The sequence below is a fragment of the Flavobacterium reichenbachii genome (genome assembly GCF_002217435.1).
GTDB lineage: Bacteria > Bacteroidota > Bacteroidia > Flavobacteriales > Flavobacteriaceae > Flavobacterium > Flavobacterium reichenbachii.
The window spans coordinates 288,358-403,700 of the sequence record NZ_MUHF01000001.1 but is presented as its reverse complement, the minus strand read 5'-3'; the positions used below and the strand labels follow the sequence as shown (position 1 = coordinate 403,700).

The window sequence follows — 115,343 nt, the reverse complement described above, 5'->3', positions numbered from 1 at the left end:
GATCTCATATATTGCAGATCGTTCTAAAAAAGTAAATACCAATTTTTAAAGAATCCCTAATTACTCCTAAAGGCATATTTGCTTTTTAAGTATTTGCATACAGCCTGAGAAATCTATACTTCTCAGGCTTTTTTTATTGCATAAACTTACCTTTATTTGCAGTAAAACATAATATAAAATGGAACCAAAAGTATACATCTTCGGAAATGGAAATCTTTCCTTTAATGATTTTCTGCACTATTATCAAAGTCCTATAAATAAGCTTTTACAATTAGAAAATGTACATTTTATATTATGTGATTTTAGAGGTGTCGATACCTTAACAATGGAACTCCTTAAATGCGCCACGGCAAATGTTACCGTTTTACACATAGGAGAAAAACCAAGATATACTCCAGACAAGTACAAAACAAAAGTAAGCCAGTGGAATTTTATTGGAGGATTTGAATCCGATTCAGAAAGAGACATTACAGCTATTGATATGTGCACGCATTTTCTCGCTTACGACATTAATTCTAATGAAAAAAGAAAGAGCGGTACTCTGACCAATATTGAAAATTGCTTACAACAAAACAAAACAGCTGTAGAAAACACTAAAAGCAAAGAAGAAATAGATTGATTGATTCATTTTCGACAAAAAAAAAGACTGTTTCCAAAATCTGGAACAGTCTTTTTTTTATTGTAATGACAAGGTTTACGCTCTAAACAAAGCGTATTTATTATAATTAAATAAAACCAAATCATACGGAACAGCAAGTGGTGCAATTTTTTCTGAAGAAGCTTCAAAAGTTATTCCGTTATGTTTTCTAAACAAATAGATTTCTTTTAGGCAGTTTGACAAACTTTGATGAATTTCTGTTGTAAAAGTTGGTAATTGTTTATCACCAACTAATAAATCAATCTGATAATTAGAACTGCTTTTAGAAAGGTTGTTTCCTATAATTCGTAATGTAAACGTCGTAGATTTTCCGTGTTGTTTACCTTGATATTTTATAACCATGATATAGATATTTAGCGTTTATAATTTATGCCTCAAATATATTCAACTTTTAGTAATACCGAATACTTTAATAAAGTTATTAAAAAAATATCTTTTATACGAAAATTTCAATTTCAATTAACTCAAAATAACAATAAGTGCAATTAAATAACATTTTGTCTCTTTAAAACTAAATATTATTATGTGCTTTTTTTGATTAAATTTGAATAACTAATCTAAAAACCTGATATTATGCAAATTAACTTTATTTCGTTTTTCGCCGCCGCAATCGTAACGCTTTTTGTCGGCTTTGTTTGGTACCATCCAAAAGTCTTTGGAACAATCTGGATGAGAGAAAATAATTTTACCGAAGAAGATCTTAGAAAAGGAAATATGCTGAAAATTTTCGGACTGACGTATATTTTTTCTGTAATGATTTCGATGACACTTTTATCTTTAACCGTTCATCAGTCTGGCGCTGTGAGCATGGTTGGCGGACCGCCGGCTTTAGAAAGTGCAAAACCTTCTTTTAAAGCCTTTATGGATGATTACGGATTACTATATCGCACTTTTAAACACGGAGCACTTCACGGTTTTCTGTCGGGCTTATTCTTTGCTTTTCCGATTATCGGAATCAATGGTTTATTCGAAAGAAAATCCTGGAAATATATATTTATTCATGCCGGATTCTGGATAGTAAGTTTAGCTTTAATGGGCGGAATTATCTGCCAATTTGCTTAAATAAATGGCAATGAAACCCGTTTGAAAACAAAATCAAACGGGTTTTTCTTAATAATAACTTAAACCTGAGAAGTTATTGTAATTATTATCTAATTTTGAAGAAATTAGCTCTCACTCTTGAATACAAATTACTCTTTTCAAATATATAAAAGCGCTTCGTTACTTCCTGTAGAATGGAATTTGCTGGCGGTAAATAATATTTTTTTAACACGCGAATATCTCGAGGTTCTGGAAAACTCTTGTCCGGTAAATATGATTTGTCATTTTATTGGAATTTTTGACGAAACTAAACTGATCGGAATTGTTCTGACTCAATTTTTATTTGCAGAAAAGCTGGAATCTTTTGGCGAACGCGATCAATGCTTAAAAACTTCTGTTCGAAATTTTGCGCTTAAAAATTTTGCTTCGCACGTTTTATTCGTTGGTAATAATATGCTTACGGGACAAAATGCCTTTGCTTTGGATGAAAGTGCAAAAGAATCAAAAGCAATAAAAACACTTCACAAAGCAATCAATCAGCTCAAAAAAGATTTAAAAGAAAACGGGAAAAAGGTTCATATAACAAGCATAAAAGATTTTACAGCCAAAGAAATCGAGCCATTGCAAGCTGAATTCAAAAACAATTATACTTTTTCGACACAGCCCAATATGGTTTTTGAAATTAATGAAAACTGGAAATCACAACAAGATTACGTTGATGCTTTGTCAAAAAAATATCGCGATCAATATAAACGCGCGCAAAAAAAATCAGAAGGAATCGTAAAACAAAAAATGTCTTTATCTGATATTAGAAAATATGAAGATACAATTTACGAGTTATACTTTCACGTGGCTAAAAATGCCCCGTTTAACACTTTTTTCTTAGCCCGAAATCACTTTAGCTTTTTTAAAGAAATCATGAAAGATGATTTCTTATTGTACGGTTATTTTATAGATGAAAAGCTAATTGGATTTAATACCCTGATTAAAAATGGAGATGTAATGGACACCTATTTTTTAGGATATGACGAAAGTGTCCAACGCGAAAAAATGCTTTATCTAAACATGTTGTACGACATGATTGCCTACTCTATCAAAAAAGGTTTTAAACAAATTGTTTTTGCAAGAACAGCGCTGGAAATCAAGAGCTCTGTTGGCGCAAAACCGGTAAAAATGTATGGTTTAATTACGCACAGCAATGCCTTGATCAATCATAATATTGCTCGATTTTTTAATTATTTAGAACCAAAAACAGAATGGCAGGAAAGAAATCCGTTTAAATAATTAAATCTATTATTATACCAAATCAAATAGGTCTTCTATTTATAAATCATCAAATAAAATTCCCTTTTTATTCATCCAGCCTTCGGTACGATTCCTTTTTTTGTATCTTATATAATTATAACTGAAAAAATCAATAGAAGTAAAACGCATAGTATTTACCTTAAAATCTTTATCATAAAAATCCATTTGATTGCTTTTGTTTAAAATTACAAAACCATTTAATAAATAAATCTTATTGTATTTTATAGGTACTATTTCCTTTAAAGTGATTGTATCATTTTTTTGATTAAAAGAATAAAGTCCTTCCTTTTTATTTTTTATCAATATCACTCGATCATCAAAACCTCCATTCACAGAATAATCCATAGTCTTTCTCCGGCTTACAAAAAGCAGTGAATCAAATTTTATTTTAGAGTCAATAAAAATATTTTTAGGCTGTGATGTATAACCATAAGTCATTTCCGCATTAACAATTTCCCTAATTCTATTCCTTTTTATACTTAATGAATAGTTTGTAACCGTTCCACAGCCAAAAGGTATGTATATGTCGAATGCAGTGGCAAAAAGACGAGTGTCAATTTTTTTAATTTGGTTTTCTGTCAAAATCTCAATATTCTGATCGTCTTGATAAATGTCACGGTAAGTAAAAGTGCTGTCTAATACAAAATCAGAATTGTAGAATTTTACAGTCTTATCATCGATAGTAATAAAATGTTTGTCATCGTAATATTTCAAAGGTAAGTCATCTAAAATCTTTTGATTGCCCTTAAAAACCGCATAATTTTCGCCTTTTTTTATTTTAAGAGTATATTTTCCTATTTCGAAATATCCTGTTTTCATATTAACAGCATCTTTATCCTTTATAGAAAACGCAACACTTTTATCATTGTAATAACTTTGTAATCCCAGAAAGCTTGTTTTTATCTCATTATCTTTTTTGTAAATCAAACCTAGCTGTGAAGACCAATAAATAATTTTATTATTGGCCATGATTATCTTATGAATTTCATCTTCTTTTTCATTTTCTACTTCCCAAACCTTGTTCTTTCTAATTACTTTACAAACCAAAACACTATCATTTTTCAAAAAATAAAATTGTTTCAAGTTAGGCTGATTTACAAAGTAAACTTTCTCGCTAAACTCCTTTGACAAATCAAAATCACTATTCAAATCAGAGAGTTTTATCTGATTCATACTGCCATAATATTTTTTGTCTATAGAATCTACTTTTTCTGTAGCATAAATATGCAATCTATTACCACTAAAATAACCACGACTTTGAGTAAATCCCTTTTTTTCAATTTTATAAAAATAAAGCATGTTACTATTAACTTGGCAATAATCGTAGTTTGTAATGTCGGTAACTTTGTTTTGTGCATTCATAATTGTCACAAAAACAAATAGAATTAAGAGAAGTTTCTTTTTCATGAAGCGTAATATTATCGGCTAATCTTCTTGTGCTGCATTTTGAATTAATGTCTGTATAATCCCTATTCTTTCTTTAGGAGTTATTTCATCAGATAATTTGCCTTTTAACTTCCCAATTACACTATCATCCATAAAATTAGTATTTGTAGCCCTTTCGTATGCCTCGCTAAAATCATAGGAACTAAAATACTCGTCTTCATTTTGGTTTAAAAAGCCTTTCATTTTATTAATATAAAATTGTTTTACTTCTTCGGGAAATTTTTTTGAAATCAATTCATAATATCTTTCATTTCCCTCCAAAAAATTATCTTTCGCCAAGATTAATTGTTTTTCAGTTAAAACTAAAGTATCTGATTTTAAAAATTTTACTTGCCTATAATAATTTATAAAGTCAGAATTAGGTAAATCTTTACACTTCAAATAATAGTCAATACTTTTTTCATAACGTTCCTCTGGCGATTTTGACTTTTCAATTTCTTTTACCTTTTTTATTTTCTCAATTATATTTTTCCAGTCAAAATCACTTTTAAAAAGATGTGCCAATAGTGTCAGCTTCTTTTTTTCTTTTTTAAAAAACAATATCCCATAATATTTTCTATTAGAATCTATGCTTTCCGCAATGCCCATGCAACCGCCGCCATTTATCATATTGCTATCATAATAGTCATTTTCACTTTGAGGGCAAAAAATTTCTTTATCTATAAATTTAATATTGGAGTCGTTTTTTAGGATTTCCTCATAATTATTTACCTTAATAAATCCCGCTTTAGAATGATCATTAATATACTTATTACCATAATCAAAATCTGAAGATTCGACAAAAAGGATTAAATTGCTATTCATTGTCAAATTTCTCAAATCAATATTTTGAGAATGTATTACACTTTGAATCAGAATAAAAAGCGCGAAAAATATTTTTTTCATTATTAAAAAATATAGGAAAGGTATATTATAAAAAACTAAAATTCATTTTTAAATTAAAACTTCATTTTTAAGGCACTGCAATTTTCATCTGTTTATGCAGAATATGAATTTCTAAATTACTTTGGGCACCGCAATATTCCCCGTCAATTTGAAAACTTACCGGATAATCTGTCTTTATATCAGCTTTGTCTGTCGAAATAATAACAACATCATCAGAATCAATTGGCATGTTGCCTGTTATAATCTTTCCGATTAATAGCAAATCTAAATTTTTTAGAATCACCAGCTCAAATTTCCCATCATTCATTGCTCCATTCGGATTAATGATTACGCCTGTTCCATATTTTTGAGAATTGGCAATTACGATCATTCTGGCTACATATTCAACAGTTTTATTATTTGCCGAAATCGTAGCTGTAAATGGCTCGTTAGATTCTTTTAGGGTTGTATATGCTTGCAAGGCATAGCCCCAAATGCCTCTAACGTCGCTTTGTTCGTAATTTTTTACCAAATCGGCATTGAGACCAATATCACTTAAATGAATGCTTTTTTTGCCATTAATACAGATCATATCCATTTCTATATAATGATGAAGAAAAGCAATTTTTAAATTTTCTTCTATCGCAGCCGGGAGATTCAAATCAACCGAAAGTCCATTTGCAGAGCCTGCAGGCAGAATTCCGATAACAATGTCGTAATCTTCTACTGCTTCGGCTACCATTTTTATGGTTCCGTCACCGCCGGCAACAATGATTCGCTCTGGCTTATATTGATTGTACAGCTTTTTTATTGCTGCTATATCACTTTTTCCTGTAGTTTCGTAAACCTCTAAATCAAAATGATTTGCAGCCGAAAATTCGCTTACTGTTTCAATCAAATCTGATTTATCCAAATCACCAGAAATAGGGTTTACAACAAATATGATGTTCTTTTTCAAAATTTTATTCTTAATACCAATTAATTTAATTAATTTACAACCTCCTATAAAAGTACGCAATTAATGAAACCAATACTACAATTATATCGAGGTTATGCAAATGAACAAGAATTAATTGTAATGGGACACGTTTTTAAACGAGATTACAATTATGATTTTCAGAAAAGAAGCTTCAAAAACGCAACTTCTGTAATAAATCAGTTTAGGATTAAGACGCTGAAAAATTTTGATATTTACTTAAAGTGCAAAGACCAGGAAATCCACACCAAAACACTGGATGATGGTTACTTTAAATTTTGCATTCCTCTGGAAAAAGAAACTAATTTTGGATGGATGGAATACCAAGTGAGCATGGTTTATGACAATGAAACCATTGTTGCAAAAGGCAGTTATATAAGGCCTCACAAAGGAAATCTCGGAATTATAACCGATATTGATGATACTTTTTTGATTTCGCACACGCATAATTTCTTCAAGAAAATATATGTACTCTTGTTTAAAAACGTAAATGACCGAAAAGTTTTTAAAGATGTTGTACCCCACTATCAGGCTTTAAGCTCGGCCGGAAGAAATAATAAAGACGAACAAAATGCTTTTTTTTACATTTCCAGCAGCGAATGGAATCTGTATCGTTTTATTGTGAAGTTTACCAAAATACACCAGCTGCCGAGGGCCGTTATTTTACTAAAAGATATTAAACGGGGAATTGCAGATTTTTTTATGAGCGGCAGAGGAAATCACGATCATAAATTTGACAAAATCAAACACGTTTTAGAGTTTTATCCCAATCTTAAATATGTTCTGCTTGGAGATGATTCGCAGCATGATCCTATTTTATATGAACGAATCTGTAAAATATTTCCGGTTACTGTAAAAGCTGTTTACATTAGACAGACAGGCAGAACCCAAAAAGAAAAGACAAAAGAAATTCTTAAAAACCTTGAGAATCTTGAAGTTTCGGTTTGCTATTTTAAAGATAGTAATGAAGCAATTATGCATTCAAAATCTATTGGAATTATCAAATAGATTTTTGGTTTCAGGTTTCAGGTTTCATGCTAATAATAACCTGAAACCTGAAGTCTAAAATTAATTACACATTAAAATTATCTATTTCTTCCTGAACAATTTCCCAATCTAAAAGCAATTGCTCTAAATCGGCTTTCTTTTTGTTATATGCAGTAAAGAATGAAGCATCTTCGATATGTTTATCATAATTTGATGCCAGCATTTTATCGTCGTGCTGAATGTCTTTTTCTAATTGTTTGATCTGACTTTCAACTTTACTTAATCTATTTTGAAGCGCTTTTCCCTTTTTCTGATCTTCGTAAGAAGTTTTGTTATTTTCTTTAGGAGCATTCGTTTTTGCAACGTCTTTTTTCTCTACCTCGCGCATGTTTTCCAGATTACGCTGTTCTAAGAAAAAGTTGATGTCACCTAAATATTCTTTAATTTTTTGATCTTTAAACTCATACACAATATTTGACATTCCCTGAAGAAAATCCCTGTCGTGAGAAACCAGCAATAAAGTGCCTCCAAATTTCTGAAGTGCCGCTTTTAGAACATTTTTAGATTTTATATCCAAGTGATTCGTAGGCTCATCCATCAGCAAAACATTGATTGGCTGTAATAAAAGTTTACAAAGTGCTAAACGATTACGCTCTCCTCCAGATAGTACTTTCACCTTTTTCTCTACATCGTCTCCGCGAAATAAAAATGAACCCAGCATATCACGCACTTTAGAGCGATTGGTATCTGTTGCTGCATCCTCCATTGTCTGAAGCAGTGTGATTTCACCATCAAGATATTCTGCCTGATTTTGAGCAAAGTATCCCAACTGAACATTGTGTCCCAATTTAATCGTTCCCTGATATTCAAATTCATTAACCAAAGCTTTAATAAAAGTCGATTTACCTTGCCCATTCTGACCCACAAAAGCAATTTTACTCCCGCGTTCTACAAGAAGACTAATATCTTTTAAAATTACATTATCGCCATAGCTTTTAGTAACCTTATCTGCTTCTACAACTACTTTTCCGGGTTCTTTTGAAACTGGAAATGATATATTCATAACCGAATTGTCATCTTCGTCAACTTCAATTCGCTCTACTTTATCTAATTTTTTAATCAAGGACTGCGCCATAGAAGCTTTAGAAGCTTTTGCACGAAATTTTTCGATTAATTTTTCTGTTTCTTCAATTTTTTTTGCTTGGTTCTTTTGGGTTGCCAATTGCTTTTCACGAATTTCATGACGCAATTCCAGATATTGAGAGTATGGTTTATTAAAATCATACGCTTTTCCTAATGAAATCTCAATTGTACGATTTGTTACATTATCCAAAAACATCTTATCGTGCGATACAATTACAACAACTCCTGGATAATTACGAAGAAAGCTTTCCAGCCAGATGATACTCTCGATATCTAAGTGGTTAGTAGGCTCATCCAGAAGTAATACATCGTTTGACTGTAATAACAATTTTGCCAATTCGATACGCATTCTCCATCCTCCGGAGAAAGTTTCGGTTTGGTTGTTAAAAACTTCTCTTTTAAAACCTAATCCTAAAAGAATTTTCTCTGTATCGCCTACATAATTATAACCGCCAAGAAGCTCAAAACGATGGGTGTAATCAGACAAATCTTCAATAATCTGACTGTATTCTTCGCTTTCATAATCGGTTCTGGTTACCAATTGATGATTGATTTCTTCTAATTTTTTTTCTACAACTTTAATATCAGTAAACGCCTCATACGCTTCTTCTAATACTGTTCTTCCTTGTTCAAAATCAATATCCTGACGCAAGAAACCCATTCGAATATCTTTTTCCTGAGAAATAACTCCTGAGTCAGGAGCAAAATCCCTTGCAAGCATTTTAAGCATTGTCGATTTACCTGCTCCGTTTTTACCAACAAGACCAACACGATCTCCTGCACCCAAACGAAAAGTTACTTCTTCAAATAAATAAGTTCCTCCAAAAGAAACCGACAGATTGTGTATATTAAGCATAATTTATTGACTATTGCTGTAAGATGTAATGGTTTAATAAACCATTGTTATTTATTAAATTAACGCAGAAATAAAAGCAAATTGAATCACTTTTTAGTTTACGTTTTGAAAGTGCAAAAGTATAACATTTAATTTAAGTTTCGACCCTCAAAAACGATAGCTTTTGTAATATTCTTAGAGCATCAATATTATTTTCAAAACCTTTTAGTTCAGGTCAGCAATTATAGGTCTATTAAAAATATAGAAAGGAAATTTTTAATAGTTATTTAAAAAAAAACACTAAAACATCAAGAGATTTTGATTCTGCAAAAACAAACTTAATCATTATCTTTACAGCTTAATTCTACAATAAATACGTGAGATTTAACTTATTTTAAATCTAGTGTTTTACAAATACAATCAAAATAATGTTTTCAAAAGGATCTAAAATTAAAAGTATATTTACAGGGAGCTGTCCACGATGCAATAACGAAAGCATGTATTCAGACACAAATCCGCTTCATTTGAACAAAGTTTTAAAAATGAATGACCATTGCAGTCACTGCGGATTAAAATACCTCATTGAACCTTCTTTCTTCTATGGCGCAATGTATGTAAGTTATGGATTGAATGTCGCTGTAGGAATAGCAGCATTTATAGTTTCCTTTGTCTTTTTTGGAACAACAATAGAACAATCTTTTTTAAGCATTATTGTCGTTTTAGTCCTTTTATTCCCTTTTGTTTTACGTCTTTCCCGAAACATCTATATAAATATGTTTGTTTCTTACGATCCTAATGCCGATCCAAAAGCAAAGGTTGAGTAAATAGTATTATTTTCTCTTTTTATAAAATCTGTTTATATCAACAACCGGATCCAATTCTGTTTTGTTTTCAATATAATAAAACAAATCTTTTGCCATTGCAGGTCCTAACATAACACCACGTGTACCTAAACCGTTTAATAAATGCAGTGATTTATGTACATTATGCGTACCAATAATGGGTCTGCGGTCACGTACTGTAGGCCTTACACCTCCAAAATGAGAAATAATTTCAAAATCACAATTGATAATTTCTTTGATTCGATCTACTAACTCACTTTTTCCTTCTTCCGTTGGCAGATCAGTTTTGTCTTTCCAGTTGTAAGTTGCTCCTACTTTAAACAAATCATTCCCAAGCGGCAGAATAAAGACACTTGTATTTACAATTACGTCCAAATTAAGTTCCGGAGACTTTATAATCAACAGTTCACCTTTTGTACCGTCAAGCGGAAGATCTTGAAAGAAAGGATTAGCGTGCAATCCAAATCCTTCAGCAAAAATTATATTTTTAGCTTGATAATCTTTGTATGATACATAATCACTATTGATAATAAGTTTAGAATAATCGAATGATTCTCTAAGAAGCACATTATTTTCGACTAAATATTGCTGGTATTGATCTAATAAAAGAGCTGTATCTACATAACCAGTATGCAATACCTCTCCATAATCATAAGGAGAATTAATTCCCGAAAACTTAGTAAAAATCAATTTAGTCGAAAGAAAAGGAGCAAGAAGCGGTTTATCTGAAGCGGCAAACCAATTATTCTGTTCTTCGATAGAGAAAAACTTTCTTAAAATCGGAAGTTTAAAATTTACCTTTGTCTGAATCTTTAGCTCTATGTTTTTGTAAAATTCTTCCATCAGAGCTAATTGCTCTTCGGCTTTCCAAACTTCACTAAAGCGCTTTAAAATAACTGGATTATACAAACCTCCGGCAACTCTAGAAGAAACCTGAGATTTATCATCTATAACTAAAATAGACTTATTGTTTTTTAAAGCAATTTCTGAAAATGAAATTCCTGCTAGTCCAGATCCGACAATTAAATAATCAATCATTTATAATAAGTAAAATGTAAAAAACTCTTACTTGCAAAGGTAGTAAGAGTTTTTTTTATAATATAATCGGCGTCTTAATAGTTCCACATATCCTGTTCAAAATTACGGATCTTCTCTTTTACTCTTTCAGATTCTAACAACTGATTTTGCGCATTATCTTTCATATAATCTTTGATCTCACGATCTCCGTACATATTTTCTTCTTTGTAAATAATCGCATTAAAACGTCTTGAATTTAAAATCTGATCAAATGAAATAGGAATGGCAGAATTAGTATCATTAAATGCTTTCGCTTCATGCAAAGATTCTCTTGCGTTTGGAAAGAAAACCCAGAATAATTCGATATAATCCTTTTCGTCACTATTCATCGTATAAACATCTGGAGTTACCGGACAGATTCCAAGTAAACGATATTTTAATTCACTCTGTCTCTTATCAAAATACCAATAACCTTTTATTTTATATTGAGACACATCAGCTGCAGTTAGATCCTGCTTCAAAATATATTCTGCAGGAACAGTTCTTGTTGGTCCAATCGTTTGATCGACATAAGAAACGACTTTCTTTTTACCTGTACCGGTCACTACTTTTTTCTTCACTACTCGTGTTTTATAGTCATCTGGGTATTGGTTAATCAGTTCTCTTCCTGCATCGGTTGTATCGACACGAGACAAAGATCCTTCGATATCTTTCATAGATTTTTTAGTATTGAAATAACTATCCGTATATACTTCAGTTATTTTACCTTTTCTGATGGCTTTTGTCAAAACATCATAAAGAGAGCGCCTGTCAGGGCCAATATTGGCAGTATCTACAGGATAATACATCGGAAAATTAATCTTTTCATTTAAATCGATAATTTCCCAAGTTGTTTTACCCATCAAGACATCTCTATCATCTACATAACCATAAGCCAACGGCTTATCATTATCCGAAATTTGCTGTGCAGCATTTTTACGGCCAATCTGATCAGCTGTTTTTGCATTAAGTAAATTAGATTGAGCCTTAGAAACAAAGCTTCCTACAGTAAAAACAACAATCACTAAAAATCTTCTCACTTTCATCATAATTCTTTTTATAACAAAGGTAACGCAGAATTTTTATTTTTATTGTATTTTTCCTACAATATTTAATATTACAATTGATTTATTACTATTTCAAAACAACTAGCAACTAATCTAAAAATAAAAAACTCTTACTACAAAAGCAGTAAGAGTTCTTTTTTTAATATGTAACAGTGGTTCTTAGTAGTTCCACATGTCTTGTTCGAAATTACGAATCTTTTCTTTTACTCTTTCAGATTCTAATAACTGATTTTGTGCATTATCTTTCATGTAATCTTTGATCTCACGATCTCCGTACAAGTTTTCTTCTTTGTAAAGAACTGCATTAAAACGTCTTGAATTTAAGATCTGATCAAATGAAATTGGAAGAGCAGAGTTGTTATCGTTAAAGGCTTTTGCTTCATGCAAAACTTCTCTTGCATTTGGGAAGAAAACCCAGAATAACTCAATATAATCTTTCTCATCACTATTCATTGTATAAACATCAGGAGTTACCGGACAGATTCCAAGTAAACGATATTTTAATTCACTTTGACGTTTATCAAAATACCAATATCCTTTAATTTTATACTGAGTTACATCAGCTGCTGTAAGGTCTTGTTTCAAAATATATTCAGCCGGAACAGTTCTGCTTGGCCCAACAGTTTCTTCAACATAAGAAACAACTTTCTTTTTACCAGTACCAGTAACTACTTTTTTCTTCACTACACGTGATTTATAGTCATCTGGGTATTGGTTAATAAGTTCTCTACCTGCATCTGTTGTATCGATACGAGATAACGATCCTTCGATGTCTTTCATAGATTTTTTAGTATTGAAATAACTGTCAGTATAAATTTCAGTTACTTTACCGTTTTTAACGGCTTTCGTCAAGACATCATAAAGAGAACGTCTATTAGAACCAATATTTGCTGTATCTACAGGAAAGTATAAAGGAAAGTTGATTTTTTCATTCAAATCGATAATCTCCCAAGTAGTTTTCCCCATCAAGACATCTCTATCATCTACATAACCGTAAGCCAATGGCTTATCGTTGTCTGAGATAAGTTGTGCAGGAGTCTTAAGTCCAATTTGTGCAGGTGTCTTCGCGTTAAGCAAATTAGATTGTGCATTAGAAGCAAAACCTCCAGCTATAGAAACAACGGCTATTAAAAAATTTCTTACTTTCATCGTGGTATCATTATAAGATATTGAAACGTAGTTTTACCTACTTTATTATTGTATTTCGTAAATTACCGGAGCAGTTCTTGGTAATAAATAACTACCAGCTCCAACAAGTTTAGTTTTAATTTCAGAAATAGTAACTTGGTCTCCTTTACCAGCTCTTGAAAGAACTTGTTTACATTGTGCATTCATTTTATTACCTGTAACAACAACTGTAGGCTGTCCAGCGATTTTCATATTGAATCCTACAACATCTAAACCAACTTCAAAATCAAAATCAAGTAATTTAGCACCAATAGTAGCAATTTCTAAGTTAGATTTAGGACCTTTAACAACTCCCATTTCACCTCTAATTGTACCTGTTGGACCAGGAATACCTTTAATTCTGAATGTTTTCTTATCTGTTACTTTATCTCCATTTGGCAAAGTACCTGTTACAGAAATTGTAGCTTCTGTACCTTGACCTGGACTCATGTTATATTTCCCTGGTTTTCCAGCAGAAGCTAATCCTGGAGCACTTGCAACAATTTTGTTGGCATCTACACCAGCGAATGATACAGAGATTGGGTTAACAACACCTCTATATACTACATTCATTTTGTCTGCAGAAATTGTAGCAGAGTTTGGTCTTGGAACAACAACGTATTTTCCAGCGAATTTTAACGGAATGTTTTTACCATCTTCTAAGAATGTAAATTGTCCATTAATATCTTGCTCTCCAACACCTCCAGCAGTTAATGAGATAACAGCTTGTCCGTTCACGATTTGACCAGGACCTTGGAAAGAAGTTGGTTTTGTATTTTCGTCATAACGACCTAAAACTACCTTACCAGTTACTTTTTCTCCTTGGAAATAAGCATTTTTATCTAAAACAACAATTGCTTGATAATTACTGTAAGAAGCAGCAGCAACCGCAGCTTTACCTAAAGCACTATTGTAAACATCAGTTTCTGCTTTTTTAACGTCATTCTGCCAAGCTGAAAGTTTTGCAGCCGTAGCAATTGCAGGGAAACCTTTGAAGTGATACGCTAAGTATTTTTCTTTTATACCTTCTTTGTTTTTTACATCAGAAACGTCAAATTTCTTTTCAATTTCCGCTATAATGTTAGCATATTTTTTATCTGTTCCTAAAGCAGCTTTTAAGTCTGCTTTGTATTTTTGAATTTTAGCGATAATTTCGTTACCTTTTTTAGTGTAACCGTCTCCTGTAAACCAGTCGTCGATATTATCTCCTCTATCCATTGCCTCGTAAGGTAATTTTCCAGTTTCTTTTTCTACTTCGAAACCTTTGATAGATTGAGTTTTTAAAGTTCCAATATAATCATAAAATTCTTTTGAGATCGATTCTACTTTATGAGCAGTAACTGCTGCAGTTGCGAATTCTCCTTTTGCTTCAGCAGCTTTTTGATCTAAAGATTGTAGTAATGAAGTATTTGTTTCAACTGAAGACGTATTTGATGCTTCGAATTTTTCATTCATCAAACCAAAAGCAGAAATAACTTCTTTTGAAACGTTCATTGCCAACATTGCGATGAAAACCAGATACATCAGGTTAATCATCTTCTGTCTAGGGGTTAATTTTCCTCCTGCCATTTTTTTCTAATTAGTTCTTATTAATAAATTTTAATATAATAGTCAAAAACTAATTATCCTTTGTTACTCATTGCAGAAAGCATACCACCGTAAACATTGTTTAAAGAAGCAATGTTTGCAGTCATAGATTGCATTTGCTCTTTTAATTTAGATGCATTATCAGCGATTTCTTTGTTAGCATCAGCATTTCTTGCTGCACTTTCTAACTGAACTTTATATAAACTGTTTAATGATTCCATTTGAGCAGCAGCCATAGATAATTCTTCGCTGTATTTTTTAGTAGAAGCGATAGAATCTACAGTAGGAGCAATTCCTTTAGCAGCTGATTCGAAGTTTTTAATGCTGTTTCCTAAGCTAGACATTAACTCACCGTCAATTTTAGCTTCTTTCAACATTACGTCTAATTTTTGAGATAATAAACCTTGAGCATCAGATGGCGCTTCAGCTTTTTCTTCTCTTTTTCTAGCTTGTCCATTAGCTAATTCTGGATAAACAAGAGTCCAGTCTAATTCTTCGTCAACAGGTTCGAAAGCAGAAAGCGCAAAAATTAACGCTTCAGTTAACAATCCTACTGAAAGCATAACAGTTCCTGTTAATGGTCCAATTTCAAAGTGAGTAATTTTGAATAACGCACCAACGATTACCACTGCCGCTCCCATACCATAAGCGAAATTCATTGCTTTTTTACTTAATAATGCCATAATACTTTTTTTTAGGTTTTAAAATAGATTTGTTGGATATTGATTTAATTATAATTTACTTTTTTCTTTTAGCTCCAGTTACCTGAGTTCCCATGTAATCTTGAACAGTTCTAAATCCGATATAACTTCTTGCAGAATCAGCATACTCGTGATCACGTGTACTTACTTGTAAGAAATAAGCAACATCTTTCCAAGAACCACCGCGAACTACTTTTCTTTGGTTTTTTCCATCAATAACGTTTGGATTCATTGTTGAAACATATTCGTATGCATTTGGATTGTAAGCTGAATCTGTCCATTCTGAAACGTTTCCTGCCATATTGTATAATCCGTATCCATTTACTTCGTATGATTTAGCTTCAACAGTGTATAAAGCTTCATCAGCTGCGTAATCCCCTCTGCTTGGTTTAAAGTTTGCTAAGAAACAACCTCTGTCACTTTTAGTGTAAGGACCTCCCCAAGGATAAGTAGCAGACTCCAGACCACCTCTGGCAGCGTATTCCCATTCTGCTTCAGTTGGTAATCTGAAAGCATTAACTAAATCACGTCCTTTTTTCTTTGATTTAATGTATGAGTTTTTATTTAACGTTCTCCAAGCACAAAAAGCTTTAGCTTGTTTCCAAGTAACACCTACTACAGGATAATCTCCATAAGCTTTGTGCCAGAAATAATCGTTATGCATTGGTTCATTATATGAATAAGCAAAATCTTTAATCCAAACTGCAGTATCAGGATATACTTTTACCTGCTCAGTTTTTACGAAATCACTTCTTTTTCCAACTTTAGCTTTTGCAGCTGCCTGAATATCCATCCAAGAATAACGGAATTTTAATTTATTCACATCAACTGTTCTTAATCCATTATAAGATTCTTCAATTGGCAAATACATAGAGTCCATTACTTCAGTGTAATACTCATCTGGATACGCTTTTGTATCTTTAACAAGTTTAACTTTTCTGTTTAATTTTCTTCCAGCATAAGGATCGTCTTTTGTACCAACACTATAGTAGTTATCGTACATATACTTATCGTAAGCTGTCATTTTTTCAGGATCTGAATCATTAAATGCATAATCAGCGATACTGCCGCCTTTTTTACCTTTAGCGTCTGGTGTTCCTTTCTGACCAGTTTCATCAGCCAAAATAGCTAGACGAACTCTCATTGTAGAGTCTTTTACCCACTCCACAAATTGACGGTACTCACTATTAGTGATCTCAGTCTCATCCATATAGAACGAACGAACTGTAACAGTTTTAGTAGGAGCATCTTCAACATTTGCTAAATCAGCATCTGCTTTACCCATAATAAAAGATCCACCTGGAACCAGAGTCATCCCATATGGTTTTTCGGGATGCCATTTCCCTCCTGTAACACCAACTAATTCACCTTTGTCTCCTGACTTACCACAGCCAATTACTAGTGTTAACATTGCTGCAAATGCAATAAACTTCTTCATATAAATTTGGATTATCTATTCATTATTAAAAGTCCGTAAACGTATTTATTATTTATCTAAAAAACAATACTACTTGCGAAATTTATTTTATCGGTCAAAAATAATGTTAAATAAAATAAAAAAAAAATATTTTGTCGACAAACTGATCCAAAAAATCGACGTAAAACGTTAAATTTTATCATTTATAAACCTTATCTTACTAATTAATTTTAACTTTTTTTGAAAAAAAATTGAAATTCTAAAATTCTTTAAAAATTTCAGACTATAAAGCGTTTTTTCTTTGCGCTTTCCACCATCTTTCCGGCAATTCTTGATTGCAAGCCGACAAATATTCATCATAAGAACACGGTAATAACGTGTTTCTTTTCAATTTATTGTGGCCGTTTGATTCGTACGGAATTTCAATCCACCAACGTTCTGTTTTATCACTTTTATAAAAAATAAGTTCTTCATCTTCCAATGGAACTATATATTTTAAATAGTTTGTTCTGCTTCCAAATGGATACTCTTTTGATCGGTAATGATAACCTTCTATAAAGTACCATACAATTTGAGCAATTATTGCCGATTCTCGTATTGTACTATTGTGATTAAAGATTCCAAAAGAAGATACTTTATCACTAATTCCTGCATATCTGGCCAAAGAACAAATCTCTTTTCCATCGAATCCATTCGGCTCAAACAAAATCGTATTTCCTGATTCTGAAGATTTTACCGAATTTAAATCTATAGAAACCAAATCAGCATCTCTAAAAACTGGTTCTGCTAATGCTATTTTATTTGAAATCTCACCTAAACGATAAGCATCAAAAAATAATTTTTCTATTAAATCAATTTCTTCCTGCGAATTGTAATAGGTCTGATATCCTATATTACAATAATTAAAAAGATTGTTTGGCTCGTCTATAATGATCTTTGTTAAGTAAGAATTTGCTGAAACTGATTCATTTTCCTTACCAAAATCAAATCTATTATCTACAGATACAAAATTCACCATCTGTTCAAGACTATCATATGCACGATACATCGCATAAGTTAAGTCTTGCGAACCTCCTAGAACTATAGGAATAATTTTATTCTTTATTAATACAGCGGTAACCTTCTGAAGTGCAAAATAGGTATCTTCTACAGAATCTCCTGCCAGAATATCACCTAAATCTGCTATAGAAGCATCCCAATTACCAGGAAACATGCTGTAAATCTTCTTACGAACAGCAGTAAGGTTAACTTCATTAACCATATTTATGTTTCTGCGGTCCTCTAAAACACCGACAATTGCAATGTTTATTTTGCTGATATCCGGAAATTGATCTTGGGTATGAAAGACAACCTTACTTCCCAGCTCTTGTGATGACAAGGAGCTGATGAATTTAAGCATTCCATCGTTAACCGGCTCTAGAAAATCAAATTCCATTTATTATTTCTTTTTTGCAGCTGTTTTTTTAGCTGGTGCTTTTTTAGTTGTCGCTGCTTTCTTTGCAGCTGTTTTTTTAACTGGAGTTTTTGCTGCAATCATTTCCTGAACTTGGGCCAAGGTCAATTTTGTCGCATCAACATCTTTACTTAATTCAATTTTGATTTTTCCTTTTAGAATAACAGAACGTCCCCATCTTGCTTTTTCAACAACAATGCCTTCATCTTCCCAGTTATGCAATACTTTATCAATGTTCTTCTGCAATTTATCTTCAATCAGTTCTTCAACATCGGATTGTGATAAATTATCAAAATTGTATTTTTTGCTCACATTTATAAAAAGACCGTTCCATTTAATGAAAGGACCAAAACGCCCTACACCTTTTTGAACACCTTCTCCTTTATATACTGCAATTGGCGCATCTGCTAAAGCTTTTTCATCAATTAATTCCTGAGCTCTTTCTTTAGAAACCCCAAGAGGATCTTCCCCTCGCGGCAAAGAGATAAAAACACTTCCGTGACGTACATAAGGACCATAACGACCATTATTTACTTCAACCTCTTCTCCTTTATATTCTCCTAAACTTTTAGGAAGTAAAAATAGGTTCAAAGCTTCTTCAAGTGTAATATTTCCTATATTCTGATCTGCCATTAAACTAGCAAACTTTTTATCTTCATCGTCTGCTTCTCCAATTTGAGCCATTGGTCCAAATTTTCCTAAACGAACAGATACTTGTCTACCGTCTGCATCTTTTCCTAAGATCCTTTCCCCGCTCTCACGTTCAGCATTTGCCTCAACTTCTTTTACATTTGGATGGAATTTATTATAAAACTCCTGCATCATTTTAGCCCAGTCAATATTTCCTTCTGCAATTTCGTCAAAATCCTGTTCTACTTTTGCCGTAAAGTTATAGTCTAAAATATTTCCGAAGTTCTTAACCAGGAAATCAGTAACAATAGTACCAATATCTGTTGGAACTAATTTTCCTTTGTCTGAACCTGTATTTTCTTTTAGCAGCTTCTCACCTACTTTACTATTTTGCAAAGTAAGTTGTGTATAATTACGTTCTACACCTTCTAGAGTTCCTTTTTCAACATAATTTCTATTGATAATAGTTGAAATTGTAGGTGCATAAGTTGACGGACGACCTATTCCAAGTTCCTCTAATTTCTTAACTAAAGAAGCCTCAGTATAGCGTGCCGGTGGTCTTGTATATCGTTCTGTGGCTGTAATATAATTATTAACCAGCTTTTCATTTACTTTTAATGCCGGAAGCATTCCTTCTTGCTCTTCCTCGTCATCATCATGTCCTTCTAAATAAACTTTAAGAAAACCTTCAAAAAGTAATACTTCTCCTGAAGCAGTAAAGATTTCGCTGTGATTATCTGCTTCGATCTTTACATTTGTTCTTTCTAACTGTGCGTCGCTCATTTGCGAAGCCAAAGTTCTTTTCCAGATCAAATCATATAAACGAGCCTGGTCACGATCAATATTTACGGTATGACGCGACATATCTGTCGGACGAATTGCTTCGTGCGCTTCTTGTGCTCCTTTGCTTTTGTTAGCAAAAGTTCTCGGTTTTGAGAATTCTTTTCCGTAAGATTTTATGATTTCAGCTTCGGCAGCACCCATTGCTTCTTTAGAAAGATTTACAGAGTCCGTTCTCATATAAGTTATAAGTCCCGCCTCGTATAAACGCTGTGCTAACTGCATTGTGATTCCAACCGGCAAATACAATTTTCTTGCAGCTTCCTGTTGCAGTGTAGAAGTTGTAAATGGTGCTGTTGGTGATTTTTTGGTAGGTTTAGTTTCTAAATCTGCTACCTTATATTTAGAACCGATGTTTTTATTCAAAAAATCTTCGGCTTCTTTTTTAGTATTGAAATTTTTTGGCAGTTTTGCTTTAAAAGATTTTCCTGCTTCGTTTACAAACTCTGCTACAATCGAATAACTTGCAATCGCACCAAAATTCTGAATTTCACGTTCTCTTTCGACAATCAAACGAACAGAAACAGATTGTACACGTCCGGCAGAAAGTCCGCCTTTAATTTTTCTCCATAAAACCGGAGATAATTCGTAACCTACTAAACGGTCTAAAACACGACGTGCTTGTTGAGCGTTTACTAAATTATAATCAATTTCTCTTGGATTCTCAATTGCTTTAAGAATCGCAGATTTTGTAATTTCGTGAAAAACAATTCTTTTGGTTTTTTTTATATCTAATTTTAATTCTTCCGCCAGATGCCATGAAATAGCCTCCCCCTCGCGGTCCTCATCACTTGCCAACCAAACCATTTCGGCATTCTTAGATAGTGTTTTAAGCTTACTTACTAAGGCTTTTTTATCTGGAGAAACTTCATATTTAGGTTTAAATCCATTTTCTACGTCTACTCCTATTTCCTTTGATGGTAAATCGGCTATGTGACCATAACTTGACTCCACCTGAAAATCGCTCCCTAGAAATTTCTCTATCGTTTTCGCCTTTGCAGGTGATTCCACTATTACTAAATTCTTTGCCATTGCTCTTATTTTCTGCAACAAAAGTATCTAATTTTTTTAAATATCAACCTCGCGAATGCATTTTTGAGTTATTTTAATATTATGTTTCTAAAAATTACAGATTTATCTGTAAACAGATGCATTATATATATAGGTATAATTTTTAAAGGTTTATAGCTAAATAATTATTCTTTTTTATAAGCAAAAAATTATTTTTCTCTCTCGCTTATTGACAAAACAATTGAAACTGTCAAACACATTATGCCAACATTCTTAGCAAATACTATAAAATCACTTAACCTGTCTATGTATTCATTAAATGTATACTGTTGATACGAAGGGAAATAATCGCCGTCATAGTTTAAAACAATCCAGAACAATACACAGATAACTATATAGGGAACTGCAAACCTAAAAAAGAAGTGAGGAGCTAGAAAGTTTTTTTCTTCTAATAATACGATGAGATAACAATACGGAATGGCAATTACGAAAAGTACAAGCGCAAATGCAAAATAAAATAATTCTTCTAGTCCTGCCCAAAGCCCGGAATGTATAACATCTTTAATAAAATACAAGTACTGAACTGCGACTAAAAAGGCTATAAACAACACTTTTTTAAAGGATGGTTTTATCTTCATTGCTGACGGTTTATTGCCTTTATTATATAATACCCCTCTCCATATTCGGCTAAAATCAAAGAGAAATTAATCTTTTCACTAGAATAATAAGTCAAAAACAAATCGCCATGTTCGCCGTTAAGGTCCATTTCTTGAAAAAATTTCAAGGTGTCTTTTTCTTTTATAAAATTAAAATATGCATTTACCTTCCACACCCACATATCTCTCCCTTTAAGTGCTGTTTTATGAAAATGATCCGCTTGAAGTAAGTGTGTATATTTGGTTTGATATGATTTTTCTTTTTCTTTACTTAAAGTTGTATAATCTGGTAAATCTAAGTCTTCACCATACAGTGCGTACCATTTTCCCTCAACTAAAAACACCGCTTTATCAATTTTATTCTCATAATTTTCACTGTCGTATTTCCAAAGCCTGTCATAATTAAAATAAGCTGTTGAAACTGCCTTATTACGAAGCTTGTCAAATTCTGTTTTTATTCTTTCAGGCTGCCAGCCGGCATCTGAATTTAGATCAGTATATTTATGTTTAAGTGTATCACCATCAATCATCCAACTACTATATTCATTTTCAGCTATCAAGTATCCATCTCTAATTCCTGAGTAATTTATATCAGGAATACTATCTACCAGCTTACCATTTTTATCCAGTTTATAATAAAAACTGTCCCCATTTGCACTAGGCCAAGCATTGGAATGCAAAACAACAAAATCGCTGTTTTCTACAAATATTGGTTCTCCAAAATAATCTTTGTCGTCCCAACTCCCTCTTAATTTTATAATTTCATAATTTAAAGATTTTACTGTCGTTTTCCTGAATTCTTTATAACTTTTATATTTAACAGGCAATTGAGGCTGATCGATATTATTTCTAAATAAATAAACGTAAAAAATATTCACAAAAAGAAATACTATTAAGAGCACTATAATAAGTATATTTTTTTTGTAAACATTCATCTTTAAATCTATTTTCTATCAAATTAAACGTTTCAAATTTAAATATTTTCCTTAATTAAACTTCTTTCTTTGAGATTTGATTGCAAATTACTTCCCACTCCTTTACAATAAATAAAATCTCAAAAAACATTGTTAATTCTTTATCTGACATCTTGTCATAATAATCAGTTTTGCGTTATCTTTGCACTTTGAAATTTTACAATGGAAAAGATTATTGAAGAAAGTAAACAAGGCGAAAGTCTTGTTTTAGAAAATAAACCTGAGAATACTAAAAAACTTTTTATAGAAAGTTACGGCTGTGCGATGAATTTTTCGGACAGCGAAGTTGTAGCTTCCATTTTATCTGAGGGAGGTTACAATACAACTTCAGTCTTAGAAGAAGCCGATTTGGTTTTGGTAAATACTTGTTCGATTCGAGATAAAGCCGAGCAGACTATTCGCAAGCGTTTAGAAAAATATAATGCCGTAAAACGAATTAATCCGAAAATGAAAGTGGGTGTTTTGGGCTGTATGGCCGAACGTTTAAAAAGTCAGTTTCTGGAGGAAGAAAAAATAGTGGATCTGGTTGTTGGCCCTGATGCATACAAAGATTTGCCAAATCTACTGTCTGAAGTTGAAGAAGGACGTGACGCGATCAATGTAATTTTATCTAAAGAAGAAACATACGGAGATATTTCGCCGGTTCGTTTGATGAGTAACGGAATCACAGCGTTGGTTTCGATCACGCGTGGCTGCGATAATATGTGTACGTTTTGCGTAGTTCCTTTTACACGCGGACGCGAGCGCAGTCGTGAACCTCAGAGCATCATGAAAGAAATTCAGGATTTGTGGGACAAAGGCTTTAAAGAAATTACACTTTTAGGTCAGAACGTTGACAGCTACCTTTGGTACGGCGGCGGTTTGAAAAAGGATTTCGTAAATGCTTCTGAAATGCAAAAAGCCACAGCGGTTGATTTTGATCAATTACTTGAAATGGTTGCGGTTGGTTTTCCTAAAATGCGTATTCGCTTTTCGACTTCAAATCCGCAGGATATGCACGAAAGTATTTTGCACGTTATTGCAAAATATCCAAATATCTGTAAACATATCCACCTTCCGGTTCAGTCTGGAAGTAATCGAATTTTAAAAGAAATGAATCGTTTGCATACTCGTGAAGAATATATGACTTTGATTGATAAAATCAGATCAATTGTTCCGAATGCATCGATTTCGCAGGATATGATTGCCGGATTCCCAACAGAAACCGAACAAGATCATCAAGATACAATGAGTTTGATGGAATATGTAAAATATAATTTTGGTTATATGTATTCGTATTCTGAACGCCCGGGAACTTTGGCAGGAAGAAAAATGGAAGATGATGTTCCGGAAGAAACCAAAGCAAGAAGATTACAGGAAATTGTCGATTTACAGCAAAAACACGCGTGGTTTAGAAGTGAGGAATTTGTGGGACAAATTGTTGAAGTTTTAGTTGAGAAAGTGTCTAAAAAATCAACTGAAGAATTCTCCGGAAGAAATTCTCAAAGCATAACAGTAGTTTTCCCAAAAGAAAATTATAAAATTGGAGATTTTGTAAACGTAAAAATAACAAGTTGCACTAGTGGAACTTTGAAAGGTGAAGCAGTTGGTTATTCTGAAATGAATTAATTTTTTTTTAACCTCAAATTTCACAAATTTTCACAAATTAAACTCCATGTCTGACTCGAACGAATATTATTACAAGAAAAACGAAAATTACAAGATTGTTGGAATATGTATGGAAGTACATAGATTATTAGGTCCTGGTTTACTTGAAATTATATATAAAGACGCATTAGAAATTGAATTTAAAAATCATCAAATTCCTTATCAACGAGAAAAGGAATTTTCAATTGAATATAAAGGAGTTATTTTACCTCATAAATTTTATGCTGATTTCATAGTTTATGATGATATAATATTAGAAGTGAAATCTGTGAAAGAAATTTGCAATGATCATCTCGCCCAAGCATTAAATTACATGAAACTTGCAGATACTCCAGTTGGAATAATTGCAAACTTTCAAAACAAATCACTAGTACATAAATGATTGATAAATTCTTAAAATGAATTTGCGCAAATTTGTGTAATTTGTGGTTTATTTAAAAATTCGTGCTAGTCATTTTAATCTGTGGCAAACTGATAAAAATATTATTTGTGGTTTTAAGACTCGTATACATTCCGTAACTTGAAACCTGAAACAAATAAAACTTGAAACAAAACTATATGGAAACAGTTCAAGCAATAAAACAACGATTTGAGATTATTGGAAATGATCCAAAATTAAATCGTGCCATCGAAAAAGCCATTCAGGTTGCGCCTACTGATATTTCGGTAATGGTAACTGGGGAAAGTGGTGTTGGTAAAGAAAATATTCCAAGAATAATCCATTCGCTTTCGCACAGAAAGCATGGAAAATATATTGCTGTAAACTGTGGTGCAATTCCGGAAGGAACTATTGACAGTGAGCTTTTTGGACACGAAAAAGGTGCTTTTACTGGAGCTACAAGCACGCGTGAAGGGTATTTTGAAGTAGCCGACGGCGGAACAATTTTTTTGGACGAAGTTGGCGAATTACCCTTAACAACTCAGGTACGTTTACTTCGCGTTCTCGAAAACGGTGAATTTATAAAAGTTGGTTCGTCTCAGGTTCAGAAAACTAATGTGAGAATTGTTGCTGCTACAAACGTAAATTTATTTAATGCAATCGAAAAAGGCAAGTTTCGTGAGGATTTGTACTATCGTTTAACGACAGTAGAAATCACACTGCCGCCTTTACGCGAAAGAAATGATGATATTCATTTGCTATTTAGAAAATTTGTTGCCGATTTTGCTCACAAATATAAAATGCCTCCGTTGAAACTGGATGATGATGCTGTACAGCTTTTGCAAAAATTTAGATGGAATGGAAATATTCGTCAATTGCGAAATGTAGCTGAACAAATTTCTGTTTTAGAAACCAATCGTGACATTTCTTTATCTACTTTACAATCTTATCTTCCTGCCGAAGGAACAAATTTGCCTTCTGTAATTAGTGATAAGAAAAAAGAAAGTGATTTTAGTACAGAAAGAGACATACTATATAAAGTGCTTTTTGATATGAAAAGTGACCTGAACGATTTGAAAAAACTGACATTAGAATTAATGAAAAACGGTTCGTCAAAAGTGCAGGATATTAATCCAAATTTAATTCAGAAAATATACGGGTCTCAGGAAAACGACAGCGAAATAGATTTTGAAGAAGAGCCAAGAACTGCTGTAATGACTCCCGCAGTACGCGAGGAAAATTATCAGATTCAAGATGATAATTATCTATTTGCAGAAACAATCGAAGAAGAAGAGATTTTACGTCTGGAACAAAAAGAAATCGAAATGATCAAAAAATCATTAGAAAAAAACAAAGGAAAACGTAAAGCAGCTGCAGACGAGTTGGGTATATCTGAAAGAACATTATATCGAAAAATCAAACAATTCGATTTATAAAATAAAAGAAAATTCCAAAAATAAATTCCAAATTGCCTCTCCAGTTCGCCAGCTCTAGTGTCCAAATTAGTATATTTGAAAAAAAATAGAATTTAGAGTTTAAGACTTGAATTTTCTAGAGAATTAGAATTTAAAAACATTGGAATTTTCACCAAAACATCTTATGAAAAAAATATATTATTTATTCGGTTTTATCAGTCTGTTTATGTTAAGCGGGTGCTCGGTGTACAACTTTACAGGAACAACACCAATTGATGCCAAAACTTTTCAGGTCAACTTTTTCCATAACAATGCCGACTTGATTGAGCCTGGAATTGACAGAACTTTTACTCTTGCTCTCCAAGATCTAATTCAAGGTCAGACTAACCTGAACTTAGTAAGCAATGGAGGTGATCTAATTTATGACGGTGAAATCGTAGATTACAGAACTACTCCAATGACTGCAACTGCAGATCAGCAGGCTTTTCAGAACCGTTTATCCATTCGTATTGCTGTTAGATTTACCAATAAAAAGAAAGAGGCAGATGATTTTGAGAAAACTTATGAATTTTATTATGACTTTGCAGGAACCGGTCTTCCAACCGGAACGATTTTAAATGAAGCAATTAAAACCATTTATGATCGAATCACGCAAGACATCTTTAATGATTCATTAGCAAAATGGTAGAAGTTTATTTGTTGGATCGGTTATTTTTTTAATCGATTTCACTAAAACAATTAGACAGTTAAACAAATAAACGATTAAACAAAAGATTAAATAATGAATGTAACTGATTATAACTACTTAATGAACAAACCCGATGCTATTACAGAAAAGCAGACGGAAGCATTAGGAAGTGTTTTGAATGAATTTCCTTATTTTCAAAGTGCCAGAGCACTAAGATTGAAAGGGCTTTACAATCAAAATAGCTTTAAGTATAATTATGCTCTAAAAGTTACAGCCGCTCATACGGCAGATCGCTCTGTTTTATTTGACTTTATAACTTCTGAAAGTTTTACCTCGATTCAGGAGAAATATTACGATCAAAAACTTAAAGATCTTTTACAAATTAATGTTGTAGACAGTGAAGTAATTTTACCTGCTGCAACTGCCAGAGCTGCCGAAGTTAGAATTGACCCTATCGAAAAATCTATTTTAGATTCTATAAAAGAAGCCACAACAGTAACTTTTGAAAGATCTGTAAAAACAGAAGAACCTAAAATTGAAACTGTTATTGAACAGCCTTCTGTAGAAAATACACCTAAAATTGAAACTGTTATTTTTGATGAAGTATTAAAAACGGAAGAAACTGAAACGGAAACCGCTGCTGATAATCCAGTTTTAGATGCTATAAATAAAATAGAAGCGGTTACTTTTGAAGAATCGGTAAAAATTGAAGAACCAATTATACCCGAAATTGATCAGTCAATTTTAGATTCTATCAAGAAAATTGAATCTATCACTTTTGAAGAACCTTCGAAAATCGAAGAAAATAAAATTGATCCTTTTATTGAGGAATCTATCTTAGATTCTATCAAAAAAATCGAATCTGTTACTTTTGAAGAACCTGTAAAAATAGAATCTAAAATAGAGCCTATAATAGATCAGTCTGTTTTGGATGCTGTACATACTATTGAATCTGTTACTTTTGAGGAACCTGTAGAAATTGAGGAACCAAAAATCGAGGAACACATTCTAATCGAAACAGAAAAACCTGCGGAAGAACCTATTTTAATTCCTGAAGCTAGAATTGATCCTATCGAAGAATCTTTAATAACTTCAATAAAAGAAGCCGAAACAGTAGTTTTTGATGAAGCTCCGGAAGAAGTTAAACAAGAGGAAAGCTCAGAATCTGTAAAAAATGCAATAGAGCATCTTGAAATAGGAAAACCATTAGATTTTTCTGCTAATGAAAAACATTCGTTTCAAGAGTGGCTGCAATTGGCTCGTACAGAACCTATCGACAGAACAAACGAAACTTCTGAAGAGGTAAAAAAAAACGAAGCTGATGACGAGGAAGAAAGAAAGAAAAAGGCAGAAATCATCGATAAATTCATTGAAACAAATCCAAAAATTTCTCCAATAAAACCAACCGGAATAAATCCTACGGTATTAATTGATATCAACAAGGAAGATAATTCTTACTTAATGACCGAGACGTTAGCCAGAGTATATTTAGAACAAAAGAAATATACAAAAGCGATACAAGCATATGAAATATTAATTTTGAAATATCCAGAAAAAATTAGTTTCTTTGCAGACCGTATTTCGGATATAAGGATTTTACAACAAAATAACAATAATAATTAAACAATGAGCACATTTTCAATTTTCTTAGTTTTAATCACAATAGTTTGCTTTCTATTGATCGTAGTAATTATGGTACAAAACCCTAAAGGAGGCGGATTATCGTCTACTATCAGCGGAACACAAATGCTGGGTGGTGTACAAAAAACAACAGACTTTTTAGATAAAAGTACTTGGACTTTAGCTACTATTTTGATTGCTTTAATTTTACTTTCAAGCTTAAGCTTCACAGGATCATTAAGCGATACAGATTCTAAACTTATTGAAAAAACTGATGCGCCTGCAACAAACGCACCAGTAGCTCCAGCACAACAAACTCCTGCTCCGGCAGCACCTGCAGCAAAATAATCTATTTAATATAAATTGAAATGCCAGCCTGTCAAAGCTGGCATTTTTTTTAGGAAATAATGTCAGTTAAAACAGCATGGCACAATTTCTGAAAGCTAATTGAACATAAAAAACGTATAACTTATAATAATATAAAATCATGGCCTTAAACATTAAACCGCTTTCAGATCGCGTACTTATTGAGCCTGTTGCAGCTGAAACCAAAACTGCCTCAGGTATTTTTATTCCTGATACTGCCAAAGAAAAACCACAAAAAGGAACTGTAGTAGCAGTAGGAAACGGATCTAAAGATCACACTATGACCGTAAAAGTTGGTGATACTGTACTTTACGGTAAATATGCAGGAACAGAATTAAAATTAGAAGGAACTGATTATTTGATCATGCGTGAGGATGATATTCTTGCGATAATCTAAATTTGCTGTAAGCTTTAAGCCGTAAGCTATAGGCCTCCAACAAAAAGCTTAAAGCATATTGCCTAAAGCATAAAGCCAAAAAAATGAGAGATTTTAAAAAATATGATATTTGGCAGCTAAGTCATTCTTTTACTCTAGAAATCTATAAAACAACTTTCAATTTTCCGAAAGAAGAATTATATGGATTAACAAGCCAGATTAGGAGAGCATCTTCATCAATTCCAACTAATATTAGTGAAGGATGCGGAAGAAATAGCGACAAAGAATTCAATCAATTTCTCAACATAGCTTTAGGTTCTGCAAATGAAACAGAATATCTTTTGATTTTAACTAAAGATTTGCAATACCTTAATAATGAAATTGCAGAGAATCTAATAGAAAAAATCAATAGTATAAAAAGCAAAATTTATAAATTAAAACAAGTACTAATACAGCAATAGGCTGTAAGCAATAAGCAATGAGCTTCAACTGAACTTAACGCCTATTGCCTAAAGCTTAAAGCTTAACAAAAAAATTAACTCAGCAGTAGAAAGCCTAAAGCTTAAAGCCTACTGCCTAAAGCAAATAAAAAAATGGCAAAAGATATAAAATTTGATATTGAAGCACGTGACGGTTTAAAACGTGGTGTTGATGCATTAGCAAATGCTGTAAAAGTAACTCTTGGACCAAAAGGTCGTAATGTAATTATCGGAAAATCATTTGGTGGACCAACCGTTACTAAAGATGGTGTTTCTGTTGCAAAAGAAATCGAATTAAAAGACCCATTAGAAAATATGGGCGCGCAAATGGTGAAAGAAGTTGCTTCTAAAACCAATGATTTAGCGGGTGACGGAACTACAACTGCTACAGTTTTAGCTCAGGCAATCGTAAAAGAAGGTCTTAAAAACGTTGCTGCAGGTGCAAATCCAATGGATTTGAAACGCGGTATTGATAAAGCTGTTGAAGCTATCGTTGCTGACTTGGCAAAACAAGCTAAAGTAGTTGGAAGTGATTCTGATAAAATCAAACAAATTGCTTCTATCTCTGCAAATAACGATGAAGTTATTGGTGAGTTAATCGCTACAGCTTTTGCAAAAGTAGGTAAAGAAGGTGTTATTACGGTTGAAGAAGCTAAAGGAACTGACACTTTCGTGGATGTTGTTGAAGGTATGCAGTTTGACAGAGGATATCTTTCTCCTTACTTCGTAACAAACCCTGAGAAAATGGAAGTTGAATTAGATTCTCCATACATCTTATTATACGACAAAAAAGTTTCTTCTTTAAAAGAATTACTTCCAGTTTTAGAGCCAGTTGCTCAATCAGGAAAACCATTATTAATTATTGCTGAAGATGTTGACGGAGAAGCTCTTTCTACATTAGTAGTAAATAAATTAAGAGGAGCTCTTAAAATTGCTGCTGTAAAAGCTCCAGGCTTTGGAGACAGAAGAAAAGCAATGTTAGAAGATATCGCAATCTTAACTGGCGGAACTGTAATTTCTGAAGAAAGAGGTTATACTCTTGAAAACACAACTATCGAAATGTTAGGAACTGCAAAAAGAGTTTCTATTGATAAAGATAACACTACAATTGTAAGCGGTGCTGGTGAAGCTGACATTATCAAAAACAGAGTAAACCAAATTAAAGGTCAGATGGAAACTACTACATCTGATTATGATAAAGAAAAACTGCAGGAACGTTTGGCTAAATTGGCTGGTGGTGTTGCTGTTCTTTATGTTGGTGCTGCTTCTGAAGTTGAAATGAAAGAGAAAAAAGACAGAGTTGATGATGCATTGCATGCAACTCGTGCTGCTGTTGAAGAAGGAATTGTTGCTGGTGGTGGTGTTGCTTTATTAAGAGCAAAAGCAGCTTTAGCAGATCTTAAAGCTGATAATGCTGACGAGGCAACTGGAATCCAGATTGTATCTCGCGCTGTAGAATCTCCATTAAGAACTATTGTTGAAAATGCAGGTCTTGAAGGTTCTGTAGTAGTAGCAAAAGTAGGTGAAGGTTCAGGAGATTTTGGATACAATGCCAAAACTGACGAATATGTAGACATGCTAAAAGCTGGAATTATCGATCCTAAAAAAGTAACTCGTGTAGCGTTAGAAAATGCTGCGTCTGTTGCCGGAATGATCCTTACTACAGAATGTGCATTAATTGATATTAAAGAAGAAAGCGCTGGCGGAATGCCAATGGGTGGCGGTATGCCAGGAATGATGTAATCACTCTTACTTCTTAAACTATAAACGCCAGATCTATGTCTGGCGTTTTTTTTGCCACAAATTACACGAATTTTCACGAATTATTTTTTTCTAATCTTTATATATATTTTCTTCTAGCCACAGATTAAAGGATTACAAAGATTTTTCTTTCCCGCAAATTTCACAAATCACCGCAAATTATTTCCCTAGGTACTCTGCTTAAAAATTTGTGCTAATTTGTGAAATTTGTGGTAACCTTTTTTCACACAAAGCATTCGTGAAATTCGTGGCAAACTTTCACTTAGTTTAACATTCTCTTTTTTATTAAAAAATCGTTTATTAATACCTTTGCAGTTCTACTTAAAATTGCAAAATGAGAAAATTCACAACTCAACTATTATCTTTCACATTCCTTTTTTCTGCATCAATCTTATATTCTCAATCTAACAAAAATGCCTACGTAGTTTTAGTTTCTATGGATGGATTTCGTTGGGATTATGGCAAGCAATTTAACCTTCCAAATCTGAAGAAGATTGAAAAAAAAGGTGTTCATGCAAAATCAATGAAACCTTCATATCCAACTAAAACATTTCCAAACCATTATGCTATTGTCACTGGACTTTATCCTGATCATCACGGAATTATTAATAATGTTTTTTATGATGACTCATTAAAAGAATCATTTTCTTTGTCTAGTAATGCTAAAAATGATTCGAGATTTTATGGAGGAAATCCGATTTGGAATCTAGCAGAACAGCAAGGTGTAAAAACGGCATCTTTCTTCTGGCCGGGTTCTGATATTGATCAAAGAAATCCAAGTTATTTTAAAACATATGACAATAAAATTCCATACGGATCCAGAATTGATACAGTGCTAAAATGGCTGAAACTTCCTGAAAAGCAAAGACCTCATCTCGTTACTTTATATTTTGATGAACCTGATCATACCGGACATAATTTTGGTCCGCTTTCTCCAGAAAACAAAAAAATGGTTATCAAAATGGATTCTATTATGGGTGAATTATCCCGAAGATTAGACCAGTTGTCTATTGGAAAACAAATCAATTTAATTATAGTTTCAGACCACGGAATGGCTGATATCAGCAATGGTAAAAAAGTTGCTGTTTTGGATTATCTAAAACCAGAATGGCTGGGTTATAAAGAGATAATTAATCCAATTATGAGTCTTCAGGCAAAAACAGGATTTCAGGATTCAATAGCAAAGGCATTAAAAAAAGTGTCGCATATTAAGTTCTGGAGATCTGCTGAAGTCCCAAAAAGATTGCATTATGGAACAAATCCGCGTGTACACGATTTTGTTATTGAAGCTGAAAAAGGATATAGTTTAGTAAGCAAAGAAAGTACACACATAAAAGGCGGTACGCACGGTTATGACAACAATGAAAAAGATATGCATGCTATTTTTTATGCAAAAGGTCCAGTTTTTAAAGTTGACAAAACAGTTAATACCTTTCAAAATGTTTCAGTTTATCCTTTGATTGCACATATTTTAGGTTTGCAGATTGAGAAAGTTGATGGGAAATTGAGCGATGTTAAATTGGCTTTGGTTAATTAGAAAATGTGTCAATTAGAAAATTTGATAATGAGAGAATGAGATAATTATTTTAAATCATTAGTAAACCCGACACGTTTTTAAAACCTGTCGGGTTTACTTTCTATAGAATTCTGTATAAGCAATTATCAAATTTTCTAATTGACACATTCCCTAATTGACACATTCTCTGATTACCAAATTAAAACCCAGTCGAAACAGAGACTTCTTTCCATTGTTCCAATTCTTTTTGAACATTTTCTATTTTTACATTTGCCATATCATAAGCATCTTGTCCTAAGAATAAGTGCATCGCTGGATTTTCTTCTGTGCTCATTTTGATTAAAGCATCTGCTAATTTTTCTGGATCTCCGGGTTGATTTCCGTTAATAGATTCTTTGTGTGCGCTTTCAGATTCTCTCACTTCTTTGTAGTCCGTAATTGGATTTTGCGGTAAAACTAAAGAGCTGTCGGTTAAGAAATCAGTTCTAAAATATCCTGGATAGACCAACGTTACATTCACTCCAAAACGTTTTACTTCTGCCGCCAAAGATTCTGTTAAACCAGAAACAGCAAATTTTGTAGAGCAATAAATGCCCCAGCCCGGGAAACCACCATTATATCCAGCGATAGAAGAAATATTAAAAATATGCCCTGATTGGTTGGCACGCATGTACGGCATTGTGTTTCTGATGACATTTAACAAGCCGAAAACATTGACATCATAATTTTTTCTTGATTCTTGGTCTGTTAATTCTTCTAATGTTCCAAGTAAACCGTAACCTGCATTATTTACTAAAACATCGATTGTTTTAAAATGACTTATTGTAATTTCAATGGCATTTTTGACGCTTTTTTCATTCGTCAAATCCATTTCTAATGGAAGGAAATTTTCAGAAGGGCTTCCTAATACTTTTATTAATCCTGCTTCACTTCTTGATGTTGCAGCGACTCTTTGGCCTTGAGCCAATAATTTTTGAGCTAATAGTAATCCAATACCTTTTGATGCTCCTGTGATAAACCAAACTTTGTTATTGTCCATGATTTTATTTTTAAATTAAATGATGGTACAAAGATATGTCGGAAATAGAAGATAAAAATTAAAGCAATCAAATCAGAAGTTACGAAAATCAAACAATTTCGGTTACGCGATATGTTTTTGGCGAAACTTGTACATTTTTCTTGAAAAAATTAATAAAATGAGATAATTCTTCAAAGCCCAAACACCAGGCAATTTCGTTAATATTCCAATTGGTTTGTTTCAGTAAAATCATGGCCTCCTGAACAATTCTTTCAGAAATAATCTGCGAAGTAGTTTTTCCGGTGGTTTCTTTTAAGGCTTTATTCAAATGATTTACATGAACATTTAACTGACTTGCATAATCTGAAGGCGAGCGAAAATTGACTTGCTGGGAAATTGATTCTATCGGAAACTGGCGTTCTAACAATTCTAAAAACAAAGAAGAAATTCTAATTGTAGCATTTGACTTACTGTATAATGAAGTAGTTACAGTTTGTGTTTTTAATGCTAAGTGAATAATTTCGAAAACTAAGTTTCGAAGTACATCATATTTAAAAGCGTAATCAGAATTGATTTCATCAAACATTTTTAAATAAACCACTTTTAGCGATTCGGCCAATTCTCTTGAAATAGGCACAATCGGATTTCCACCGGGCTGAAATAAAGGATATTCTTTTAAATGTCCATATTGGCTAAAAAAGGCATCCGTAAAAATGCAGAAAAAACCGGTTTGATTCTCGTCAATCTGTTCCCAATTGTAGGGAATCTGCGGATTTGCAAAAAATAAAGCCTGATCTTCAATCTCGACAATTTTATCTGCGTAATGCACTTTATTTTTTCCGATGATTAAACTAATCTTATAAAAGTCTTTTCGGGTGTAAGGAAATGGTTTACAGGTATTCCCAACAAAATCATCGAGTTTAAAAACATTAAAATGTCCGATCTCTTTTCTAAGATTCTCGGGCATTCCATTTACTTTGATTGTGTAAAAATCTTCTAGAGTTTCTGTCAGCTTCATTTTACAAAGTTACAAAAATCAATCTTTACAATTAGATAATTTGTCAATTTGGTAATTAGATAATGATATTGATTGTCTGTATACGCAGTAAATTCAACAAGTTTTAAAAACTGCCGGATTACCACATCAATTATCTAATTGACACATTATCTAATTTTCTAATTGACAAATTATCTAATTCTAAGAAACCACTTTATAAGTAGGATCTTCAATAATATTTACTTTAATAACTGCATCGGCATTTTTGAGTAATTGCCTGCAGTCTTCGCTTAAATGTTTTAATTCGACAACCTTATTTAACTGATTGTATTTTTTAGTCAGATTATTTAAAGCTTCAATCGCCGACATGTCGGAAACGCGGCTTTCTTTAAAATCTATAATGACATGAATTGGATCATTCTGAATATCAAATTTTTCAAAAAAAGCAGCTATCGAACCGAAAAATAATGGTCCGTAAATTTCATAATGTTTTATCCCATTCTCATCTATAAAATGTCTAGCACGGATTCTTTTAGCACTTTCCCAGGCAAAAACCAAAGCCGAAATAATCACACCAATCAGAACTGCCAAAGCCAGATTATGCAATAAGATGGTGACTACAGCTACCAAAATCCCAACAAAAATATCATGTCTCGGCATTTTATTAATAACTTTAAAACTCGCCCATTCAAAAGTAGTAATGGCCACCATCATCATTACACCAACCAAAGCAGCCATGGGTAATTTTCCAATTACAGGCGCTCCAAAAAGTATAATTATCAGAATGGTCAGCGAAGCAATAATCCCGGAAAGTCTGGCTCTGGAACCCGCACCAAGATTGACTAAAGTCTGGGCAATCATCGGGCATCCGCCCATTCCAAAAAAGAAACCGTTTAAAATATTAGATCCACCTTGTGCAATACATTCTCTGTTACTGTTACCGCGTGTTCCGGTAATTTCATCGACTAAATTCAGCGTAAGCAAACCTTCTGTAAGACCAACTGCCGCAACGATTACTGAATACGGAAATATAATTTTGAATGTTTCAAATGAAATTGGAATATTAGGAATATGAAAAGGAGGAAATCCGCCTTGAACAGACGCAATATCCTGAACTGTTTTGGTATCAATATTAAAAACTAAAACAAGGGCAAAAACCACCATAATGGCGACCAAAGATGCCGGAACTGCTTTTGTGATTTTAGGAAAAAGTAATACAATGCCAATTGTAAGCAAAACCAACCCCAGCATAATATAAAGAGGAGTTCCTGTAAGCCACGTTATTTGTCCGTTTACAATAGTTTTAAACTGCTCCAATTGCGACATAAAAATCACAACGGCAAGTCCGTTTACAAAACCAAACATAACAGGCTGAGGCACTAATCTGATAAATTTTCCGAGTTTAAAAAGTCCGATACATATTTGTACAACGCCGCCAAGGGCTACGGCTGCAAAAACATATTCTATACCGTGCGACTTCATCAGCGCAATTAATACAATAACTGTTGCGCCTGCACCGCCGGAAATCATTCCGGGTCTGCCTCCAAAAACTGCAGTTACCAAACCGGCTATAAAGGCCGCATATAAACCAACCAAAGGCGGAAACCCTGCCAAAATAGCAAATGATAATGACTCAGGAATCATTGTCATTGCGACAGTCAGACCAGCTAAAATTTCGTTTTTGTAGTTGACTTTTTGAGTAAAATCAAAGAGTTGGAGCATTTTTTTCATAAGAGCACAAAATTAAAAAATAATGCGCACAATCCTAAGACACTTTTAAAACTGTTCCAACAACAGTAAAAAGCAAGAAACAATAAAATTTATCATAATCTATTATTCTAATTTAACACATATATATCCGAGACAGTTTACATATTCTATAATATAATTAGACTGTAAATCTATACCTTCGACACGTAATATTTTATCGCAGTCTTCTAAATCAAAATTGATTTTATAAGCCGGAAACTGTCTTTTAATAACCGCGATAATATAATTGGTATCGATTATTCTCTGAACGTTTGTTTTAAAAACTTCCACCATGATCTTATAATTTAATACTATTTTTTAAACGATTTTTCTAAAACGGATTGTACGAAAGTCCAAATCTAAAATAACCTTGAGCATCTTCTTTATGATCATATACATAATTAGACGTTCGTTCTCCCCTTTCTGTTACACGTACACTCAAAATATTATTTATCCCTCCCTTAATTGTTCCTATTAATTTTGGAGTAAAGTGATATTCATATGTAATGCCAGTCTTTAATTCCAGCTGGTTCAGCTCATAAACACCTTTCGAACCCGGCGAGTCAACATTGATATAAAAATTTTCAGTATTCAACTCCGTTCCGATGCCAAGACGTCCGTTTTCCAGCAATTGTCTTCTGAATAAAAATCGCTGCGGAAGAATAAAATCAAAATCCCATTTTGAGTTTTCAAATTTATGGTTATAGGTAAAAAGCGGCGTTATCGGAACAATAGAGGAAGGATCCAGCAGTCCCAAAACCCCAACGGTAATTGTAGTATTGGCTGTTCTTTTTAAAACCAGACTGGCACTTACAAAACCTTTTACACGCTGTACATTATCTTCATTTCCATCAACTGATGCTGTGGCATTGTAAATAATAGGTTTATTAAAAAGCGTCGAGATATAAGTTGCACTCAAAGCTGCGGCAAAATAATGAAATTCTTCTCTTTCTTTTTTATAAGTTACTGCAGAATTGTAATTGTAAACGTTTCCAAAATCATACGATTCATATTTATAACGAAGCGAACTTGTCAGTACAAACCGCCTGGATTCTGAAGTAAAAAATGGCATATTAAAAGCTGCTTTTACACGATTATGACTTTCTATTCTTCCTTTCTCAAATTGATTTCCAAAAAGTTTTGAACTATAATCTGCAGGACCTAACTGCTCGTACTGCACATCAAAAGTTCTCGTGGTCGGGAATTTTTCTGTTATGGCTTTACCTAATGTTTTCATAGCAGGTTCTTTTTCCTGAGCCATAGTATGCAAAGCAGTACATATAAATAATACAGAAATGATTTTTTTTCTCATAAAGGGCGAATAATTTGTTTTGGATGATGGTCAAAATGCGGTTCAAAAGTAATCTAGAAGCTTCTATTATAATAGTATAATTATACCAATGGCGTATGATTTATACCAATGGCGTTCGTATAATTTTTATACTTCAAATTGCTATAAACTATAATATTACCCTAATTTTGCCGTTATGACAATTCTCAAAATTTATCAGAACTTTATTCTTCGAAACCTTATCGTAAATGCGCTTATTTACGCAATTATTTTGGCTTGTGTTTATGACGAAATAAAATTAGACGGGCACAGCTGGAGTTATATTCTCTGTAAAATAGCTTCCGGGTATTTTCCGTGTATTATCTGGATCACCATATTTAACATATTCATTATTAAGCCTTTTTTATTTCAAAAAAAGTTTAAAACATTTATAATCCTGCTTTTTGTTTATTGGACTTCTTTCTATTTTTTTATGAATTGGTTTTTTCCTTTGGCAGGACTTGGAGATTTAAAAACCCTGCAGATTTTATCGCTTATCATAAATGGAACCTTCTTTTATTTTATTCATATCGTAATTACAAAAAAAGTAATGCAGACTGATAAGGATATTATGAATTTCAAGTCTGAACTTTCGTTTTTAAAACAGCAGTTAAATCCGCATTTTTTGTTGAATGCCATGAACAATTTGTACGGAGAATCCTTATCGGAGCCGGATAAACTTCCGGACAGGATTTTGAATCTTTCAGACCTTTTGCGTTATCAGATTGAAGCAACCAAAAAAGATTTTGTTTTTGTAGGTGAAGAAATAGATTTCATTAAAAAATACATGGAATATTACAGGTTTAGAAACGAAAGACTTCTTATAACCCAAAATTACGAAGGCGCTTTTGAGGATTTTGAAATACCGCCTTTGTTCTTTTTACCACTGGTAGAAAATGCAGTTAAATTTTCTGCCGAAATGCCGGAACCTTTTATAAAACTGGATTTAAAACTAAAATGCCGCAATCTGACTTTTACCTTAAAAAACAATTTTCTGGAATCGGGTTCAAGACTTTCGAGCACCGGAATCGGAATTGAGAATCTAAAAAGACGATTAGAAGTATACGGAATAAAACATGAGTTTACCTGCAAGAAAGAAAAAGGTATTTTTACAGTAAAATTAAGCATATGGAATTTACCTACCGTTGTCTGATCATAGACGATGAGTCGCCTGCACATAAGGCGCTCGCATCGCACATTGCCAAATTTGACGATCTGGAACATTCCGGAAGTGCTTTTAGCGGTATGGAAGCACTAAAAATGCTGAATGAAAACAAATACGACATTATTTTTCTGGATATAAATATGCCGGTAATTTCGGGTGTTGAACTAATGGAATCCCAACCCAATCGCCCGCTAACAATTGTTACGACTGCTTATTCTGATTTTGCGCTTTCTGCTTATCAAAATGATGCAATAGATTATTTGATGAAACCTATTTCGTTTGAAAAATTCTCTAAAGCTATCGAAAAAGCAAAGACTTTTTATTCTGGAAATAATGCAAAAAAAGAAAATAATGCCTGCGGAAAAGTTCTTTCGTACCGCGCCAACGGTCAAATGATTGACATTCTCCTGAGTGATATTATTTATATAGAAAGTCTTGGCAATTATATGAAGCTGTACAGCACAAGACTAAAATCTCCAACTATAATATACGGCTCTCTTGCCAGTATAAACGACGAAATTGACAATGCCGATTTCATACAAGTACATCGCTCCTACATTGTAAACACGCGCGAAATCACCACTGTAACCTACAAAACCTTAACCATGAGTAATGCGGAAATTATTCCCGTGGGAAGGAAATATCAGATTTTATTGGATAGTTTTTTTTAATTGGAGAATGTTTTAATTAGATAATTAGGGAATTTGTCAATTAGATAATTCCTTACAACGACGATAGCGCCGATTTGCAATCCGTGCCCACAACAATATTCCATAATTTATTTACTTAGAAAACGTGAGCAACTTTGAGAGCACGCATTGCAAATCCACGCTCTCATTGTGATATCTTTACAGTTACTTTTATGAATAATTTTAATCGATAAAATTAATTATTTTTAGCAAAGGAATTAAACACGATTAAAAATGAATTGGATTATTCGAAATACAAAAAAACTAGATTTCCATACCGACTTAAAAGAATTATTAAAACCAATTCTAGACGAAATTGAAGATTTTAATTGGGTAATAAGTGATTTAGATTTTATATCTGATAAGATTTTACCAATTAACCACGACCACGATTTCTTTATTTTATCAAGTTCTGAATTTAAAGAAATTCTCAGTTGCCACACACAATTTATCTGGGGCGTAATATCTGGTTTTCCAAAAAGTGAAGTAATTTTAATCGACGAAAATGATTTGCCTTATGCTGAAGGAAATGATATGATTTGGAAAAATGGAAATTTTCAAATACAAAACGCTGCACTAGAAATTATTGCATTTGACAGCTCATATACAATCATCAAATTCAAAAACGAACAAGTGTCTGAGAAATTCAAAAAATATTTTGAAGAAGCAGTAGAACTAGAAAAAATATAATTTCAAAAAACAACCCAATCGCGCAGATATAGAAAACGACAATACGCGACGATAGCGCGGATTTGCAATCCATGCACACAATAATATTCCATAATTTATTTACTTAGAAAACGTGAGCAACTTTGAGGGCACGGATTGCAAATCCGCGCTATCTGCATGGAATTATAATTAAAAAACAATGATTTTTTATAGTTATATATTGAACAAAAAAAGCTCCGCAATACCGGAGCTTTTCAATTTTAAAAAAATAATAAAAACCTTAAATAGCTTTTACCATTGTTACATTATCGCAAGCTTTTTGAATTTGCTTGTCTGTGAATTGAGATAAAACTTTAACCAAATCTCTGCTGGTTTTAAGACAGCTTAACATTTTCTGCCTTAGAATGAGATCGTTTCCAAATTCTGTTTCGAGCAATAATTCGAACATTTCTTGCAAATACACAGGTTGTTTTTTAAAATCGCCTTCAAAGCTTAAGTTTGAAAGGAAAATAGCTACTGACCGCATTACATCGCGGTGTGTTTTTTGATTTTCTTTTGTCATTCTGAAAATATTAAACGCACGAAACCCTCATCTTCGGTTGTGACAAAACATTCATAAAGAATGAGATTAGGGCTATCACTAGCTCCAGCAACGTGAATGAGGGCTCCGATTATATTAACTTTAAAAAGTCTCAACATATAATCCCTATAAATGTTTTGTCGATGACAAACCTACAAAATTAAAGCTATAACAAGAATAAAAAAACAAGATATTTTCTTACAAAATATTAGGCTAAATTTTTCTCCTTAAATAACCAATCGCTCCCGTACTCCACAAAGCTAGAAAAATCAAAACGGGTTGAAAAAACAATCTTATCAAACGCGCTTGATCGGTATCGAGTCCAAAAGCGGGAGTTCCGTTTATGTATTGTGCTATATTTCCCGGGAAAATCAAGACGTAAAATATGGCGAGTGCAATTCCGACTTTGGCTTTGTAACGCGTTAAAAATATCATCGACAATCCTAATGTAATTTCTACAATTCCGGAAAGTATTACAACCAAATCTTTACTGAGCGGTACCCAATTTGGAACTTGTGCCTGAAAATCTTCTCTTTGAAAAGTAAAATGGCCTATTGCCGCCGTAATCATAAATAAGCCTAAAAGTATTCTAACGATATTTTGAATTGCTGAAGTTTTTTTATTTTCCATAAGTGAAATTTGATTATTAAAATTCAACTCAAATTTACAATATAAGTCATAAAAATAATTTGTAAAGTTAATCTTAGTTCTTGTGTAATATCCATGTTATACCTTTCCTATTTCTGAAATTAGAAAAAAAACAAACCTTTTATCCACAACTTTTTTTAAAAAGTTAGAAAGTAAAATGATTAATTATTAGTTGATTTTTTTAGCTTTGTAAAATTCCCAAATATCACTAGGAAAACAATTAAATAATCTAAGAGAAATGAGATCTTTTACTTCAACATTTTTATTTTTAATGTTTGTTTGTTCAACTTCATATGCGCAATTGAGTTCGGATATAATATTTGAAAGTTTTAAACAAGGCGAACGCACCAATTGCTCGTCAATCGCTTTTATTAAAGCAGCTTTGAATATTTACGGATTAGACAATCTTTTTGTAACCGAAAAACTAGACGATAGTTTATACAAAATAACATTAAAAAATAACGCGTCCTTTAATCTTAATATTGAAGAATTAAACAAAGCAAAATTCTCTGCTGATTTTGTGTTTATCAAAAAAAACGAAGAGAGTCAGAAAATAAGAGATTATGCGGTATTATCATACGCGGTGATGGCAAAATACAAACAAATTATTGACAAGCAGAAAACTTTTGACAAAGCATTAGAAGATTTAGAAGATGGCGAAGTATATACGCCGACAATCTATAAATATCTGGGCTTTGAAAAAGGAAAACAGGTAGAACAGCTAAAGCGATTATCAGGAAGTGAATTTTGCGGTGTTGTAGCGTGGTCGAGTGCGCATGCTGTTTTTGTATGTCAGGAATTTATGGATTATTACGGCAACAGAAAAAGTATATGGTCAAAATATCCGGGACGTTTTAGAATAATTAAAACCTAAAATGAACCCTTAGGTGTAATTATATTTAACACATAGAAACATAGATTTTGTAAACTTGTAAAAGGCGTTTTACTTGTATTAATAAACAGAGCTATGTGTGAAAATCAAGATTTTTTAAAATTATCTTTTCTAAATATTTTAAAATCTATATTCCTATGTGTTAAATTAACTTTTTTGCTAATTACACCCAACGGATTAAAATGACTTTAAAACAATAATAAAACTTTAATACCAATACCATCCTAAAATTAAATTTGGGGTGGTATTTTTGTATGATATAAATGCCACGAAATTTAAGTCAAAAAACGTATGAAACGAGAACATTATATTCCCTTTAATAAGGAATTCTTACTCGAACAACAAATTGCTGCTTTCGCCGATGATCAAAAAAAAGTCGATGATTTTAAAAAACTGTTTGATATTGTCGAGCATTATTATCATTATGAAGCCTTTAATCTAAATCGAAACCTAAAACAAAACTACGCTCTATTCGATCCGGATTTGAGTGTAAAAGAGCGCGAAAGTTTTGCCGGAAAAAGTGATTTTTCTGTCTTTAAAGAAACACTTCTAACTGTTTTGGCGCACGGCAATTATACTCGTGTTGACGATGAAACTTTAAAAAAAGCTTTTAAGCAATCTGATTTGATTGGCTTAAATCTTTCTATCGATTTTAATGCTTTTAAAGATTACGAAGTCTACGTTCGCGGACAGCATAAAGCAAAAGAAAAGGTTTCTAAATATATTTTCTGGAAGAAAGAAATTGAAGTAGAATATTACGACCGCGTTATGATTTACCTCAATTATAACGAAGCCGATTATCTAAAAGATAATAAAGTCAAATTAGGAAAAATGCCGATTGATCCGGGTTCTATCGGCCTAAAAATCTTTAAGCGTGTTCCTAAAAACGATCTCGAAACGATATTTCCAAACGCGGTCCCGAAGATGTCAACGCGAGATAAATTATTCTTTTGGGTTCCGGGAATCTTTGGGGGTTTTTCGCTGTTGAGTACAACCGTAATTCCGGCTTTGATCGGAATGTATGCGGCTTATCAGTCGGGTGAAGCTATTGATTTATTAAATAGTAAAGCTTCGCTGAATCAGGGTTTAATTGCATTAGGAATTTTATGTTTGTACCTGTTCCGCCAGTATAATAATTTTATCAATAAGAAAATCAGATACGGGAAAATGCTTTCAGACAGTCTTTATTTTAAGAATCTCGGAAACAACAGCGGCGCTTTTTATTCGCTCCTGAACTCTTCTGAAGAAGAAGTGCTAAAGGAAACGATTTTAGCCTACTCTTTTTTAGATAAAAGTCTGCAGCCGTTAACTGCCGAAGAGCTTGACGATCAAATCGAATCCTGGTTTTCTGCAAACTTCAATATCGATCTCGATTTTGATGTTAAAGACGCTTTATCAAAATTACAAAAGATTGGTCTGGGAATCGAAAAAAATGGTAAATGGGAAGTTATTCCTCTGGAGAAAGCTCTTGTTACCATTGATGATTTATGGGATAATGTTTTTGACTACAATCAGAAAACTGCAAAAAATCAAAATGAAGAACTTTAAACACAGTTCATAAATATTCTAATTCAAAATAAAACTTCATTAAAAAATGCGTAAAAGTCTCTTGACCTTTACGCATTTTTTTATCGAAAATTATTACAAAATATAATCCGAATTCAATCTTAGTTATATATTTATATTTTAATTTTGTAAGAAAAGACAAATCTATTTTAAATCTACTTTTAAAAAAATAACCTGTAAACAATTGTAAAACAGAAATTAACATAAAGCCACCAAATTCTACTTTAACTTTAAAACACATTAAAATGAAACTTACCAATTTTTTAAGCGGACAAGGTTATGACATTATTGAAGGACCCGTTAGAAACCACAAACCTTTACAATTATGGCTCAAAAAACCTTTTGAAGAAGCGCAGCTTTATTATGCCAGCATTGAGCATGCCTTTAAGAGCAATGTCCTTTTGAGCGAAATTGAAAATCCGGCTTTGAACGTCAATTCTGAGCAAAAAGACGATTACGGATTTAATATCGGAATTACACTTTTAGAAAATATACTAAAAACCCTAGGCCTTGGCGCATTAGAATTATCTTCAAAAATTAAGTCTGGGAAAAAGGTCACTATTGGTTATGACAATTCGATTACAAAAGAATATACGATCGGAAATATTGAGGATTATTTTTTCTCTGCCGATTTTCTGCATCCCAATCCATCTTTACTTAAAAACGCAAACCGCAATCATATTTTGATTATTACAGGAACTGTTTTTGCCAAGAATCTTATTGTCGATATAGAGACCGATTTTGCCTTAGATACTTCATTAATTGCGGGTTTAAATTCTATTGCAGAAGGCAAATTAGATTTTACAATCAGCAATCCGAATAAACTAAAAATGATTTCTAATGCAGAAGTTTATTTCCCGATTGCGGTCAAAGCAAGCGAAATAGATTTTGACAGAAGCCGTTTTCAAAAATTAATATTAGTAACTCACAACAAGAATGTATTCTAAGAAATTTTATTAGATTTACAAAACTAAACCTATAAAAATGAGAACACTAGAACAATGGTTTGACGAATATGCGGTAAGTCACCAAAACCCAAAAAATAAGGCAATACACTATATTTGTGTTCCAGCAATTTACTTTTCTATCGTAGGATTATTAATGAGTATTCCGAGTGGTTTAATTGCCAATACTTTAAAACTCAACTTACCCATAATCGAAAACTGGGCGGTTATCGTATTGCTTTTTGTTCTTGTTTTTTATATCAGGTTATCGGTTTCTATGGCGGTTAAGATTGCGATTTTTTCTATTCTTTGCCTGATCGTCAATTATTACATTGGACAGTTTGTTCCTTTATGGATCTTTTCTATTGGTGTTTTTGTAATTGCCTGGATCGGGCAATTTTACGGACATAATATTGAAGGCAAAAAACCTTCATTCTTAAAAGATCTTCAGTTTTTAATGATTGGACCGGCTTGGGTTGTCGAGAATATATTTTCTAAGAAATAAAGATTTCCAACAGATCAGAGAATATTATTGTTTTAAATTCTATTATTCAGAATCAAACTTTAAGGTTATGAAAATAAACAATCAAGAGATTAAAATAGAGCGTTTTGATATTTTTACTTATAGAAGAATACGTCGTTCGATTGGGTATTTAGGAATTAGTTTACCTATTCTTTTGGTTGGTTTTTCTTTGATTCCTTTTTTTAAAACACAACTCCAGCCTTCAATAAGTCATTATTATTACACCAATTTGAGGGAAATTTTTACCGGAACTTTGTGTGCTGTAGGTTTATTTTTAATTTGCTACAAAGGCAACGGAAATCGTTCTATTTGGAAAAACGATAATGCATTGACCAATATTGCCGGAATTATGGCATTGGGCACCGCATTGATTCCCACTAATCCAGATGATTTTTCCAGTAAAATCTACACGCTTATTCCTTACCCAGATGTATGGCTGGGAAGCCTTCACTACGGATTTGCTGCTTTATTATTTTTAATTTTTTCGTTACTGGCCATTAATGTTTTTACAATTGGCCAGGAAAATGAGACAAGGGCTCCAAAAAGTATTTTAAACGAAAATAATATTTACAGAGCTTGTGGTTATTTAATTATTTTATTTGTAGTTATGGTGCCTGTTGCGGAACAATTAAAATTGTTTCCTTACTCCACATTAATTCTAGAAGCGCTTTCTCTTTTTGCCTTTGGAATTGCGTGGCTCATAAAAGGGCGCGCATTAGGAGACCAAGGGGTAATAGGACAAAAATTATATCAGGAAAATAATCCGGTGGATACCGAAAAAGCAATTTCTAAATAGGAATATACTAATGCGTATATTTTACAAAATTAATTATAGATCTTGAAACCTGTTCCGGATGCTGATGCTGCGGAGCGTGTCCTGTACCGCTGTAAACAATCAATTGTGCATTGGTCATTTGGTTAAAAACGGCATACCAATTTTCTACCGCAAAACTTACATCATGATCACCGCAAATAAGTAGAATTGGGATTTTTGTTTTTTTAAGCTGTTCTCTAAAGTTTAAAATATCTTCTTTAAAGCCGTTTCCTCCATTAAAATAAATTTGAAAAACATCCATAGTCGATGGAATTTTAGAAACATCTATATGTTTGTGAATTCTATCGTGAGATTCCTTTGCAGCAACGCGACTTACAGCCGATTTGGGTTCAAAAAACAAAACCACTTCATCTTCAAAATCGTTTATTGGTTTTAATGCTGCATCTAGAAAAACCTGCTCAAGAGGAACTTTGTTTTCTCCCGGCGGATTTGTTCCTACCAATATACAATGCGTTACTAAATTAGGATATAACAAAGTGGCTGCTTGTGCAACAAGTCCGCCGTAGGACCAGCCCAAAATAATAGCTGTATCTATTTTTAAGGCATCTGCAAGGTCTTTTACGTCTTTTGCTACAAGAGCGATTTCAGATGACATTTCTCCTGTAGAAGATCCTATTCCGGAATAATCAAATGTGATGACATTAAATCTTTTGCTCATTAATTTTAAAAACAAAGGATCCCAGGTATCGAGAGTACCTCTAAAACGGTTTACAAAAATTACAGAAGTACCTTTTCCGTAAGAGCGGTAGGCAATTTTTCTGTCTCCTAAATCGGCAAAACTAGTTTTAGTTTCGTGAATTTTTTTCATAAAAATATAATTTAAGATTAGGCATTTTTTTAGACTGCAGAACAATTTTAAATTATGGAGGCTGTAAAATTTAGAAAAAATCAAAAATTCAACAGGTTAAATGTAGTGAATTTATTTTTTGCTTCAATATTAAGTAATTGTAATACAATCATTTAATTTAAATCATTCACAGGAACAAATCAAAGAACAGCAGATCAATCAAAAGTTTTTAAATTCATTTATGAGCTTTAACCCTAAATTTCTATTCTTTTTTGATTTTGAAGAATAGAAGATCATAGTATTAAAACCAAATTCACCACTTACAGGAACTTTACACATAATAGTTTTCCATATAAATTCCTCATTCTCATTTTTTCCAGTAATCGTAAAACTATTTTCTTCATTATTTATTACGCTTTTTATTATTGAAGCCCCTTCAATTGCAGCATGATTAGCTTCTTTTATCTTATTATAGTATTTATTCAGTTCTTGTATTCGTTCTGAAAATGCAAAATTATCTTCGCTGAATATTTTTATTCGAAAACTATTATCCATCGAATTATATACTTGAAATTCATAACTATGATAAGCTTCAATTAATTCCTTTTGCAAATTGGCAGGTAAGATGTAAGTATAACCGTATACAGCATTTTGCACAGAAACAAATTCTACAATTTTTAATTTACTCTTTTGTCCATAAGATAATACGCTAAATAGTAATAATACTAACCCTTTTTTATATAGATTCATATAAGTGTTTTCTGCAATAAATTTAGTCAATAAAGAAAGTAAATTTAATTTATGTTTGTTTGAATTTGATAGTTCTAATTCTGTTAAAAAAATAACTTATCATCCAAAAAAATAATTCTATATTCGCTGTTAACAGAAACAAACTGACATTTTTAATTGAAATTATTTTGCAGCTTTAAATAAGCCGTACGATCTATTAAAAAGACAATTATGATACAAAACTAAATGAGTAAAGAGTACGACATTGCCATATTTGGAGGCGGAATTTCGGGATTTTCGACTGCTTTAAGATTACAGAATAAAGGATTTAATACCATTGTTTTTGAAGCTCACGGTCAATTAGGAGGCTGTGCAGGATTTTTTTCGAAAAAAGGTTTTTCTTTTGATGTTGGAGCGACAACTTTAGTCGATTTTGTAGATGGCGGTGTCGGAGGTAATTTTTTTAAAGATATTAATTTAAGCCTGCCCAAAGGCGAATATATAGATTATGTCGCCTGGCTGCCAGATAGAGAAGTCATGCTGTTTCGAGATTCTGAAAAATGGCAGAAAGAACGTCTGGAAAAACTGGGAGCTACAGAAAATCATATTAAATTCTGGAAGCTTATGGATAAAGTAACAGCAGTTTTCTGGAACGCAAGCCGACGAAATATTAAATTGCCTATTCATAATCTAAAAGACTTATTTACGGTAGTAAAAACAATAGGAATACAAAATTTATTCCTGTCGAGATATCTTAATCTAACCATGCTTGATGTGCTAAAAATATACAAGCTGGAAAATGATAAACCGCTTGTTGGATTGTTGTCGATGCTGATAGAAGATACTGTTCACAGCAGTGTAGAAGATGCACCATTTATTAATGCGGCATTGGGAACTACGATCAGAGGTGCGGGCTTGATGCGTGCAGACGGCGGCATGAAAAGTCTTTGGGATTATTTGTCCAATCATTATCTTGAGCTTGGAGGCACAATCAAAAAAGCAAACAAAGTTCTAAACTTTAAAAAAGAAGATAAAAACTGGGTTATTACCTCAACAAAAGGAATTTTTAAGTCTAATAAAATCATCAGCTCCTTACCCATTGATCTGACTTATGAAATTAGTCCCGATACTGTAAAAAGTAAATTACAGCGTTATTTAATTAAAAATGAAAAGTATCAGGGAAGTGCAATTGTTGTTTTTCTTGGTGTTCCAGAATTGGAAATCTCCAATCATAGCTTAACACATCATCAGATATTACTTGATTATGATTCTCGATTAGGAAACGGAAATAATATGTTTATCTCTATTTCTGCTAAAGATGATAGCATCTCTGCGCCAGAAGGATTTAGATCTGTAATGATTTCGACGCATTGTGAAATCTCTGAATGGCAAAATTTGTCTGAGACAGATTATCAAGCCAAAAAACAAAATATCGGACAGTATTTAATTGACTGTGCACGAAAAGTTTATCCCGATCTGGGAAAAAATCCAATGGTTTACGAAATCGGCACGCCGCTTACCTATCAAAAATATACAAAGAGAACCAATGGAAGTGTCGGAGGATTTAAACAAACCTTGAAAAATTCTAATTTTAAATCTATTCCGCAAGATATCGGGGTAGAAAATTTCTGGCTTGCAGGAGACAATACCTGGCCGGGACTTGGTACGGTGGCCGGTTTAATCTCTGGCAGAATAGCGAGTGAATGTGCCGCAAAATAAAGTAATTATCTTTATTTTTTATTGTTCGAGTATATATAAAACGTAATGAAAAAGAAACCTAATAAAAATATTAAAACACAAAATAAAGCCGATAAAGAGTTTTTTGAATATAAATGGTTTAAGTTAATTTGTCTGTTCGCTTTTTTTGGCTGGTTATTTTACATGACCTACACGCCTTTCGAAATTAATAAAAATGAACTAGTAGAATTGAATGCAACGGTGATTGAAAAATTGAAATCTGGAGGCCAACGAAATCCAATAAAAATTAATTTTAAAACCAAAGAGTATTCCAGCAGGTTTGGAATTTATGTAGGAGGAGTTTTTGGAAGATGGACTGAAGTAGAAAATGCTTTGGAACCCAATAGCAGCATTACAATTAAAATTCATAAAAATAATAAGAGTAAACTAAATACAGCCGAAGAAGTTATTCCGATATATTATCTTCAAACTGAGAAATTGGGTTTAGTATTTAATGAAGATGAATTTAATCAAGGCGAGAAAAGTTCAGAAATGCGCTTTAGAGTTTTTTTTATTGTTGTATTTGTATTTTGTTTGTGGAAAATAGTAACCGAATAAAACAATATTTGTAACCAGCATCATATCAAATTAACCACCAAAAAAATAATAAAATGAAAAAAATTATTGTCGCTTTAATTCTAATTGTTTTATCATTTGCCTCTGGCTTTTGGGTCAACCAAAATTTCTATTCTGATCGAAAAACAGAAGAAACAGAAAATGAAAAATTGCAAGATACCGCCGAAATTAATCGCCAAAAAAGGCTGGAAAACTTATCCCCTACTTACACTATACGCGGCGGTCTTCCAGACTACAAAGACAAATACAGATATGTTATTGACAGATGGTATAATTTTTCCTTTAGAGTAACCGCAGGAGGCTGTACAAACCAAGATGAATATCCAATTGATGAGGCGCAAAACCATAAAACCGATAGTATATTAAAAAAGCGAATTGGCATAAACTGGCGTGAGAGATTTGAAAAAAGTGTAGACAGCTTATACAAAATAGATTCACTGTCTATAAATATTGCAGAAAACAATTCGGAAATTAAAAAATTGACGAACAAAAAATTAGCTCATAAATCAAAAGATTATGTGAGCTATAAATGTTATCCAACGACTAGTGATAATGTAAAAATTGTAAGCATTGAATGGGAGGGAAAAATATATAAAGATTCTACAAAAGTAAGTTACCTTAGAGCAATAGTCGATTTGAAAGCAAAAAGAGTAATCGAAATTGAAAAAACAGAAAAGGAAGGAAGTAACTTCATGTTCTAATTGAAATTAACCTGTAAAATCAAACTTCGGAAGTCAGCAAAAATCTAAAATAGAAACAATGCCAAAATTCAAACTAAAATATAATGAAGAATTTTCAGAACCTGTTTTAGGTATTGATTGGAATTCATCTTCAAACAAAATTTTAATTGTTTATGGAACTGAATCATCCATTGTATTAGAATTAAAAACTTCAAACTGGGAAACGGTTTCTTCAGGTAAATTAGTAGTTGAACAGAAACTTAAAGGTATAGCACTGCACGACAATTCTTCTTACGCGCTTTTGGTATTCGCAAAAAAATCAATTGTTGTAAATCTTTCCGATTATTCTATATACCGTGAACTCGAGAGAGAAGATGGTTTTTTAAATGGCGGTTTTGCAGAAGAAGACACAATTTATTTAACGATACCGGCAGTATCTGGCAGCGTTGATTGGAGTTTTTGGAATTATAATACCAATAGCTTTCAGGAATACGAATTGGAACGTTATGGTAATTACGGCAGAGGAGCAATTATTCATCCTAGTAAAAAGCTTATTGGGGCTTGTTGGGGTGCATATCAATCTGGTTTTTTAATTCATCATGCCCTTCCCGAAAACAACAGATTAAAATACTTCAACTTTGGAGAAAATGAATGTTCACGATCTGAATACGAAGCCTATTATCCTTCGTTTAATGCTAAAGGAGATAAAATAGCATTTATTGTAAATCCGTACTTGGGCGACCAGGACAACTTCGAGAAATTGTGTGTCTATGATATCGAAAATCAAACCAAGGAATTACTGGAAATCCAGTTGACCAACACTCAAGAGGAATCTGTACTAAAGACATATTTTATGGGGCAGAGTGATTTTATACTTCTAAATAAAACATGTGCCATAGATGTCGTAGACTTTGAATCTAAAGAAATTGAACGAATAGTGGATAAAAAAGCAGATTGTATGTCTGCTAATATCTATACAAACGAATTTGCTTTTTCAGAAGGAAAAATACTTTCCGTTTATACTATTTCAAATAAACGTGAAGATACTGTTTACAACAATAATGCTTCTATCGAATATGCTGCTTCTTTTATTTCGAACCACTTTGAAAAACTTAGAATTGCAGGCGACAAAGAAATAAAGTTTTATACCGCAATATCGGGCACAGATGAAATACCTAAGCTTTATGTAAAATTTGGGTTTGAGAAAGCGGTTTATCGTTTAGATACGAAAGAAATTATTGAAGAAAAACTTACTGAATCTACAAAAGAAGAAATCAGCAGCTGGTTTAATTTGAATCAGGAAACTGAATTATCTAAATGGAAGCAAAACAATGTTAATAAGAAAAAAACAATTCTTAAATTAAAAAACGGTTCACCAATAGAGATTTTCTCAGGAAAACGTTCTATGGAACAATCGCCAAATATCAGAATCTATTATGAAAACTCTGACTGGATGATTGACATTGATGAAATAAAAGAAAGAGAGTCTTTGCCGGAACCAATAAATAAAATTGTAAACAACTGGATCGATTTAAATTACAAGGAAATTAAAAAACCATGGGATAATACTTTTGATAACTACGGCTCAAATGCAAAGGAGTTGGTAATGGAAACCCTAAACACGAAATCTAATTTTTGGGATAAGCTGAAAAATTTTTGGTCGTAAAACATCCGTATTTTTTGACCTGAAAGTTACTCACAATTTTTCGCAGGTACTTCATAGAAGTAAATCTTCAATCCAAAAATATAAATCATTGATTATGGAATTTAATGAGAATAGCAGAAAAAGTTATATGCCAATTGAACCGGATATTCATGAACAGTTAAATTGGGATTATGATTTAATTGTGTCCTGTCTGGAATATATAAGAAATGAGATTCCTCATATTTTAAAAATTGACAGTGATAAAGTTGAAGTTTTTCTGGTTTCTTTTTATAACTTTCTGGGGCAGCATTATCCCGCAATTGGAATTAGAAATAAACCTGATTTAAAAGAAAATATAGAATTAGATTTTTTTGAAATTGAGGAGAAAGTAGAAAATTGGTTAACAAATCTGGGAATTGAAAATCTTAAACAAAAAGCAAAAGACATCAAAGTTATTGATTGGAAAACATTGGAAATCCTAAAAGAATATCCAAAGTTTTAATTTAAAAGATAAAAACAAAACAAATGTTGAGAAGTTATAAAATCATACTAAGTACTGTACTGCTTTTACTGTTTATTAGCTGTAATAAAAAACAAGAAATTGAAAGTGATATTTACGGGAATCTGTATCTATCAAGTTTTTACATGAATAAACACTATTTAACTGACGATAGTTCATTTGAAATAAATTTTGAAAGAAATTCAGGTTGGTTAACGCTAAACGATTTAACTAAAAACCTCATGTATTCTGCTAAATTTGAGTTTGTTAATGAGAAAAAGGATTCGATAAAAATTTCAAAGTCGAAATTTAACGGACTAAATGGTCTGTATTCCATACATATAGATACTTTATCAACTTCTGAACAGAGTGACGCAATTTCGATAACATTCAAATCAAAAACGGTTTATTTGAAAGGATATAAAAGTATAGTCAAAAGTCTTGCGAGTCTCAAGTGAATTGAAATTTATGAAGCTTTTTGCAAAGACTTCAATTTTCTTTTTACTTTTTATCAAAATAATCTCTGCTTAGTGGATCTAATTAGATATTAGATCATTATTCACTTTTTATATTTACAGATTATCTTTCTGTTTTTATTTTTTGACGATGCTGCATTCCCCATTTTGTCATTGCTTCTACTACTTCCTGTAATGTCTGACTATAAGGCAATAGCTCATATTCAATAGTTACAGGGTATCCTACGGCAACTTTCTTTATAATAAAGCCGTTCATTTCCAACTCTTTTAGTTCACTCGAAAGAACTCTTGCCGAAATACCATTGACTTGTCGTTGAATTTCAGTAAATCTTTTATTTCCTCTGGCCATTGAAATTATAATCATGAGTTTCCATTTGCCTCCAATTGCATAAAGAGCATCTGAAACAGCCATTAAAACAGTATTACATTCTTCAGTAAATGGTTTGTTTTCGATTTGAGTTTTTTCTAATTCTTTCATAGATACGATTTTGTAAGCCACTAACCTTTAGGTAATGACTAATAAATAGTAAGCTAATATACTATAATTTTGTTTCATAACTTAATTAATAAATTATGACATTAGAAATTTTAAAAAGCAAAGAAGAATTAAGAGCATTAGTAGATGCATATGCGTCTTTAGGAGATGAAAAAAAAATCTCTCAAGTAATAGATTTATTTACACCAGATTTACGCTATAATGTATTCATGAATAACTCTCTAATCTCAAGTGTTTCGGGAAGAGAAAATATGGAACAGGATTTTAATAAACATGCTTCCGAGGTAAAAACTTACTTTACATTGAATGGACAGCATCAAGTGGAAATTGAAGGTAATAGAGCAACTGGTGTTTCTTTTTCACAAATAAAAATGATTAGAGAAAATGAAGGAAAAGATATTTTGTCGGATTATAGCGTTAGATATGATGATGTATACGTTTTTGAAGATGGAAAATGGTGGATAAAAGAGCGAAATGGTTATTTTTTGATTATTGAAACCAGAACTTTAAGCAAATAATCTAAAGAAGAATATGAAAACAAAAAAGTTTATTACCCTTTTGCTTACATCGTTAACTATACTTATGGTAGTTTTAAGCGGTCTTATGAAAGCTATTCATTTGCCTTGGTCAGTAGAAGGATTGGTTAAGTTTAATTTACCAAATTCTGCAACTGTCCTTGGTTTAATGGAGATGACTTTCGCTATTCTCTTTATTTTTCCAAAGACAATGCGCATAGGTTTTATTCTTTTGTCTTGTTATTTTGCGGGAGCAATGGCAACAGAGTTGTCTCATGATGGTTCAATGTTTAATCCAGGAATAGCATTAGTTTTAATTTGGATTACAGCCTATCTTAGAGATAAAAGTTTGTTTTTAGGTCCTGAGAAGTTTTTGTAAAACGAATAGGTTAAGTATAAAAATTGAAGATCTGAAATGGGATACTAACCAAAATTATCTGCAAATTAAATGAGAATTTTTAAATCATAAAAAAGCCTGAGAATCGATATTCTCAGGCTTTCAAAATTTATAGTGACCTTGATGGTAAAGAATTGGAACTGCTTATTAGAAGATTTAAAGATTTTAAATCATGTCTAATTTGAAGATTTGAAGTTTACAATACTATTGGTAAATCTCATTTCTGTTAATTTATTAAAGCCACAAGACCGTCGAAATTTACACTCATGTTAGTACTAAGTATTCAACAAATGAAAAGTCCATTCGATGGTTTCTGAAATAAAAATCCTATTTTTGAAAAACAAAAAACTGACCTTTTCAGATATAGCCACACTATTTAAGGGAGATAAGTCAAATATAATCAGACATATATACAAGTTATAAGCAATTTTACCACAAAAAGTATGAGATTTTTTTATATAATTCTATCGCTTCTTACTTTCATTTCTTGCAAAGATGACCACGAAAGAATACATAAAGAAATGGATAAAGTTTCTAATGAATACAGAAAATTTGATATTGAATTAATTAAGCTTTACAAAAAATCTGAAAATAACCCAAAAGATATGATTACTATAATAGATAGTTTTTTAGTTAATAGTAGAAATAAAACAGATAAATATAGAACGCAGATAAAACCTCAAACAGATCAAAGCCTGCACTATTTTAAAGCAGAGTTGCTCTATAAAATTGGCAAGTATAAAGAATCAATAGGCGAATTAAATTTCGAAAAGAACAAAACTGGAAATATTGCAATCGCTTATGCAGCAAACTACATTAAATTAAAAGACTATAAAACTGCAAAATCATTTATCGATAGTATTGGCAATTCTAATGGTAATTATTATGCAATTGGTAATTATTATGAAAGCATAGGAGACAAAACTTCAGCTCTTAAAACATATAAATACAATCTTGAAGATGATAAATCTAGAAAGCATTTTATTTATTATCAATGGACAGAAAAAAGAGTTGCAGATCTTGAAAAAAATAAGCCTCTACTCAATGAAGTTTTTTTCCCTACAAGAAATCCAAGTTTTGAAATTTGTAAGATTTGCAATGTGGACAATAAAATAAGACAAAAGATTATGACCTTAATGATGGAAATACCCGAAAATCAAAAAGACTGGTCTTCAACAAGCGTAATAGAATCTCCATTTGATACAGGAAAAAATTATTATTGGATTAAAGTAAACGCCGGAAATAAAGAATTCAATTATTATGTAGAGCAAAAAACTTTTGAAATAAAATACTTTAATCCAAAAAATAAAACTTTAATAACATTAGAAGAGTGGCGAAAGAGAAAACAAAACGGCTTTTAATATTTATTGGAATCTACCTTTTGACTTTAACATCATGTAAGCGATCTATAAATCGAGCGATTACTGATTACAAATATTATGATGTACAGGAATCGGATACTGTAAAGAGAGATTCTTTGATAGCCGTAACAAACGAAGATTACTTACAAGATGGTTCAAGAGTGGCATATCTTGACTCTAAAGGAGATACAATAATACCATTCGGACGATATGCTTATTTTGGAACTGATACATTAATTCATTTTGCTTCAGTTATCGAACATCCCAATGACAGTGTTTATAACAGACAAATCGCAATAGACAGAAATCAAAATATACTTTTTGACATGATAATGTTCGACAATGGGCCCGAATCATTCCACGATGGATTATTAAGAGTATTACGAAACGGAAAAATGGGATATGCAAATAGATTTGGACAAATTGTAATTCCATGCATTTATGACTATGCCGGCTGGTTCGAAAATGGACAGGCAAAAGTTACTTTTAAAGCCAAAAAATATTTAGATATAGAAGAGCACGAACAAGTAGAAAGTAATGAATGGTTTAATATTGATAGAAAAGGAAATAGGATAGAATAAAAAACCCACCATAACAGCTACTACAACGGATTGGTTAATAGTATTTTATGAAGTATCGGAAGGAAAGTTTGTTTTGTATTTGGAAAATTTGTCTTTAACCGAAAATTCTCGCATCTTTATTCCCCAACCTCTCCAAGCGGCAGAACGTTGTGAGTAATTGTGAAAATCCAGCTAAAAAAGAAATGATGGAAAATTTACTAAATGATATTTCTGAAAAAGCAATTAAATCCAAAGATTTTAATTTCACACCAGAACAAATTAAAAATAATTGGCTAGGAAATATTCCAGCATCCGAAAAGCAAATATCAGAAGCAGAAAACAAGCTTAACATAAGATTTCCTGCCGATTATAAAGAGTTTTTAAGAATAACAAACGGTTTTTCTGCGCCAAACGACGTTGAACCAAGTTTTGAAAATATTGAAAACATTGACTACTTAAAAAATGTCGATGAGTTTATTCTTGAAGCCTATAGTTTAGTTGAATTAGAAAATGCAATTATTGTTGGCGGAATATCAGAAGAACAATATTTTTTATTGTTACCTCCAAAAGCTAAAAATGAAAAATGGAAATATTGGAAGTTCGCGAATTGGATGGCTGGCGAACAACCATTTGAAAATCTAAAAGAATATTTTGAAGATGTTCTTGAGTTTGTAAATAAAAAAGTTACAGAGTAAAACAACTATTCACAACAGCTACTGCAACGATTTGGGTAATTGACTTTCCCGAAGTATTGGGAGAAAAGTTGGCTCTGTATATGTGAGATTTGCTTCGCCTATTCGCTCTCGCTTGGTGGTAAATCCGAAGAATGGGATTAATTTAGTTCCAAACCCGCTGTAGTAGCAGAACGTTAGCAGATATTTTAAGAAAATCGTAAAAATGAACAAGACTTATTTATTTATTATATTTTTCCAATTTGGATTATTATTTTCTCAAAATACTAAAATTGATAAAAAACAAATAATTCCCAGAGAGATTGATTTTAATGGTAATGTTAAAAAAATTACTTTAAAAGTCTTTGACTTAAATAAAAAGGAAGATAAAATTGACACAACTAAAGCTATTTCTGAAATATATTTTTCGAAATTAAAAAAAATACTCAAAATAAATAAATTCGACAAATCATTAGACAATTTATGGAATACAACGGAATTTGATGATTTAGAAAGAATTAAAAAAATTTCAAGAAAAAATAAAGGCAAAATGTTTAATTCTGTCATTCAATATTTTTCTACTGAAAATGAATTTCCTGATTCAACTACTATAGACTTTAATGAGAATTATAAAGAAAAATATATAAATTATTTTAAGAATAATTTAGTGATAAAACAGGAACATTTTGTTAATGATTTATTGCAAGATTACCGATTATACAAATACGACCAGAAAAATAAATTAATTGAAGACTTATATCTTAATCCTGAAAATGATTCTGATAAAACTGTTGTTTTTAAAGCAGATAATCAGTTATCATTTTATCCAGAAAGACTAACAAAATATGAATATAAAGAAATAAAAGATACATTAATTTCTATAAAAATTCGACCAAAATATAATTTGAAAGAAGAAACAAAAAAATTAAAGACTAAAAAATATACACTCGAAATCAAAGAAGATTATGATAATGATTTTTTAAAAAGTTCTAGGTTCACATATACATACAAAGACTCAATAAAGGATTTGTCTTATTATTACAAAAATAAAAAAGAAATTAGAGACTACTACAAAACTACGATTACAGAAAAAAATATAATTTCAAAATGGAAAACCGAAGGATACGCAAATAATGAAGAACGTATTGAAATAATCAAAATAGATATCATTTCTGATAAACATAAAAATTGGATTAGAAAAACTTATTCTAAAGCAAATCAGACTACGAGAATAATTGAAAGAGAAATCGAATATTATTAAATTATTGTATTAATGACGCATAAAACATTAAACGAAAATTGACTATTGCAAACAACTACTCCAACGTTGAAAATATTTGAACCAAAATCCTTTTTAAAGATGAAACTAAAATTTACAATATTGTCAGTATTATTTTTCATAGCAACATCCTTTGCACAAAAACTAACTGATGAAAAGTATTTAAATTATTTAGCATCGATTGAAAATGAGGGTTCAACATTTCAATTTTTTCTAGTTATAAATATCAAAAATCTTAATACGGGAGAATCACGCGAAATTTGTACAGACGCCAATGGTTTATTAGGCGCTTTGCATCGGGAATATGGGCTGGATTACGAGGATTATAATGTCGCTAAAATAATTTCAATAGCGAAAAATAATAAAACTAGACATTTTGAATTTAGAAACCCAGACGCACTAAAGAATTTAGGAATAGAATTTTATTCTCCCGAAGATTTATTGAAAGTTGAGAAATCAATAGACTTTAATATTTTAGCGAATCAAATTTTAAAAACAAAAAATTGGAAAAAGAACTTAGACAATAATGAAATCACAATGTATGCACATGCTCTGTTTAATCGCGGCATTTTAACTGGTGAAAATAATTGTTCAGGAGGAACACTTTTCTATGTAAATCGAAATAATCCAGTAAATTAAAAAAACGATCGACCAACAGCGGTTTTACGAAATGCTTCCGCTCTTTTGGATAAATATAGTACAAATTAAAAATTTCGTTATTTTAGCTTCAATTAGGGAGCGAAGAGAAGACACTTCGCAAAGCCAAGAAACGTTATGCTTCATTTTGCCCGAACAAGGAGAATCCAACAAGTTATAATTAAACGATGAAAAATTGGTTTAAAAACTTTTTCAAAACAAATAAAGTTGATTCTAATATCATAAAACAAGCCATTTTTGATTACCGAATTCAAGGAAAAAATTTAATGTTTGAACTTGGGAAAAAGTTTGATCTTGATATAAATAATTTGGACGAATATAAAAAATTAATATCGAGAAGTAATGAAAAAATCCCAAGAAAAGGAAAGCTGTCTGAACGTTGGAATTATTATTTTCACGGTGGCGAATGTGCCTTTTATAACAAAAAACACAAACAACGAGTTGAAGTTGTTTTAACTAATCCGCCAGAGTTTGGTCATATAGATGCTTGGTTTCTTTTGTCTTTTATGCAATCAACTGAAATATATAAAAATGAAATAAAAAATATAAACCTGCAAGAGTTACAGACAATGATTAACGAACTGTATAAAAGTGGACAAATTAAAGAAATTGAATAAAAAAAAACGCCACATAACAGCTGCTACAACAGATTTCGGAATTAGCTTAATAGTAAGTTTGTTTTCTATTTGGGATGATTTGCTTCGACTGTTCGCTAAGACTCGGGTGGCAAATTCGAAGAATTGACTTAATTTAGTACCAAACCCGCTGTAGTGCCAGAACGTTGGCGATAATTATACTAAAACTAACTGAACGATATAAAAAATATGAGCATATTTCACAACTTACAAATTGTACCTCAAAGCAATACTTTAATAAAATTGGTCGATATTAAAATTTTCATTTCAAAGCTTGCCTCGAATGGATACATTGAAAAAGGATTCACCATTTTGACAGGCGATGATGATAAAATTAAAAACATTAGTTTTTGGGACTTCAATGATACTAATGTGTCAAGTGACCTAACAAAAGAAAGCAAACTTGAAATCGTAAAAGAAGAGAATTTTGAAAATTTATCTGATGCAAAGAATTATGCTTTCAAAATTCATTTAACAAAGACGAGCAGTTTACTTGAAAATCTTGAAGTTTTTAAAGTAACGGATAGGGAAACTTTTCCGATTTTCATTTCATTTTTCAGCGAACCAATTGACTTTACTGTTACAAAAGAAGACGAAGAGACGGAAGAATTTGAAGAAATAACAGTTTCAAATGTAAATTGTATCATTAAAAGTAGTGGGCGGAATTCTGAATCGTTGTGGGGATTAGTAGAAAACAGAAACGAATTCCAAGCTTTTTTTGAAGAAGTTATACAATTTTTGGGAGAGGTTGAAACTGGCACCTATTTTGACTAACAAAAATTCATCATCATAACTTTAAAAATAACTACTTCCGACAGCTACGACAAAAATTTGGGATTAGCTTAGCGGGAAGTTGGTTTTGCATTTGGGAAATTTGTCTTTAACCGAAAATTCTCCCATCTTTATTCCCCAACCTCGCCAAGCGCCAGAACCTTAGTGGCAAGCATAAGAAGAAATCATAATTAATAAAACAGTGAATAAAAGAATATCCAAGATAGATAATAATGTACAAGACAGAAATTCTTTTGCTTGGAAAAGAATTTGCGATTATGTTGACAAGGTTGCTGCTGAAAATGGAGAGGAATTTTTTCCATTAGAAGAACTTGGACAAGAATTATTCGCGCAAATTTTTACTTTGCCTGAGACAATTTCAAAACTGAAAAATGTTAAGAAAGTCTGTCTTTATGGGAGTAAATTAAAACGTATTCCACCAGAAATTGGAGAGATGGAATCACTTGAATATTTTGACCCTTACACTTCATACAATTTACATTGGTTTCCATACGAAATTACAAAATGCAAAAATCTAAAAGACAGCAGAGTAAGCACAAGAACGTTGTATGGTAATTCGAAAAACAGAATGGATTTTCCTCGTTTAAATCATAATCCTGTTCGGTATTTAGGCGACACAGTAAATTGCAGCATTTGCAGTAAAACTATGGCTTATGAGCAAACAAATCAGCTTTGGATTTCTTTAAGGGTTGGAACAGACATTTTACCTCTTTTGACGAACTTATGTTCAAAGGAATGTGAAAACAAATTACCAATTCCACCAGAAAATTATATACAATTTGCACACAAAGGCGGAGCAGACTTAAAACAACCGCTTGATGAAAATCAACTTTTTGAGCTTGAAATGAAGAATTATAAAAATGAGCAAAGTGAAAATGTAATAGAAACTAAACCAATAGAAAATAGCGAAATATCTAAAAATAAAAGGTTTCCATTATTAAAACTGATTCGAAAAATATTCGAATGATAAAAATGCCAGCCACTAACAGCTGCTACAGTGTTAGTCATGATTTGAATTTAAAAAAAGCTGGAGACGAATTTAAGAATGATATTAACTGCATAATTAATGCAGAAAAAAATAAATGCTGGATGGAATTCGAACCAAAATTACTTGCAAACAGTGAGACTTTGTAAAAGCAGAATTCGAACCATTTATTAGATGGTTAAAAACTTTGAGTGAGTTCTCCTGAGTTTTTTAAGCTCAATTAAATCTTCATTTTTCTATAGTAATATCCCATATCTGTTTTCTTCATCATCTAGGAAATCATATCTAATTCTTTCTGGCATAAGTTTTTCTGTTATATTAATTGCTTCTTGCACAACAACAGGAATTCGAGTATTGACAGTAGTTTTTAAAACCCAGTCAATTGCAGTTTCCAAACTTATTTTATGTCCAATAGAAACATAAAGCGGATTACAGTTTTCTTGAGTTCGTAATGCTTTGCCTACAATTTTATCATCAAACCATAGTTCTTCATTATCTCCTCTTAAATGTCCTAAATTCGCTTTTTCATAATATCCAACAAGTCTTTTGCGTGGACATCCAATTGTTGGAATATCTAATTCAATTCCCAAATGAGTTGCTAATCCAACATTTCTAGGATGTTCAATGCCATGTCCGTCGCAAAAAACTAAATGAGGTTTTATATTTAGTTTCTCAAAAGCTTTTACGACTAAAGGGACTTCATTATATGCAAATAAATCAGGAACATGCATAGTAACATCTTCTGATTCGGAAAATGCCTTTTCAACAATTTCCTGCGTTTCAATATCCATTATTACTATCACTGAAACCATTTTTTGTTCTATGTCATTGTATGCCAAACTAACACCAGCGATATATTTTATTGGATACTGAATTTGATCTTCCGCAATAATTTTTTCAGCAATTTCATTTTGGAGAACATATTTTTCCATAAAATCGTCTTCAACCGTATATCCTAACGTCTCATTCATACTTTCCTGAACAATATAAGAATATACAGCTTTTCCTATACGCGCTTCGTTTAGTTCTCGAGTGAGATCGAAAGGGGTATTTGAATACGAATAAGAGTGAACAAATAAACCCTTGTCATAAAAAGTTTCTCTATTGTCTGCATAAATCTGCAAAACCTCAGAACTGTGTTTTATTTTTTTATCATAATCCAGATCTTCACGAGTAAAATTATATCCTTCGTAATGACGTCTTCTGCCATTCTCAATTGGCTTATAATCTATTATAAGCTCTAAGGTATCTAAATCGTATACCGTATAAAGATCGAAATTAGAATCTTGAGGATCTCTTTTGTAGATTTCAAAAGTATATCTGCTTTGATTATATAGATAAACAATTATGGAGAAATATTTTTCACTTTTCGTAAATTCTATTCCATGCGATCTTCTATCTACAATTGTTGCTCTCCTATATTCTTTAGTATTAATAGTTTCTCTGATTCCGGTGAAAGGCTGACTATTATAATATACCCCATAATGTAAAGAATTGAAATCGTCTATAAAAACTACTTTGCTTTTATTTTGATAATAATTTGTTTGATCCATTATTTAAAATAAAGTTAATATCCTGGTTAGTACAAGAATTTGGATATGTAAACCTACTGATTGCAATTTAAAAATGCTCTTAAAAAGATATAAAAAAAGTCTATTTCGTAAATGAAATAGACTTTTTATTAAGTGACCTTGATGGCAAAGAATTCGAACCGTTTATTTGAGGATTTGAAAATATTTAATACAAGTAACTTGCCCTTCTGAGATTAGATTCTAAGAAGTAAATACTTAAGAGCTAACAATTAAAATTTTACTAAGTCTTAATATATTTTAATCTAGTAATCATTACCTGTTCAATCAGGATCTATAGTTATTCCTATCCTAACTGCATATTTCATTGCTATTTCAGTAAGTTTTATGGTCTTAGTTATCTGATTTTGAGTTTCCTGATTTAGATCGTTGTAAAGATCGCTCTGCACAATTTTATGTAAAAAATCATTTAATAAATATGGATTTATTGTATTCTCCCATGAAGATAAGAATACCCTGCGGTCCTCAGGATTCGATTTTTCGTAATAAAAATTAAAAGGAAATTTTTCTATATCTTCCTCTCCATAGAATTGTTTTAACTCAACACTCTCATTTGTTATTAGATCATGAAATTCCCAAGATAATTCAAAGAGATAATTATTATTCTTGTATAATTCATCATAATAATTCCAGTGAAAGTCATCACCGGGAATGATAAAATCTGCGATTGATTTTATATTTTCTAAATCGTTTTTAAAAACATAAAATTCTTTTTGCGGTAGTTGTAAATTAAGTGTTATTGGCATAAAATTCTATTTAAATCAATTAGATCTTTTTTTCTTTTTAAAAGTTTTTTATTTGTTATAATGTCCATTATATTTAAATAGTTCACATTGTTATTGTTAATAACTATAGTTCTCTTATTATCAAAACTCTCCTTAAAAAGCAGTCCATTCATTTGTGATATAAATTCTATCTTACAATTATTTTTCCTAATTTTAATATAAAAATCATCTTCTATAACTGTATTAGATATAATTCCTGAATCTTGTAATTTTTCAATATTTCCTTTTTCATTTTCAATCCATATATCTAAATCATTAGGAAGTCTTTTAAATCCATTAAATAAGATTGCCCAGCCACCAACCACTAAGTAATTAATAGAATAATTGGATAAGCTTTCAATAATTTGAATATGTTCTTTTCTCATAAGAATATTGATGATATACAAACCCAACAGCAGAGTCAAAGTTACGAATTATGTCTCTTCCACAAGTTATAAAACAATAAGTTGTAATAAAGAAATTGAAGAGTCATGATGAGATTCGAACCATAATAACCTACAAATAGTGACTTCGCAAAAAGTAAAAAATTCCGAAAGGATTTTCTAACCACAAAAAAAGCCTGCAAAATATACACTTTGCAGGCTTTCAAAATTTTTAGTGACCTCGGAGGGGTTCGAACCCCCAACCCTCAGAGCCGAAATCTGATATTCTATCCAGTTGAACTACGCGGTCGGTTGATTTATGATTTAAGAATGTAGATTTTAGATTGCTAATTGAAATCTAAAATCTACATCTAATCCCAGAACTTTTCCCATAGATGCAATTCCAGAAGCCCCGTTTCAGCAAGATTGATATACTAAAAACAGAAATTGATTTAAGTATTATTCTAAAATCTACAATCGAAAATTAGAGCAAAAGAGTTGAAGAATTCCCTTTTTGGCTAAAGGAAAATTATGGATTCGAATCACTCAAAAATACATTAACTGAATTTGATCCTCAAAAATGAATGACGTACAAACTTAAAAAATAAAAACAATGAAATAGGTGGCTGAAAATATACTCACTAAAAGCCATTAGATTACAGCTTTTTCAAGTGATTTTCGGATTTAGTGAGATAATTGTTTTTATTTGTATTTTTGGTTAGCAGAAAATACTCAGTTTAATAACTAGCAAACCTCATGTAGCCTCAGAACGTTTGCGGTAATATCACAAGAATAGGAAAAATCAATAACATAATGTAACAAATGATTAAATTAAAAACTATTACTCGTTTATTTATATATATTACTTATGTACTGATTTTATCAGCTTACACTGTTGATATAACGGAGAATCAAATGATCTCAAAACAAAAAAAAGATAATGTCTCAGACGTTTCAGGAATTTACGAGTTTCAAACAAGTTGGCTTCAATCAACTGTTAATTTTAAATCCGATGGTACTTTTGAAATGAGTTATACAATAGGTGAAAAGCATACAACTTTTGGAACTTGGACTATTAAAAAAGATATATTAATTCTAAAAAACGATGACAATTTCCCCGCAAATAAAAAATGGCTGATTAGAAATGAAAAACTTTATCCAATATTAAAATCATCAAAGGAATATGATATGAGTTTTTTCTATGTAGCAAAAAAACAATCTACTGAAAAAGTAAATTGTTCATTATTAAAAAATTGCAAACTAAGATATTCCGAAACAGATGATGATTCAACTTACATAATTATTAAAGACAATATATTTACGGAGTATCCAGATGGTGGTAAAAATTATATTAAATCAAACATAGAATGGATAAATGAGTGTGAATATAATGCAATAGTAATTGAATTAACGGCTATAGGCTTAAACTACAAAATAGGTGATAAAATAAACGTGAAAATTGACAAAATTGATAATGAAATTGTTTACTATACAGCAACTTTTGAAGGTGAAACAATAAAAGGAAAATTTAAAATCATTAATTGATGCAAATACTCCTTGATGGGGTTCGAACCAAAATCTCCTTTAAATATAGACTTTTTCAAGATCTAGAAGAAAATCATAAAAATTTTCGAACCATAAAAAAGCCTGCAAAATATACACTTTGCAGGCTTTCATTTTTTTATAGTGACCTTGGCGGTACAGAATTCGAACCTTTTATTGGAGGATTTGAAGATTTTAAATGAAACTCATCTTTAATTTATCTGTTGTACTGTTAGTAGGTTCATGGTTTTGTATGTCATTATATCAAGACATTTTCATCATTAAACTAGTCCTGTTAAGTAGACCTATATTTGACTAATATCATATAACTTTTAGATTCATTGAAAATATCTAATAGCAATTAATATTCAGTGATTTTGTTTTAATGTGCCAGCTCTAAACTAATTTAATGTTTTATATTCTAATGAACTTAATTTGATGTTCGAACAGGTCTAAAATCAATCCATTTTCAGATAATTCGTATTTAATATTACTTGGAAAAGTATCGTTTTGCCAGATCAAAATTTGATTCTTTGATAATTCAAACCTTCCCATTTTTATTGAAAAATAACCATCACCGCCATTTAAGTAATTTACTGGGATTTCTACATGACAATTTCTTTTGTTATCAATTTGCAAATCCAAAGTAAATTTTAGATGACCTTTTATTTCAATAGCGTCAATCCAATTGCTAAAATTTGAATTGTAGTTTAAACCACTATATTCATTCTCTGAAATCCAATTTCCATTTAATAATAGCATGGTATCGTCAATACTTTTTGAAATTTTATTCAATTCGTTTAACACCATTTTTTTGTCAGAGCTAATTTCAATTAGTTTGTCAATAAACACTTTGGTTTTAGAAATTTCTAAAAGTTTACTCCATTCTGGATTATGAATTTCGAAGAGTGAAATTCGCTTCTGGTATATAATTTCATTTTTACCAACTTCGCTGACAACCAGAAAATTTAATTCTTCCGTCAGGTCAATACCAAGTACATATTGGTGCCAATATTCCATTGGTATAAGTTCGGCACCTCTTCCGATTTCTATATAGTTATTTTGCTCTGTCATTTTTTAGAAATTCAAATATATGAATTGTAGCAATCTATCAATTTTTTTAGAAAACTCTTTTACATTTACATTTTATTGTAAAATAAAGTCAATTTACACGACAAATCAATCTTGCAAAAACTAATATATGACAAAGTGAACTTAAAAACTTTGTTTTCAATATGCAAATAAAAAGTTACTCCAGAATTTTATATCCTTGACGGAGTTCAAACCAAAATCTGCCGTAAAAACTGACGTTGCAAAAAAATAAAAAATTCGACAATCATTTTTGAACCATAAAAAAAGCCTGAGAATCTACATTCTCAGGCTTTCAAATTTTATAGTGACCTCGGAGGGGTTCGAACCCCCAACCCTCAGAGCCGAAATCTGATATTCTATCCAGTTGAACTACGAGGTCATTTTTATTTTAGATTTTAGATTGCTAATTGAAATCTAAAATCTACATCTAATCCCGGAACTTCGGGAATATTTTTTTTAAACTAAAAGTTTCTTTACAATTGCCGAGATTGTTTTTCCCTCAGCAGTTCCACCCAATTGAGCAGAAGCTAATCCCATAACTTTTCCCATAGATGCAATTCCAGAAGCCCCAGTTTCAGCAATAATTTTTGCAATTACAGCTTCTACTTCTTCTTCACTTAATTGTGCAGGAAGGAATTTTTCGATTACAGCAACTTGTGCCAACTCTGGCTCAGCCAAATCAGGACGGTTTTGTTCAGTAAAGATTCTTGCACTCTCCTTACGAGTTTTAACTAATCTTTGAAGTAATTTAATTTCTTCGTCTTCTGACAAATCTTCTTTAGAACCTGAAGCCGTTGAAGCTAATAATAATTCAGATTTAATCGCTCTTAATGATTCTAATGCTACTGTATCTTTTGCTTTCATGGCAGTTTTAATCTCTTCCATGATTTGTGTTTGTAAACTCATCTTAGTTTTTCTATTTGAATAAGCAAATGCCTATTTATTCATATTTATGATTTGAAGTTTTATCCCTTCGTAAAAATTGAAAATTCTTTTAAAGTTTCAAAAGAAAGTCAAATTCTTAAATTCTGTGCGAAGATAAAAAAAATAACCCGAAAATTAAATCAATTTTCGGGTTACCTAAATTATTATAGAGGTATAATTAATCTACGTTGTCATGCAAAAATGAATTGTTTGAACGCAGTTGTAAATCATTATTACTATCAGTACCCACAGAAATTCTGGAATTAGCTGCATTTGATTGTGTATTCGAAAGATCTATACCTAATCTTTTATAAGCAGGCTCTTTTTCGAGCTCGTCTATTCTGGAAACATTATTGTGAAACTTATAATTAAATTCTTTAAGTTTTTTTCTTCTTTCTTCAGCTCTTAAACGTAAAGTTTCTTCGATTGTTAATTCTAACGGAGAAGCTGTATCGGTTGTTGTAAAAGATGCTTCCTGAGCAAAATCAACTCTTGGTTTCAAAGTAATGTTCAATTCTTCCGGAATCACTTCCTCAACTACTTTATCAACTGGTTTTGATGTTACTAACTCATTTTCAACTTCCATATACTCCTCTAAAGAATATTTTATAATTCCTTTATCAGAAAGTTCAGTAACCGGAACAAACTGCACCGGATCATTTACTTTTATATTACGAGTTTCATTTGTTAATTCAAACAAAATTTTAGTTTCCTGTTCTGCAGCCGGTTCTTTTTTAACCTCTGGTTCTGCTCTAAATAAAGGCAGATCGAATGAAAAAGTAGTTTGCTCTTCTTTTTCAAAAACTCTTTGCTGTACTTGTCTCGTTTCTTCAAAAAGCTGTTTTTCCGGAGTCGTAATTTTAAAATCGATATCCGTAATCGGCGAAACGATTTCAAAAGTTACATCTAAATTTTTGATAAATTCAGACATAACTACCAACTCTTCCTGATTCATTGCCGGAGCAGCGTTTATTGGATTTGTTGGAGTAGGAACTACGGGAGCAACCGTATCTTCCATTAAATCAAAAATAACCTTCTCTTCTTGTTTTACAGCAGTCGGTGTTTCTGCATTCAAATCAAAAGAAGTCAATGATCGATTTGTTAGATTATGAACACTTCTCTGCTCATCTTCTAACGTATGAATGATTTTTTTAGGCTCAGTATTTACGATTTCGTTTTGCTGTTCAACATCAAAACCTGTCGCAATGATAGTTACAGCAATTGCCTCACCAAGAGTTTCGTCTTCACCAACTCCCATGATAATATTTGCGTTGTAACCCGCTTCTGCCTGAATGTGATCGTTGATTTCTCCGATTTCATCAAGCGTTATTTCGTTAGATCCAGAAACGATAAGCAACAATACGTTTTTGGCTCCTGTAATTTTATTGTCGTTTAACAACGGAGAGTCTAATGCAGATACAATTGCATCTTTAGCTCTGTTTTCTCCTTCTGATACTGCAGATCCCATTATCGCTGTTCCGCTGTTTGCTAAAACGGTTTTAGCATCACGTAAATCGATATTCTGAGTATAGTGGTGTGTAATTACTTCGGCAATACCTCTAGAGGCCGTTGCCAAAACTTCATCTGCTTTAGAAAATCCTGCTTTAAAACCAAGGTTTCCGTAAACTTCTCTTAATTTGTTATTGTTGATTACAATTAATGAGTCAACTTGTTTACGTAATTTTTCGATTCCTAAAAGTGCCTGCTCCTGACGTACTTTCCCTTCAAATTGAAACGGAATTGTCACGATACCAACCGTAAGGATTTCTCTTTCTTTTGCCAATTGTGCAATAACCGGCGCAGCACCTGTACCTGTACCTCCACCCATACCAGCAGTAATGAATACCATCTTAGTACCGCGGTCTAACATTTTTTCTATGTCGGCGATACTTTCAATAGCAGATTGCTGTCCTACATCAGGATTTGCTCCTGCTCCAAGACCTTCTGTTAAGTTCATTCCTAACTGAATTTTGTTTGGCACTGAACTATTCTGCAATGCCTGAGAATCGGTATTACAAACGATAAAATCTACGCCTTTAATACCTTGCTTAAACATGTGGTTGATAGCATTACTTCCACCTCCACCTACACCTATTACTTTGATTACATTTGATTGGTTTTTTGGTAAATCAAATGATATACTTCCAAATTCTGAGTTGCTCATCATCTTTTTGGTTTTTGAAATTCTTATTTTGTACATTTTTTACTTCTTGACTTGGGGCAAAAAGTAATTTCCTTTTCTTATTCTTATTCTACTATTCTGCGTTATCTAAAAATTCTTTGATTTTATCAACGTAGCGATCAAAAAATGATCTTCTTATTTTAGTTTCTGTAGACTCATCTTTTACTGCAGCAGCCTTATTATTTCGAACTTCTCTATGTTCTTCTTCAATAGTTTCTACTCTCTCAACGTAGTTTTCTTCTACTTCGTATCGTTGCTGCACTGGGTTTGTAACATTTTTATAAACAACTTTTGGCTGTTCATTTACAAGTTCCATTCTAACAGCACTTTGCGTACTATTTTCTATGCTGTTCATCACTAATCCAACTGCAGTTGCAAATAACGGACTAGAGATTTCTTCGCTTGAATTACCTGCTAAATGCTCATTCGGATATCCAATTCTGGTATCCATTCCTGTAATATATTCTACCAATTGTTTAATGTGTTTGAGCTGTGCGCCTCCACCCGTTAAAACAATTCCAGCAATTAATTTTTTACGAGGATCTTCGTGTCCGTAAGCTTTGATTTCTGCAAAAACCTGTTCTACAATTTCCACTACACGTGCGTGAATAATTTTAGATAAGTTTTTAAGCGAAATTTCTTTTGGTTCTCTTCCTCTTAATCCCGGAATCGAAACAATCTCATTGTCTTTGTTTTCGCCCGGCCATGCTGATCCGAATTTTACTTTTAAAAGTTCAGCTTGTTTTTCTATAATCGAACAGCCTTCTTTGATGTCATCTGTAATAACATTTCCTCCAAAAGGAATTACTGCTGTATGACGAATAATCCCGTCTTTAAAAATCGCCAAATCAGTTGTACCACCACCAATATCGATAAGTGCTACACCTGCTTCTTTTTCTTCCTGACTTAAAACTGCATCTGCAGAAGCCAATGGTTCTAATGTTAAACCAGATAATTCGATTCCTGAACTCTGAATGCATCTCCCAACATTTCTAATTGAAGAAGCCTGACCAACCACAACGTGAAAACTAGATTCTAATCTTCCGCCGTACATTCCGATTGGTTCTTTAATTTCAGATTGTCCGTCTATTTTAAATTCCTGAGGCAGAACGTGAATAATTTCTTCTCCAGGCAGCATCGCCAGTTTATTTACCTGATCGATTAATTGCTGAATATCATTTTCGCCAATTACTTCTTCCGGATTATTTCTGCTGATGTAATCTGTATGCTGTATACTTCTGATGTGTTGTCCGGCAATACCCACGACAACATCTTTTATTTTATAACCTGAATTATTTTCTGCTTCAAGTATAGCTTGCTGAATTGATTGAATTGTCTGTGTAATGTTATTCACTACACCACGAGCAACTCCTAAACTTTTGGATTTACCTATACCCAAAATTTCAAGTTTGCCATATTCGTTTTTCTTGCCTATCATGGCAACTATTTTGGTTGTCCCAATATCTAGACCTACTGCAATGTTATCTTTTTCCATTTTCTATTATTTAGTGCAAACTACTTGTTCTGTAAACCTAAGGTCAATCTTACTGTATTTATATAACGAACTATCTAAAACTGCTTTTTGAAAAAACGCTTTATAGTTTCTAAATTTTTTATCAACATTCAATGTTCTTCCAAAATCTATGAAGTAATCATAGTTTCTATTAAACATTTTTAAGCTGCCATTCGGCATAATTTGTATTGCAATGATGTTTTTTTTCAAAAACGCATCGTCATAAATTGTGCGAAACAGAGCTGCTAAATCTTCGTTATTTTTTTCATTAATTGCCCCCGAAACAAGAGGAACTCGCGCAGTGTAATTGTCTGATAAAGGCATTTTATTTCCCTCGTAGTCAACATAAAACGAAGAAGCACCATCGTAAACTCGTGCTACTGGTGTCTTCTGTTTTACTACTGCTTTTAGAACACCATCGATACTTACAAAAACGTCCGACTTTTCAATCATGTCTTGTGTATCCAGGGTTTTCTCTATTTTATTCAAATCTACTTCATCTTTTCTAATACTGGAAGCATCTTTTCTATTTTCTATCAACAATTTATTAACCGTTTCAGGCTTCACAAAAAGCGTATTTTCCCCTACAAAAACAACCATAGATTTTTTTAATTTTCTATCTCCGTTTCGATGCTGCGAAAACGAATATAGAAAAATTACAAGCCCAAAAATGAGCACTAATCTTATGTTTGTCCAGTTAAATATTTTCATCTAACATCTTTTTAATTGACGGAACCATTTCACCAATATCACCAGCTCCAATTGTTACAATAATGGGTGCATCACTGGCTTTGATTTCTCCCAATAAATCATTTTTTGCAACAATTTTTTTATTCGAATTTGTCATTTTTTCCAACAGCCATTCCGAAGTAATTCCTTCCATCGGAAGCTCTCTTGCCGGATAAATATCCATCAAAAACACTTCATCAAATGCAGATAAACTCGCTGCAAAACCATCAGCAAAATCTCTTGTTCTGCTGAATAAATGCGGCTGAAAAACCGCTAACACTTTACGACCCGGATACAATTCTCTAACAGCTTGATGTACAGCGTTTATCTCTGTTGGATGATGCGCATAATCATCAATATAAACCAAATCATCCGTTTTAATCTGATAAGAAAAACGTCTTCTGATACCGCTGAAAGACGCAATCGCCTTAGCAATAGAATCTGTTGGTGTATCGTACGTTTTTGCCATCGCAATTGCCATTAAAGCATTCATTAAATTGTGCTTTCCCGGCAGTCCAAAATGAAGGTCTTTTATTATCTCCGAAGGCGTCTGCACATCAAAAACATAACTTCCATCTTCAATTCTTATATTAAATGCTTTGTATACAGCATCTTCATTTACAGCACACTGAACTCCTTCCAAAGGCAATTCTTTGGTTATAAACAGATTATTTTTATCTTCAACCTTATTTGCAAATTCAACAAAAGAAGCTTCTATAGCATCGCTTGTACCGTAAATATCCAAATGATCTGCATCCATAGAAGTCACGCAGGCAATATCAGGATGTAAATGCAGGAACGATCTGTCAAACTCATCAGCTTCTACAACTGTTACCGTTTTGCCGCTTCCAATTAAATTCGAATCGTAATTCTCTACAATCCCTCCTATAAAAGCTGTAACATCTGCACCGCTTTGATATAAAATATGTCCTAAAATACTAGACGTTGTTGTTTTTCCGTGTGTACCCGCAACTGCAAAACAAAAGGTGTCTTTAGTAATAATTCCTAAAACTTCAGCTCTCTTTTTTACTTCGTATTGTCTTTCTATAAAATAATTCCACTCTGAATGCGTTTTTGGAACAGCCGGTGTAAAAATCACTAAAGTATTCTCTACAAAGTAATCACTTGGAATTAAACCAATGTTATCTTCAAAATGAATATCAATACCGCTTTCGATTAATTCACTAGTTAACATTGAAGGGGTTTTATCGTAACCAGACACTTGTTTCCCGATATATTTAAAATAACGAGCCAGAGCACTCATCCCGATGCCTCCAATACCAATAAAATAAACGTTTTGTATTTGGTTTAAATTCATTTTAATTATGTTTTAAAAGCTAAATTCTTTTGAGTTTTTCCTGTTAAAAAACTAATAATTAAGCTTTTATATTTTTTCTTGTTTTACAATCAAAAATGCCTAAAATAGCACTCTACTTTTCTAATGATGTTGTATAATTTTTTAAAAAAATTACATTATAACAACTTTATAATTTCATTAACAATATCTTTTGTTGCATTAGGCATTGCTAATTTTTTAATAGTCTGACTTAATTGCTCTTGTTTTCCCTCATCTTTCAGCAGCGCTTCAAAAACAATGCTAAACTGACTTTCTAACTCCGATTCTTTTAATAAAATTGCTCCTTTTTCATCTACAATCGCCTGTGCATTTTTAGTTTGGTGATCCTCAGCTACATTGGGTGACGGAATAAAAATAACCGGCTTGCCAACAATGCACAATTCTGAAACTGATGATGCGCCTGCTCTTGAAATAATCACATCTGCCGCGGCATACACAAAATCCATTCTTTCAATAAAATCAACTACTCTGACGTGCTGCTGATTGTGTGTTTTATATTCTTCAAAATATAATTTTCCGCACTGCCAGATTATCTGAACATCCTGCGAAAGAAAATTTTGAAGTTCTTTCTGAATTAATTGATTAATTCTTCTCGCTCCTAAACTGCCGCCTAAAACCAAGAGTGTTTTTTTATTCGGATCTAAACCATAAAAAGCTATGGCTTCATCACGTTTTGTATCAATATCAATTAAATCTTGACGAACCGGATTTCCAGTTAAAACAATTTTTTCTTTTGGAAAAAAACGTCCTAAATTTTCATAAGCTACACAAATTGCATTTGCTTTTTTGCTGAGCAGCTTATTCGTAATTCCAGGAAAAGAATTTTGTTCCTGAATCACAGTTGGAATTCCTGCTGAACCCGCTGCCTGTAATAAAGGTCCGCTGGCAAAACCTCCTGTTCCAATAACTACATTGGGTTTAAATTTTCCAATAATTCTTCTCGATTCCAGCATACTTGTAGCTAGTTTCAAGGGAAACATCATATTTTGTAAGGTCAATTTTCGCTGTAAACCAGCAATCCAAAGACCTTGTATTTCGTAACCTGCCTGAGGTACTTTTTGCATTTCCATTTTATCTTTGGCTCCAACAAAAAGAAATTCAGCATCAGGAAATTGCAATTTTAATTCGTTTGCAATGGCAATTGCAGGATAAATATGTCCTCCTGTTCCTCCTCCGCTTAGTATGAATTTATACTTTGTCATGTCTTTAATAGCTATCTTTAAACTATTTATTCTCTTATTTATTTAAAACTGCATTCATCGGATTTTTCGAATTATCTTCTATCGAATACATAGGCTCTTCTTCGAAAATCTCTTCCTTTTCATTGCCTGCCAAATCTTCTTCAGCCAGCTCTTTGTCAATTAATCTTTGCAGCGCTTCTTTTCTTCTTTCTTTTTCTTCCAGTTCTTCAGCAACTTCTTCGTCTTTTTTAGTTACACTAATAATAATTCCGAGAGAGAAACAAGTCATCCAGATTGAACTTCCTCCAGAACTTATCAAAGGCAGCGTCTGACCTGTAACCGGCAGTAATTCTACTGCAACTGCCATATTAATCATTGCCTGAAATATCATCGGAAAACCGAGCCCGACGACGACTAATTTTCCAAATAATGTATTCGCTTTATGCGAGGCGATTACAAATCGAAACAACAGCAGCAGATATAAAATTACTATCGCCACACCGCCTACTAAACCATATTCTTCTACAATAATTGCATAAATAAAATCTGAAGAAGATTGTGGTAAAAAGTTTTTCTGAACACTTTTTCCAGGTCCTAAACCTCCCAGTTTCCCAGATGCAATTGCAATTTTTGCTTTTTCAATCTGATAATCATCTTCATCAGGTTTATCGGTTGTAAAGTTCAAAATACGGCTTTCCCATGTTGATACCCTGCTAAAGAATCTTGAATCTGGAAATGCTTTGGCAACCAAAAGGAAAAACGCCAGCATCGCAATTCCCGAACCTATAATAAAAGCAATATATTTTAACGGATATTTACCAATAAATGTCAGCATCATTACCATTGCAAAAATCAGCGCTGTTGTAGAAAAGTTCGCGGGTAATATAAGTGCCAAAGTGATAAAAACCGGAATCCAAAGCTGAACAAACGATGTTTGAAAAGGTTCATTTTCTTCTTTTGTTTTGGACAAATAACGCGCAACATATATAAACAATACAATAGAAGCCAGCGTTGAAGTCTGAAACGTAATTCCGATAAACGGAACCTGAATCCAACGACTTGCATTTGCTCCCGCTATTACAGTTCCTTTTAGCAGCGTATAAGCCAGTAAAAGCCAAACCACAGGAAGTGCAATTTTTGAAATCGCTCTAAAATAATGATACGGAACTCTGTGAACCCAATAAATAATCAAAAAACCAATACAGATATGTGCCAGATGTTTTACCAGATAACCCAGCGTGTTTCCAGTTCCATGACCTATATAAGCAAGATTACTACTCGCACTAAAAACAGGCATAAATGAAAACAGCGCTAATAAAGCCACGAATGACCATATTACTCTATCTCCTTTTAATTTGTTTACCAATTGCTTCATAGTATTTTGTTTCAGGTTTTCTTTGTTTCAAGTTTCAGGTTTCAGTTGTCGAACTTGAAACCTGAAACTTGAAACTGTTTTTTATAAATTGTGCACTGCTTGTTTAAACTGCTTTCCTCTGTCTTCATAATTTTCGAATAAATCGAAACTTGCGCAGGCTGGAGACAATAATACTGCATCGCCTTTTTCTGTTAAACGTTGTGCAGTTTTAACTGCATCATTCATATTATTCACTTCAACCATAATATCAACAACATTTCCAAAAGCATCGATAATTTTACGATTGTCGATTCCTAGACATACAATTGCTTTTACTTTCTCACGAACCAATGACATTAATTCGTTATAATCATTTCCTTTATCAACACCTCCGACAATCCAGACTGTTGGAACATTCATACTGTCTAAAGCAAAGAATGTAGCATTTACATTAGTGGCTTTAGAATCGTTGATATATTGTACGTTTTGTATTTTTAATACTTTTTCTAAACGGTGTTCAACACCTTGAAAATTAGATAAACTTTCGCGTATTGTTGCATTTCTAATCTGCATCAATTTCGCTACAGAGCTTGCTGCCATTGCGTTTTTCATATTATGTTTTCCTTCTAACGCAATGTATTCTGTTTCCATTGTAAACTCTTCTTGGTTGATCTTTATTTCCATTTTGTTGTTATTTATAGAAGCCCCTTCGTCAAATATTTTGGTAAGTGAAAAAGGAATTAATTTTGCTTTTGTTTTATTGTTTTTTAACCATTCTGTACTTGCTTCATCATCTGCATCGTAAATTAGATAATCGCTTTCGGTCTGGTTCATTGTAATTCTAAACTTCGAGTCGATATAATTTTCATATTTGTAATCATATCGATCCAAATGATCGGGACTAATATTCGTTATTATTGCAATATCTGGTCTGTAATCTATAATTCCGTCGAGCTGAAAACTGCTTAATTCGAGCACATAGGCATCAAACTTATTTTCTGCAACCTGCCAGGCAAAGCTTTTTCCGATGTTCCCTCCCAAACCAACATTGAGTCCTGCAGATTTTAGCAGATGATGGGTCAGCATTGTTGTTGTCGTTTTACCGTTGCTTCCTGTAATTCCTATTGTTAATGCCTCTGTAAAAGGTATAGCAAACTCAATTTCAGAAATCACCTTAATTCCTGCTGCAATCAGCTTTTTAACTATGGGTGATTTTTCTGGAATTCCTGGACTTTTCATGACGACATCGGCATTTAAAATCAGGTCTTCTGTATGCTGTTCTTCCTCCCAGGCAATTTGATTAATGATTAGAACTTCTTTATAATTTTCTTTAATTTTTCCAAAATCCGAAACAAAGACCTCATATCCCTGCTTCTTCCCTAGGATTGCAGTACCAATACCACTTTCTCCCCCTCCTAATATTACAAGTCTCATCTATCTCAGTTTTAAAGTAATTATTGATAATATTGCAAGCATTACAGCAACAATCCAAAAACGAGTTACGATTTTACTTTCATGATATCCTTTTTTCTGATAATGATGATGTAATGGCGACATCAGGAAAATTCTACGTCCTTCGCCAAAACGTTTTTTAGTATATTTAAAATAAGTTACCTGAATAATTACTGAAGCACTTTCTGCCAGGAAAATACCTCCAAATAACACAATTAAGATTTCTTTACGAACTGCAATTGCCAAAACTGCAATGATCCCTCCAATTGTTAAACTTCCTGTATCGCCCATAAATACAGATGCCGGATAAGAATTGTACCAGAGAAATCCGATTAAGGAACCAACAAATGCCGAAATAAAAACTGTCATCTCTCCCGAATTGGGGATATACATAATATTGAGGTAATTAGAAAAAATAATATTACCAGAAACAAACGTAAATATTCCGAGCGCGAGGACCGAAATTGCCGACGTTCCGGCTGCGAGCCCATCAATACCATCAGTTAAATTTGCTCCATTAGAAACTGCTGTAATGATAAAAATTACCACCGGAATAAAGATCAGCCACGCCCATTTCTCGTAGCCATCTCCCATAAATGATAATACTTCGGCATAATCAAATTCATTATTTTTTATAAAAGGAATCGTTGTTGCAGTAGATTTTTCCTCAACAGGTGCAGGCAGCACAACTGTTGTATTCACTGTAGTTTTAAAAACATCTGTACGGCCAGTATCTGTTCGTACAGTTACAGCTGGATTAAAATAAAGAACAGCTCCTACAATAATTCCTAAACCAACTTGACCAATAACTTTAAAAATACCTTTTAAACCTTGCTTGTCTTTTTTGAATATTTTGATGTAATCGTCCACAAAACCAATAGTTCCCATCCAAAGCGTAGTTACAATAAGTAATACGATATAAATGTTATGCAGTCTCGAAAACAATAAAACTGGAATTAAAGTAGCAAAAATGATGATTAATCCTCCCATTGTCGGCGTACCAGCTTTCTCATTTTGACCTGCAAGACCTAATTCTCTAACAGTCTCACCAACTTGCTGACGACGAAGAAAATTGATCACTCTTTTACCATAAATAGTTGACAAAAGCAAGGAAAGCATAAATGCTAAAGCCGATCTAAACGTGATATACTGGAAAACTCCTGTCCCGGGAAGATCCATTGTTTTGTCAAAATATTCAAATAAGTAGTATAGCATATTTTTTATTTTTTAAATTCCAATTTTGAAATTTCAAATTCCAATCATTATTGTGGCATTTGAACTTAAAAATTCGTTGTTATTTGTTTAGCTGCTCTAAAATTTCTTTTACCGTTTCCATATCATCAAAATGATGACGAACTCCATTAATCTCCTGATAGGTTTCATGCCCTTTTCCGGCAATTAAAATAATATCATTTGGCTGAGCCAATTGACAAGCCGTTTTAATAGCCTGCTTTCTGTCTGTAATTCTCAATAATTTTTTATAATTATGAGCCTCTACACCTTTTTCCATTTCATCCAAAATCACTTCCGGATCTTCATTTCTCGGATTATCAGATGTCAAAATTGCTTTATCGCTGAGATCTGTTGCAATTTTTGCCATAATTGGTCTTTTGGTTTTATCTCTATTTCCGCCGCAGCCTACGACAGTAATTAATTGTTCGTTTTTAGTTCGAATGTCATTAATTGTCTTTAATACATTATCTAATGCATCTGGCGTATGTGCGTAATCTACAATCGCAGTAATATTTCCTTCTGAAACAATGTATTGAAATCGACCCGAAACACTTTCTAAATCAGAAAGTAAACGAAGTGCCTCCAAACTATCCATTCCCAATTCTACAGCTGTTCCGTAGATTGCCAAAACATTATAAGCATTAAAAGTTCCAATTAGTTTTACCCAAACCTCATTGTCATTCACCTTTAACAATAATCCAGATAACTGACTTTCTAAAATCTGAGCTTTAAAATCTGCGTATGATTTTAATGCGTATGTCAATTTTCTTGCAACAGTATTTTGCAGCATTACCGTTCCGTTTTTGTCATCAATATTTGATAAAGCGAAAGCTGTCTTTGGCAACGAATCAAAGAATGATTTTTTAACATCTCTGTATTCAGCAAAAGTTGCATGATAATCTAAGTGATCGTGTGACAAATTCGTAAAAATTCCGCCCACAAAATGCAACGCTTCTGTACGTTTTTGATGAATTCCATGAGAACTTACTTCCATAAAACAATGCGTCACTCCTGCTTCTATCATTTCATTTAAATAATGATTGATTGTCAGCGAATCTGGTGTAGTATGTGTTGCTTTATATTCGGTTTTATCCACCATTATTTTTACAGTGGACAGCAGGCCGACTTTAAATCCTGCTTTTTCAAACAATTGAAACAATAATGAAGCAATAGTCGTTTTACCGTTTGTACCTGTAACTCCTACTAATTTTAATTTTTCAGAAGGATTTCCAAAATAATTTGCCGACATAAAAGCCAAAGCCGCATTGGTATCTTTTACCTGAATATAGGTAATTCCTTTGGTCGTATTTTCTGGAAGAGTATCACAGATAATAGCCACAGCTCCTAATTGTATTGCTTTTTCTATATAATCGTGCCCATCAGAAATTGAACCGCGAATTGCTACAAAAACATCATTTTCTTCAATATTTCTTGAATCAAACTCTATTTTAGAGATAGCAATTTCTGTTGAACCTTTTACAGATTCAATAGCTGTTTTATATAATATGTCTTTAAGTATTTTCACGATAATTCTAATACTATTGTTGTGTTTTTAATTATATTTTGCCCCGCCTGAATAGATTGTTTTTTTACCTTTCCTACTCCAATAACTTTTACTTTTATCTTTACGTCAAGATTTTCCAGCAAAGCAACTGCATCCATTCCCGGCATTCCTTTTAAATTTGGAATCTGATTTAGTTTTTTATTTGATTCTTTGTCAAACTTATCATAACTGATTTCTTGTTTTGGAATTTTAGAATCAAGCTGTTTAATTTTATTGGTTGATGGCGCATCTGTAAATATTTTTTGGGCAATCCTCTTAAAAACCGGACCCGCAACGTCTGCTCCGTAATAATTATTTTTTGATGTATTAGGTTTATGAACTACCACAATACAAGAATATTTAGGATGATCTGCCGGAAAATATCCTACGAATGAAGAAGCATAATACAACGCTGATTTACCGTCTTTTCCTCCATAATTCATCTGAGCAGTTCCTGTTTTTCCTGCCATCGAAAAATCTTTCGAATACAACTTAGAAGCCGTTCCTTTTTTAACCACATTCAACAAAACAGCTCTTAGTTTTTTAATCGTTTCAGGTGAACAAATCCTTGGATTAATGACTTCTGTATCGAACTTTTTAATTGTATTGTTCCATTCTTTTATTTCTGATACAAACTGTGGTTTTACCATTACGCCATTATTTGCAACCGAATTGTAAAATGCCAGTGTTTGCATTGGCGTAACTGAAACTTCATATCCAAATGCCATCCACGGCAGTGAAATTCCAGACCAGCTTTTATCTCCTGGATATGGAATAATAGGTCTTCCTTCTCCTTTAAAATGTAATCCTAAAGTTTTATTTAAACCAAAATCCCTGATATGATCAACGAATTTTTTTGGATTGCTTTTATAATTCTCATAAACTGCCTGAACCATAACTGTATTAGACGAAAGTTCAAAACCACGAGCTAAAGAAACTTTTCCATAACCACCTGTATGCGAATCGCGTACAGATCTTCCGTAATATTTAACTACACCGCCATGACTATCATACACCGTACTCGTATCTGCCACTTTATCTTCTAAAATTGCCATTAAATCGACCAATTTAAAAGTTGATCCTGGCTCGTGAGACTCTGCTACAGCATAGTTTGTAGTTTCAGTATATGATCCGTCTTCTTGTCTTCCTAAATTTGAAATCGCTTTTACATGACCTGTTTCTGTTTCCATAACTACAACACAGCCATGATCTGCTCCGTAATCCTCTAATTGTTTCAACAAAGCGTGATGCGCGATATCCTGAATAAAAACATCAATGGTAGAGATTACGTCGTAACCATCTATAGGATCTACTTCGTTTATATCACGAATAGGTTTCCATTGGCCTTTTGCTATTTTTTGCTTTAATATTTTTCCGTCTTTTCCGTTCAGGTAGTTTTTAAAAGCCCACTCAATTCCTTTCCCAACTTCTATTCCTGTGGCAGGGTCAATACGATCGTAACCAATGGTTCTTTCGGCAATTTTGCCGATCGGATGTTTTCTAACAGTTTCTTGTTCTACGATAATACCTCCTTTAAAAGCACCTAATTTGAACAATGGAAATCCTTTTATTTTGACGTAATCTGTATAACTCAAATTACGGGCAATCAAATAATAACGATTTTTATGATCTCTCGCTCTTCTTAATTCCTGCTCAAAATAACTTCCGGATTTACCTAAAACAGTTACTAAAGAATCCGATAATGCTTTTACATACTTTTCGAAAGTTTCTGTTTTTGGTGCTTTCGCATCAAATCTAATTTCATAATTAGGAATAGAAGTTGCCAGCAGACTTCCGTCTGCAGAATAGATATTTCCTTTATTCGCCGGAATTACAAAATTTCTAACAGTACGCTGTTTTGCCAGTTTCCTGTAATGATCTCCTTCAACCCATTGAATATTAGTTAACTTAACAACAATAGCAATTGCCATCACAAAGATGAAAACTGCTACGAGGTAAATTCTGTAGGATATATGTTTATCTTCTACTGCCATATTCTTTTAAAGAAACTTTTTTCTTCTTCTTTTTTTACTTCTATTTTTACTGGAGGAACTGTCGACGGATAAATCTCTTTTTCAAGCATTTTATCCGATATAGTTGATTCCATTTTTAATTTCATTAATTCAGATCTTCTGTCTACAAATTCAGAACGCAATTCTTTTACTTCGTTCCCTAGTTTTGCAATTTCAAAAACCTTTTGTTCATAGCGTTGTGTGTTCGCAATCATCAAAATAGCAAGCAGAATGATAAAAACAATGAATCGCCAGTTTTTTAATGCGTCATCGTTAATCAGAAATCTTGCTTTTAATATGTCAAATACACCGCTTTTCATTTTCTACCTATATATATTATATCTTCTCAGCAATTCTCAGTTTTGCACTTCTTGCTCTGTTGTTGATTTTAATTTCAGCATCGTCCGGAACAATCAATTTTCCGATGGTTTTAAAGGGAACTGAAAAATTTCCATAAAAATCACGTTCAGGTTCTCCTTCAAACATTCCGTTTTTAATAAATCTTTTTACCAGCCTGTCTTCTAGAGAATGATAAGAGATTACAGAAAATCTTCCACCCGGATTCAAAAGTTCTAACGACTGCTCAATAAACTCTTTTAAAACATCCATTTCCTGATTTACCTCAATACGGATAGCCTGATAAATCTGAGCCAATATTTTATTTCGAACTCTTTCTGGTAAATGTTTCGCCAGAACTTCTTTTAATTCATCTGTGGTTTTGATTGGGTAACCGCTTCTGGCCTCTACAATTGTTCTTGCCAAAACCGGAGCATTTTTCAACTCTCCATAATCAAAAAAAACACGACGTAAATCCTGTTCTTCATATTCATTAACTACTCGATAAGCATTGAGATCATTTTTCTGACTCATCCGCATATCAAGTTCAGCATCAAATCTGGTAGAAAAACCTCTTTCCGGCACATCAAATTGATGAGACGAAACTCCTAAATCTGCCAAAATTCCATCTACAGATTTAATACCGTGAAAACGTAAAAATCTTTTAATAAATCTAAAGTTCTCATTAATTAAGGTAAACCTTTCATCGGGTAATGCATTTGCAAGCGCATCTTCGTCTTGATCGAAAGCAAATAATTTTCCGTTTGGCCCCAATCGCCTTAAAATTTCTTTTGAGTGACCTCCACCGCCAAACGTAACATCTACATACACGCCGTCAGGTTTAATATTTAAACCATCTACCGTAGGATGAAGCAAAACCGGATTATGATATTCCATTGTCGTCGTCATTAATATTTCCCATTACTTCTTCGGCTAGATCTGCAAAATCCATATCTTCGCCGCTTATTGATTTTTCGTATAAATCCTTATCCCAAATCTCCACAATATTAACCGCAGATGAGAAAACAACATCTTTAGAAATGCTCGAAAAAGCAACCAAATCTTTAGGAACCAAAAGCCTGCCCAGAGCATCAATTTCTACCACTTTTACGCCGGCAGTAAATCTTCGAATAAAATCGTTGTTCTTTTTTACAAAACGATTAAGCTTGTTAATCTTCTGCATCATCAGATTCCATTCATCCATTGGGTACAGCTCTAAACACTGCTGAAAAACCGAGCGCTTCAAGACAAATCCGTCCTGAAGAGATGAAGCCAATTGCTTTTTTAGGGGCGCAGGCATCATTAGCCTCCCTTTAGCATCGACTTTACACTCATATGTTCCAACAATTGTGTTCAAAAAAACTCTTTAAGATGTTATACAGCAAAAATATAAAAAATTTTACCACATTTTACCACAAAATACCACTTTGTTAATAAGTTTAACCACTTCCCTACCACTTTCGTTAATTCATAACTAATCAATATGTTAGCTATTAATTAGCGTATTGATAATTATGCTGATCAATCAAAAAAATTACGTGCAGTTTTTCTTAAAAAATTGGTTATAATGCAGATTTCTTAACATTTGAGCAATAATAGAAAAAAGACTATAAAACCTGATTTTTAAATACTTAGCGTATAAATGGAAATTATGTAGTTAAAAAACGGCAGCAAAAAACCATTTTTATTTATTAAACCCTATATTTGTCCAAATTGAAATTGGCACTAGATTAGATGGACAAACACTACAAAAAAGAAGGCAAATACAGCTATTTTGAAGCTGGAGAAGGAACTCCTATTGTTATTTTACATGGATTAATGGGAGGCCTTAGTAACTTTGATGGTGTAGCACAATATTTCCCAACAAAAGGATACAAAGTTGTTATCCCAGATTTGCCAATCTACACCCAGAGCATTTTAAAAACGAATGTAAAAAGTTTCGCCAAATATGTAAAAGACTTTATCACTTTTAAAGGTTTTGATAAGGTTATTTTGTTAGGAAATTCATTAGGAGGGCATATCGCTCTTTATCACACAAAATTATATCCTGAAAAAGTTGCAGGTCTTGTAATAACCGGAAGTTCTGGCCTTTACGAAAGCGCAATGGGAGACAGTTATCCTAGAAGAGGAGATTATGAATACATCAGAAAGAAAGCTGAAGATGTATTTTATGATCCTAAAATTGCAACTCCGGAACTTATTGACGAAGTTTATGCAACCGCAAATGACCGCATCAAACTAATCAAAACGCTTACTATTGCAAAGAGTGCCATTCGTCATAATATGGCTAAAGATTTGCCAAAAATGACGGTTGAAACCTGTATTATATGGGGTAAAAATGACTCGGTTACACCTCCAAATGTTGCTGAAGAATTTCATAATTTACTACCTAATTCAAGTTTATATTGGATAGACAAATGCGGACATGCTGCTATGATGGAGCACCCTGATGAATTTAATACCATTCTGGAAGACTGGCTGTCAAAAAACAATTTCCAGCACTAACTTTCGACTTTTAAAGAGGTTTAAAAACCAATAACATGAAAATTAATACCGCCGAATTTATTGTCAGTAATTCTGATGTTACAAAATGTCCACAAGATTTTTTGCCGGAATACGCTTTTATCGGAAGATCAAATGTTGGTAAATCATCTTTAATAAACATGATTACCAATCATAAAAACTTAGCAAAAACTTCTGGAAGACCAGGAAAAACACAATTGATTAATCATTTTAAGATAAACAACAATTGGTTTTTGGTAGATTTACCAGGTTATGGTTATGCTAAAGTTTCTAAAAAAACAAAATCTGTTTTTCAGCAGTTTATTACAGATTACTTTGAGACAAGAGAACAATTGGTTTGCGCTTTTGTTCTAATTGATATTCGTCATGAAGCCCAAAATATAGATATTGAATTTATGTCTTACATGGGAGAAAGCGAGATTCCGTTTTGTATTATTTTTACAAAAGCAGATAAAATCAGTAAAGTAAAAGTTGATTCGCATATTGCAGCTTACAAAAAGCAGATGTTTGCAAACAACTGGGCCGAAATGCCTCATTATTTTGTAACCTCATCTACAGAATCAATCGGAAAAGAAGAACTTTTATCTTACATCGACGAAGTAAATCAGGAAGTTTTCAAAAACAATAATCAGTTTTAAATTTTAACATAAGAGGAAAACCTTAAAATATAAAAAATCCCAAATTCCAAGTATCAATTGGAATTTGGGATTTTTTATATTTTGGAATATCAGAGAAATTATTTCGTCAAATCCAGTTTTTCTGCAAAGTAATCACAGAAATCTTTCATTGTATCTGCCATTTTTTCGTCATCTGTAGCACGCTTAAATGTATCTGACATCGCAACCAAAGTCTGGTGAAAAAAGATTTTCATCTCATCAACCGGCATGTCTTTTGTCCACAAGTCAATACGCATCGTTTCTTTGGCTTTACTATCCCAAATAGACAACATGATCGCTTTTGCTTCTTCGGCTTGCACACCGCCGTCCTGTGCACTCCAGGTTAATTTTTCCGGAACACGGTTTTCGTCTAATTCTATATTGAATTTAATTTCTGAATTTATTGTATCTGCCATTATTTCTTAGGTTTATATTTTGATTTTTCGAAAATTTCTTTTGCTTCTGTTTTTAATAATTCGGATAACGTAACATTGTTGTTTTTCATATAAGAACGCACCATCTGCCAGCCGATCCAGGCACCAATTCTTCCCGGCGAATCGTTATCTATTTCTAAATAAAATTTAGAAAACGGAGCCGGCGCAATAAATCGCGTTGTTAATTTTGGATCTACACTGTATAACATTTCATTTTCAATAAAATGACGCCAGATATAGTTTTCATTCTCTTCACTCCATTTTATTTGTTCTGGCGTATAGCCCATTTTTTCTGCATCTGTATACTCCGGCAGCAATAAATCTTTTGCATACAGCAATTTTCCTTCAAAAACCATCTGAGCAACTAAGCTTTTATCTGAAGAATTAGGAATGTTTCTGTAAGCAAAACTCGAAACTACATCTGGCATTATCTGTCTTTCTTCAAAATTTTGCTTCAAATAATTCGGAAACTGATAGAATTTATGTTCTTTTCCTAAATATAATTCCAAAGCCACAATTACGAGACTGTCTGCATAAATAGCTTTCGCATTATAATCCATTTCGCCTATTACTGTAATTACTTTGGGCGTTTTTGTTTTTGGAAAATAATATTTTATATGCTGAAAAAGCAGATTAAATTCTTTACGGACAGGTTCAAAATCGGCATATTTTTGCTGCACCTCCGTATATACTTCCTTCCAGATCGGATTCTGCATTTTTTCTAACCAGACTTTATCGTCGTTTCCTGCAGGAAAAAAGAAAGGATATTGTTTTTTTACTTTGGCCAGATCTTCTGGTTTGGTTTCAAAGAACACTTTATCAAAACGTTCTACTTTGATATCAACAGGGATTTCTTCAACTTCTTTTTCTACTTTAGTTTTTTGATCACAGGACAAAAAAAACAAGCACAGAACCACTGCGAAGCGATATATTTTCATTTTATTTTAATTAGATTTGTGTTGCAAGAATTTAAAAGTAAACAGATACTCAAAATAATTCTGCAAATATACATCCCTGTATCTTAAAACTTGAACTATTATGGCTAAAAAAAGTACAATTCAAACAGAAAAAGTAAATGCCCACATTGTAGAGTGGTTAAAAAATTATGCTGAGAACGCAAAAGTAAATGGTTTTGTAATCGGAATTTCTGGCGGTGTTGATTCTGCTGTAACTTCTACATTATGCGCACAGACAGGATTAAAAGTTTTATGCGTAGAAATGCCTATCCATCAGGCTCCAAATCAAGTTTCAAGAGGGAAAGAACATATTGAACAATTAAAAAAACGTTTTCCAAATGTTTCTAGTGTAGAAACTGATTTAACCGCGACTTTTGAAGCTTTTAAAGCTGCTGTGCCAACAACAGATGACCAAGCAAAGGTAAATTTATCACTCGCAAATACACGCGCACGTATTAGAATGACCTCTTTATATTATTTGGCAGGAATTCATGGTTTGTTAGTTGCCGGTACAGGAAATAAAGTTGAAGATTTTGGTGTAGGATTTTATACAAAATATGGAGACGGCGGCGTCGATTTAAGTCCAATTGCAGACTTAATGAAATCAGATGTGTATGCTTTAGGTGCATTTTTAACAATTCCGGAGTCAATTTTGACTGCTGCACCAACAGATGGACTTTTTGGAGATAACCGCACCGATGAAGATCAACTAGGCGCAAGTTATGACGAATTGGAATGGGCTATGCTTGCATCGGAGTCAGGAAATACGGTAGCTGACTTCAGTGGGAGAGAAAAATCTGTCTTTGAAATTTATAAACGATTAAACACCAGCAACAAGCATAAAATGGATCCAATTCCGGTCTGTTTGATACCAAAATTGTTAAAATAAAACTTTTTAACATTTACGACAATTAATTACAGAATTTATTTATTAATTTTACAGTTCCAAAAACATGAACAATTCTAAAAAGGTAAAATTATGATTAAAGTATGTCTAGCAGACAATCATCCTGTTACGCACTTTGGCGTTAAGTCGTATTTCAAAGACCACGATCAAATTTCAATTGTTGCCAATGTGGGCAATTTTTCAATGGTAAGAGACATTCTTCAGACGAAGGAGATCGACATCCTAATTCTAGACTTAGAGTTAGAAGGTCTTTCAAGCATCTTTGAAGTTAAATCTATCCTGAAAAACTTTCCTAAAACAAAAATTGTCATTTTCAGTGATCTGGCAGAACAAATGTATGCACCAAATGCTATCAAAGCTGGAGTATCAGGGTATGTGCACAAAACAGAAAAACTTGAAACACTAGGTCTTTCTATTATTAAAGTACACGAAGGTAAAATTATCATCAATGAAACTGTACGTAAAAACATGGCGCTTATTGCTAAACAAAGCAAAAGCGAACGTTTGTACAGAAAACTTTCTAATCGTGAAATCGAGGTTTTACGTTATTTAAGTGATGGTAAGAAAAACAATGAAATCTCTAAAATCTTAAATCTGAACGAGAAAACGATCAGTACTTACAAATTAAGATTATTGACTAAATTAAATGTTACTAATTTAGTTGACTTAGTTAATAAAGCTAAGACTTTAGAAATTATCTAATACCTTCTCGACTGCCTTAAATCATTTTTTTAAGTCATCGGAAATTATAAAAGCTCTATAAATCACGTTCCACTAGATTTATAGAGCTTTTTTCTTTTTAGGAGTGATAAGGAACTACTACTCTGCCCAGTTTTCTGGAAAAATTGTTTAATAATTTAGAATAATCAACAACCATAGACAAAAGTTCAGAGTTGTCTTCCTGCGGATCTGTAAGCAGTGAATTTTTTAAATCTGATATTATTCCTGAAACCAGAAACCAGCGCATAGAAAAAATTGTATCTGAAACATTTTGTTCGATTGTTTCGTTTTTTTGTTTTGGAAAAATATTCTGTCCTTCCCAATTGTGAATTACAACTTTTTCATCTTCCATTAAAATATTGGTTACTTCCTGTGCAAATTCGGGTTGTAAATGCATCAAATATTTATCTAAACTAAAAGTTTCATTCTGGTTATAAAACTCCATAATATTGTTAAAAATATCCTGAAACAATGTATTAGAGAGTTCCACCTCATCTTCCTGAAGACTTAGATAAACTTTCTCATATACTTTATATTTTCTTTTTTCAGAAACTTCTTTTACATTTCCTTCTTCATCTGCTTTTAGAAAAACATCTTCAAAATCCTCTAAGACATTTCCGTAAAGCAATAATATTTCGATAATTTTTCTTTCGAAACCATACAAAATATCTACTTTTCCTGCTGGCTCTTCCATATATCCAGGCTCGCCTGGATAACCATCTGGCGGTCCTACTCTTGGATCTTCTGGATCGCCTCCTGAATACCCTGTGTTTTTTGGATTTTGATTCCTATAAACTTCAAAAGGTTTTTGCTCCTGCTTTTGCTTTTTATTAACTTCTGCAAGATCTTTTTGAATCAGCTGTGCTAGTGTGCTTACCAAAACCTGCTCAGAAATATCCATGATTCTGGCGCATTCCTGTATGTAAACTTCACGCTGAATACGGTCTGGGATTTTAGAAATACTCGTAACCATATCTCGAATCAGATCGGCCTTTTTTATCGGATCATTCTTTGCTTCATTCATTAAAATAGAAGCTTTGAACTGTATAAAATCTTTGCTGTTTTCTTCTAAATAAGCAACTAAATCATCGTGAGAATTTTTTCTTGCAAAACTATCCGGATCTTCTCCATCAGGAAAAGTACATACCCGCACGTTCATTCCTTCTTCCAAAATCAAATCAATTCCACGAATAGAAGCACGCAATCCTGCTGCATCTCCATCAAAAAGAACTGTAATATTTTTAGTCAAACGATTTACTAATCTAATTTGATCTGGTGTTAAAGCTGTCCCTGAAGACGCTACAACATTTTCTATTCCGGCTTGATTAAACTGTATAACATCAGTATAACCTTCAACCAAATAACAGTTGTTCTGTTTTGCAATAGCTTGCTTGGCCTGAAAAATTCCGTAAAGAACTTTACTTTTATGGTAAATATCACTTTCTGGTGAGTTCAGATATTTGGCTGCTTTTTTATCATTGGTCAAAATACGTCCTCCAAAACCTAAAACACGTCCCGACATACTTTCTATAGGAAACATTACACGGCCTTTAAAACGGTCAAAAGGACGATCTTCCCTTGCTATTGTCAAACCTGTGCTTTCCAGAAATTCCAGCTTATAGCCTTTACCTAAAGCTTCTTTGGTAAGAGCATCCCAGGTTTCCGGCGAATATCCTAAACTAAATTTCTTGATCGTTTCACTTGTAAAACCTCTTTCCTTAAAATACGAGAGTCCGATTGCTTTTCCTTCTTCTGTATTTAAAAGTGTTTTATGAAAATATTCTTTTGCAAATTCTGAAACCAAATACATGCTTTCGCGAACGTCTGTAATGGCTTTTTCTGCATCTGTCTGCTCGGTTTCTTCAATCTCAATGTTGTATTTTCTGGCCAGATATCGAATAGCTTCAGGATAAGTAAAGTGAGAATGCTCCATTAGAAATGCAACAGAATTCCCTCCTTTTCCAGAACTAAAATCTTTCCAGATTCCTTTTGCAGGAGATACCATAAACGACGGCGAACGTTCGTCTGAGAACGGACTTAATCCTTTGAAATTACTACCGGCACGTTTTAAATTAACAAAATCGCCGATAACCTCCTCTACTCGAGCAGTTTCAAAAACAGTATCTATGGTATTTTGTGAAATCAAAACGTTTAATATTTTAAATTTTTAAGGGGAGTAAAAGTACACAAATCAATTCTGAATTTCACTCCTTAAAATAAAAAATGTGCTTCGTTTGAAGCACATTTTCTACTAACTAACTCAACTGTATTCTAATTTAAATCTAAACGCAAACCTAAGGAAATGTTGTTCTCTTTGATTATGTTATCCTGAAACAACGGATTCAAATCGTACTTTACATACAAACTGATGTCTTTATAACCGATATAAGAACTCAGTCCATAGATAAAATTATTTACATTATAATCGCCTTTTATAGTCGTTTTATATTTTAAATCCTCGTCTTCAAATTTCAAAATTTGTTTTGTTTTTACATTGATTCCGGCGTAGCCCCCGATTCCAAAACGGAAACTTTTGTGCGTTTTAAAGTACGTTTTACCATCTTTAACTACTGGCTTAGAAAAATCAAATTCTAAATGTAAAGGAACTGCGATATAAACATTTCTAAAACGAGACTCATCCAGATTTGTCGCATTAATTACCAAATTGGTCTGATCTCCATTTACTACAAAACTACGGTTATCTGTTGGTCGAATATTATTGTACATTAGAGAAACTCCATAAACTGCATGAAGTAAATTATTATTGCTTAGTAATCTTGAATTATAATTAATTCCCCATTCATAAAAATGAGACCCCATAAAACTATAATTTGAATCCTGAAGTTTTCCGTCGGCCATTGTATTATTCAAACCCATTGCAAAAACAAATTGAGAAGTAGTTCTTTTTTCGCCTCTTATAGAATCTTTGCCTTTTTCTCTGTGCTTCCATTTAAATGTAAATGTTCTGGTTGAATCTTCCTTAATTTTACCATCTACTTTTTGCTGTACCAGATCATTAAGTTCATTCTGCGCCAGCGTTACTTTTTCTTCAATGATTACAGCTCTCGCTTCGGCTAACTCTTTTTTGCGTTTATCAGCTGTTTCCTGAGTTATTTTCCCTTCAGATAACTGCACATTTACAGCTTCTACTTCTTGTTTTAAAGCTTCTTTTTCTTCTTTGGTGATTTTCTCAATTTTAACCGCAATTGCTCTTGCTCTTGACTCAAAGGTTTCCTGTCCTATTACTTTACTTACTATTAAAAAGAAGAAAAGAATAAGATAAATGGTAAAATTTCTCATGATTGATTGTTTAAATGATTGATTTGATGATTAATTGTGAATGTAAATTATAAATTGTTTGTTTTTGATTCTTTGATTCTTTGATCTTTCTCCATCGGGTTAATCCCGAAGCCTCGGGACGACGCTACAATTTGAATTGTTCCTTCGGAATTGAAAATCCTTAATTCTTGCTCCTTTACTCTTTGCTCTTTACTCCTGCTGATTTCTATTTGACAAAGCGACTTTAACTTCCTGAAAGTTTTTATTGACTTTTGTAATTACTTTTTCTCTAAAAGAAAGCTCCAGTTCGCCGTCTACCTGATTTAATAAATCAGATGCATTGATTTTTATTTTTGATTTTTTTACTCCATTTTCAGCCAAAACTTTATGTTCTGCTGCTTTTAATAACTGATCTGAATTCTCTTTTTTAGAATTTTCGGCAATTACAGTTTGATTGTTGATTGATTGATTTTCCTGATCGTTTTTGATGATGATTGAAGACTCCGCTGCTGGGTTTGATTGATTTTGAATGTTTTTATTTGAAATTTTATTTTGCTTTTGTTCTTTAATTAAGGTTTTATTTGAAATCTTTTCTGAAACTGCAATTTCTGCCTTAACAGAATCAACATTATTATGAGCTGTTTTATCAATTGATTCTTTTACAGTTTCTTTTTCGACAACTACATTTATTGGTGTTTCAATTGTACTTTTATTTTGGTTAAAAAAGAAACTTCCAACTAATAAAATCCCAACAAAACTTGCTGCTATATAAAGCCATTTCCTATTCTTTTTTGGTTTCTTTTCTTCGGCGATACTCAACATAGCATCCAATCGATCCCAGGCTTTATCGCTTGGCTCAATTTTGCGTTGATTTAGCTTTTCACGGAAATCCTTTTCAAAATTATTCGGTTCCATTATCTTGTTTTTTTAGAATATTAATTTGTGTTTGCAGCATTTTTCTAGCATGCGATAATTGCGATTTTGATGTTCCTTCATTGATTCCTAATATCTTTGCAATTTCATTATGTTTATAACCTTCGATAGCATATAAATTAAAAACCATTTTATAACCGTCTGGAAGTGCATCTATTAAAAACTGGATTTGATCTATTGAAAACTGACTGTCAGTTGCATTAAAACTTTCCTCGACATAAATTTCGTCCTCAACAAATTTTACTTTTTTCTGTACTCTTAAATAGGAGATGCATTCGTTAACCATAATTCGGCGAATCCAGCCTTCAAAACTTCCTTTGTGTTCAAATCTGTTTAAGTTTGTAAAGACTTTCATAAAAGCGGTAATCATTACATCTTCTGCCAGCTGAATATCTTTTATATATTGTCTGCAGACGCTCAGCATTTTTGAAGAAAACCGGCTATAAATCTGCTGCTGTGCTTGTCGATTGTTTTCGACAGCCAGCTTTATGATTTTAGTTTCTTCTTGATGTAACTGAATAATTTTCATTAATAAGCTTTCAAATTTTGTTTTTGTAACAGACTTCTATTAGCATAGACGAGTGAAGCTGTAAAATGGTTGCATGGGGTAAAAAAAAAAATTAACTTTTTTATTTTATCAATATGTAAACTTAATGAAAATATGAAGTAAATTCTAAAAGCATAATTTACCAATACCTTTAAATACAAGTGGTTTTGATGAAAATGCAGGGATTTTATGTAAATATTTTTTGTTGTAAAAAAAAATAGAATTACATGTTTAAAATTTTATATTTACCGTTTTTAAATGATATCCAAAACAAAATTTAAACCTAATTTTTAACCAATGCAAAATTTAAAAGACAAAATCTGGGGTTTTATAATCCTGCTGATCTGCATCGCCTGCTGCAAACAATGTACAACAGAATATATTAAAGGAGGCGACAACAAAGCAATTTCTAACTACGAAAAAATGCTTTTTGATAATTCTACAATAGAAGCAGAATTATATCCTGAATACAAACAAACTACAATCAAAATTGCTGGAATCCCAATGAAATCTTATGATTTTAGATATCATTTTAATGTAGATGGAAATGAATATGAGGGCAAACATACTTTTAATGCTGATTTACCAAAATCAAATACACTTAAAATTTACTATTTAAAAACCGATCCTAACTTTAATACTCAGGATCCTAAATCAAAATTAGAAGCCGAAAAAGAAAAAAACTCATCTAACAGCAGTTTATACTGGGCTATAGGCTGGGGAGTATTTGGTATACTGTCACTTTTGGGTCTTATTAATGAGTTTAAGAAAAAAGAAGAACCCGAAACAGAAACTCCTGCTGCAGAATAGCGGAAGTACTTTATAAATATCACAAAAAAAGAAAACCCTTGTTATATCTAAATATTACAAGGGTTTTCTTTTTAATATATTTCAAAATTAGGTTTTAAGACTTTTACCAGCCGCCGCCTCCGCCACCGCCGCCTCCGCCGCCGGAACTACCACTTCCTGAGCTTCCGGAACTCCAGCTGCCACTGCTGCCGCTTCTTCCAGATGAAGAACTTGATGATGAACTTGATGATGAAGGAGGACTTGGATCTACTCTTGCGCTGTTTACTGAATTTCCAAAACCTGATACAAACACGGCAGGTCGTCTGTAAAAAGTATCATCTCCCTGATACCAATCAGGATTATATTTTGCAAGTTCTAAAACTTCTTCAAATTGTTTTCCCCATTTTATTTCGACCTCCAATGCAATTGCATAAGGCAATAATTTTTCAAATAATTGAGGCGTAAGTTCTGGCGGATTCAACATATTTATTCGGTCTTTTTCTGCAGTTTCGAGATATAATTTAAATCCTTCTAATCTTGCAATTGCCTCACAACCATTGTCTGTTAGTTTTTCTAAATTCATTATATAAACAATATAGCTTAAAACAATAAAACCAATAACTATGAAATCTATTGTCTTTAAAAAAAAGAGTGTAAATAAAAATATAAAGAAAGCCATTGGATAAATAAAGAAAGCTAAAATACCTCTTAAAATTTTCAAACCGCTTTGCTCTCCTTCATCTGAAAACCAATAGGTCAATCCAGATACGATAAGGATCACTATGACATAAAATATATTATTCATATTTCCTCTATTCGCCAGTACCTCGTAAACCAATCCTGCAATTACTAAAACAGCAAAACCAATCCATTTTTTTCGAGTATTATTTTGGTAAAAATCTTCTAAATTTATCAAATTGCTTAACGTTTTTGTCCATTTAGAATAAGCGGATGCAAAAATCCTATAATTATTATCTTCTACTTTTATTTTTGCTTTTTTCGAAAAACTACTAATTATATCTGATTCTTCAGCACTTAAATATTTTAAATCTTTGTCTAAAACTTCTATTTCATATTTTGTATCATCTGAAAAAACACCACTTTTAACACTTGAACTAATTTTAACAGCTCCTTTTACAGCTGCATTTATCAGCGATGACATATATGTTTTATTATTATTTTCTCCATGATAAACATAACCCACTATTGCAGGTGACCAATCAAAAGGCGGTAAAAATTCAGGGATTATTGTCTCGTCAACGCGATTCTTTTTACGTTTTTTCCAATAAAAAAAGGAGAAAAGCATACCTGCACCAAATATAAACAACCATAAATATATTTTGATTTGTTTATAAAAAGAACTCAATTTTTCAGCAAAAGTTGGCTCATCAACAATTCCTTTCGCAAAGGAAGCTGCAGCAGTCAAACCTTCATTTGCATTGAGATGTACTGCTGAAAAAGTAACAACTGTATTATTAAAATTTAAAGAACTTATACAATTTGAAGTTGTAGAGCCGCTTGTTCCCGTGTAACAATGTAAATTTTCAAATTTATTTTCTCCCGGAAGATACAATTGACAAGTTGCTTTATCAATAGGAAAATCCCATCCATTTCCTGTTACGTTCCAATACAATTCATCGTAATGATCAAAATATCCAATCTGAAAAGGTACGCTGTAGTTTATTTGATATTTATAGATTCCCGGTTGTAAATAGATATCTTTATCTCCAATGTATACTTTCCATTCATTGTCTTCTGCATTTGTAAAATATTGCTCGTCGATTCCATCTTTTTTTATGGAATTTATAGAATATTCAACATCAATATTGCTGCCGTCTTTATCTTGTCGTACAAGCGGAAAAACTCGCAGCAAACCATGTCTAAAAACGTTTCCTTCTGCGTTTATAGTAATATTCTCGATAACTTGAATCGTTCCTGATTTTTCGATTTGAATTTTAACATCAAAATCCAGAATTTTTTCCTGAGCCTGTACCTGATAAAATAAAACGGAAAATAAAACAAAAAATATTTTTCTTAAAAACATATGTAATAATTTAAAACTGAACTTTAGGCACTTCTCTTTGTTCTTCCTCTTTTAACTCTAAGTAATATTTCTTTGGAAAACCAAAAAAACCAGCAATCAAATTACCTGGAAAAGACTCAATTGCAATATTATAATCTCTTACAGTTCCGTTATAATATCTTTTAGAACGCTCAATTTCGGTTTCAACCTCACTCAAATCCGACTGCAGACTCAGAAAATTGGTATTGGCTTTTAAGTCGGGATAACTTTCTGCCAAAGCAAAAATTGTCCCCACGGCATTATTAAGTTGTTTGTCTAGTTGTAATTTTTCATTGGCATTATTAGCATTCAAGGCTTGATTTCGAAGATTTACAACATTGCTAAGTGTTTCTTTTTCATGATTTAGATATCCTTTGACGGTTTCTACCAGATTCGGAATTAAATCGAAACGTTTTTTTAAGATAACGTCAATACCGCTAAAAGCTTCTTCAACTCTATTCCTTTTTGATATAAAACCATTGTAGATTACAATCAAGGCAAAAACGACCAAAAAAACAGCAACTATTATAATTATTGTAGTCATATATAAATATTAATTTTTTAAAATTCAAATTAACAATAAAAATAGTAACAATCACAATTATTTAAACTTTTAAGAGCTAATAAGTTTAAAGAAAATACTAAGTCAAATTTTTATTTCGAACTTGACAACTCCTTTTAAATTTGGTACTTTTGAATTCAAGACTCTCCCGGAAACTTCGAAGTTTCAGAAGATAAAAATCTAATAATCAAATCGAAATGAACAACATGATCGTCCAGAAAGTAACCCTAAATGATATTGACCAACTGCAGAAAATTGGTATACTGACTTTTTCGGAAACTTTTTCGGGATATAATTCTCAAGAGAATATGGAAAAATATTTAGCTGAGAATTTTTCATTAGAAAAACTAACTGCTGAATTAAGCAACAAAGACTCCGAGTTTTATTTTGCTGCTCTTGACAACAATGTAATTGGATATTTAAAACTGAATTTTGGAGCATCGCAAACAGAATTAAAGGATTCCAAAGCACTGGAAATAGAACGAATTTATGTTGCAAAAGAATATCACGGCCAAAATATAGGCCAAATACTTTACCAAAAAGCAATTGAGACTGCAACACTAAAAGATGTTGAATACGTTTGGTTAGGGGTTTGGGAAGAGAATTTCAGGGCGCTTAATTTTTATAAGAAAAATGGTTTTGTAGAATTTGATAAACACATTTTTATACTAGGTGGCGATGAGCAAACTGATCTTATGATGAAGCTAAAACTGAAATAAAACAGTAACTTCAACGTAAAAAAAATTAAAAAAATTCGACATTTATTTTATGAAAAAAATAGTTACTATTGTTTTATGTCTTCTGTCTCCAGTGCTTTTTTCTCAAACTGATCCTAAACCAGTAAAAGGTTTTTCTAAGGAAGAAAAAAGAGATTCTATTAAAGTCATTGACAATAAAATGATAGGATATTCTAATACTATTTTTGCTAAAGTTAAGGGCAGAACTTCAGATTATAGAGGAACGGGAGTCGATCTAAACCTATCATTGACAAATTTAGATTCTAAAAAAACAACATTTTATGAAACAAATGATGAAGGCTTTTTTGACATAGATATTGAAAAAGGAATGTATTCGATGACCTTCTCTAAAAGATCGTATGGGGATTTTGAAATCGAAAAAATTGATCTCAGCGAATGCCAAATTCAGGAAATCAACATAAATTTAGGTTCAAGAATAACAATAGTTCATTATACTATTATAGAACCAGAAGTAATTACTTTAACATCAACAAAAAAGAAAAAAAAGAAAAAAAAGAAAAAATAAATCTTATTTCTTTCTTTCAATAACATAATTCACCATAAGAATCAGCGCGTCTTTAAATTCAGAATCTTTATAATTATTTAAAAGAGCAAGTGCTTCCTTCTGGAATTCGACCATTTTGTTTTCGGCGTAAGCCAGACCATTATTATCTTTTACAAAAGCAATAACTTCTTTTACACGCTTTTTGTCTTTGTTATGGTTTTTTATGGAGTTTATCAGCCATTTTTTTTCTTGCGGCGTACAAGTATTCAGAACATGAATTAAAGGCAGGGTCATTTTTTGCTCTTTAATATCGATTCCGGTTGGTTTTCCGATTGCTTCTTCACTGTAGTCAAATAAATCATCTTTGATTTGAAAAGCCATTCCGATCAATTCTCCAAACTTGCGCATATTTTCTACCTGCACATCATCTTCAATTACTGCTTTTGCACCAAGCGCACAGCATGCAGCAATAAGTGTTGCTGTTTTTTTTCTGATAATTTCGTAATAAATATCTTCGGTGATGTCTAATCTCCGTGCTTTTTCTATCTGAAGTAATTCCCCTTCGCTCATTTCGCGAACAGCAACAGAAATAATTCGAAGCAGATCAAAATCTCCATTATCTATAGAAAGCAGTAAACCTTTTGAAAGTAAATAATCTCCAACTAAAACTGCGATTTTATTTTTCCACAACGCATTGATAGAGAAAAATCCGCGACGGCGATTACTGTCGTCTACAACATCATCATGAACCAAAGTTGCGGTATGAATAAGCTCAATTACAGAGGCGCCTCTATAGGTTCTTTCGTTTACAATACCGTCGGAAACCATTTTTGCAGTTAGAAAAACAAACATCGGACGCATTTGTTTTCCCTTCCGGTTTACAATATAATAGGTGATACGATTTAACAATGCAACCTTTGAGGTCATCGATTCGTGGAACTTTTTTTCAAAAAGTTCCATCTCATTAAAGATGGGCTGTTTTATTTGAGCGGTAATATTCATTTCGTTTCCAAATATACTATTTTAAATAAAAAAACGTTGTGTATTTAAGGTTAGTATAACAATATTTTATTTGCCTGACATAAAATCTACGCCATAACCTGTGACAAAAGATGGTGTAACAGAAGAGATTTATTTAAAGTTAAAATCCCTTTTTTGCCCTAAAAAAAGCATTAAGAACAAGAATAATTCTCGTATTTAATGCTTTTTTCTTTCTTTAAAGTTTAGAGTATCAGCCTTCTTTGTTTGCAAGCTGTCCACAAGCTGCATCAATATCTTTTCCGCGGCTGCGGCGAACTTTTACCACTATTCCTATATTTTCTAATGCTTTTATGTAAGCCGAAATAGATTCTTCTGACGCCTGCTGAAACTCACCTTCATCAATCGGATTATACTCGATCAAATTAACTTTACAAGGCACATATTTGCAAAATTTCACTAATGCATCTATAGAAGCTTTATCATCATTAATTCCTTTCCAAACTACATATTCGTATGAAATTTTTGTTTTGGTTTTTCTGTACCAATACTCTAAAGCTTCACGTAAATCTGCCAGGGGAAAATTTTTACTAAAAGGCATTATTCGGGCGCGAACTTCATCGATAGCAGAGTGAAGCGAAACGGCCAGCTTAAATTTTACATCATCATCCGCCATTTTTTTGATCATCTTCGGAATTCCGGAAGTAGAAACCATAATACGCTTCGGAGACATTCCTAAACCTTCCTGAGATGTAATCATATCAATTGCCTTGATTACATTATTGTAGTTCATTAATGGTTCTCCCATTCCCATAAAAACAATATTCGAAAGCGGATGATTATAATACAAACGGCTTTCTTTATCTATCGCAAGAACCTGATCGTAAATTTCGCCCGGCTCCAGATTTCTCATTCTTTTTAATCTTGCTGTTGCGCAGAAGTTGCAATCTAAACTGCACCCAACCTGACTGGAAACACAAGCTGTCGTTCTGGTTTCGGTAGGAATTAGAACAGATTCTACTACCAGACCGTCATGAAGACGAACGGCATTTTTAACTGTTCCGTCAGAGCTTTTCTGCATCGTATCTACCTTAATATGATTGATAACGAAATTGTTTTCAAGCATAGCTCTTGTAGGTTTAGCTACATTAGTCATATCCTCAAAACTGTGTGCTCCCTTGCTCCATAACCATTCATAAACCTGATTTCCGCGAAAAGCTTTGTCGTTATTTGCAACAAAAAAATCTCGTAATTGATCTTTTGACAGGGCTCGTATATCTTTTTTCTCCATTTGCATGCCGCAAAGTTACTGATTTTTTTTCTTTAATATTTTAACGATTCATTGCTGTTCACTACTTTATAAATGCATATTTATCCTTTTTAAGATTAACCATTGTCTTTTAAAAGATGTTCTAAAATTATTATACTTATTTAATAAATCCTCAACTATGACTTTTATCATCCTATTTTTTTTGCATTCATGATAAATTTGAACTAAGAAATAAGGGCAAGCTCAGCATTGTAAAACTCAGTCAAATTGCAGTTTCTCTTATTTAAAGATTAATTTAAACATCCCCAAAATGAAAACAATTAAATCAATTTTAGTGACAGTGATTCTTATAACAATGTCATTACAGGCAAATGCACAACAACGATATACTGTAGCAAAATCTGCTTTTGAAGTTGCGGGAACTTCAAATGTTCATGATTGGGTTATGAAATCTACAGAGGGAATTGGTTCTGCTAATTTAACCGTTACAGATTCTAAATTGACAGACATTAACACTCTCACTATCACACTGCCTGCAGAAAGCATAAAAAGCAGTAAAACCAGCATGGATGATGTGGCTTATGAAACTTTAGATACTAAAACACACAAAAATATTAAATACGTTTTGAAATCTGCAGTTAAAGTAAACGAAACAACCTGGAATTTAGTTGGAACTTATACCATTTCAGGAGTCAGCAAAGAATACAAAACTCAGGTAAATGTAACGGTCAATAATGGAAACTTCATTTTGAGAGGTTCTAATCAGATCACTTTTGCTGATTTTGGAATGTCAGCTCCAACAGCAGCCCTTGGAGTTGTTAGAGCTGGAAAAGATTTGACTTTGATTTTCAGCATTACTTTAAATGATTATGCAAAAAATGAAAACGTCTTAGTTATCAAATAATAATTGCCGAATCTGATAGAATTAAGGAGGAAGTATTTTTCCTAAAAAATTTTAACAGAATTTTCAAAAAGAATAAATTTTGGCACAAGAATTGTCTTGCTCTTAAAAGAAAAATAATCTTACAAAGAGCTCAATCATTTTAAAATTTGTATTTTTATTTTTTCAGCTTTATAACCTTTTAAATTTTATAACCTAAAAAAATTGATTTAACATGAAAAAACAAATTTTAAGCTTAGCTGTTATTGCTTTATTGGCATTCGCTGTACAATCATGCGAGAAAAAAGAGCCAAAACCTGCAGATGAGGAATTGACAATTGGCAACAAAGTAGATACTTTGGCAACAGATATCGAAGAAGTTAAAGACAGTGCTGTAAGCAAAACAGAAACTGCCGCACAAGATGTGAAAGAAGCTACTAAAAAAGCAGCTGATGATGTTGAAACCGGTGCAAAAAAAGTGGCTACTGATGTAAAAGATGCTACCAAAAAAGGCGCTAAAAAAGTAGAAAATGCGGCGAAAGTAGCTAAAGACGGAACCGTAAGAACGGCAAAAGAGGTAAATGAAGCTTTGAAAAAATAATTTCTGGGACTCGAAACTTAAAACCATCCGCAAAACGGATGGTTTTTTTATGTGAAAAAGTAACACATTATTTTTTGTATTTTTGTTTTCTAAATTCAACAGCTGCAAAATGCATTTTATATCACAAGAATTAGAAGATTATATTGAACAGCATTCTGAAAATGAACCAGAATTGCTTGCTAAACTAAATAAAGAAACATACCAAAAAATATTATTGCCACGCATGTTGAGCGGCCATTTTCAAGGTCGGGTTCTGAGCATGTTATCGAAACTCATTCGCCCTGTAAATATTCTTGAAATTGGAACTTACACTGGTTATGCAGCTTTATGCCTTTGTGAAGGAATGCAGAGCCATGGGGAGCTTCATACTATTGATATAAAAGAAGAATTGGTCGATTTTCAACGAAAATATTTTGACCTGTCGCCTTGGGGAAATCAAATTTTACAGCATTTGGGAGAAGCAGTAAATATTATTCCTGATTTAGATGTAAAATTTGATTTGGTTTTTATTGATGCCGACAAGGAAAACTACCTTAATTATTGGGAAATGATCGTTCCTAAAATGAACAAAGGCGGCATTATTTTGTCTGATAATGTTTTATGGAGCGGTAAAATTCTTGACACTGTACATCCAAATGATATTAGTACCAAAGTACTTTTAGAATATAATTTACTCTTGAAAAATGATCCAAGAGTTGAAACGGTTTTACTGCCCATTCGTGACGGATTAACTGTTTCTCGCGTTCTGTAGATTTTCTTTAAAAAACTCAGTTTAAAATTAATTTAGAAATGAAACATCTAAACGAAATAAATAGTGACGGTTTCACAATTATAAATAATGTTTACAATGAAAATGAAATTGAAAAAATAATTTCTTTGATTGAAAAAACAACACAGAATGATACTGAAAACCCAACATTTAGAAAATCTGAGGATTTATTTGCTATAAGACAATTTCATAAAGAAATTCCAGAAGTTTTAGATTTTGTATTTAATCAAAACTTGAAAGACATTCTAGAAAAAACTTTTGGAAAAGGATATTTCATCACAAAATCAATCTATTTTGACAAGCCAGAAAAATCAAATTGGTTTGTGTCGTATCATCAGGATCTGACTATTTCGGTAGATAAGAAAATGGAAATCTCAAACTTCAAGAACTGGACAGTAAAACAAAATCAGTTTGCAGTTCAGCCTCCAAAAGAAATTCTCGAAAACAATTTTACTGTTCGAATTCATATGGACAAGACTACAAAAGAGAATGGAGCATTAAAGGTTGTCAACAATTCTCACTCTAAGGGAATTGTTAGAGTAGATGATTTGAATATAGAGAATGAAACAATCTGCGAAGTTGAAAAAGGCGGCATAATGATTATGAAACCTTTACTTTTTCACGCATCAAACAAAACTACAAACAATGAAAGAAGACGGGTAATTCATATTGAATTTAGTAAATATGAACTGCCTGACGGAATAGCTTGGAGCGAAAGAATCTAAAAAGCTGTCGTCTCACAAACTTAAAAGCTATTGATTACCCTGGGAAATATTGCGGTTTTAACTTTTTATAAACTAAAGAAAGTAAAAAGCCGAAAAGTGCTCCAAAGAAATAACCTGTAAGAATGTCTCCCGGATAATGTAATCCTAGATAGATACGGCTGTAAGCAAATACTAAAGGCCATAAAAACAGAAATCCTAAATACTTAAAATGCTGTTTTAAGATCAAATACAAAAATGTCGCTGCAGCCATCGTATTGGCAGCGTGACCTGAGAAAAAACTGTATGAATTTCTAACCAGAACAATTCTCATAATAGATTTTATATCGGGATTGTTACAAGGTCTAAGACGCTCAAAAGTATGTTTTACCAAATTGGTTGCCTGATCTGTAAAGGCAATCAAAACTGCAATAAAAAGAAGTACATATAAGGTTTGTTTTCCTCCTATTTTTTTATAAATAAGAAAAAACAACAATAAAAAAAATGGTGTCCAATATAGCTGATTGGTAATAAAAAGCCAAAATCCGTCGTATTTTTCAGAGCCTAAACCATTAAGATATACTAAGAGATTTACATCTAATTCTTTTATTTTTTCGAGCATTATCTTTGGCGTTTTACAGGTCCGGAGATCGAGTCAATATCTTCTTTTACTTTGTCGATTTCATTAGTAGTATCGCCTAGCAAAGTATTGGTATCTCCAAGTATATTAGTTTTTGCATTATTGATTTCAGCATTGATATTTCCGGTAATATCCGTTAAAGATTTAGCATCAAAACCGTTAGCTTCTGCACCTTTATGAATTTCACTTTTAATATCGTTTGTCGCATTTTTTAACTGCGCCATGGCTTTTCCCATTGTACGGGCAATTTCCGGCACTTTGTCTGAACCAAAAAGCATTAGAACTATAAATAATATAAAAACTAATTCCCCTCCTCCTATACCAAACATATTTTTAAATTTTGTGTGCCACAAAGATATTAAATTTTGCAGCGTAGAGTTTTAAAATTTACTTAAAAAAAGACCATTAGTCATTTAAACATAAAGTTCACAAAGGTTTTTATGTCTCGCAAAGAAATTTTCTTTTCGATCTCTTATTCGCTTTTGTGAACTTTAGGATTGTATTTATTTTAGTCAAATTTTGACTTTTGCTCTGTTTTTGGCCACGTGTTATTGGTTACATCAATATCTGCAGTCATTAATTTTGGATCTATCTGAATGCTTTTTACAGCTTTTGAAGTTGCATAAACTTTTCTGGCTGTTTCATTATTTTTTCTCCAGATTTGCGCAGGATATTTGTAATTGTCTTTTGTACCGTCTTCGTAAGTAATCTCAACCAAAATTGGCATAATCATTCCGCCTGGTTTATTAAACTCAACTTCATAGAAATATTTTGGCGATTTTATATTTGCTTTTTCCTCAGCTGTAAAAGTTTGATCAATATAAGCTGCCAATGGTTTAACCTCGTCTATATTTAAAGCTTTTTTGTTAGATGCATTTACTTCTGCATTTTCTCCAGAAACAAGATAAACAAATGGTCCTTTCTCAAATCCAAAACGACCTTTTTTAACTTTTACGTCTTTCAAATCTGCTGTCGGAGTTTCAGAAACATAATATTGCTTCACTTCTTTGATTCCAATATCTACAAAATCTGTTGAGTAAAACCATCCTCTAAAAAACCAATCTAAATCTACAGCAGATGCATCTTCCATAGTTCTAAAGAAATCTTCCGGAGTTGGATGTTTAAATTTCCATCTGTTTGCATATGTTTTAAAAGCATGATCAAACAATTCTCTTCCCATTACTACTTCTCTTAAAATATTCAAACCTGTAGCGGGCTTTGCGTAAGCGTTATTTCCAAACTGTACAATTGTTTCAGAATTAGACATAATAGGCTCCAAAAACTTTTGATCACCGCTCATGTAAGGCACTATATTTTTTGCAGGTCCTCTTCTTGAAGGAAATTTTGGGTCTAATTCCTGTTCTGCCAAATACTCCAGGAATGAATTCAAACCTTCATCCATCCAAGTCCATTGACGCTCGTCTGAGTTTACAATCATCGGGAAGAAGGTGTGTCCAACTTCGTGAATTACAACGCCGATCATTCCGTTTTTAACCTCTTTGCTTGTCACTCCATTTTCGTCTGGGCGACCATAATTCCAACAGATCATTGGATATTCCATACCTTGATCTTCTGCCGAAACCGAAACTGCTTTTGGATAAGGATAATCAAAAGTATGAGAAGAATAGCTTTTTAAGGTATGCGCCACAACCATTGTAGAAGTTTCTCCCCAAAGCGGATTTGCTTCTTTAGGATAAACAGATTCGGCCATAACAATTTTGCCTCCTAATTTTACAGCCATTGCATCATAAATGAATTTTCTTGATGAAGCAATTCCAAAATCACGTACGTTTTTAGCACTGAATTTCCATGTTTTTTTCTTTTCAGAAAAACCTTTCTCTGTTACTTCAGCCTCTGCCTGCGTTACAATAACAACAGGTTTATCAAATGATTTTTGAGCTTCTTGGTAACGTTTTACCTGCTCTGCAGTAAAAACTTCGCTTCTGTTTGTTAACTCTCCCGTAGCATCAATAACGTGATCTGCAGGAACTGTAATATTTACATCGAAATTTCCGAATGGAAGAGCAAATTCACCGCTTCCCCAAAACTGCATGTTCTGCCAGCCTTCAACATCATTATACACAGCCATTCTCGGGTAGAATTGAGCAATTACATATATTTTATTTCCGTCTTTTTCAAATAATTCATAACCAGAACGACCTCCTTCTTTTCTGTAATTATTGATGTTGTACCACCATTTTACAGAAAACGAAAATTTCTCTCCTGGTTTTAGAGGCGAAACCAGATTAATACGCATCATGGTTTCATTAATTGTATAAGATAAAGGATTTCCTTTAGCGTCTTTAACTTCTTCTATATTAAAACCACGCTCCAGATTCTTTTTCAAATATTTAGTTGAAAAACCATCAAGCGGTAAAACCTGACTGATTTTTTCACTTTCTGCCAAAGAAGTCTGTGTATTTGCCTTTGCTTGGTTCTGATCTAACTGAACCCAAAGGTATTCTAAACTGTCTGGTGAATTATTTGAATATGTAACGGTTTCTGAACCGCTTAATTTTGAATTTTTATCGTCTAATTCTATATCGATTTTATAATCTGCCTGCTGCTGATAATAAGCCGGACCAGGCGCACCAGAAGCCGTACGAAACATGTTTGGTGTTGCCAGCAGATCGTACATCTGGCTGAATTTGTTTGTATCGTATTTGCCTTGTTGTTTTGGAGTAACAGGATTTGTCTTTTCCTGCGCTATTAACATTGCCGGAAAAAGTAATAATAGCGAAAGTTTTTTCATAAATGCTCTTTGGTTTTTTGAGGCTGTGAAAATAACAATTAATATAGTAATTCTCTATAATCAATTAATACTTTAACAATTCTTTCCTTGAAGATTCTGTAAAAAGAACACTCTTTTTTGTGCCAAACGCTGAAACATGTGTAATGTTCTGCTGTTCTGAATTCCAATCTGTAAGAATCGTATTTGAAATTTCTATAGTTTTAAATTTCTCAACATCTTTTATTCTTGAATAACAAACTAAAACGTCGTTGGATTCTATTTCTTTAGACAAAAAAGTAATCGCTTTAGACTGTCCGTTTATTTTAATTATAAAGTTCTCAGAAAGATATTTTTTGAGTAAGTCAATATCTTCCTGAGTCTCTTTTTCTGTTCCGATAAACGTTTTTTTATGGTATTTTTTCTCGATTCCGTTGTTTAAGTCATCAACAAAAATTCGGGAAGTAATTTGGATCATTTTTTTTTCTGCGGCATAATTTACCTGAAAAACACCCATATAAAATTTATGGAAAGTAAATGCAGACAGCGAAAAAAATAAGATCGCCGATAAAAAGAAAATTACTCTTTTTTTCATTTTTGAGTCAGCTCTGCTTTTTTGAAATCTTTATTCTTATTAATCATAAATTCAATTAATTGAAATTTATCATCCGGACCCAAATACCTTTTAGATTCAGGATCATTTGAGCAGTACATTAAAAACAACTCAACTTCGTCCGGCTTTAGCTCTAATGTTTTAGTAAAAAATTCAGGTTGAAAATTATCTTTTGCATATTCTGAAAAAGCTATATCAGAAATTACAGTTTCTTCTACGCCGTCTTTTTTACGAAGCAGTTTTTTAACATCCTTAAAAATACGCACGAAATCCATCCCGTATTTGATCGTCTGATCAGAATACATTGCTGTATTTTTTGCCGTAGATTGTTGATCGTCTACATATTGCATATCAACATATTTTTGAGAATTCCCATCAAGAGATTTAACTTTTAGCTCCTTATGAACCACAACCTCTTTCAGCTGGTTATTTACCAAATCTAATTTTATTTTAAAAAGTACCTCAGCACAATCTTTCTCTGTCAAAACATATTTTTTTGACTGAAAAGCAAGACCAGAAAACAATAAAGTATCTTTTGGTTTTGCCATGATATCAAATAAACCGCCAGCACCAATAAAGGTTCTTACATTTGCATTAATATTCATTACATAACCACTTTCTATGGTAAGAAAATCATTTAATACCTGACCGTGTAATGATTTTCTAGAATTATTTTGCCCTATAGCAAATTGACAAAATACGCACACAATAAATATTCCTAATTTATTTTTCATTTTCTAAAATTGTTAGATATTTTCGAGCTAGATCTGTTATCAAAAACATACTCATTGTTTTATTCTTTATATCCAAAGATACAGCAAATTCGGCATCATCTACACAATATAACTGAAATCCTTTTATATAATCTACAGGTATCTTTAATCGCTCGGTATAATAATTCTCTTCAAAAAGATATTCTAATTTTCTAAAAAGCGCTTCTTTTTTCTCCACATTTACCTCTTTTTTCAGCATTGCAGTACGTCCCGAAATTGAATTCAATAATTTATCTACAGATGTCGAAGTTGCAGTATAAACTTTCCTTTCAGCGGGTGTGTATTTTTTTTGTCCAGCCGGAATAATTCCTAAATTTTCTGCATTAATGTTGGCATTCTCGTTTACGATAACTTCTTTTAATGCCACTTCTTTAGCTGCCATTTTAATAACAAGCAATGGACTGCTTATATCTTCTAAAGTTATTCGACGTTTTAACGCATCGAGATTTACAGCCGAGAAAACGAGCACATCGCCTTCTTTGACCAAAATCGAGAACCTTCCTTCTGAATCTGAAATAGTAGAAATCTGTGAATTATTATTGACAATGTTAACCCCTTCAACTAAAGATGACTGCTCTGAGATTTGTCCCAAAATTTCTTTTGATGCAGCATTCTGCCCAAAACAAATTTGAACAAAAAAGAATACGAAGAGTATTTGTATTATATTATTTATTTTCAATTGCAATAATTTCTTTGTATTTGACAGCCAATTCTCCCAGCAAAAATTCTGTAGAAGTTTTATTTTTAGAATTTAAAATTGCAGTAAACTTTTCGTTATCTACCGCATAATATTCAAATCCTTTTACATATTCGGCTGGAATTTTAAGTCTTTCAATAAAATGTTCCAGACTAAACATACTTTCCAGAAGCTTCATAAAAATCTCTTTCTTCTCTATCGCAACTTCTTTTTTCAACATCGCGGTACGTCCCGAGAAAAAATTTAATAAAGGATCTGCAGAGACAGAACCTCCTGCCATTAATCCGGCATTTGCAGTCGCATTTAGCGCAGTAGCAGTATGCAGTTTTCTTTCGGCTTCTGTGTATGATTTCTGTCCACTCGGAATAATTCCCAAAGAAACAGCATTAATATTGTTATAATTTTTAATCACTACTTCCTGCAATTGATGCATTACCATATTTAAGCTTACAGAAAAGTTAAGGTCTGAAAAATTTTCTGCAGTCAATAAAACTCTTTTTTCTTTAAAACTTATAGAAGAAAAAACCAATACATCGTTTGGTTTTGCTGCAATCGAAAAAGTACCGGAATTATCAGTTGTTACTGTAGTTTCTGTTTGAGCATTTATAACATAAACGCCTTCTAAATCAGGACTGTTTGAAACTATTCTGCCGTTAATTACAGAACGTTCCTGACTTTGAGCCCATCCTGCCTGACTGATAACAACAACTAAAAAACATGTGATTTTATTAATCAAAATAGAAAAAAGTTAGAATTATTCTTAAAGATGTAAAAATATCTTAATGTGCTCCAAATTTAGTATTAAGAACATGGTAAAAATATGTTAATTAAACGAAAATTTAAACTTGAAAAAACAGACTTTTAATACCTTTAGCAACAACAAATTGAGTTTATTTTTTATGAAAAGTATTATTATCGCAAGTACTTCTACACTGCACGGCGGCAGTTATTTAGATTATTTATTACCTACATTACAATTGCATTTTAAAAATTGTAAAAATATTTTATTTATTCCATATGCCAGACCAAGCGGTGTCTCACACGATGATTACACAAAAAAAGCAGCAGAAGCATTTGCTTTAATAAATATCAAAGTCAAAGGAATTCATGAGTTTGAAAATCCTGCAGAAGCTATTAAAACCGCAGAAGGGATATTTACAGGAGGAGGAAATACGTTTTTGCTTGTTACACAATTATACAAAAACAATGTAATGCAGGTTTTATCAGAAACTGTTAAAAACGGAACACCCTATTTAGGCACAAGTGCCGGCAGTAATATTTGCGGTTTATCTATGCAGACTACTAATGACATGCCTATCATTTATCCTCCAAGTTTTCAGACTTTAGGATTAATTCCATTCAATTTAAATCCTCATTATTTAGATCCGGACGCAAATTCTCATCATATGGGTGAAACGCGCGAAACGAGAATCAAAGAATTTCATGCATTCAATTCCATCCCGGTTTTAGGCTTGAGAGAAGGAAGCTGGCTGGAAGTTAAAGGAGAAAAAATAACTTTGAAAGGAAATTTGACTGCTCGTTTATTCAAACAAAATGAAACTCCAGCAGAATTAGAAACAGAAAGCGACTTAAGCAGTTTAAACTAATTTTTCTACCATATAAGCTATAGAAGTCATTTAATTAAAGCTTCAGCAAAAAAACTTATTTACTTATATATTTTATATGGTTTTAAAATAGAGTAAAAACAAAAAATCCTCAAACAATGTTTGAGGATTTTGAAGAGCGAAAGACGAGGCTCGAACTCGCGACAACCAGCTTGGAAGGCTGGAGCTCTACCAACTGAGCTACTTTCGCATTAACAGGGTGCAAATATAAACAATTAAATGAATTAAAAAACAAAATTCAGTAATTATTTTTCTTTGATAAAAAAACCGAAACATTTAAGTTTCGGTTTTTTTAGAGCGAAAGACGAGGCTCGAACTCGCGACAACCAGCTTGGAAGGCTGGAGCTCTACCAACTGAGCTACTTTCGCATTACTGGTGCAAATATAAAAAATAAGTTCAGTTCAAAACAAGCTTTTTTTCAAAAAAAATTAATAAAAACGAACTATTTTTTATAATCTATTTAAAATTAAAAAGTTATATATTTATTTATTTTTCAAAAAACAGCGATACTTTGGATAAAACAATATTAAAACGAACTATTGTCTTCCAAAATCCAGCAATGACATAAAAAAAACCGCCGTAATCTAGAACAGCTAACAAAAAACTAAGCTTTAAAATATTTCAAAACTAAATCTCGATCAATATTTAATAGGAATTATTTCGTTATTTGAAAAAAGCCACACTATATTTGCGTTCGAAATTTATTTTTTAAGTCTAAGCACTGGTTGTAAATTTTCGGCGTACCTTTTGATATCAAATTATTGAAGAACATTATTTAGGTTAAAAAATATAATATGAAGAAAATTTACTTTCTGTTACTTTTAAGTATCATTATCAGCTGCAAAGATGATAAGCCAAAAATTATTCCTGCCGCCAAAAAAGCCGTTCCCACAATTATATTAACTGACGAAAGAAAAGTTTCAATTGATACTGCAAAAATTAACTCTTTTAAAAGCGAGACACTTAAACAGTTCTACAATTCTTCGGGAAATAAAACTGTTTGGGGAAATCTTAAAAAAAGAACTTATATTTTATCTCTTTTAAAGAATTCTGAGGCATTAGGTTTAAATCCAGATGACTACAAATCTTCTAAACTAGAACAGCTGGAAAAAAGAATAGCTTCTTTAAAAGATGTCGATCTGGCCACTTACGATATTTTACTTACTTATAATTTCGAATTATATCTCACCCATTTATATAAAGGCAAATTAGACCCTAAAAAATTATACACCGACTGGGATCTGGAAGAGAAAAAATTTGATGTTAACGACGCATTGATTAAAGCATTCAACAACAACAAACTAGATAGTATTGCAGAAAACATCCAGCCAAAATCAGCTCCATATAAAGAATTAATAAAAGCACTTGAAATAATTAATACTTTTCCTGACGATAGTATTGGCACTATAAAATCTGACACTAAAATAACCTTAAAAGATACCAGCAGCGCTTTAATAAACATAAAAAAAACGCTTTTGTTCTGGAAAGACATGTCTGGAAAAAGCGACAGCTTGACCAAAATTTACGACGAGAAAACCTTTGAAGCTGTTAAGAAATTTCAGGAACGACACGGATTAGCTGCAGACGGAGTTATTGGAGCAGGAACAATAAGTGCTTTAAATTATTCTAAAGAAAGACGAAAACAACAAATTATTGCCAATTTAGAACGTTGGAGATGGTATACAAATGATTTTTCCGAAAATTATTTTATAATTAATATTCCTGATTACAGTTTAAATGTGGTAGAAATGCAAGACACTACTTTGGTTCGAAATGTTGTGGTAGGAACAAGCAAAAGAAAAACACCAATTATTACTTCTGTTTTAAAATCTGTTGTTTTTAACCCAACCTGGACCGTTCCTCCTACTATTTTAAAAGAAGATGTTGTTCCTGCAATGAAACGCAATCGAAATTATTTGGCTAAAAAAAATATTACTATCTATGATACCGCGGGAAAAGTGGTAGATCCAAAAGCTTGGAACGAAAATAAACCGGGTAATTATCGTTACGTACAAAGTCCGGGTTATAACAATTCGCTGGGAGTAATGAAAATTTTATTCCCTAATCATCACAGCGTATACTTACACGATACTAATCATCGTAATTATTTTGGACGAAGCAATCGCTCTTTAAGCTCCGGGTGCGTGCGTGTAGAAAATCCGTTAGAACTAGCAGAACATATTCTAGACGATTCTGAGAACTATTCAAAAGAGAAAATCGATACTATTGTAGCTTCTAAAAAGACAATGTATACCAAAATCACAAAAAAGTATGCTTTGTACCAATGGTATTGGACCGCTTGGAGCAAAAAAAATCAGCTCATTTTCAGAGCTGATATTTATAATCTGGATTCGGATTTATATGCTAAATTAAGAGATTAATTTTTCTTCCATCGTAAAACTTCTTGACGGATGATAGATATACAAACACGATTTATCTTTGATCGTTTCAATTATCTCATCTGTCAATTCTACAGGAAGAGCTGGACAACCTTGGCTTCTGCCTAATCTTTTGTGGTCTCTGATAAAAGATTCAGAAACGTAATCTGCGCCGTGCATAACAACACCTCTTTCGCGGGCATTGCTGTTCAGACCTCTTTCTAAACCGTCTAAACGAAGCGAAGCTCCATGTTTACCTTGGTAAATTTCGCCTGTTGAATAAAAACCTAAGCTGCTTTTAAAAGAAGAATTTAAATTTGAAAATGCAGATGCAAATTCTTCTCCGGTATTTCTTCCGTGGGCAACTAAAGAGTTGAACAGAATTGTATTTGTTGTCATATCAATCACCCAAAGGCGTTTTACATTTGATGACAAACTAAAATCAATAAGGGTTAAAATGTTTTTTTGAACTATTCCTCTTTCTTTCAACAGGTAGAAACCTTTTAAGGCTTCAGAAAAAGTTTTAAGTTCCGGCATACTAAAATTATTAGCATTTAGAGCGTAATAAACGTTTTCAATACTGGCATCAACTGAAGGCTTTTCTGCTTTAGCAAAATTTTTAACCGTTGGTGCTTTTTTAAGATCGGCGGTGTTGTAAGAGTCTTTTCCAAAAGACATAATCAAAAACACCATTAAGGGATAAATTTTGTAAATCATTGAATTTCTTTAGGTTAAACAACAAATTTGGGTTCGGCAAAAGTATAAAAAAAATATAGGGGACAAAATAAAACTCTGGAAATGAGGTGCTTTTTGTTTAAACTTTAACAATTTATAAGCATAAAATTAGCAAATCGAGACAATTTTGCTATTTTTACAAAGAATTTACTTATAAAAATATTTTTAAAAATTGAAATTCTATAAAATAAAAATTTTAAAGTGTAACAATCTCAAAAAATACCCGTCTATTCTCTAGAAGACTTCTAAACCATTTTAAACCAAAATGAAAAAATTACTTTTTTTCTGCTTTTTGCTTTCTAGTTTTTGGATTTACAGCCAAAAAAAGACTTTGCAGGCACACCCAATCAACGAAAGTATTTCTATAGACGGAAAACTAGATGAGACTGCATGGCAAAATGCGAGCATTGCTACAGATTTCATTATGTTTCAGCCTGATAATGGAAAACAAATACCAGAAAACAAAAGAACAGAAGTTAAGGTTCTATATAACAATGATGCCATTTATATTGGTGCCACAATGTTTGATGATGAACCGCGTAAGGTTTTAAAAGAGATTTCGCAGCGCGATAACTTTGGAACTGCAGATATTTTTGGGGTTTTTATAAACGGCTTTAATGACGGCCAGCAGAATTTTGAGTTTTTTGTTTCCGCCGCAGATGTTCAGGGCGATTGTATTATGACTGATGTAAATGGTGAAGATTATTCGTGGGATGCTGTTTGGATGAGCAAAGCGATACTTACAGAGCAAGGCTGGAATGTCGAAATTAAAATTCCTTATGCTGCTTTACGTTTTTCTGGAGAGAACAAACAAACCTGGGGAATAAATTTCTTTAGAGAAATAAAACGAGATCGACAAAAGTACACTTGGAGCCTTATTGATACCAAATTAGGAACTTTTACACAGCAAAACGGTGATTTGCAGGGAATCGAAAATATTAAACCTCCTACCCGATTATTTTTTATGCCTTATGCATCTTTTTATCTAAATGCCGCAGAAGGTCAAAAAACATATGGCACGATGAAAGGCGGAATGGATATTAAATACGGAATTAATGATGCTTTTACTCTTGACGCTATTTTGATTCCTGATTTTGGGCAGGCGAAATATGATGATCAAATTCTGAATTTAGGTCCTTTTGAGCAACAGTTTAATGAAAATAGAGCTTTTTT

116 protein-coding genes and 4 tRNA genes (2 of these 120 only partly in view) are annotated in these 115,343 nt (G+C 32.5%); 55 read left to right on the top strand and 65 right to left on the bottom strand.

Annotated features, from left to right (window positions below; genetic code table 11):
- Together B0A68_RS01840 and B0A68_RS01835 are read left to right on the top strand one after the other, a co-directional pair.
- On the top strand, nt 1-49 hold the final stretch of the coding sequence (locus B0A68_RS01840) for a Ppx/GppA phosphatase family protein (RefSeq protein ID WP_035685229.1). The gene continues 1,046 nt to the left of window position 1, outside the view; the window shows 49 of its 1,095 coding nt (coding positions 1,047-1,095); the start codon falls outside the window, past its left edge; its stop codon occupies nt 47-49.
- Nucleotides 50-178: 129 nt separating this feature from the next.
- Nucleotides 179-619 carry a hypothetical protein gene (locus B0A68_RS01835; RefSeq protein WP_051892652.1) on the top strand — a complete coding sequence of 147 codons (441 nt, stop codon included), beginning with the start codon at nt 179-181 and terminating at the stop codon, nt 617-619.
- Between the two features lie 75 nt (nt 620-694).
- Here the strand turns inward: B0A68_RS01835 and B0A68_RS01830 are convergent, their stop codons facing one another.
- Nucleotides 695-1,000, bottom strand: coding sequence for a hypothetical protein (locus B0A68_RS01830; protein ID WP_035685232.1), 306 nt, complete (start codon nt 998-1,000; stop codon nt 695-697).
- A gap of 231 nt (nt 1,001-1,231) precedes the next feature.
- Here B0A68_RS01830 and B0A68_RS01825 point away from each other — a divergent pair, with 231 nt between their 5' ends.
- Nucleotides 1,232-1,720: a DUF1761 domain-containing protein gene (locus B0A68_RS01825; RefSeq protein WP_035685236.1), complete on the top strand. Its 489-nt coding sequence runs from the start codon at nt 1,232-1,234 to the stop codon at nt 1,718-1,720.
- A gap of 117 nt (nt 1,721-1,837) precedes the next feature.
- Entirely contained in the window at nt 1,838-2,983 is a 1,146-nt protein-coding gene (locus B0A68_RS01820) for a GNAT family protein (protein WP_035685239.1), read from the top strand.
- Between the two features lie 39 nt (nt 2,984-3,022).
- Here B0A68_RS01820 and B0A68_RS01815 read toward each other — a convergent pair whose 3' ends face one another.
- The 3 genes from B0A68_RS01815 to B0A68_RS01805 form a co-directional block, all read right to left on the bottom strand.
- Nucleotides 3,023-4,411 carry a hypothetical protein gene (locus B0A68_RS01815; protein WP_123947465.1) on the bottom strand — a complete coding sequence of 463 codons (1,389 nt, stop codon included), beginning with the start codon at nt 4,409-4,411 and terminating at the stop codon, nt 3,023-3,025.
- An 18-nt stretch (nt 4,412-4,429) separates the two neighbouring features.
- Nucleotides 4,430-5,335 (bottom strand): hypothetical protein, encoded by a 906-nt coding sequence (locus B0A68_RS01810; protein WP_035685245.1) that lies wholly within the window; start codon nt 5,333-5,335, stop codon nt 4,430-4,432.
- A 67-nt stretch (nt 5,336-5,402) separates the two neighbouring features.
- Complete coding sequence (locus B0A68_RS01805; protein WP_035688216.1) at nt 5,403-6,272, bottom strand: diacylglycerol/lipid kinase family protein; 870 nt, start codon at nt 6,270-6,272, stop codon at nt 5,403-5,405.
- 63 nt (nt 6,273-6,335) lie between these two features.
- Here B0A68_RS01805 and B0A68_RS01800 point away from each other — a divergent pair, with 63 nt between their 5' ends.
- Complete coding sequence (locus B0A68_RS01800; RefSeq protein WP_035685248.1) at nt 6,336-7,298, top strand: App1 family protein; 963 nt, start codon at nt 6,336-6,338, stop codon at nt 7,296-7,298.
- 64 nt (nt 7,299-7,362) lie between these two features.
- On the opposite strand, the gene B0A68_RS01795 is transcribed toward B0A68_RS01800, so the two are convergent.
- Complete coding sequence (locus tag B0A68_RS01795; protein WP_035685251.1) at nt 7,363-9,276, bottom strand: ABC-F family ATP-binding cassette domain-containing protein; 1,914 nt, start codon at nt 9,274-9,276, stop codon at nt 7,363-7,365.
- A gap of 407 nt (nt 9,277-9,683) precedes the next feature.
- Here B0A68_RS01795 and B0A68_RS01790 point away from each other — a divergent pair, with 407 nt between their 5' ends.
- A complete protein-coding gene (locus B0A68_RS01790; protein WP_035685254.1) occupies nt 9,684-10,079 on the top strand; it encodes a DUF983 domain-containing protein in 396 nt (131 codons plus the stop codon).
- A gap of 6 nt (nt 10,080-10,085) precedes the next feature.
- Here the strand turns inward: B0A68_RS01790 and B0A68_RS01785 are convergent, their stop codons facing one another.
- From B0A68_RS01785 to B0A68_RS01740, 10 genes are all read right to left on the bottom strand, one after another.
- Nucleotides 10,086-11,135, bottom strand: a complete 1,050-nt coding sequence (locus B0A68_RS01785; RefSeq protein ID WP_035685257.1) for an NAD(P)/FAD-dependent oxidoreductase — start codon at nt 11,133-11,135, stop codon at nt 10,086-10,088.
- Between the two features lie 74 nt (nt 11,136-11,209).
- The gene (porN, locus tag B0A68_RS01780; protein ID WP_035685260.1) at nt 11,210-12,199 is read right to left on the bottom strand and encodes a type IX secretion system ring subunit PorN/GldN; all 990 of its coding nucleotides are present in this window, start codon (nt 12,197-12,199) and stop codon (nt 11,210-11,212) included.
- A 180-nt stretch (nt 12,200-12,379) separates the two neighbouring features.
- On the bottom strand, nt 12,380-13,369 hold the full coding sequence (gene porN / locus B0A68_RS01775) for a type IX secretion system ring subunit PorN/GldN (protein ID WP_035685263.1): 990 nt from the start codon (nt 13,367-13,369) through the stop codon (nt 12,380-12,382).
- Nucleotides 13,370-13,414: 45 nt separating this feature from the next.
- A complete protein-coding gene (gene porM / locus B0A68_RS01770) occupies nt 13,415-14,956 on the bottom strand; it encodes a type IX secretion system motor protein PorM/GldM (RefSeq protein WP_035685265.1) in 1,542 nt (513 codons plus the stop codon).
- Between the two features lie 53 nt (nt 14,957-15,009).
- On the bottom strand, nt 15,010-15,657 hold the full coding sequence (gene porL, locus B0A68_RS01765; protein WP_035685268.1) for a type IX secretion system motor protein PorL/GldL: 648 nt from the start codon (nt 15,655-15,657) through the stop codon (nt 15,010-15,012).
- Between the two features lie 55 nt (nt 15,658-15,712).
- A complete protein-coding gene (porK, locus tag B0A68_RS01760) occupies nt 15,713-17,113 on the bottom strand; it encodes a T9SS ring complex lipoprotein PorK/GldK (protein ID WP_035685271.1) in 1,401 nt (466 codons plus the stop codon).
- A gap of 262 nt (nt 17,114-17,375) precedes the next feature.
- Nucleotides 17,376-18,527, bottom strand: a complete 1,152-nt coding sequence (locus tag B0A68_RS01755; protein ID WP_035685274.1) for a formimidoylglutamase — start codon at nt 18,525-18,527, stop codon at nt 17,376-17,378.
- Between the two features lie 3 nt (nt 18,528-18,530).
- Nucleotides 18,531-21,047, bottom strand: a complete 2,517-nt coding sequence (gene topA / locus B0A68_RS01750; RefSeq protein ID WP_035685277.1) for a type I DNA topoisomerase — start codon at nt 21,045-21,047, stop codon at nt 18,531-18,533.
- A 188-nt stretch (nt 21,048-21,235) separates the two neighbouring features.
- Complete coding sequence (locus tag B0A68_RS01745) at nt 21,236-21,664, bottom strand: hypothetical protein (RefSeq protein WP_035685280.1); 429 nt, start codon at nt 21,662-21,664, stop codon at nt 21,236-21,238.
- Entirely contained in the window at nt 21,661-22,560 is a 900-nt protein-coding gene (locus B0A68_RS01740; RefSeq protein ID WP_123947464.1) for a hypothetical protein, read from the bottom strand. The genes B0A68_RS01745 and B0A68_RS01740 overlap by 4 nt, the downstream gene beginning before the upstream one ends.
- A gap of 258 nt (nt 22,561-22,818) precedes the next feature.
- On the opposite strand from B0A68_RS01740, the gene miaB reads away from it, so the two are divergent.
- The 10 genes from miaB (at nt 22,819) to B0A68_RS01690 (ending at nt 32,924) form a co-directional block, all read left to right on the top strand.
- Nucleotides 22,819-24,264, top strand: a complete 1,446-nt coding sequence (gene miaB, locus B0A68_RS01735; protein WP_035685284.1) for a tRNA (N6-isopentenyl adenosine(37)-C2)-methylthiotransferase MiaB — start codon at nt 22,819-22,821, stop codon at nt 24,262-24,264.
- Nucleotides 24,265-24,310: 46 nt separating this feature from the next.
- Nucleotides 24,311-24,685 (top strand): GxxExxY protein, encoded by a 375-nt coding sequence (locus B0A68_RS01730; protein WP_035685286.1) that lies wholly within the window; start codon nt 24,311-24,313, stop codon nt 24,683-24,685.
- Nucleotides 24,686-24,861: 176 nt separating this feature from the next.
- Nucleotides 24,862-26,118 carry a sigma-54 interaction domain-containing protein gene (locus tag B0A68_RS01725; protein WP_035685288.1) on the top strand — a complete coding sequence of 419 codons (1,257 nt, stop codon included), beginning with the start codon at nt 24,862-24,864 and terminating at the stop codon, nt 26,116-26,118.
- Between the two features lie 163 nt (nt 26,119-26,281).
- Nucleotides 26,282-26,785, top strand: coding sequence for an LptE family protein (locus B0A68_RS01720; protein WP_035685290.1), 504 nt, complete (start codon nt 26,282-26,284; stop codon nt 26,783-26,785).
- Nucleotides 26,786-26,878: 93 nt separating this feature from the next.
- Entirely contained in the window at nt 26,879-28,408 is a 1,530-nt protein-coding gene (locus B0A68_RS01715) for a tetratricopeptide repeat protein (protein ID WP_035685292.1), read from the top strand.
- A 3-nt stretch (nt 28,409-28,411) separates the two neighbouring features.
- Entirely contained in the window at nt 28,412-28,753 is a 342-nt protein-coding gene (gene secG, locus B0A68_RS01710; protein WP_035685294.1) for a preprotein translocase subunit SecG, read from the top strand.
- 139 nt (nt 28,754-28,892) lie between these two features.
- Nucleotides 28,893-29,168 carry a co-chaperone GroES gene (locus B0A68_RS01705; protein WP_012023920.1) on the top strand — a complete coding sequence of 92 codons (276 nt, stop codon included), beginning with the start codon at nt 28,893-28,895 and terminating at the stop codon, nt 29,166-29,168.
- 83 nt (nt 29,169-29,251) lie between these two features.
- The gene (locus tag B0A68_RS01700; protein WP_035685296.1) at nt 29,252-29,608 is read left to right on the top strand and encodes a four helix bundle protein; all 357 of its coding nucleotides are present in this window, start codon (nt 29,252-29,254) and stop codon (nt 29,606-29,608) included.
- Nucleotides 29,609-29,740: 132 nt separating this feature from the next.
- Entirely contained in the window at nt 29,741-31,369 is a 1,629-nt protein-coding gene (gene groL / locus B0A68_RS01695; protein ID WP_029273328.1) for a chaperonin GroEL, read from the top strand.
- A 352-nt stretch (nt 31,370-31,721) separates the two neighbouring features.
- A complete protein-coding gene (locus B0A68_RS01690) occupies nt 31,722-32,924 on the top strand; it encodes an alkaline phosphatase family protein (protein WP_035685298.1) in 1,203 nt (400 codons plus the stop codon).
- A gap of 178 nt (nt 32,925-33,102) precedes the next feature.
- On the opposite strand, the gene B0A68_RS01685 is transcribed toward B0A68_RS01690, so the two are convergent.
- From B0A68_RS01685 to B0A68_RS01665, 5 genes are all read right to left on the bottom strand, one after another.
- On the bottom strand, nt 33,103-33,942 hold the full coding sequence (locus tag B0A68_RS01685; protein WP_035685300.1) for an oxidoreductase: 840 nt from the start codon (nt 33,940-33,942) through the stop codon (nt 33,103-33,105).
- 88 nt (nt 33,943-34,030) lie between these two features.
- Nucleotides 34,031-34,939 carry a helix-turn-helix domain-containing protein gene (locus B0A68_RS01680; RefSeq protein ID WP_035685303.1) on the bottom strand — a complete coding sequence of 303 codons (909 nt, stop codon included), beginning with the start codon at nt 34,937-34,939 and terminating at the stop codon, nt 34,031-34,033.
- A gap of 180 nt (nt 34,940-35,119) precedes the next feature.
- Entirely contained in the window at nt 35,120-36,649 is a 1,530-nt protein-coding gene (locus B0A68_RS01675; protein WP_035685304.1) for a SulP family inorganic anion transporter, read from the bottom strand.
- Nucleotides 36,650-36,751: 102 nt separating this feature from the next.
- Nucleotides 36,752-36,961: a hypothetical protein gene (locus B0A68_RS01670; RefSeq protein ID WP_035685305.1), complete on the bottom strand. Its 210-nt coding sequence runs from the start codon at nt 36,959-36,961 to the stop codon at nt 36,752-36,754.
- 37 nt (nt 36,962-36,998) lie between these two features.
- Nucleotides 36,999-37,979: a DUF6268 family outer membrane beta-barrel protein gene (locus tag B0A68_RS01665; protein ID WP_035685307.1), complete on the bottom strand. Its 981-nt coding sequence runs from the start codon at nt 37,977-37,979 to the stop codon at nt 36,999-37,001.
- 175 nt (nt 37,980-38,154) lie between these two features.
- Between B0A68_RS01665 and B0A68_RS01660 the strand changes: the two genes are divergently transcribed.
- From B0A68_RS01660 to B0A68_RS01650, 3 genes are all read left to right on the top strand, one after another.
- On the top strand, nt 38,155-39,150 hold the full coding sequence (locus B0A68_RS01660; RefSeq protein ID WP_035685309.1) for a sensor histidine kinase: 996 nt from the start codon (nt 38,155-38,157) through the stop codon (nt 39,148-39,150).
- Nucleotides 39,126-39,833: a LytR/AlgR family response regulator transcription factor gene (locus B0A68_RS01655; protein ID WP_035685311.1), complete on the top strand. Its 708-nt coding sequence runs from the start codon at nt 39,126-39,128 to the stop codon at nt 39,831-39,833. Before B0A68_RS01660 ends, B0A68_RS01655 begins: the two co-directional genes overlap by 25 nt.
- Before the next feature lie 252 nt (nt 39,834-40,085).
- The gene (locus B0A68_RS01650) at nt 40,086-40,541 is read left to right on the top strand and encodes a hypothetical protein (protein WP_051892655.1); all 456 of its coding nucleotides are present in this window, start codon (nt 40,086-40,088) and stop codon (nt 40,539-40,541) included.
- 259 nt (nt 40,542-40,800) lie between these two features.
- On the opposite strand, the gene B0A68_RS01645 is transcribed toward B0A68_RS01650, so the two are convergent.
- Nucleotides 40,801-41,082, bottom strand: a complete 282-nt coding sequence (locus B0A68_RS01645; protein WP_035685312.1) for a hypothetical protein — start codon at nt 41,080-41,082, stop codon at nt 40,801-40,803.
- A 231-nt stretch (nt 41,083-41,313) separates the two neighbouring features.
- The gene (locus B0A68_RS01640) at nt 41,314-41,730 is read right to left on the bottom strand and encodes a DoxX family protein (RefSeq protein WP_035685314.1); all 417 of its coding nucleotides are present in this window, start codon (nt 41,728-41,730) and stop codon (nt 41,314-41,316) included.
- Between the two features lie 256 nt (nt 41,731-41,986).
- Between B0A68_RS01640 and B0A68_RS01635 the strand changes: the two genes are divergently transcribed.
- The 5 genes from B0A68_RS01635 to B0A68_RS01610 all read left to right on the top strand — a co-directional run bounded on the left by B0A68_RS01635 (nt 41,987) and on the right by B0A68_RS01610 (nt 46,469).
- Nucleotides 41,987-42,622, top strand: a complete 636-nt coding sequence (locus B0A68_RS01635; protein ID WP_035685315.1) for a hypothetical protein — start codon at nt 41,987-41,989, stop codon at nt 42,620-42,622.
- Between the two features lie 309 nt (nt 42,623-42,931).
- Nucleotides 42,932-44,188, top strand: coding sequence for a TMEM143 family protein (locus B0A68_RS01630; protein WP_035685317.1), 1,257 nt, complete (start codon nt 42,932-42,934; stop codon nt 44,186-44,188).
- A 263-nt stretch (nt 44,189-44,451) separates the two neighbouring features.
- Nucleotides 44,452-45,153 carry a gasdermin gene (locus B0A68_RS01620; protein WP_035685319.1) on the top strand — a complete coding sequence of 234 codons (702 nt, stop codon included), beginning with the start codon at nt 44,452-44,454 and terminating at the stop codon, nt 45,151-45,153.
- Between the two features lie 37 nt (nt 45,154-45,190).
- Nucleotides 45,191-45,655, top strand: coding sequence for an Mpo1 family 2-hydroxy fatty acid dioxygenase (locus tag B0A68_RS01615; protein WP_035685321.1), 465 nt, complete (start codon nt 45,191-45,193; stop codon nt 45,653-45,655).
- Between the two features lie 67 nt (nt 45,656-45,722).
- On the top strand, nt 45,723-46,469 hold the full coding sequence (locus B0A68_RS01610; RefSeq protein ID WP_035685322.1) for a hypothetical protein: 747 nt from the start codon (nt 45,723-45,725) through the stop codon (nt 46,467-46,469).
- 7 nt (nt 46,470-46,476) lie between these two features.
- Here B0A68_RS01610 and B0A68_RS01605 read toward each other — a convergent pair whose 3' ends face one another.
- Together B0A68_RS01605 and B0A68_RS01600 are read right to left on the bottom strand one after the other, a co-directional pair.
- On the bottom strand, nt 46,477-47,316 hold the full coding sequence (locus B0A68_RS01605; protein ID WP_035685323.1) for an alpha/beta fold hydrolase: 840 nt from the start codon (nt 47,314-47,316) through the stop codon (nt 46,477-46,479).
- A gap of 198 nt (nt 47,317-47,514) precedes the next feature.
- Nucleotides 47,515-48,045, bottom strand: a complete 531-nt coding sequence (locus B0A68_RS01600) for a hypothetical protein (RefSeq protein WP_035685326.1) — start codon at nt 48,043-48,045, stop codon at nt 47,515-47,517.
- A 225-nt stretch (nt 48,046-48,270) separates the two neighbouring features.
- Between B0A68_RS01600 and B0A68_RS01595 the strand changes: the two genes are divergently transcribed.
- From B0A68_RS01595 to B0A68_RS01575, 5 genes are all read left to right on the top strand, one after another.
- The gene (locus B0A68_RS01595; RefSeq protein WP_035685328.1) at nt 48,271-49,743 is read left to right on the top strand and encodes a phytoene desaturase family protein; all 1,473 of its coding nucleotides are present in this window, start codon (nt 48,271-48,273) and stop codon (nt 49,741-49,743) included.
- Nucleotides 49,744-49,788: 45 nt separating this feature from the next.
- The gene (locus B0A68_RS01590; protein ID WP_035685330.1) at nt 49,789-50,319 is read left to right on the top strand and encodes a hypothetical protein; all 531 of its coding nucleotides are present in this window, start codon (nt 49,789-49,791) and stop codon (nt 50,317-50,319) included.
- 53 nt (nt 50,320-50,372) lie between these two features.
- Nucleotides 50,373-51,038 carry a hypothetical protein gene (locus tag B0A68_RS01585; protein ID WP_035685332.1) on the top strand — a complete coding sequence of 222 codons (666 nt, stop codon included), beginning with the start codon at nt 50,373-50,375 and terminating at the stop codon, nt 51,036-51,038.
- A 58-nt stretch (nt 51,039-51,096) separates the two neighbouring features.
- Entirely contained in the window at nt 51,097-52,683 is a 1,587-nt protein-coding gene (locus tag B0A68_RS01580) for a hypothetical protein (RefSeq protein WP_035685335.1), read from the top strand.
- A gap of 94 nt (nt 52,684-52,777) precedes the next feature.
- The gene (locus tag B0A68_RS01575; RefSeq protein WP_035685338.1) at nt 52,778-53,164 is read left to right on the top strand and encodes a hypothetical protein; all 387 of its coding nucleotides are present in this window, start codon (nt 52,778-52,780) and stop codon (nt 53,162-53,164) included.
- Between the two features lie 576 nt (nt 53,165-53,740).
- Here the strand turns inward: B0A68_RS01575 and B0A68_RS01565 are convergent.
- Nucleotides 53,741-54,115 carry a winged helix-turn-helix transcriptional regulator gene (locus B0A68_RS01565; RefSeq protein WP_035685344.1) on the bottom strand — a complete coding sequence of 125 codons (375 nt, stop codon included), beginning with the start codon at nt 54,113-54,115 and terminating at the stop codon, nt 53,741-53,743.
- A gap of 95 nt (nt 54,116-54,210) precedes the next feature.
- Between B0A68_RS01565 and B0A68_RS01560 the strand changes: the two genes are divergently transcribed.
- The 11 genes from B0A68_RS01560 (at nt 54,211) to B0A68_RS24380 (ending at nt 62,134) form a co-directional block, all read left to right on the top strand.
- On the top strand, nt 54,211-54,651 hold the full coding sequence (locus B0A68_RS01560; RefSeq protein WP_035685347.1) for a nuclear transport factor 2 family protein: 441 nt from the start codon (nt 54,211-54,213) through the stop codon (nt 54,649-54,651).
- 13 nt (nt 54,652-54,664) lie between these two features.
- The gene (locus tag B0A68_RS01555) at nt 54,665-55,027 is read left to right on the top strand and encodes a DoxX family protein (RefSeq protein ID WP_035685350.1); all 363 of its coding nucleotides are present in this window, start codon (nt 54,665-54,667) and stop codon (nt 55,025-55,027) included.
- Between the two features lie 461 nt (nt 55,028-55,488).
- Nucleotides 55,489-56,406 (top strand): hypothetical protein, encoded by a 918-nt coding sequence (locus tag B0A68_RS01550; protein WP_123947463.1) that lies wholly within the window; start codon nt 55,489-55,491, stop codon nt 56,404-56,406.
- A 20-nt stretch (nt 56,407-56,426) separates the two neighbouring features.
- Nucleotides 56,427-56,987, top strand: coding sequence for a WG repeat-containing protein (locus tag B0A68_RS01545; RefSeq protein WP_035685356.1), 561 nt, complete (start codon nt 56,427-56,429; stop codon nt 56,985-56,987).
- A 185-nt stretch (nt 56,988-57,172) separates the two neighbouring features.
- The gene (locus B0A68_RS01540; protein WP_035685357.1) at nt 57,173-57,661 is read left to right on the top strand and encodes an SMI1/KNR4 family protein; all 489 of its coding nucleotides are present in this window, start codon (nt 57,173-57,175) and stop codon (nt 57,659-57,661) included.
- A 202-nt stretch (nt 57,662-57,863) separates the two neighbouring features.
- Nucleotides 57,864-58,898: a hypothetical protein gene (locus tag B0A68_RS01535; RefSeq protein WP_035685360.1), complete on the top strand. Its 1,035-nt coding sequence runs from the start codon at nt 57,864-57,866 to the stop codon at nt 58,896-58,898.
- Nucleotides 58,899-58,997: 99 nt separating this feature from the next.
- Nucleotides 58,998-59,555, top strand: a complete 558-nt coding sequence (locus tag B0A68_RS01530; RefSeq protein ID WP_035685362.1) for a hypothetical protein — start codon at nt 58,998-59,000, stop codon at nt 59,553-59,555.
- A gap of 185 nt (nt 59,556-59,740) precedes the next feature.
- Nucleotides 59,741-60,190, top strand: a complete 450-nt coding sequence (locus B0A68_RS01525) for a DUF6896 domain-containing protein (RefSeq protein ID WP_051892657.1) — start codon at nt 59,741-59,743, stop codon at nt 60,188-60,190.
- 207 nt (nt 60,191-60,397) lie between these two features.
- Complete coding sequence (locus B0A68_RS01520) at nt 60,398-60,982, top strand: hypothetical protein (RefSeq protein WP_035685365.1); 585 nt, start codon at nt 60,398-60,400, stop codon at nt 60,980-60,982.
- Between the two features lie 199 nt (nt 60,983-61,181).
- The gene (locus tag B0A68_RS01515; protein WP_205623788.1) at nt 61,182-61,967 is read left to right on the top strand and encodes a hypothetical protein; all 786 of its coding nucleotides are present in this window, start codon (nt 61,182-61,184) and stop codon (nt 61,965-61,967) included.
- The gene (locus B0A68_RS24380; RefSeq protein ID WP_165571342.1) at nt 61,964-62,134 is read left to right on the top strand and encodes a hypothetical protein; all 171 of its coding nucleotides are present in this window, start codon (nt 61,964-61,966) and stop codon (nt 62,132-62,134) included. Before B0A68_RS01515 ends, B0A68_RS24380 begins: the two co-directional genes overlap by 4 nt.
- 87 nt (nt 62,135-62,221) lie before the next feature.
- Here the strand turns inward: B0A68_RS24380 and B0A68_RS01510 are convergent, their stop codons facing one another.
- From B0A68_RS01510 to B0A68_RS01495, 4 genes are all read right to left on the bottom strand, one after another.
- Nucleotides 62,222-63,538, bottom strand: a complete 1,317-nt coding sequence (locus B0A68_RS01510; protein ID WP_051892660.1) for an endonuclease V — start codon at nt 63,536-63,538, stop codon at nt 62,222-62,224.
- A 299-nt stretch (nt 63,539-63,837) separates the two neighbouring features.
- Nucleotides 63,838-64,320 (bottom strand): hypothetical protein, encoded by a 483-nt coding sequence (locus B0A68_RS01505; protein ID WP_035685368.1) that lies wholly within the window; start codon nt 64,318-64,320, stop codon nt 63,838-63,840.
- Nucleotides 64,311-64,724, bottom strand: coding sequence for a hypothetical protein (locus B0A68_RS01500; RefSeq protein WP_035685371.1), 414 nt, complete (start codon nt 64,722-64,724; stop codon nt 64,311-64,313). The genes B0A68_RS01505 and B0A68_RS01500 overlap by 10 nt, the downstream gene beginning before the upstream one ends.
- A gap of 233 nt (nt 64,725-64,957) precedes the next feature.
- Nucleotides 64,958-65,031, bottom strand: a tRNA-Arg gene (locus tag B0A68_RS01495).
- Nucleotides 65,032-65,543: 512 nt separating this feature from the next.
- On the opposite strand from B0A68_RS01495, the gene B0A68_RS01490 reads away from it, so the two are divergent.
- Complete coding sequence (locus B0A68_RS01490) at nt 65,544-66,266, top strand: hypothetical protein (RefSeq protein ID WP_051892662.1); 723 nt, start codon at nt 65,544-65,546, stop codon at nt 66,264-66,266.
- Nucleotides 66,267-66,677: 411 nt separating this feature from the next.
- Here the strand turns inward: B0A68_RS01490 and B0A68_RS01480 are convergent, their stop codons facing one another.
- From B0A68_RS01480 to mraZ, 16 genes are all read right to left on the bottom strand, one after another.
- On the bottom strand, nt 66,678-67,337 hold the full coding sequence (locus B0A68_RS01480) for a hypothetical protein (RefSeq protein WP_035685377.1): 660 nt from the start codon (nt 67,335-67,337) through the stop codon (nt 66,678-66,680).
- Nucleotides 67,338-67,660: 323 nt separating this feature from the next.
- Nucleotides 67,661-67,734: transfer RNA gene (locus B0A68_RS01475), tRNA-Arg, on the bottom strand.
- A gap of 77 nt (nt 67,735-67,811) precedes the next feature.
- Entirely contained in the window at nt 67,812-68,261 is a 450-nt protein-coding gene (locus B0A68_RS01470) for a GatB/YqeY domain-containing protein (protein ID WP_035685380.1), read from the bottom strand.
- A 196-nt stretch (nt 68,262-68,457) separates the two neighbouring features.
- Nucleotides 68,458-70,446, bottom strand: coding sequence for a cell division protein FtsZ (gene ftsZ / locus B0A68_RS01465; RefSeq protein WP_035688228.1), 1,989 nt, complete (start codon nt 70,444-70,446; stop codon nt 68,458-68,460).
- Nucleotides 70,447-70,534: 88 nt separating this feature from the next.
- On the bottom strand, nt 70,535-71,956 hold the full coding sequence (ftsA, locus tag B0A68_RS01460) for a cell division protein FtsA (RefSeq protein ID WP_035685382.1): 1,422 nt from the start codon (nt 71,954-71,956) through the stop codon (nt 70,535-70,537).
- A gap of 6 nt (nt 71,957-71,962) precedes the next feature.
- On the bottom strand, nt 71,963-72,685 hold the full coding sequence (locus B0A68_RS01455) for a cell division protein FtsQ/DivIB (RefSeq protein ID WP_035685384.1): 723 nt from the start codon (nt 72,683-72,685) through the stop codon (nt 71,963-71,965).
- Nucleotides 72,672-74,021, bottom strand: a complete 1,350-nt coding sequence (gene murC, locus B0A68_RS01450; RefSeq protein ID WP_035685385.1) for a UDP-N-acetylmuramate--L-alanine ligase — start codon at nt 74,019-74,021, stop codon at nt 72,672-72,674. Before murC ends, B0A68_RS01455 begins: the two co-directional genes overlap by 14 nt.
- Before the next feature lie 155 nt (nt 74,022-74,176).
- Complete coding sequence (gene murG / locus B0A68_RS01445; protein WP_035685387.1) at nt 74,177-75,262, bottom strand: undecaprenyldiphospho-muramoylpentapeptide beta-N-acetylglucosaminyltransferase; 1,086 nt, start codon at nt 75,260-75,262, stop codon at nt 74,177-74,179.
- Between the two features lie 34 nt (nt 75,263-75,296).
- Complete coding sequence (locus tag B0A68_RS01440) at nt 75,297-76,616, bottom strand: FtsW/RodA/SpoVE family cell cycle protein (protein WP_035685389.1); 1,320 nt, start codon at nt 76,614-76,616, stop codon at nt 75,297-75,299.
- 81 nt (nt 76,617-76,697) lie between these two features.
- Nucleotides 76,698-78,029, bottom strand: a complete 1,332-nt coding sequence (gene murD / locus B0A68_RS01435) for a UDP-N-acetylmuramoyl-L-alanine--D-glutamate ligase (protein ID WP_035685391.1) — start codon at nt 78,027-78,029, stop codon at nt 76,698-76,700.
- A complete protein-coding gene (gene mraY / locus B0A68_RS01430) occupies nt 78,030-79,262 on the bottom strand; it encodes a phospho-N-acetylmuramoyl-pentapeptide-transferase (protein ID WP_035685392.1) in 1,233 nt (410 codons plus the stop codon).
- Between the two features lie 79 nt (nt 79,263-79,341).
- A complete protein-coding gene (locus B0A68_RS01425; RefSeq protein ID WP_035685393.1) occupies nt 79,342-80,805 on the bottom strand; it encodes a UDP-N-acetylmuramoyl-L-alanyl-D-glutamate--2,6-diaminopimelate ligase in 1,464 nt (487 codons plus the stop codon).
- Nucleotides 80,802-82,817, bottom strand: a complete 2,016-nt coding sequence (locus B0A68_RS01420) for a penicillin-binding protein (RefSeq protein ID WP_035685395.1) — start codon at nt 82,815-82,817, stop codon at nt 80,802-80,804. The genes B0A68_RS01425 and B0A68_RS01420 overlap by 4 nt, the downstream gene beginning before the upstream one ends.
- Nucleotides 82,808-83,155 (bottom strand): FtsL-like putative cell division protein, encoded by a 348-nt coding sequence (locus tag B0A68_RS01415; RefSeq protein WP_035685397.1) that lies wholly within the window; start codon nt 83,153-83,155, stop codon nt 82,808-82,810. Before B0A68_RS01415 ends, B0A68_RS01420 begins: the two co-directional genes overlap by 10 nt.
- A gap of 16 nt (nt 83,156-83,171) precedes the next feature.
- Nucleotides 83,172-84,080: a 16S rRNA (cytosine(1402)-N(4))-methyltransferase RsmH gene (rsmH, locus tag B0A68_RS01410; RefSeq protein WP_205623789.1), complete on the bottom strand. Its 909-nt coding sequence runs from the start codon at nt 84,078-84,080 to the stop codon at nt 83,172-83,174.
- Entirely contained in the window at nt 84,055-84,528 is a 474-nt protein-coding gene (gene mraZ / locus B0A68_RS01405; RefSeq protein ID WP_035685400.1) for a division/cell wall cluster transcriptional repressor MraZ, read from the bottom strand. The genes rsmH and mraZ overlap by 26 nt, the downstream gene beginning before the upstream one ends.
- A gap of 377 nt (nt 84,529-84,905) precedes the next feature.
- Between mraZ and B0A68_RS01400 the strand changes: the two genes are divergently transcribed.
- Complete coding sequence (locus B0A68_RS01400; RefSeq protein WP_035685403.1) at nt 84,906-85,676, top strand: alpha/beta fold hydrolase; 771 nt, start codon at nt 84,906-84,908, stop codon at nt 85,674-85,676.
- Nucleotides 85,677-85,711: 35 nt separating this feature from the next.
- A complete protein-coding gene (gene yihA, locus B0A68_RS01395; protein ID WP_035685405.1) occupies nt 85,712-86,332 on the top strand; it encodes a ribosome biogenesis GTP-binding protein YihA/YsxC in 621 nt (206 codons plus the stop codon).
- Nucleotides 86,333-86,430: 98 nt separating this feature from the next.
- Here yihA and gldC read toward each other — a convergent pair whose 3' ends face one another.
- Entirely contained in the window at nt 86,431-86,766 is a 336-nt protein-coding gene (gene gldC, locus B0A68_RS01390) for a gliding motility protein GldC (RefSeq protein ID WP_035685408.1), read from the bottom strand.
- A complete protein-coding gene (gene gldB / locus B0A68_RS01385; protein WP_035685410.1) occupies nt 86,766-87,722 on the bottom strand; it encodes a gliding motility lipoprotein GldB in 957 nt (318 codons plus the stop codon). The genes gldC and gldB overlap by 1 nt, the downstream gene beginning before the upstream one ends.
- 100 nt (nt 87,723-87,822) lie before the next feature.
- Here gldB and nadE point away from each other — a divergent pair, with 100 nt between their 5' ends.
- Nucleotides 87,823-88,629 (top strand): NAD(+) synthase, encoded by an 807-nt coding sequence (gene nadE, locus B0A68_RS01380; RefSeq protein ID WP_035685412.1) that lies wholly within the window; start codon nt 87,823-87,825, stop codon nt 88,627-88,629.
- 90 nt (nt 88,630-88,719) lie between these two features.
- Entirely contained in the window at nt 88,720-89,349 is a 630-nt protein-coding gene (locus B0A68_RS01375) for a response regulator transcription factor (RefSeq protein WP_026730588.1), read from the top strand.
- 97 nt (nt 89,350-89,446) lie between these two features.
- Here the strand turns inward: B0A68_RS01375 and dnaG are convergent, their stop codons facing one another.
- The 4 genes from dnaG to B0A68_RS01355 form a co-directional block, all read right to left on the bottom strand.
- Complete coding sequence (gene dnaG / locus B0A68_RS01370; RefSeq protein WP_035685415.1) at nt 89,447-91,513, bottom strand: DNA primase; 2,067 nt, start codon at nt 91,511-91,513, stop codon at nt 89,447-89,449.
- Between the two features lie 125 nt (nt 91,514-91,638).
- A complete protein-coding gene (locus tag B0A68_RS01365) occupies nt 91,639-92,667 on the bottom strand; it encodes a hypothetical protein (RefSeq protein ID WP_035685417.1) in 1,029 nt (342 codons plus the stop codon).
- A gap of 189 nt (nt 92,668-92,856) precedes the next feature.
- Nucleotides 92,857-93,561 (bottom strand): hypothetical protein, encoded by a 705-nt coding sequence (locus B0A68_RS01360; RefSeq protein ID WP_035685420.1) that lies wholly within the window; start codon nt 93,559-93,561, stop codon nt 92,857-92,859.
- Nucleotides 93,548-94,108 (bottom strand): RNA polymerase sigma factor, encoded by a 561-nt coding sequence (locus B0A68_RS01355; RefSeq protein ID WP_035685423.1) that lies wholly within the window; start codon nt 94,106-94,108, stop codon nt 93,548-93,550. The genes B0A68_RS01360 and B0A68_RS01355 overlap by 14 nt, the downstream gene beginning before the upstream one ends.
- Before the next feature lie 315 nt (nt 94,109-94,423).
- On the opposite strand from B0A68_RS01355, the gene B0A68_RS01350 reads away from it, so the two are divergent.
- Nucleotides 94,424-94,936, top strand: a complete 513-nt coding sequence (locus tag B0A68_RS01350; RefSeq protein ID WP_035685426.1) for a hypothetical protein — start codon at nt 94,424-94,426, stop codon at nt 94,934-94,936.
- 103 nt (nt 94,937-95,039) lie between these two features.
- Here the strand turns inward: B0A68_RS01350 and B0A68_RS24375 are convergent, their stop codons facing one another.
- Together B0A68_RS24375 and B0A68_RS01340 are read right to left on the bottom strand one after the other, a co-directional pair.
- Entirely contained in the window at nt 95,040-96,959 is a 1,920-nt protein-coding gene (locus tag B0A68_RS24375) for a DUF2207 domain-containing protein (RefSeq protein WP_035685429.1), read from the bottom strand.
- 10 nt (nt 96,960-96,969) lie between these two features.
- Nucleotides 96,970-97,521: a LemA family protein gene (locus B0A68_RS01340; RefSeq protein WP_035685432.1), complete on the bottom strand. Its 552-nt coding sequence runs from the start codon at nt 97,519-97,521 to the stop codon at nt 96,970-96,972.
- Between the two features lie 215 nt (nt 97,522-97,736).
- Between B0A68_RS01340 and B0A68_RS01335 the strand changes: the two genes are divergently transcribed.
- Nucleotides 97,737-98,258, top strand: a complete 522-nt coding sequence (locus tag B0A68_RS01335; RefSeq protein ID WP_035685435.1) for a GNAT family N-acetyltransferase — start codon at nt 97,737-97,739, stop codon at nt 98,256-98,258.
- A gap of 49 nt (nt 98,259-98,307) precedes the next feature.
- Nucleotides 98,308-98,802, top strand: a complete 495-nt coding sequence (locus tag B0A68_RS01330; RefSeq protein ID WP_035685438.1) for a carboxypeptidase-like regulatory domain-containing protein — start codon at nt 98,308-98,310, stop codon at nt 98,800-98,802.
- Nucleotides 98,803-98,805: 3 nt separating this feature from the next.
- Here B0A68_RS01330 and B0A68_RS01325 read toward each other — a convergent pair whose 3' ends face one another.
- Together B0A68_RS01325 and rlmN are read right to left on the bottom strand one after the other, a co-directional pair.
- Nucleotides 98,806-99,783, bottom strand: a complete 978-nt coding sequence (locus tag B0A68_RS01325) for a polyprenyl synthetase family protein (RefSeq protein WP_035685440.1) — start codon at nt 99,781-99,783, stop codon at nt 98,806-98,808.
- 229 nt (nt 99,784-100,012) lie between these two features.
- Nucleotides 100,013-101,056: a 23S rRNA (adenine(2503)-C(2))-methyltransferase RlmN gene (rlmN, locus tag B0A68_RS01320; RefSeq protein ID WP_035685443.1), complete on the bottom strand. Its 1,044-nt coding sequence runs from the start codon at nt 101,054-101,056 to the stop codon at nt 100,013-100,015.
- Between the two features lie 283 nt (nt 101,057-101,339).
- Between rlmN and B0A68_RS01315 the strand changes: the two genes are divergently transcribed.
- The 4 genes from B0A68_RS01315 to B0A68_RS01300 all read left to right on the top strand — a co-directional run bounded on the left by B0A68_RS01315 (nt 101,340) and on the right by B0A68_RS01300 (nt 104,004).
- Nucleotides 101,340-101,933 (top strand): YceI family protein, encoded by a 594-nt coding sequence (locus B0A68_RS01315; protein WP_084679075.1) that lies wholly within the window; start codon nt 101,340-101,342, stop codon nt 101,931-101,933.
- Nucleotides 101,934-102,144: 211 nt separating this feature from the next.
- Nucleotides 102,145-102,510, top strand: a complete 366-nt coding sequence (locus tag B0A68_RS01310) for a hypothetical protein (RefSeq protein WP_035685445.1) — start codon at nt 102,145-102,147, stop codon at nt 102,508-102,510.
- Between the two features lie 109 nt (nt 102,511-102,619).
- Complete coding sequence (locus B0A68_RS01305; RefSeq protein WP_035685447.1) at nt 102,620-103,261, top strand: O-methyltransferase; 642 nt, start codon at nt 102,620-102,622, stop codon at nt 103,259-103,261.
- Between the two features lie 38 nt (nt 103,262-103,299).
- Nucleotides 103,300-104,004, top strand: coding sequence for a phytanoyl-CoA dioxygenase family protein (locus B0A68_RS01300; protein WP_035685449.1), 705 nt, complete (start codon nt 103,300-103,302; stop codon nt 104,002-104,004).
- Nucleotides 104,005-104,038: 34 nt separating this feature from the next.
- Here the strand turns inward: B0A68_RS01300 and B0A68_RS01295 are convergent, their stop codons facing one another.
- The 7 genes from B0A68_RS01295 to B0A68_RS01265 form a co-directional block, all read right to left on the bottom strand.
- Nucleotides 104,039-104,602 carry a phosphatase PAP2 family protein gene (locus B0A68_RS01295; RefSeq protein ID WP_035685451.1) on the bottom strand — a complete coding sequence of 188 codons (564 nt, stop codon included), beginning with the start codon at nt 104,600-104,602 and terminating at the stop codon, nt 104,039-104,041.
- Complete coding sequence (locus B0A68_RS01290) at nt 104,602-104,949, bottom strand: Sec-independent protein translocase subunit TatA/TatB (protein ID WP_035685453.1); 348 nt, start codon at nt 104,947-104,949, stop codon at nt 104,602-104,604. The genes B0A68_RS01295 and B0A68_RS01290 overlap by 1 nt, the downstream gene beginning before the upstream one ends.
- 179 nt (nt 104,950-105,128) lie before the next feature.
- A complete protein-coding gene (locus B0A68_RS01285; RefSeq protein ID WP_035685456.1) occupies nt 105,129-107,372 on the bottom strand; it encodes a M1 family metallopeptidase in 2,244 nt (747 codons plus the stop codon).
- A gap of 64 nt (nt 107,373-107,436) precedes the next feature.
- Nucleotides 107,437-107,943: a DUF6702 family protein gene (locus B0A68_RS01280; protein WP_035685458.1), complete on the bottom strand. Its 507-nt coding sequence runs from the start codon at nt 107,941-107,943 to the stop codon at nt 107,437-107,439.
- Nucleotides 107,940-108,695, bottom strand: a complete 756-nt coding sequence (locus B0A68_RS01275) for a hypothetical protein (RefSeq protein ID WP_035685461.1) — start codon at nt 108,693-108,695, stop codon at nt 107,940-107,942. Before B0A68_RS01275 ends, B0A68_RS01280 begins: the two co-directional genes overlap by 4 nt.
- A complete protein-coding gene (locus tag B0A68_RS01270) occupies nt 108,685-109,326 on the bottom strand; it encodes a carboxypeptidase-like regulatory domain-containing protein (RefSeq protein WP_316930982.1) in 642 nt (213 codons plus the stop codon). Before B0A68_RS01270 ends, B0A68_RS01275 begins: the two co-directional genes overlap by 11 nt.
- A gap of 73 nt (nt 109,327-109,399) precedes the next feature.
- Nucleotides 109,400-110,167, bottom strand: a complete 768-nt coding sequence (locus B0A68_RS01265) for a carboxypeptidase-like regulatory domain-containing protein (protein ID WP_035685464.1) — start codon at nt 110,165-110,167, stop codon at nt 109,400-109,402.
- A 163-nt stretch (nt 110,168-110,330) separates the two neighbouring features.
- Here B0A68_RS01265 and pepE point away from each other — a divergent pair, with 163 nt between their 5' ends.
- Nucleotides 110,331-111,038 (top strand): dipeptidase PepE, encoded by a 708-nt coding sequence (gene pepE, locus B0A68_RS01260; protein WP_051892666.1) that lies wholly within the window; start codon nt 110,331-110,333, stop codon nt 111,036-111,038.
- A 135-nt stretch (nt 111,039-111,173) separates the two neighbouring features.
- Here the strand turns inward: pepE and B0A68_RS01255 are convergent.
- Both B0A68_RS01255 and B0A68_RS01250 read right to left on the bottom strand, forming a co-directional pair.
- A tRNA-Gly gene (locus tag B0A68_RS01255) sits at nt 111,174-111,246 on the bottom strand.
- Between the two features lie 106 nt (nt 111,247-111,352).
- Nucleotides 111,353-111,425 (bottom strand) — tRNA-Gly (locus B0A68_RS01250).
- A gap of 426 nt (nt 111,426-111,851) precedes the next feature.
- On the opposite strand from B0A68_RS01250, the gene B0A68_RS01245 reads away from it, so the two are divergent.
- On the top strand, nt 111,852-113,438 hold the full coding sequence (locus B0A68_RS01245) for a L,D-transpeptidase family protein (protein WP_035685466.1): 1,587 nt from the start codon (nt 111,852-111,854) through the stop codon (nt 113,436-113,438).
- Here B0A68_RS01245 and B0A68_RS01240 read toward each other — a convergent pair.
- Nucleotides 113,427-114,152, bottom strand: coding sequence for a murein L,D-transpeptidase catalytic domain family protein (locus tag B0A68_RS01240; RefSeq protein WP_035685468.1), 726 nt, complete (start codon nt 114,150-114,152; stop codon nt 113,427-113,429). The two genes, B0A68_RS01245 and B0A68_RS01240, sit on opposite strands and share 12 nt — an antisense overlap.
- A 283-nt stretch (nt 114,153-114,435) precedes the next feature.
- On the opposite strand from B0A68_RS01240, the gene B0A68_RS01235 reads away from it, so the two are divergent.
- Nucleotides 114,436-115,343, top strand: the beginning of a protein-coding gene (locus B0A68_RS01235; RefSeq protein ID WP_035685470.1) for a DUF5916 domain-containing protein. The gene runs 1,522 nt beyond the window's last position; only the first 908 of its 2,430 coding nucleotides appear in the window; it begins with the start codon at nt 114,436-114,438; the stop codon falls past the right edge of the window.

Bases quoted from the DNA above. Each gene is read 5' to 3' on its own strand.
- B0A68_RS01305 (WP_035685447.1), top strand. From the start codon at position 102,620: ATGCATTTTATATCACAAGAATTAGAAGATTATATTGAACAGCATTCT.
- B0A68_RS01655 (WP_035685311.1), top strand. From the start codon at position 39,126: ATGGAATTTACCTACCGTTGTCTGATCATAGACGATGAGTCGCCTGCA.
- B0A68_RS01690 (WP_035685298.1), top strand. From the start codon at position 31,722: ATGAGAAAATTCACAACTCAACTATTATCTTTCACATTCCTTTTTTCT.
- groL (WP_029273328.1), top strand. From the start codon at position 29,741: ATGGCAAAAGATATAAAATTTGATATTGAAGCACGTGACGGTTTAAAA.
- B0A68_RS01730 (WP_035685286.1), top strand. From the start codon at position 24,311: ATGTCTGACTCGAACGAATATTATTACAAGAAAAACGAAAATTACAAG.
- B0A68_RS01325 (WP_035685440.1), bottom strand. From the start codon at position 99,783: ATGAATATTACCGCTCAAATAAAACAGCCCATCTTTAATGAGATGGAA.
- B0A68_RS01455 (WP_035685384.1), bottom strand. From the start codon at position 72,685: ATGAAAATATTTAACTGGACAAACATAAGATTAGTGCTCATTTTTGGG.
- B0A68_RS01830 (WP_035685232.1), bottom strand. From the start codon at position 1,000: ATGGTTATAAAATATCAAGGTAAACAACACGGAAAATCTACGACGTTT.
- porL (WP_035685268.1), bottom strand. From the start codon at position 15,657: ATGGCATTATTAAGTAAAAAAGCAATGAATTTCGCTTATGGTATGGGA.
- B0A68_RS01590 (WP_035685330.1), top strand. From the start codon at position 49,789: ATGAAAAAGAAACCTAATAAAAATATTAAAACACAAAATAAAGCCGAT.
- B0A68_RS01705 (WP_012023920.1), top strand. From the start codon at position 28,893: ATGGCCTTAAACATTAAACCGCTTTCAGATCGCGTACTTATTGAGCCT.
- B0A68_RS01810 (WP_035685245.1), bottom strand. From the start codon at position 5,335: ATGAAAAAAATATTTTTCGCGCTTTTTATTCTGATTCAAAGTGTAATA.
- B0A68_RS01800 (WP_035685248.1), top strand. From the start codon at position 6,336: ATGAAACCAATACTACAATTATATCGAGGTTATGCAAATGAACAAGAA.
- B0A68_RS01350 (WP_035685426.1), top strand. From the start codon at position 94,424: ATGCAAAATTTAAAAGACAAAATCTGGGGTTTTATAATCCTGCTGATC.
- B0A68_RS01685 (WP_035685300.1), bottom strand. From the start codon at position 33,942: ATGGACAATAACAAAGTTTGGTTTATCACAGGAGCATCAAAAGGTATT.
- B0A68_RS01665 (WP_035685307.1), bottom strand. From the start codon at position 37,979: ATGAGAAAAAAAATCATTTCTGTATTATTTATATGTACTGCTTTGCAT.
- B0A68_RS01520 (WP_035685365.1), top strand. From the start codon at position 60,398: ATGAGCATATTTCACAACTTACAAATTGTACCTCAAAGCAATACTTTA.
- B0A68_RS01825 (WP_035685236.1), top strand. From the start codon at position 1,232: ATGCAAATTAACTTTATTTCGTTTTTCGCCGCCGCAATCGTAACGCTT.
- B0A68_RS01795 (WP_035685251.1), bottom strand. From the start codon at position 9,276: ATGCTTAATATACACAATCTGTCGGTTTCTTTTGGAGGAACTTATTTA.
- B0A68_RS01530 (WP_035685362.1), top strand. From the start codon at position 58,998: ATGAAACTAAAATTTACAATATTGTCAGTATTATTTTTCATAGCAACA.
- B0A68_RS01755 (WP_035685274.1), bottom strand. From the start codon at position 18,527: ATGGAATTTGATTTTCTAGAGCCGGTTAACGATGGAATGCTTAAATTC.
- B0A68_RS01565 (WP_035685344.1), bottom strand. From the start codon at position 54,115: ATGAAAGAATTAGAAAAAACTCAAATCGAAAACAAACCATTTACTGAA.
- B0A68_RS01610 (WP_035685322.1), top strand. From the start codon at position 45,723: ATGAAAATAAACAATCAAGAGATTAAAATAGAGCGTTTTGATATTTTT.
- B0A68_RS01480 (WP_035685377.1), bottom strand. From the start codon at position 67,337: ATGACAGAGCAAAATAACTATATAGAAATCGGAAGAGGTGCCGAACTT.
- porK (WP_035685271.1), bottom strand. From the start codon at position 17,113: ATGAAGAAGTTTATTGCATTTGCAGCAATGTTAACACTAGTAATTGGC.
- B0A68_RS01535 (WP_035685360.1), top strand. From the start codon at position 57,864: ATGAACAAGACTTATTTATTTATTATATTTTTCCAATTTGGATTATTA.
- B0A68_RS01575 (WP_035685338.1), top strand. From the start codon at position 52,778: ATGGAATTTAATGAGAATAGCAGAAAAAGTTATATGCCAATTGAACCG.
- rsmH (WP_205623789.1), bottom strand. From the start codon at position 84,080: ATGACGACGACAATGGAATATCATAATCCGGTTTTGCTTCATCCTACG.
- ftsA (WP_035685382.1), bottom strand. From the start codon at position 71,956: ATGGAAAAAGATAACATTGCAGTAGGTCTAGATATTGGGACAACCAAA.
- B0A68_RS01300 (WP_035685449.1), top strand. From the start codon at position 103,300: ATGAAACATCTAAACGAAATAAATAGTGACGGTTTCACAATTATAAAT.
- pepE (WP_051892666.1), top strand. From the start codon at position 110,331: ATGAAAAGTATTATTATCGCAAGTACTTCTACACTGCACGGCGGCAGT.
- topA (WP_035685277.1), bottom strand. From the start codon at position 21,047: ATGGCAAAGAATTTAGTAATAGTGGAATCACCTGCAAAGGCGAAAACG.
- B0A68_RS01835 (WP_051892652.1), top strand. From the start codon at position 179: ATGGAACCAAAAGTATACATCTTCGGAAATGGAAATCTTTCCTTTAAT.
- B0A68_RS01600 (WP_035685326.1), bottom strand. From the start codon at position 48,045: ATGAATCTATATAAAAAAGGGTTAGTATTATTACTATTTAGCGTATTA.
- B0A68_RS01525 (WP_051892657.1), top strand. From the start codon at position 59,741: ATGAAAAATTGGTTTAAAAACTTTTTCAAAACAAATAAAGTTGATTCT.
- B0A68_RS01595 (WP_035685328.1), top strand. From the start codon at position 48,271: ATGAGTAAAGAGTACGACATTGCCATATTTGGAGGCGGAATTTCGGGA.
- B0A68_RS01470 (WP_035685380.1), bottom strand. From the start codon at position 68,261: ATGAGTTTACAAACACAAATCATGGAAGAGATTAAAACTGCCATGAAA.
- B0A68_RS01510 (WP_051892660.1), bottom strand. From the start codon at position 63,538: ATGGATCAAACAAATTATTATCAAAATAAAAGCAAAGTAGTTTTTATA.
- B0A68_RS01330 (WP_035685438.1), top strand. From the start codon at position 98,308: ATGAAAAAAATAGTTACTATTGTTTTATGTCTTCTGTCTCCAGTGCTT.
- B0A68_RS24375 (WP_035685429.1), bottom strand. From the start codon at position 96,959: ATGTTTTTAAGAAAAATATTTTTTGTTTTATTTTCCGTTTTATTTTAT.
- B0A68_RS01715 (WP_035685292.1), top strand. From the start codon at position 26,879: ATGAATGTAACTGATTATAACTACTTAATGAACAAACCCGATGCTATT.
- B0A68_RS01650 (WP_051892655.1), top strand. From the start codon at position 40,086: ATGAATTGGATTATTCGAAATACAAAAAAACTAGATTTCCATACCGAC.
- murD (WP_035685391.1), bottom strand. From the start codon at position 78,029: ATGAGACTTGTAATATTAGGAGGGGGAGAAAGTGGTATTGGTACTGCA.
- B0A68_RS01310 (WP_035685445.1), top strand. From the start codon at position 102,145: ATGAAAAAACAAATTTTAAGCTTAGCTGTTATTGCTTTATTGGCATTC.
- B0A68_RS01295 (WP_035685451.1), bottom strand. From the start codon at position 104,602: ATGCTCGAAAAAATAAAAGAATTAGATGTAAATCTCTTAGTATATCTT.
- B0A68_RS01500 (WP_035685371.1), bottom strand. From the start codon at position 64,724: ATGAGAAAAGAACATATTCAAATTATTGAAAGCTTATCCAATTATTCT.
- B0A68_RS01245 (WP_035685466.1), top strand. From the start codon at position 111,852: ATGAAGAAAATTTACTTTCTGTTACTTTTAAGTATCATTATCAGCTGC.
- porN (WP_035685263.1), bottom strand. From the start codon at position 13,369: ATGAAAGTAAGAAATTTTTTAATAGCCGTTGTTTCTATAGCTGGAGGT.
- B0A68_RS01635 (WP_035685315.1), top strand. From the start codon at position 41,987: ATGAGATCTTTTACTTCAACATTTTTATTTTTAATGTTTGTTTGTTCA.
- B0A68_RS01375 (WP_026730588.1), top strand. From the start codon at position 88,720: ATGATTAAAGTATGTCTAGCAGACAATCATCCTGTTACGCACTTTGGC.
- B0A68_RS01290 (WP_035685453.1), bottom strand. From the start codon at position 104,949: ATGTTTGGTATAGGAGGAGGGGAATTAGTTTTTATATTATTTATAGTT.
- B0A68_RS01240 (WP_035685468.1), bottom strand. From the start codon at position 114,152: ATGATTTACAAAATTTATCCCTTAATGGTGTTTTTGATTATGTCTTTT.
- B0A68_RS01640 (WP_035685314.1), bottom strand. From the start codon at position 41,730: ATGGAAAATAAAAAAACTTCAGCAATTCAAAATATCGTTAGAATACTT.
- B0A68_RS01675 (WP_035685304.1), bottom strand. From the start codon at position 36,649: ATGAAAAAAATGCTCCAACTCTTTGATTTTACTCAAAAAGTCAACTAC.
- B0A68_RS01400 (WP_035685403.1), top strand. From the start codon at position 84,906: ATGGACAAACACTACAAAAAAGAAGGCAAATACAGCTATTTTGAAGCT.
- B0A68_RS01615 (WP_035685321.1), top strand. From the start codon at position 45,191: ATGAGAACACTAGAACAATGGTTTGACGAATATGCGGTAAGTCACCAA.
- B0A68_RS01335 (WP_035685435.1), top strand. From the start codon at position 97,737: ATGAACAACATGATCGTCCAGAAAGTAACCCTAAATGATATTGACCAA.
- murG (WP_035685387.1), bottom strand. From the start codon at position 75,262: ATGACAAAGTATAAATTCATACTAAGCGGAGGAGGAACAGGAGGACAT.
- rlmN (WP_035685443.1), bottom strand. From the start codon at position 101,056: ATGCAAATGGAGAAAAAAGATATACGAGCCCTGTCAAAAGATCAATTA.
- porN (WP_035685260.1), bottom strand. From the start codon at position 12,199: ATGAAAGTGAGAAGATTTTTAGTGATTGTTGTTTTTACTGTAGGAAGC.
- miaB (WP_035685284.1), top strand. From the start codon at position 22,819: ATGGAAAAGATTATTGAAGAAAGTAAACAAGGCGAAAGTCTTGTTTTA.
- murC (WP_035685385.1), bottom strand. From the start codon at position 74,021: ATGAATTTAAACCAAATACAAAACGTTTATTTTATTGGTATTGGAGGC.
- porM (WP_035685265.1), bottom strand. From the start codon at position 14,956: ATGGCAGGAGGAAAATTAACCCCTAGACAGAAGATGATTAACCTGATG.
- ftsZ (WP_035688228.1), bottom strand. From the start codon at position 70,446: ATGATGAGCAACTCAGAATTTGGAAGTATATCATTTGATTTACCAAAA.
- B0A68_RS01605 (WP_035685323.1), bottom strand. From the start codon at position 47,316: ATGAAAAAAATTCACGAAACTAAAACTAGTTTTGCCGATTTAGGAGAC.
- gldB (WP_035685410.1), bottom strand. From the start codon at position 87,722: ATGAAAATATATCGCTTCGCAGTGGTTCTGTGCTTGTTTTTTTTGTCC.
- B0A68_RS01620 (WP_035685319.1), top strand. From the start codon at position 44,452: ATGAAACTTACCAATTTTTTAAGCGGACAAGGTTATGACATTATTGAA.
- secG (WP_035685294.1), top strand. From the start codon at position 28,412: ATGAGCACATTTTCAATTTTCTTAGTTTTAATCACAATAGTTTGCTTT.
- B0A68_RS01490 (WP_051892662.1), top strand. From the start codon at position 65,544: ATGATTAAATTAAAAACTATTACTCGTTTATTTATATATATTACTTAT.
- B0A68_RS01725 (WP_035685288.1), top strand. From the start codon at position 24,862: ATGGAAACAGTTCAAGCAATAAAACAACGATTTGAGATTATTGGAAAT.
- B0A68_RS01505 (WP_035685368.1), bottom strand. From the start codon at position 64,320: ATGCCAATAACACTTAATTTACAACTACCGCAAAAAGAATTTTATGTT.
- B0A68_RS01585 (WP_035685332.1), top strand. From the start codon at position 50,373: ATGAAAAAAATTATTGTCGCTTTAATTCTAATTGTTTTATCATTTGCC.
- B0A68_RS01355 (WP_035685423.1), bottom strand. From the start codon at position 94,108: ATGAAAATTATTCAGTTACATCAAGAAGAAACTAAAATCATAAAGCTG.
- mraY (WP_035685392.1), bottom strand. From the start codon at position 79,262: ATGCTATACTACTTATTTGAATATTTTGACAAAACAATGGATCTTCCC.
- B0A68_RS01630 (WP_035685317.1), top strand. From the start codon at position 42,932: ATGAAACGAGAACATTATATTCCCTTTAATAAGGAATTCTTACTCGAA.
- B0A68_RS01660 (WP_035685309.1), top strand. From the start codon at position 38,155: ATGACAATTCTCAAAATTTATCAGAACTTTATTCTTCGAAACCTTATC.
- B0A68_RS01745 (WP_035685280.1), bottom strand. From the start codon at position 21,664: ATGAAGATAAAACCATCCTTTAAAAAAGTGTTGTTTATAGCCTTTTTA.
- B0A68_RS01700 (WP_035685296.1), top strand. From the start codon at position 29,252: ATGAGAGATTTTAAAAAATATGATATTTGGCAGCTAAGTCATTCTTTT.
- B0A68_RS01540 (WP_035685357.1), top strand. From the start codon at position 57,173: ATGGAAAATTTACTAAATGATATTTCTGAAAAAGCAATTAAATCCAAA.
- B0A68_RS01560 (WP_035685347.1), top strand. From the start codon at position 54,211: ATGACATTAGAAATTTTAAAAAGCAAAGAAGAATTAAGAGCATTAGTA.
- B0A68_RS01360 (WP_035685420.1), bottom strand. From the start codon at position 93,561: ATGGAACCGAATAATTTTGAAAAGGATTTCCGTGAAAAGCTAAATCAA.
- B0A68_RS01680 (WP_035685303.1), bottom strand. From the start codon at position 34,939: ATGAAGCTGACAGAAACTCTAGAAGATTTTTACACAATCAAAGTAAAT.
- B0A68_RS01785 (WP_035685257.1), bottom strand. From the start codon at position 11,135: ATGATTGATTATTTAATTGTCGGATCTGGACTAGCAGGAATTTCATTT.
- B0A68_RS01790 (WP_035685254.1), top strand. From the start codon at position 9,684: ATGTTTTCAAAAGGATCTAAAATTAAAAGTATATTTACAGGGAGCTGT.
- B0A68_RS01280 (WP_035685458.1), bottom strand. From the start codon at position 107,943: ATGAAAAAAAGAGTAATTTTCTTTTTATCGGCGATCTTATTTTTTTCG.
- B0A68_RS24380 (WP_165571342.1), top strand. From the start codon at position 61,964: ATGATAAAAATGCCAGCCACTAACAGCTGCTACAGTGTTAGTCATGAT.
- B0A68_RS01550 (WP_123947463.1), top strand. From the start codon at position 55,489: ATGAGATTTTTTTATATAATTCTATCGCTTCTTACTTTCATTTCTTGC.
- B0A68_RS01815 (WP_123947465.1), bottom strand. From the start codon at position 4,411: ATGAAAAAGAAACTTCTCTTAATTCTATTTGTTTTTGTGACAATTATG.
- B0A68_RS01440 (WP_035685389.1), bottom strand. From the start codon at position 76,616: ATGAAGCAATTGGTAAACAAATTAAAAGGAGATAGAGTAATATGGTCA.
- nadE (WP_035685412.1), top strand. From the start codon at position 87,823: ATGGCTAAAAAAAGTACAATTCAAACAGAAAAAGTAAATGCCCACATT.
- B0A68_RS01340 (WP_035685432.1), bottom strand. From the start codon at position 97,521: ATGACTACAATAATTATAATAGTTGCTGTTTTTTTGGTCGTTTTTGCC.
- B0A68_RS01365 (WP_035685417.1), bottom strand. From the start codon at position 92,667: ATGAGAAATTTTACCATTTATCTTATTCTTTTCTTCTTTTTAATAGTA.
- B0A68_RS01670 (WP_035685305.1), bottom strand. From the start codon at position 36,961: ATGGTGGAAGTTTTTAAAACAAACGTTCAGAGAATAATCGATACCAAT.
- B0A68_RS01645 (WP_035685312.1), bottom strand. From the start codon at position 41,082: ATGACAAAAGAAAATCAAAAAACACACCGCGATGTAATGCGGTCAGTA.
- B0A68_RS01315 (WP_084679075.1), top strand. From the start codon at position 101,340: ATGAAAACAATTAAATCAATTTTAGTGACAGTGATTCTTATAACAATG.
- B0A68_RS01415 (WP_035685397.1), bottom strand. From the start codon at position 83,155: ATGAAAAGCGGTGTATTTGACATATTAAAAGCAAGATTTCTGATTAAC.
- yihA (WP_035685405.1), top strand. From the start codon at position 85,712: ATGAAAATTAATACCGCCGAATTTATTGTCAGTAATTCTGATGTTACA.
- B0A68_RS01275 (WP_035685461.1), bottom strand. From the start codon at position 108,695: ATGAAAAATAAATTAGGAATATTTATTGTGTGCGTATTTTGTCAATTT.
- B0A68_RS01555 (WP_035685350.1), top strand. From the start codon at position 54,665: ATGAAAACAAAAAAGTTTATTACCCTTTTGCTTACATCGTTAACTATA.
- B0A68_RS01285 (WP_035685456.1), bottom strand. From the start codon at position 107,372: ATGAAAAAACTTTCGCTATTATTACTTTTTCCGGCAATGTTAATAGCG.
- gldC (WP_035685408.1), bottom strand. From the start codon at position 86,766: ATGGCAGATACAATAAATTCAGAAATTAAATTCAATATAGAATTAGAC.
- B0A68_RS01580 (WP_035685335.1), top strand. From the start codon at position 51,097: ATGCCAAAATTCAAACTAAAATATAATGAAGAATTTTCAGAACCTGTT.
- B0A68_RS01720 (WP_035685290.1), top strand. From the start codon at position 26,282: ATGAAAAAAATATATTATTTATTCGGTTTTATCAGTCTGTTTATGTTA.
- B0A68_RS01420 (WP_035685395.1), bottom strand. From the start codon at position 82,817: ATGGCAGTAGAAGATAAACATATATCCTACAGAATTTACCTCGTAGCA.